Source organism: Bacillus sp. PK6-013 (assembly GCF_054161445.1).
Window position 1 is genome coordinate 3,226,635 of record NZ_CP096417.1, and the last position, 90,866, is coordinate 3,317,500.

Consider the following 90,866-nt stretch of genomic DNA (forward strand, 5'->3'; position numbering starts at 1 on the left):
GTCAGGCTGCCAAAATCGGGCACAAGCAGAAAACGCACGCCGTCGATCGCATGCTCAAGCGTCAGAGCCCTTAAAACGAGCGCAATAAATAAAATAAATAATAGCGGCATCATAATCGAACTGACGCGCTCGATTCCTTTTTGCACACCCTTCGCCACGACGAGGATCGTCATGATGATAAACGCAAGCTGCGCTGCCAGTGTCTGCAGCGGATCTTGAATGATCGAACCGAAGAGCTCCCCGTATCCGTCCTGCGTGAGACCCGACAATGAACCGGTTACTGCTTTGATGATATAAAGCAAAATCCAGCCGCCGATCACACTGTAAAACGACAGAACAAGGAAGCAGGCGGCGATTCCGATCCAGCCTGTGATCACCCAAGGCGTCCCCGGCGCTATTTTTTGATAGGTGCCGATAGCATCCGATTGGCTTTTTCGGCCTAATATAAATTCCCCCAAAAGCAAGGGGTATCCCAGCAGGATCGTAAAAAGGACAAATACAAGGAAAAATGCGCCTCCTCCGCTCGTTCCAGCCACATAGGGAAACTTCCAAATCGCCCCCAGGCCGATGGCGGATCCCCCTGCAGCGAGAACAAATCCAAGTTTGGATGCCCATTTTGCTGTCATTCTGCGATCGCTCATTCATACACATCCTTTCTCTTTCTGTTTCTATTATCTCTTACGGGGCAGCTTTTTTGAAAGTGATCTTTCAAATTCTTATTTTTCCGAAAAAAACAAACAGAAAAAAACCGGCTGCAATTGTAAGGCAGCCGGTTGAAATTATGTCGTCACATATCTTCCGCCGTTGATGTGGATCGTCTGTCCTGTCATATAAGAAGAATCGTCTGAAGCGAGCAGAACATACACCGCAGCGTGTTCAGAAGGCTGTCCGGGCCTTCCCATCGGCGTATTTGTACCGTGTTTTTCCGTTTTTTCCGGCGAAAAAGTAGCCGGAATGAGCGGCGTCCAAATGGGCCCCGGCGCTACCGCGTTGACGCGTATTCCTTTTTTGACAAGGGATGCAGCCATCGAACGGGTAAACGCGACAATCGCACCCTTTGTGCTCGAATAGTCAATCAGCGCCGGACTGCCCTCATAAGCTGTGATTGATGCGGTATTGATAATCGCGCTTCCTTCCCCTAAATGCGGGAGCGCGGCTTTTGTCATGTGAAACATGGAGAAAATATTCGTTCTGAACGTTTGTTCAAGCTGTTCGCTCGAAATATCTTCGATCCCTTTTTGCGGATGCTGTTCGGCAGCGTTGTTGACAAGAATGTCGAGTCCGCCAAAGTGATTCACCGCTTTTTCGACAGATGTTTTGCAATGTGCTTCATCCCCGACATCTCCGGGAATCAAGAGGCATTTTGCGCCTTCCTGTTCGATTCGTTCTTTCGTTTCCTCGGCATCCTTGTGTTCGTCCAAGTACATGACGGCAATGTCCGCACCTTCTTTGGCGTATGCAATGGCGGCCGCTCTGCCGATTCCGCTGTCTCCTCCGGTAATAATGGCGGTTTTTCCTTTTAATTTGCCGCTTCCTTTGTAGTCACGATCTTCCGAGAGCGGAAGGGGCACCATCTTGTGCTCAGCCCCGGGTTGTTTTTCTTGTTTTTGCGCTTTCTGTCCATCCGTCTGTCTGTTTGCCGGATTCATTCGTCTCACCTCTTCACCATTGTTTAGTGCACAGTTACCACGATTCCGGCATCCTTAAACGCAAGAACTCAGCGAGACATGTTTACTGGTCAGACAGAGGCACGCGGATGAGCCGGTCATCTGTCTGTTTTTTTTCGCCTCTTCCGTCGCCATTGTTCGTAATGAAATACAGATCATCTCCGATTACTTTTACATCTCTGATTCTGCCGTATCCGCCAAGCCATTTGACCGCTTTGGCTTCCGCAGGATCGACCCGGAAACCCCCCTCTCCCCGCAGCCCGGCCATATAGAGGACATCCCCTTTCTGCGCTAAACCGGATGGGGCCCACGTTTTTTCTCCCGAATGGATGAGCGGCGCTTTCATTCCCCGCTTCTCATCGCTTCCCTCAATCACCGGCCAGCCATAATTGGCTCCGGGTTCAATTTTGTTCACTTCATCATGTTCAGACTGCCCGTGTTCGGAGCTGTAAAGCTGCCGGCCGATCCATGCGAGGCCTTGCGGATTCCGGTGTCCAAAGCTGTATACATAAGACGAGCGAAAAGGCTGATCAGCAGGGACCGCACCATCAAGCTCCATCCTTAAAATCACCCCCGCCAGCTTTTCAGGCTGCTGGGCCCATTCCCTTTCCCCCGCATCACCTGTCGTGATGTACAGCTTTTGATCGGGCCCGATCGCCATCCGGCCGCCGTTATGAATCACGCCTCCTGGCAAATCGGCAAGCAGCTCCTCCGTTTCCGTCCAAGTAAGACGGTCAAGCGTCAATTTTACGATCCGGTTTTTCAGATGGCTCCCGTCTTTGTATGTATGGTAAACGTATGCCTCCTGATTGTTTTTAAAATCAGGATGGAGCACAAATCCGAGCAGCCCGCCTTCCCCTTCTTGATGAACGGGCTTTTTCAGCTGAAGCTGCATGCGCTCCTTTTTGCCTTCGGCAATGGATACGATTCCCCCGTTTCTTTCGGTAATGAAAAAAATCCCGCCAGTGTGAGCGATCGTCCAAGGTACATCCAAGCGCTCTGCGATGACCTCGGCGCCGCTTCCGCCTTCTTTTGTCGCCGCCGCTTCATTTTCAGCATCAAAATCCCGGCCTTCCGAGCATGCACTCAGAAAAAACAGCATGATCAACATCAGGAATCCTTTTTTCATCGTCTCCCCCTTAAAGGATTTTCTTGATGAATACATTCAAGAACACCGGCATAATTCCCTACTTAAACATACAAAAATCTATTAAAAAACACGCCCTTCGCTGAGAAGGCGTGTGTCCGCATTACTGAGAAACCAATTCCCCGATATATTTAGCCGACGGCCTGAAAATCATGTTGTTATCAGCCTGCTCCAGCACATGGGCGCACCAGCCGACCATTCTCGCTGCCGAAAAAGTAGGGGTAAACAATGCGGCATCAAAATCGATCGCCTTCATGACAGCCGCTGCGTAAAATTCGACATTCGTATAAAGCTTGCGCCCCGGTTTGTATTCTTCCAAAAGGCGGATCGCCGTATTTTCAACATGAAGAGCAAGGTCGATATCCCGGTCGCCCCCGGCAATTTCCTCAGCTTTCACCCTTAAAGCCTTCGCTCTCGGATCATGCGTTTTATAGACGCGGTGTCCAAATCCCATCAGTCTCTCGCCTTTTTCAAGCTTCTCTCTTATATAGCTTTCTGCGTGCTGTTTTTCCCCGATGCCTTCCAGCATATCGGTAACCGCTGACGGCGCTCCGCCGTGCAAAGGTCCTTTCATTGTGCCAAGTGCAGATGTGACGGCAGAAACAAGATCGGATTCCGTAGACACCGTAACCCTTGCCGAAAAGGTTGAAGCGTTCATGCCGTGTTCCATCGCAAGAATCATGTACGTTTCGAGCGCTTTTTTCTGAGCTTCTGTCGGGCGCTTTCCTTTCAGCATGTAAAAATAATGTTCCACAAAGCCAAGCTCATCCAGCGGCTGAACAGGCTCTTTGCCATCAGTCAGCCTTTTTCTGAAGGCGATAATCGACGGGGCGGCTGCTATCAGTCTGAGAGCCTGCTCCATTGTCGGCTTGAACGCAAACGATTTATCCCCGAATGAAGAAACGGCCGTGCGAAGAACCGCCATATCGTCTAATTCGGCAGGAAGGCTGCGGATCAATCGCTCGCATGCTTCTGGCAGCACACGGAATGAAGCGAGCATCTCATTGAATTGGCTGAGTTCCGCTTCCGTCGGAAATGACCCGTTGAGTATCAGATAAGCGACTTCTTCAAATGTGGATGTAAGCGCCAGTTCATCAGCATTGTACCCTCTGTAGATCAGCTTTCCCTCTTCACCGTCAATGCGGCTGATGGCTGTTTCAACACAAGTAATCCCTTTTAATCCATGATAAACCATATCAATTCCTCCTTTTTCCTTTGTAAATATCATTATAGTTGATATAATATTTAAAAAATATTGAATTATATTGATGTCTTTGATTAACAAAATTAATCAGGAGGACTGCAATGGATTTTAAATGGCTTCATACCTTTGTTACTGCCGCAAAATACGAAAATTTCAGAAAGACGGCGGAAACCTTATTTATTTCTCAGCCGACCGTCACCGTTCAAATTAAACTGCTTGAGGAAGAACTCGGGTGCCAGCTGTTCACCCGCAAAGGAAGAAGCATTCATTTAACGAAAGAAGGCCGCGCTTACCTTCCTTTCGCCCTTCGCCTGCTGGAAGACTATGAATCGAGCATGGCAGAGCTTCACAGAATCAGACAGGGCTATTCGCAGACATTGAATCTAGCGGTTTCACCGCTTATCGCCGATACGATTCTCCCATTTGTATTAAAAAAATACACAGCGCTGCATCCGAATTCGGAGATCAAAGTAAAGATCGCCGAATCAGCTGAAATCGCTCCCCTGATTTCAGCCGGCCATGCAGATATCGGTTTAAGCTGCTTAAACGTGCAATCGTCAAACCTGAACTGCTATTCCATGTACAGCGATCCCGTGATTTTGGTTGCCCCTCATGACGGCCGCGATTCAGAACAAGCGCCGCCGCTCGATGTCGAAGATTTGCTTGAAGAATATTTGCTGTTGACCCATAATCACCCCGAATACTGGGACGACCTCGTCAGGCAGCTGAGGATCAAATTTCCGTTCGTCAGAACAATGCTCGTAAGCCAAACGCATATTACGAAACGATTTATTTCAGAAGGACTCGGTATATCATTTTTGCCGCTGTCGACTGTGCGCCGCGAGCTGATGGAAGGAAGATTAATAGAGGTGCCGTGCGATTTCATGAAGCTTCCTGTTGCAGGGGGATATGCAATTAGTCTGAAAGATAATGAGAAGGTCGAACACTTTTTAGCGTTTTTAGCCGAGTTCCGTTTCTAAACGAAAAAAAACCCGTTCATCATGATGAACGGGCTTGTCCCTGCAACATTAGAAGCGTTTTGCTCCAAGATAGCGGGGCTTCCAATAGCTGTTTGTCATATCGCTGATCGTTACGCCGTCAGAACCGGCATGAACGAATTGATTGTTTCCGATGTAAACCCCCATATGCGAAGGTCCCGGCTGATATGTCGTGAAGAATACGAAATCACCTACTGCAGGGCTTGATACGCTCTTCATCGAATTCCAGTAACCGGCTGTGTTCGTTCTCGCCACATTTGTCTGTTTATTGAGGATGTACCAGACAAATCCGCTGCAGTCAAATCCTGATGTAGATGTTCCGCCCCATTTATAAGGCGTTCCGATAAGGGCTTTTGCATCTGAAACAAGCTTTGACGTATTCAGCGCTGAAGAGGTTTGCGCAGGTGCCTTACTTGTTTTGCTTGAAGAAGAAGGCTTTGTTGTTGATGCAGCTTTTACGCTTTTCGTCCCTTTAACTTTTAATACTTGTCCAATCCGGATTAAATCTGTTTTTAAACCATTCAGAGACTTCAGTTCATTGACGGTCATGCCGTATGTCCGAGAAATTTTCCAAAGGCTGTCTCCCTTGACCACTTTATGCGTAGCTGATGAAGCTTGCGACGCTTTTGCAGACGATGAACTGCTTCCATTGATCGACAACCTCTGCCCTATGTAAATGATATCGGATTTCAGCTTGTTTTCCTGTTTAATCTTGCTGATACTTGTACCGTACTTCTTCGAAAATCCCCATAACGTATCCCCTTTTTTCACCGTTATGGTTTGCGCGGAAGCCGCTCCCGCAAATAAAGTCGATCCTAAAACAACCGCTGATGCTGCTGTTATTACTTGTTTTTTCATGTTGTCCTCCCACTAGCAGAATTCTTTATATTTTTAAAGGCAAAAATTAGCAGTTTCATGATTTTTGAGAACGGCTGCTTCAGCCTTCCTCTGCTTCTATTATAAGGAGGGGTTTCCATCAGGTATAGTCTTGACTTACTAAGTCAAATTCCTTAATTATTCGTTTTTAAAAAAAGTTTTTAAGGGTCGATAATATTTCATTTACATTTCAAAGGTAACTTAAATACTACATTTTCGCACTTTCCTGCAGCGAAAATTACAATTTTAGAAAGAGTGTTAAATACTTTATTTTACATTTTTGTTATTAACTCGTAAAAATGCATAGTGACGGACGTCGCTGCGCTTTAAAATAAAAAAAGGCTGCCCGAATGCAGCCTGAAACTTTTTATAAATATCTGCGATGGACAGCCTTTCCATCATAGGAAAACATGACGGGCTTATCTTCGAGCACGGTTTCGACATGCACGCTTCTTCCCCATAGCTGGTGAAGGTAAGGCAGAACTTTTTCAAGATACTTTAAATCGAGTTCGATCCCTTCATACCAATGCTTAATGTATAATTCATTGTTCTTTAAGTAATCTCCATCCTCAACTGTCAAATAAGGAAATCCTCCGTTGACTCTCATGCTGACAAGCTGATCGCGCACAGCCTTCCAATCCTTGTCGATGATTTTATAATCCCTTCCCTGTTTTTGAAACAAGTAGAGATCTTCCCTCATCACGAGATCTTTCGTTAAATAGTTTCTGATAAATGAAATGTCTGATTCGATCTCCCTGACTTCAAATATTTTTTCTCTCCCCGAGTCCGGCTTTACACCCATCTTCTTCATATCTTCTGTCGGGTTGTTGTAGCGCTCCTCTATGTCCTCAAATATTTTCAATCCGAGATAATAAGGATTGATGCCCGTTTTTGACGGCTGAACCACTCCCGCGTTGAGCTTGGCAAATTCGATCGCTTCACTTGATGTCAGATCAAGCTCACGGATGATTCGCTGATGCCAATAGGACGCCCATCCTTCATTCATGATTTTCGTTTCAAGCTGCGGCCAGAAATACAGCATTTCCTCTCTCATCATCGTTAAGATGTCGCGCTGCCAAGGCTCCAGCTCCCGCGAATGTTCTTCAATGAACAGCAGAATGTCTTTTTCCGGCTTCGGCGGAAACTTTTTTTTCGTCCTTTTCTTCTTCTCTTTCGATCCTTTGTGATCCAGTTCCCAGAGGTCGTCATAAGGAGTGGGCGACGCGTCTGTTTCTTCTTCCTCTTCGTCATCTATGCTCCACGACAGCTTCGGCCTCACGAGCGAAGGGTCAATGTGTTCTTCAATCGCCAGCACCGCATCGAGAAATGCTTCGACTTCTTTTGAGCCGTGGACCGTCTCATAATGTTTAATCCGCTCTGCTGTCGCCGACATGCTTTCAACCATATCGCGCTTCGTATTTTGAAAACGGCAGTTATTTTTAAAGAAATCACAATGAGCTAGAACGTGTGCGACAATCAGCTTATTTTGAATCAATGAATTGCTGTCCAGTAAAAACGCGTAACACGGATTTGAATTAATGACAAGCTCATATATTTTGCTCAAGCCAAAGTCATAGTGAAGCTTCATTTTGTGAAATTGCTTGCCGAAACTCCAATGGCTGTATCTTGTCGGCATCCCGTATGCGCCGAATGTATAAATGATTTCAGCCGGACAAATTTCATATCTCATCGGATAAAAATCCAGGCCGAATCCTTCCGCGATCTCCGTAATTTCTGCTATCGCCCGCTGCAGCTCTTTTTGCTCCCGTATGCTCAATACTCAAATCCCCCCCGGTTGGACTTATCTTTATTGTATGAGCCGGGATTTGAAAAGATGAAAGGCAGCTGTCGGTTTGACAGCTGCCTCTTTGGTTAGTTCGCTATTTGCATGTCAAGGGATGAAGCAAAGCTCTCATAGCGGATGTTTTCCATCTGAACGCCAAGATTTTGCAATCCTTCAATCACGCTTTTCATAAATGAAAGCGGACCGCATACATAAAATTCGCCATTTGGATCTTTCACGATCGATTTCAAAAGCTCTTCATTCACCCGGCCTTTTACAATATGATCTTCCGTCGCTTCAGCACCCCTGCTGTAGACAAACAGGAGACGGTACGCCGGATTGGCGCCGAGCAGCTTCTCCGTTTCTTCCTTGAAAGCGTGGTGCTGTTCAGATTTCGCAGCGTGCACGAATGTGATCTCGCGGCTGCTTTCTTTTTGAGCCAATGTTTGCACCATGCTCATGACAGGCGTGATGCCTGATCCGGCGCTGATGAAGTAAACCGGACGATCCGTTCCTTCGGAAAGGGTAAAATCTCCGGCCGGAGCGCTCACTTCCAAGCTGCCCCCGATCTCCATGTTCTCATGCAGATAGCTTGATACCCTTCCGACCGGTTGCCCTTCCTCCGCTTCCAGTTTGACTGAAATGCGGTAGTAGTCTTTATTCCAGGCATCTGACAAGCTGTACTGCCTTGTTAAGAAATATGGTTCGCCGGGAATTTTAATGCGGACAGATACGTACTGTCCGGGACTGAAAGCGGGCAAATCCGTTCCATCGGCAGGCTTCAAGTAAAAGGAAGTAATCGTAGCGGATTCGACCCGCTTATCCATGATGACAAACGGTTTAAATCCTTCCCAGTTTCCATCCTGCTTTTTGTCTTCTTCATACATTTGTTTTTCGACTTCAATAAATACGCGGGCGATCTCTTCATAGGCTTCTGCCCATGCCTGGAGAATGTCCTCTGTCGCAGCTTCGCCGAGCACGATTTCAATGGCTTCCAAAAGGTGCTGACCGACAATAGGATAGTGCTCTGGTTTCACATGCAAACTTTTGTGTTTATGTCCGATTTGTTTGACAACCGGCAGCAGGTCTCCGAGCCGGTCGATGTTCTCAGCCGCCTGCAAAACAGTAAAAGCCAAAGCTTTCGGCTGTCCGCCGGTTTGCTGGCGGGACATGTTGAAGATATTTTTCAATTCAGGGTGCGCATTAAACATCCGCTTGTAAAAACAAGTGGTGATCTCTGTTCCCTTTTCTTTTAAAACAGGGGCGGTCGATTTGACAATTTGCATGGTTTTTTCAGATAGCATAACGCTTTCTCCTCTCCAGTCACTTTAAAGATGTATTTCAAATACATCTTTAAAGGTGCAATAAGATCTTTTTTTAAATGGGACTGTTACTTTTGATTAAAGATGTATTTTGAATACATCTTTATACTAGACTTTTAATGGAATTAAAGCAATATTTTCAATGAATGTTTTATATTTTTGTAACAATTTCCGCTTCACCCTCATAACCGAAGGCAAATGTGATAAGATAATGGAAACTTGTTTGATTGAGGTAATGCGATGAAATTAACAAATTATACGGATTACTCATTGAGAGTACTGATTTTTCTAGCAACCAAAAACTCAAACGAGCTTGTCAATATAAAAGACATCGCCGAATCTTATTCCATTTCAAAAAACCACCTTATGAAGGTGATTTACGAGCTTGGCAAGCTTGGCTACGTTGAAACGATTCGGGGCCGCAACGGCGGGATTCGTCTCGGAAAAGCGCCTGAACTGATTAATATCGGTGAAGTCATAAGAAATACAGAAGATGATTTTAACCTTGTCGAGTGTTTTAACGGAGAAAAAAACCATTGTATACTTTCTCCGATCTGCGGATTAAAGCATGTTTTAAACAAAGCCCTTTCCGCCTATTTGGACGTATTGGATCAATACACTCTGCAGGATATTATCGTTAATCAGGACCATATACGTAAATTATTGAGTTAACGAAGGAAGCTGCTTCCTTCGTTTTTTTTTGTTATAGAGTAAAAATATTCACGTTGATGATCGCATTAGTCACCGGGTGAAAATACACCTCGGCGTGCGCCGAAAATGATTTGCCTTCCTGATTGACGGTTACCCTGAAGACATCTTTTGTCTCTTCATCATTGACTTGAGTGCGCCCTAAATATTCATAATCCTCAAGCTTTGCGCCTTCGTATTTTTCTTCAAGGGCGCTCCAGGCGATTCTCTCCCACCGTTCTGGCGCATCGGAAACACCTGCTTGAAAGTGGCTTTTCGCCGGGAATGACAAAAGCGTTAATATGCAAAAAAAGTACGTGCAATATCGTTTTTTCATTTCCATTCGCTCCGCATGTATTGTACATACGTTAGCTTGACCGGAAACGGAGAATGTCATGCAGACATTTTTTCGCGGTATAGCGTATACCATCCTCATATTTCTAGTCCGTCAAACAAGGGAGACCAAGTTTTGCCCGGAGAAAAAAACACCCCGCCACATAAAATAATCATGACTCCTCAGAAAGAAGGGAGAGTGGCGAAATTGAATTACGCTGACTATGACAAAGCTTTGTATTATACGCACCGCTCGCAGTGGGACAACCTGCTGATCCTGATGGTGCGGACAGAAGACGATTTATTATCAAAGCGGATCGAGCATTTTTTGCACGCCTACAATTTTGAAAGAGATGACGCCATTGTCGAAAAAAGGCTTTATGATCTGCTGCAATACATTGATCACGCCTCATTTTCGGGACAAGAACACGAAAACGGCGTGCTCGTTTTTACGTAAAATAAAATAAGCCTGGCGCTCTAATCAGCGTCAGGCTTTTTGAAATTCGGCAAAGTGCAGAAGCTCTTCCATTACATTTTTGATATTGGCTTTGGCTGCTTCAGTAACCGTATGGTGTTCCTCATCAATATGAATTGGATCGAGCACAAGCTGCTTTGTGATGACGTTCGCATAAACTCCGCGCGCGACAATACGCATATTGGCGAGCGCGTTCATCCCGCCTTTGCCGCCTCCTGCACAAGCAAAAAGCGCCACCGGTTTGCCCGAGAACTGTTCATTGCTTAAAAAATCGAGCGCATTTTTCAAAGCGCCGCTCATACCGCTGTGGTATTCGGGAGATAATAAAACGACAGCGTCTGCTTCTTTGACCGAAGTTTTCAGTTTTTGAACATTCTCCAGCGAGCTCTGCTCTTCATCTCCGTTGAAAATCGGTAGGATGAACTCGCTTAGATCGATAAGCTCGGCCTGATACGTGCGGGCGATATAGGAAGCGGCGATCCGCGTTCTGCCCTGTTTTCTCGCGGTTCCGCTGACTACGGTTATTTTCATTTGATCATCTCCCGTCATTTTGTTGTAGTCCGTGTTTAACTGCAAAGAGCGCGGCTTGCGTGCGATCGGATAAGCCAAGCTTTGACAGCAGATTGGATACATGAGTTTTCACTGTTTTTTCGCTGATAAATAAAGAAGCGGCGATTTCCTTGTTGCTTTTCCCTTTTGTAATTTCCAATAAAACATCTTTTTCTCTTTTTGTCAATTGATGTATTTTTTCTTTCTCATCAGCCTGTGACATATGGTGAAAGACGTGGGACATGATGCTTGGATCCAAGGAATATCTCCCTCCATAAACAGCACGTATCGTCTCGACAAGTTCATCAGGTTCGGCGTCTTTGAGCTGATAGGCAGAGGCTCCAGCCTGGATGGCGGGAATCACATAGCTTTCATCCGCATAGCTTGTCAGCGCTATGATTTTGACAGACGGATATTCCTTTTTTATTCGCTTTGTCGCCTCAATTCCGTCCATTTCAGGCATTGATAAATCCATTAATACGATGTCTGCCTCCCGTCTTCGCAAGACATCGAGCGCCTCAATTCCTGTTGATGCCTCTCCGACAACGTCAAAATCGCTTTTTGTTTTGAAAAAAAACAAGAGGCCTTTTCTGACAATATGATGATCATCGGCAATGATGATTTTCACCTTTTCCATCCTGCCTCCCCCTTCTCCTTCAAAGGCAAAACCGCCCGGATTTTCGTCCCCTTACCGATTGCGGAGTCGATCAAAAACGTGCCGCCCGCTTTTTCCGTCCGCTCCTTCATTCCTTTCAGCCCAAGCGTCGGAAGCCCCGCGTCAGGATCGTACTGAAACCCTTTGCCGTCATCTTCGATCTCCAAGACGGCAGACGATTGGAATACATCGATTTTCACTTGTATGCGGCTAGCATCGGCATGCTTTTTGCAATTGTTGAGAGCTTCCTGGCTCAGCCGCCACATCAATTCCTCAGCAGCAGGCGGCAGCCGGAGCACACCGCTGAGCGTGAAGATCACCTGAAGGCCGAGCACTTCCGCATATTTTTCAAGAGCCGCCGCCAACCCTTCTTCAAGGCCTTGGGGCCTCAGCTGCCATATTAACGCCCGCATCTCAAGCAGTGCTTCATGAGAAAGATGTTGCATAAACTCGAGCATTTCCCTGATCTCAGGCTGGTCTGTCATTTCCCCCGCCGCTTTAGCGGTCAAGCTGAGCGAAAAAAGCATTTGATTGACGGAATCATGCAAGTCCTGAGCCAATCTGTTTCTTTCGGTCAGCAGCATGTGTTTTTGCTGTTGTTCAGCAAGTCGCATCCGTTTGATCGCCATCCCGATTTGCAAAGCAACAGCTTCGAGGAGCGCCAGTTCCCCGCGGCTGAAATGAATTTTGTCCGGAGCCGCAACGTTCAGCAAACCGAACCGTTTCTTCTGATCGCTGAGAGGGACGGTTGCATGATGTGTGATGCCTTCCGGATCTCCGGTCTTCTGTCTCATGGCCGTCGTAATTCGCCGGCAATGAATGATATTTTTCGCCCTGTCCAGCTTTCCGTCCCTATATTGTTCAAGACAGTAGCAGCTTCCTTCGCATAATAAACGGTTGTGCCGGTAAGAAAGCGCCTGAGGCAGGCGGACCGAAGCGGCCAGTTCAAAGCTCCCCTTTTCATCGATCAGAAAAAGCCACGCCGTTTTGAGTCCCGTTAAGCTGAGCAGCTTTTTTAAAACAGCATGTAGCGTTTCTTTTAGATGGTTCCCTTCGTTTAAAGCTTCCGCTATTTCTTTGAGCGTTTTCAATTTTTCAAACTGCGTGTCTTCCCGCAAAAGATTCATCCCCTTAACCCGGAGTTTCTTTTATTATATCGATATTTGATAAAAAAAAGGCCACCTCATGAGATGAACTTTTCTAAGACTTTTGACCGAGAAGGGACAAAGCGAATCGTTAAGCTTCTTCCTCCCAAAACAAATCGTCAAGCGTTTTGTCCAGCGCCTTTGCGATCGCGAGGCAAAGGTGCAATGTCGGATTGTATTTATTTTTTTCGATCAGCCCGATCGTCTGTCTTGTCACATTGACCCGCTCGGCAAGCTGGGCTTGTGTCAAAGACTTTTCGACCCGGGCGAGTTTGACCCGGTTAACCATATGCTCACCCGCCATTTTCATTTAATCATCTAATAGATCTTGATTTTTCCGAAAGGATTTGCGCAACGAGATAAAGTTGATCAGAAAATGAAAAAATACAAACAACATCACCATCATAATAAAGTCAAACCAACTGCCGGGGTGTTTTGGTATGCCGGTAAAAATAAGCACTAAAATGGCAAATATGATGCCGGAAGCGAGGCTGAGAGCCGTGATCTCTTTTCTTTTTTTCCTGTACGCCGCTTGACCTGCAATCTCCGGATATTCAAACCCCGACAAAAGATAGCGGAACAATATCCAGCCTGCATAGACTGCAAAACCGATGGCACTGACGATGTATTCGGATGCCGGTCGCCCTAAAATGAGGCCCCGGATGATCATATCCAAAAATAAGATAGCAGCGACAATCGTACCGGCTTCGCTAAAAAATTGCGTCATTTTCTTTTCTACGTATTCATCCCCGGTTTTGATCCATTTCATGTCAGCCATTTTCCCCTTTCATATGCAATTTATATCTAACTTATTGTTAAATATATATTACATCATTTATGGCCGCTTATCAATAAAAATTGAAAACCCGCCGTGTAGCAAGGCGGGTTTTCAGCGATTATCAATTTGAAGTCGCTTTTACAATATCATCGATTTTTTTCATCACTTCATCTGTCAATTGATGGAGAAGCGCTTCACTGTCTTCATTGGTTGGGCCTTTGACCGCGAAATAAAATTTCACTTTAGGCTCTGTGCCAGATGGACGGAGGCAGAACCATGAGCCGTCTTCAAGGAAATATTTCAAAACATTGGATGTCGGAAGATCGATCGTTTCTGTTTTGTTTTCCTTCAGCAGCGTCCGCTTCCCTGTCAAATAGTCTTCTGCGGATACAACGTCTTTTCCGGCGATGGAAAGAGGCGGCTGTTCTCTGAATGTGCTGAGGATGGCTGCGATTTGCTCCGCTCCCTCTTTTCCTTTTAAGGTCAGGGACTTCAAGCCTTCTCTATAGAAGCCGAACGTTTGATACAATTCGAGGAGCCCATCATACAGCGATTTTCCCTGCTTTTTATAGAAGGCGCATACCTCAACCGCAAGCAGTGCTGCCTGGACGGCATCCTTGTCTCTTGCGAAATCGCCGATCAAGTAACCGTAGCTCTCCTCATAACCGAATTGGAAAGCATATTCGCCCGATGCTTCAAATTGTTTGATTTTTTCTCCGATGAATTTAAAGCCGGTCAGCGTGTTGATCGTGTCAAGTCCGAAAGAAGCGGCAATGTCGCGCCCCATTTCGCTCGTCACAATCGTTTTTAGAACGACTCCGTTATCAGGCAGCGTGCCTTTCTGCTGTTTTTGCGATAGCAGATAATGCAAAAGCAGCGCGCCGGTTTGATTTCCTGTCAGCACCGCGTAACGGCCTTCTTGATCCTTTACAGCAACGCCGAGGCGGTCCGCGTCGGGATCGGTTCCGATCAGAATATCGGCTCCTTTTTCTTCTCCGAGCCTGATCGCATATTCAAAAGCGGCGTGCTCTTCCGGATTAGGAGAAGACACGGTCGAAAAGTCAGGATCAGGCAGCTCCTGTTCCGGAACGACTGTGACATGCTCATACCCGAGAGCTTTCAAGCCGCGTCTCACGGATTTATTTGCCGTGCCGTGCAGCGGGGTGAAAATGACTTTGACTTCAGTTTCCTTTGCCAGATCAGGATTGACAGAAATCGATGTCAGTTTATCGAGATACGCTTGATCGATTTCCTCGCCGATTATTTTGATCAACCCTTTTTCGGTTAAGGCAGCTTCATCGCCTGCTTCGATTTCCAATTCATTTTCAATCGCATTGACATAGCCGATGAGTTTGTCGGCATCAGCAGGCGGAAGCTGCGCGCCGTCCCCTCCGTAGACTTTATAGCCGTTGTATTCAGGCGGGTTATGGCTCGCCGTGATGACAATACCTGCAAACGCATTCAGTTCTCTTACCGCAAAGGAAAGTTCAGGTGTCGGGCGCAGTTCGTCAAACACGTACGTTTGAACGCCGTTTTCCGCGAGCGTTTTAGCAGCTTCCATTGCAAATTCAGGCGACTTGTGGCGGGAATCGTACGCGATCACAACGCCGCGCTTTTTTGCTTCTTTGCCGTTCGCTCCTATGTATGCGGCAAGGCCCGCCGATGCTTTGCGAACCGTATAAACGTTCATGCGATTCGGACCGGGTCCGATCTCTCCGCGCATGCCGGCTGTACCAAACTCAAGTTTTTTATAAAAGCAATCCTCTAGTTCTTTTTCATTTCCTTCAGCTTCCAAAAGAAGCGATTTTAATTCGGAATCTAAGTTTTCTTTGTTTTTCCAGCGTTCATAGCTCGTTCTCCAGCTCATGATTACCTCCAATGTTCTAGCTAAGTAATTGCAGCTTTTCTTTTATCATATCGACAAACAGCCGCTTTGTCCAAATTTAGCATGCCGAACGAAAAAAATGAGGCTGCCTGATCAAGACAGCCTCACATTAGGCCATTCGGTTGATTTTTAAAGAAAATTCATCAAGGGCATTTGACCCGATACATCATCTGCTTTCCAGCGGGACAACAGCGTCGTGAAGAAGTCCTTCCAATGCTTGGACATGCCGGGCCTTCGTTTCGCCATCCCAGTTCAGCTTCTCGCTCATGTAGTCGGTAAGGCTGTCTTTGTAAGTGCGGACCCAATTGATATCAAAGAACAGCGCACCCGTTCTGCGGACGAAGAAGTCTGCCGGGACGGCAGCCATTTCTTCCTCGATCCCGTAATCCATTTCTGCCAGTACATGGACAGGAATGCGGCGGTCTGCTGCTTCATCTTTCAGGGATGGGACACGATCAAACAGGCGGTCTGCGTTTGAACCGTATCGTGCGGCGATCTGTTTTGCCGTCTCTTCGGACAGTCCAGCTTTGATCCCTTCGGCTGCTTTCACTTGAATAAAATCCTCCAGATTTTTGGAACCGCCGATATGGCCGCCTGAGATCGGCATCGTTTTTGTTCTGCAAGGACCGAAGTCTCTGCCGCCCTCTTCTTTTAATCGGTCTCTGACAAGATCGACGATATGCTCAGCCATTTTTCTGTAGCCGGTCAGCTTTCCGCCGGCAATCGTGATCAGTCCGGATTCAGAAGTCCAGATCTCATCTTTCCGGGAAATCTCGGACGGGTCTTTTCCTTCTTCATGAATCAGCGGTCTGAGCCCCGCCCAGCTTGATTCGACATCTTCGGCCTTGATTCCCAGTTCAGGGAACATATAGTTGATTGCATTAATGACATAATCCCTGTCTGCAGTCGTCATTCGAGGATGTTCCAGATCCTCGTTGTAGACGGTGTCCGTTGTGCCGACATATGCCTTTCCGTCTCTCGGAATCGCGAACACCATGCGGCCGTCGGGCGTATCAAAATAAACGGCTTGTTTTAAAGGAAAGACCGATTGATCAAAAACAAGATGCACGCCTTTTGTATGCTGAAGGTGTTTGCCTTCTTTTGAATGGTCTTTTTCCCGTAGACGGTCAACCCACGGACCCGCGGCATTCACGATTTTTTTCGCGTGGACACGGTACGTTTTTTTCGTGAAGACGTCTTCAATGACCACGCCGGTGACCTTGCCGTTTTCATAAATAAAATCGCTTACTTTCGCATAATTGACGGCCTCGGCTCCGAATTTAACCGCTTCTTTCATGACTTCGATCGTCAACCTGGCGTCATCCGTCCGGTATTCGACATAATAGCCGCCGCCTTTCAGGCCGTTCTTTTTCACAAGCGGCTCTTTTTGAAGCGTTTCCTCGGCATTCAGCATGCTCCTCCGCTCAGCTTTTTTGACACCTGCTAAAAAGTCGTACACTCGCAGTCCGATTGAAGTGCTGAATTTGCCGAAAGTGCCTCCCTTATGCATCGGAAGCAGCATCCATTCAGGCGTTGTCACGTGCGGACCGTTTTCATAGACGATCGCCCGCTCTTTGCCGACCTCGGCTACCATTTTCACTTCAAATTGCTTTAAATAGCGAAGTCCGCCGTGTACGAGTTTCGTGGAGCGGCTTGACGTTCCGGCCGCAAAGTCCTGCATTTCGCAAAGCGCCGTTTTCATTCCGCGAGATGCGGCGTCCAATGCCGTCCCTGCGCCTGTAATACCTCCGCCGATAATAAACACGTCATACTTCTGCTTCGTCATATTCTGTAAAATATCGTCCCGTTTGCGGCTTGAAAATAATGATTCCATGTTCATGTCCTCCCTTGTTGTCACGGTAAAAAAATAGAAAAAGAGACCACAAACATCCAAAGCGCTGATACTGCTTTGGTGCCTGCGGTCTCTCCTCTTCTCCAACCGTTTCTATTAACTTAATTAGATTGTAACATACATGCGGCTTATTTAAAAGCCCTAGCTGCATTTACAGCTTTCTTCCACCCGCTGTACAGACTCTCACGCTCTTTTTCTTCCATTTTCGGTTCAAAACGTTTGTCAAGCTGCCACTGGTCTTTGATCTCGGAACGATCACTCCAGAAGCCGACAGCAAGACCCGCTAAATAGGCTGAACCGAGCGCGGTTGTTTCATTGATTTCAGGACGTTCTACAGGGACATCCAAAATGTCGCCCTGAAAATCCATCAGGAAGTTGTTTTTGACAGCTCCGCCGTCGACTCTCAGCGTTTTCACCGAGATCCCGGAGTCTTCCATCATTGCGTCAAGAACATCTTTCGTTTGATAGGCAAGCGCTTCAAGCGTTGCTCTAACAAAATGCTCTTTCGTCGTACCCCGGGTCAGTCCGAATACAGCGCCGCGGACATCGCTGTCCCAATAAGGCGTGCCTAAACCTACAAATGCAGGAACCACATAAACACCATCGGCAGATTCTGCTCTTACAGCGTATTTTTCACTTTCTTTGGCGTCCTTAAACATTCTCAGCCCATCACGGAGCCATTGAATAGCGGAACCAGCGACGAAGACGCTGCCTTCCAGCGCATATTCCACCTTTCCGTCGATGCCCCAAGCGATTGTCGTCAGCAGGCCGTGCTCTGATTTGATCGCTTTCTCGCCGGTGTTCATCAGCATAAAGCAGCCTGTTCCATACGTGTTCTTAACCATTCCCTCTTCAAAGCAAGCCTGCCCGAACAATGCTGCCTGCTGGTCGCCGGCTGCACCTGCAATCGGAATGTTTTTGCCGAAGAAATGATAATCGACCGTTTCAGCGTATACATGCGATGAAGGCTTGACTTCAGGAAGCATCGATTTCGGTACGCCGAGAATATCGAGAAGTTCATCATCCCATTTGAGGTCATAGATGTTGAACATCAGTGTTCTTGAGGCGTTTGAATAATCTGTCACATGCGCTTTTCCGCCGGACATTTTCCAGATCAGCCAAGAATCGATCGTACCGAAGAGAAGGTCGCCGTTTTCCGCTTTCTCCCGTGCCCCTTCCACATGATCCAAAATCCATTTCACCTTCGTGCCTGAAAAATAAGGATCGATTAAAAGGCCTGTTTTTTCTCTGATCGTTTCTTCATAGCCTTGTTCTCTCAATTCCTGACATATTTCCGCCGATTGGCGGGACTGCCACACAATCGCATTGTAGACCGGTTTACCGGTATGTTTATCCCAAACAACGGTCGTTTCCCGCTGGTTGGTGATCCCGATTCCGGCAATTTGCGCGGCTTCGATTCCCGATTCTGAAAGCGCAGAAGCGATCACCGACAGAACGGAGCCCCAGATTTCATTTGCATTGTGTTCAACCCAGCCGGGGTTTGGAAAATATTGCTGAAATTCTTTTTGCGCAATATGGACGATTTCGCCTGCTTTGTTGAAAACAATCGCCCTTGTGCTTGTGGTGCCTTGATCAAGAGACAAAATGTATTTTTCCATTTTTGGAAACTCCCCCTTATATGTCTGTTAAGATTTGCGTTTTTTTTTAAATGTTGACCGATTGATCAACCGATTGTTTTTTCATATGAATATAGAAACCTAACAATATCACAACTAGTATAACGCTTACAATCCAAAATGTGTTGGTGATGTGCCCTTTGAATGCGGCGTTGTAAAAAACGCCTGCAAATGAACCGCCGAGCGCCGGTCCTAAAACAGGAATCCACGCGTACTTCCAATTTGAACTTCCTTTGCCTGCAATCGGAAGGACAAAGTGGGCGATTCTCGGCCCCAAATCGCGGGCAGGGTTAATCGCATAGCCTGTTGTTCCGCCGAGCGAGAGCCCGATCGCCACGATCAGAAATCCGACAACGAGCGGATTCAGTCCGTCAGTAAACTTGTTTGCACCGATCGCTAAAAGTCCGAGAACGAGAACAAAAGTCCCCAATGTTTCACTGAACAGGTTTGCAAATGTATTTGGAATCGCCGGCCCTGTCGAAAATACTCCCAGCTTCGCGCCTTGATCTTCGGTTTCTTTCCAGTGCGGCAAGTAGTGAAGAAAAACGAGCACCGCTCCTAAAAATGCGCCGATCATCTGTCCCAAAATATAGGAAGGCACTTCTTTCCAAGGAAAATCTCCGACAAATGCCAGCCCCAATGTCACGGCCGGATTTAAATGCGCTCCGCTGATGCCGCCGACGGCATATACCGCCATGGCCACGCCAAGCCCCCAGCCGAAGACGATCACAATCCATCCGGATTGATGGGACAGCGATTTTTTCAAATTAACTCCTGCACAAACTCCAGCTCCAAAGACGATGAGCAGCATCGTTCCGATAACTTCCCCCCAAAATGCTGTCAAGGCTATCCCTCCTAAAATCTATTCTGAAGTGTTATTTTAAAGATGAACACCATGGGCTCACCTTTTCCACTGTGTCTATAAGACCATAAAAAAACACAGCAAACTTTCTTTACATCATACTGAGTAAAGAACTGCTGTGGTCTCCGGGTCTCCGTCACAATGTATTAACTTAGTAAGATCGTATCGTATAGTGAAAGCGTTGTCAATAATTTTTCACATTTTAAATTTTTACTTCCAGTATTTTTTCCATAGATCAGTGTCTGAGGTGGTGACTGCGGATGCCCCTGCTGCAAGCGCCTGCTCGACGTCTTTTTCAGTACGGATAAACCCGCCCGCAAAGATCGGAATGCCAGTTATTTCTTTGACTTCCTTGATCAGTTCCGGCACCACTCCGGGAAGCACTTCTATATAGTCGGGTCTGTGCTTTTTCACCAATTCAATACTCTTCTTCATGGCGCTTGTGTCTATTAAAAACATGCGCTGGATCGCATACACTTTCTTCTGCTTTGCTTTTGCGATAACGCTTGATCTTGTAGAGAGAATGCCCGCCGGCTTCATTTCCTGGCAAATGAATTCCGCCCCGTATTCATCATGCTTAATTCCTTGGATCAGATCGACGTGAACAAACATTTTTTTCCCATGAGATCTTGCCGCGCTGATGACGCCTCCCAGCTGTCCAAGATGGATGTCAAGCAGCACCCCGTATGAAAACGGGCTGTCCAGGAATGTATCAAACTGCTTCATATTACGTACCGCAGGTAAAATTTGTTGATCGTAAAAACTCATGTTCCATCTCCTTCACTTGCTATCTTGCTTCTGTATTACACTAATGGAATTTCCGCCTCATTGCAATCCTTTATAAACAGAAGCCTCTCACGGTGCCCGGGCAAATCATTTTACATTTACCTTCAGTCATGTCCATAATTTAACACAACCAACTCGAATGGGGGAATTTTTTATGAAAGCGATCATCCATGAAGGAATCAAGGGCCTTTCAGGACTGAAATATACAGACGTTTCCGACAAAACGCCCGGTCCGGGTGAAGTCAAAATCAGACTGAAAGCGGCCGGACTGAACCACCGTGACTTGTTCCTCTTTCAATCCAGGGAGGCGGGTGATGCCCCATTTATACCCGGCTCCGACGGAGCAGGCACGATCGAAGAGACAGGCGAAGGCGTTCAGGGCCTCGCCGTTCATACAGAGGTGATCATCAATCCGAGCATCGGCTGGGAATATACGGATTCTGTTCCGCAAGTACCCGACATTCTCGGCGGCCCATCTGACGGAACCTTCGCAGAGCATGTCATCGTCCCGGCGAAGCACGTGTTGAAAAAACCGGCGCACCTTTCCTGGGAGGAAGCAGGCGTCTTGCCTTTATCCGCTCTGACCGCTTACAGGGCTTTATTTACGAAAGGACATTTAAAAAAAGGCGAACACATCTTAATACCGGGAGTCGGCGGAGGCGTCGCCACAAACGCAGTGCTCATGGCAAAGGCAGCAGGCGCGCGGGTGACTGTAACCTCCCGAAGCGAAGAAAAAAGAAAAGAAGCGCTCCGCTATGGGGCGGATCTCGCAATTGAAAGCCGCGGTCTGTGGAAAGAAAGCTTGGGCGGGGAACGGGTTGATTTAATCCTCGACAGCATCGGTCCGGCAACTTTTGCGAATTATTTCGATGTCATCAAGCCGAACGGAAGGATCATCAATTTCGGCGCCAGCTCGGGAGACAGCATCCAGCTTCCGCTGCGCTCGCTCTTTTTCCCGCAGATCAGCATCATCGGCACTTCGATGGGCAGCCTCGAAGAATTTCGGCAAATGATTGATTTTATCGAACGCCATTCCCTTAAGCCGGTGCTTGATCAAGTGTTTCCTTTATCAGAAGCGGTTGCAGCCTTTAAACGGATGAAAGACGGGGAGCAGTTTGGAAATATCGCTTTGCAAATAGGCGGGTAACCTCTGGGGAACGGCGGCTTGCCAGTCCTCAGCCGCCGTTTTTTGGTTTTGACCGAAAAAAGAGGTCAGCCCCATAATGAAAGCAGCCACAGCACGACCGGAAGGGTGACGATGCTGAGTATTGTACTGATAAACGTCGCGCTTGAAACGATTTCCGGCTTTGTTTCAAACTGAACCGCCATCAAAGTCGTATTCGCCGCTGTCGGCATGGCCGCCGCCAACACCATGATCTGTTTAACCAGCCCGTCGACGGGGAGAATCAGCGCAAACCCCAAGGCAATGAGCGGAGACACGAATAGTTTCAGCAAAAGCGAGTAAGAAATTTTCCGATATTCGATATGTTGAAAGGAAATCACCGCAAGCTGCATGCCGAGAATAATCATAATCGTCGGAATCGCGGCGTCCCCCACCAATTTAATTCCCGTCATTAACTGTTCGGGAATCGAAATATACCCCAGCTGAAAGCATATGCCGAGCAGGGCACCGTATGCGACCGGCATCCGGATAACCCTTGTCATCACAATTTTAAATCCGCCCGCTTCAGGGCTTCCTTTCGCTGCATAATATATGCCGATCGTGCTCATGACAAGCTGCTGAAGCACCATCAGCACAACGGCGATATCAAGCCCGGCCGTGCCGTAGACAAGCAGGACGACAGGAGTGCCGTAGTTTCCGTTATTCATGAAAGCGGATGATAAAACGAGAGCGCATCGCTCCTGATTGGAATACCCGTGAACATATGAAATGAGGTAGACAAAGAGAATCAAAATGAAACAGAGGCCGAGACAATAGACAGACATATAGATATAATCCATCGTCAGCTTGTTCTCATAAAACGTATCAAACGCTAAAAACGGAGACATTAAATACAGGGACATTTTAGATAGGTTCTGAATATCAAAATGAAGCAGCTTTTGTCCGATGAACCCGATCGCAAATATCCCGAAAACCGGCAGTAAAACAAGCACAAACTCCATGATGCACCTTCTTTTTATGTATAACCGTTTCTCATTAATACTATCAATCATATAGAAAATTCCGTTTGTTTTCAACGGTGTTTCCAGCCCGTTTGCAGTAAAAGAGATCCCGCATACCCGGCCCTGCTTGGCTAGGTATGCGGCAATCTTCTTCATGTACTGGGATGCGGCTGTAAGGAGAACTTGTTCACTCACATTCCGTTTCCCCTGAAACAGACAAACGATTTTGCGGGCCTCCCCTACATGTCGGATGATGACTTTCTGGCGGTTCTTTGATCTTGGCAGTGCTCAAGCAATGGGCATGTTTCAGGATTTTTATATGACCGGCAGCCTTTTCGGTCTTGCTGGTTTAGGCAAATGCAACTGTCTTTTCAAAGGGCATCATTTTTTCTGCCGCGGGCAAATAAAAACCGCAGACAAAAGAAGACATACATTGTCTCTACTGCCTGCGGGGAGTTGCGGATGTCCGTCTATTCCGATTTTAATAGGTGCGATAAGCATTGGTTAAGGAAGGACACGAATTCTTCCACAGGCTGAATGAGCCATGAGCTTTTCCTTGTGTATCACATTCTGCTGTCTCATTGTCATGCTGTTCAGCCTCCGTTGCTTTTTTCTTACTTTGAAGTACACCCGCCTAATCCCATTTCATCATCATCTTTTTCCAAAAACGGACGGCATTTGTATGTTTGCCCTTTGTTTATGATACCCGCTTCATTTCTTTTCTGGAGCGGTCTTTCTTGTAGTATCCAATAAAATAAATGAGACCGACGAACACGGATCCGCCAATGACATTGCCGATAAAAGCCGGAATGATGTTTCCGATAAACTGCCCCCACGTGAACGAGCCTGCAAAAATGGCTGCGGGAATCACAAACATGTTGGCGACAACGTGCTGAAATCCGATTGCGACAAAAGCCATAATTGGAAACCAGATGCCAAGGATTTTCCCTGCTCCGTCTTGCGCGCCGAAAGAAAGCCATACAGCAAGACATACAAGCCAGTTACAGCCAATGCCGGAAATGAGAACCTTGCCGAAGCTCATATCTAGTTTTCCTTGTGCAACGGCGATCGTTTTTTCTAAATAAGGGCCTGTTTCAGTCAATCCAACCAAATGTCCGAAAAAGTAAGCAACAAACAGTGCCCCGATTAAGTTCATAATCGTAACGATTCCCCAGTTAACCGCCAATTGTTTCAGTGATATTTTTCTTGAAAATAAAGCCATCGCAACGGACATCATATTCCCTGTGATCAATTCAGCGCCAGCGAGCACCACAAGGATCAGACCGACAGGAAATACGGCAGCTCCGATCAGGCTGGACAGGCTTCCCCATTCTTTCGGCAGGTCGCCGATTACCCTGATATCAAGCAAGTACCCAAGGGCGATAAATGCGCCGCCTAAAAACCCCAATACAAGCAGTGACGGCAGCGGGAGCTGTATTTTTTTCATTCCTGCTTCAATTGCCGCATCCGCTATTTCATCCGGTTTTCGAAAAGCCATACTAAAACCTCCATTATTTCTTCTTTTCTCACAGTTATGGCAGAAAGACAATAAAAAAAGGCAGCACTCAAATAACCTGTGTCAACCAGGCGTTTGAATGCTGCCTAACTTGTATGCATACCCATACAACAAAATCAAGCAGAATTAAGATATCGAAAGAGAATATATACAGTCCGTGCATACATTCCATTGCTTTTGCCTTCTATAACTGTAGCAATATCCTATCAAATGTGATAAAAATGTGTCAACCCTGCCGCCGCTTCTCTCTTGCGAATGTATAGTTCCCTTCATACTTGACGAGTTTTCTGCCGTCAAGCCACCAGGTGACATTGAAAAGCCGGTCAAGAAAGTATCTGTCGTGCGAAACCGCGATAATCGTCCCTTGAAATTGGCTTAATGCTTCTTCAAGCATCTCCTTCGATTCGATGTCCAAATGGTTTGTCGGCTCATCGAGGATCAGCACATTATGGTTTTGGTGAACGAGCTGGGCCAAGCGAAGCCGCATCCGTTCGCCTCCGCTTAAATTTTTCACTTTTTGAAAGACGGATTGGCCGAAAAACAAAAACTTTGCAAGCAACATTCTGGCTTCGCCTTCTGATGCAGAAACATGTTCACGGAATTCGGCTAAAACCGTGCGCTCTTCCTCCATTTCGCCGACATGCTGCGTCAGATATGCGGCCGATAAATTGCTGCCAAGCTGCACGTCACCGCTGTCCGGTGTTTCCTTTCCGCTAATGATGTTGAGCAGCGTCGTTTTGCCGCTGCCGTTCTCTCCGACGATGGCGGCGCGCTCCTGAAAACGGACATGCATACTGAGATTGTCAAAAAGCAACCGCTCACCGAAGCTTTTGCAGACATCCTCAAGCCTGACGACATCTTTTCCGCTTCGTTCATCCATGGTGAAAGCTAAATCGATCTTTTTGCGTTCCAGTACGGGTTTCTTCACCTTTTCCATGCGCTCCAAAGCTTTTTCCATGCTTTTGGCTCGCCGGTGCAGGCCATCATTCGGAGGATTGGCGCGATTCGCCCATTCCTTCAGCCGCTTGATCGTTTCCTTCATTTTTTTGATTTTCTTCTGCTGATCCTGATAGTCATGAAATTCTCTCATGAGGCGCTCTTCCCGTTCATCGGCATAATGTGTATAGCTGCCTTTGGAAAAGTGAAGCTCTCCCTGGTCGATTTCAAGAATTGAGGTGACCGCTTCATCCAGGAAATAGCGATCATGCGATACAATGACTGCTGTGCCTTTGTACTGCTTTAAAAAAGACGTCAGCCATTCGATCGCTGTCAAATCCAAATGGTTTGTCGGTTCATCCAGCAAAAGCAGATCCGGAGCTGCCAAGAGAAGCCTGGCAAGACCCGCTTTCGTCCGTTCTCCTCCGCTTAACTCCCGCCACTCGGCATCGAGTAGCCGCTCGATATTTAAGCCGTGCGCTACCCGTTCGATTTGCGCACTGATGCCGTAGCCGCCTTTCCGTTGAAATTCATCTTGTAAAGCCCCGTACTTTTCCAAAAGAAGACTGAGTTTTTCCTCGTCCTTTTCAACGGCCAATTGCCGTTCAATCCGGGAAAGCTTCTGCTGTGTGTCCCATAATGACGAAAAAACATCATACAGCAGCTCTTTTACCGTTTGGCTGCCGTCCCATGCGGGATTCTGCTCCAAGAGCCCCGTTGATAATCCTTTTTTCCAAGTCACAAGGCCTTCATCAGGTTTCGTTTGGCCGCCGATCAGCTTCAACAACGTCGTTTTCCCTTCCCCATTTCGTCCGATCAGACCGATTCGCTCCCCTTGGTGCAGGTCCCATGACAGCCCGCTGAAAATCGTATGTCCTCCGTATGTTTGCCCGACATGTTGCAAACTGCATATCATCATCTATTTTTCCTCCGCACTCCGTAAAGAGACACCGAGCATAAAAAAAGACGGCAGAGCTTACACCCCGCCGTCAGCATCAAAAATCCGATTGTGGGCAGATGTCTCTCACTGGTATTTTTTCCAATTGAATGTGTAAAAAAGGGCAGACTGATCCCGTAATACGCATTCCCCGGAAAAAATCGCGCGACAAATATACAGATGAGCTTGCATATCCGTCATACGCTTACCAGTTTGATTCATCTTTTCCACCTCCTTTTAATAGTTACAATATATGAAAAATAAAGATAAAAGTCAACATGAAAAAGCCGGCCTAAAACGGCCGGCACACGAATCTGCTATTTTTGATAATGAATCCGGTAGATGTCATGGCGTCTGTCCTTGAGCTGCCGGACGGTTCCGTCCTGCCGCTGCCTTCTGAGAATTTCCAGGTCGACATCGCCGATGACCACCATTTCAATGTTCGGATTGCATTCTCCGACGATTCCATCCCTTGCGAATTCAAAATCTGAAGGAGCAAAAATCGCGGATTGTGCATATTGGATATCCATATTTTCGGTTTGCGGCAGATTGCCGACCGTACCGGAAATAACCGTGTACACCTGATTTTCAACCGCTCTTGCTTGAGCGCAGTATCTGACTCGCAAATAGCCTTGGCGGTCTTCCGTGCAGAAAGGGGTGAAAATAATCTTCGCCCCTTTTTCGGTTGCGATTCTGCCGAGCTCCGGGAACTCGATGTCATAGCAGATCTGGATCGCGATTTTGCCGCAGTCTGTGTCAAAGACGCGCACCTCGTCCCCCCTGCTGATGCCCCACCATTTTCGTTCATTCGGGGTAATATGAAGCTTATATTGCTTTTCGATAGTTCCGTCCCTTCTGAACAAGTAAGCGATATTGTAGATCTTCCCTTCTTCTTCAACGAAGTGGGAACCGCCGATAATGTTGACATTGTATTTAACGGCAAGATCTGTGAACAGGCTGATATAGTCTTCTGTATATTCGGTGATCCGCTGAACAGCCAGGCTCGGTGAACGCTCTTCAAGAAACGACATCAGCTGCGTCGTAAAGATTTCGGGATAGACGGCAAAATCCGCTCCCGCGTCTGAAGCCACGTCTGCATAGTATTCGACTTGGTTGGCAAACTCCTCGAAGGAATGAATCTGCTTCATCTCATATTGAATCACACAGATTCTCACCGGAAAAGCTGATTTGTAATAGCGCTTCGTCTGCGGCAAGTAGTCGACATTATTCCACTCCATCAATGTCGCATATTTGCTTGATGCTCTGTCATCCGGGAGATAGTTCGGATTGATCCTCATCATCGTAAATCCGTTCAACAGTTGAAACGAAAGAACCGGATCATAGATCTGGTGGTGGATGACTTGTTCGACATACTCCCTCGGCGTCATCTCGGAAGCGTACTTATGATAGTTCGGAATCCTGCCGCCGATGATAATGCTCTTTAAATTCAAGCGCCTTGCCAGATCTTTACGCGCTTCATAGAGACGGTGGCCGATCTTCATCCGTCTGTATTCAGGATGAACCATGACCTCGATCCCGTACATGTTTAAACCGTCGGGATTGTGATTCGTAATATACCCGTCGTCTGTAATATCTTGCCATGTGTGTCTGTCATCATATTCATCAAAGTTGATCAACAGGCTTGAACAGGAACCGATGACTTCTCCGTCAAGCTCTGCGCAAAACTGGCCTTCCGGGAAGTGTTCCAAATGGCTTTCCAGATGTTCCCGTTTCCATGGGATCATTCCCGGAAAACATAGCTCTTGAAGCCCGATGATGCTGTCGATATCTTTTTCTTCAATATTGCGGATGACAATCTTTTTTTCAAAGCGGGAAAGATCCAGTTTTTCAGACACGTCCCATTCCTCCTCTGCCTTCTTTATGATGGATTGGAAATTTTTTCGATCAGCTGCTCCAGCTCCATTTCCGCCATTGATTCCAAACGGTGGTCATAATGCTCGAACAGCAGGCTTTTCGTTACTTTATTCGGTACAATCACACATTTCATTCCGGCTCTTTTCGCGGCGACTGATCCGTTGACAGAATCTTCAAATGCAATGCACTCCTCAGGATTCACACCGAGACACTCCGCCGCTTTTAAATAGAGTTCCGGGTTCGGTTTGACTTCCTCAACATCATCGGCCGTTCTGATGCACTCGAAATCATCGTACAGGCCGATTTGTTTCAAATGCTGAGACACCCATTTATAATCCGAGCTTGACGCCAAGCCGATTTTTAAACCGAGCTCTTTCGCCGCGGACAAATAAGCTTCCACACCGGGACGCGCTTTTTCGCTTTCCATTCTTTTCGTAAAACGCTCTTGCCTCAATTTCGTCAATTGCTCATGGTCCAGCTTTTTTTGCAGCTGTTCCTCCAGATAAGAAAACGGCTGGAATCCGGCGGCCGTGCCGATGACATTTCCCCAAACCGACATAGGCAGCTCTGAGCCGTGTTCTTCAAAAATTTCCTGGAGCACTTCATATTCATGCGTTTCTGTATCTAAAATAAGACCGTCAAAATCAAAAATCACTGCTTTAATCATCGCGCTTTAGCCCAACTCCTTTTGACTGTTTGCACCATTCATTGTATCCTTCTTGCCGCCCCTTGAAAAGAGAAGACACTAAAAACCGGTATGTATAAATGAAGAAGAGCCTGCTGTAAGAGGCAAGCTCTTCCGTTCTTACTGAGTCCGTGCCGGAGTGGAGATGTTCGTAAGCGCCTGTCCGGCAGATTCGTTGGACATTTCGTTTACCGCCAGATCCCCGAGCGCCAAAATCCCGACTAAATGGTTGTTATCGACGATCGGCAGACGGCGGATTTGACTTTGAGCCATCAGCTGTGATGCTTCTTCAAGGCTCATGTTCGGATTCCCTGAAACAACATTTGTTGTCATCACGTTTGAAACAGGCGTCTGTCCATCCTGGCCTTCCGCTGTCGTTCTGAGTGTGATATCACGGTCTGTGATCATTCCTTTTAACACGCCTTGATCTACGACCGGGATCGCCCCTATATTATGACGGCTCATCAACTCAGCCGCTTCTTGAACCGTTTGATTGGAAGAAATTGTCGCCACTTGCTTAGACATTGCATTGCTGATTGTCGTCAATAGACTGCACCCCTTTCGATTGTTAGTATGTACAGGTCGCGCACATGCTAAAAAGGAAGTTGGCACCATTTCATTGTGTTTTCCGCTTATTTCTTATATCATCTTTTCATAAAAAGAAGAGCTTTTCCGAAAACGGAACAAGCTCTTCAATTCAGGCAAAAGCCGATTTTACATCAGCATTTTATTCTCGGTATTCACGATATGAAAGTCGGCGGATGTCAGAGGGAAGTACAAACCGCAGTCATTCAGCTTGCGGCAGTTTTTATCGAACAAATCACGGTCTTTCAGCATCCACCGGCGCTTCGCCTTAGTTAATAAGGCATGGATCAATTGCAGGCTTGTCATAATCTGAAACGCCTCATCGAGCGTTCCTTTGTATTCATCCTCTTTCAATTCAAGCATGCCCTGCTTTTTAAGTTCTTTTATTTTTTGTTTATTCAAGTACAATGGAAATATTTGATACAGCTCTGATACAAGCTCTTCTATATAAATTTCTTGTTCTTCAGTTGCTGCCTTTACAATTCGCAAATTGATCACCCTTCATCCCTTGTTCAAATCTCTTCAATCAGAATATCATACATAAACAATGGGCTGTGAAGGTAAGTGTTTCCTAATGGCTGAACGCTTTTTACAGAAAGGAGCAGTAAAAATGAACCAAAAAAACCACGGCTTAATCTTTAGTGCAGGCAGCCGGCATGACGGCGAACATTTATTTGCATTTCTAAAAAGAGAAGCGAAAGCATCGAAGCCTGTCATTCAATACTGGGTCGCAAACGAGAAAATTAAAGTGAATCATAAACCCGTAGATCATAACGTTCGGCTTGAGAGCGGAGACAGCGTGATGATCGATCTCAGGGAGGAGGAAGAAAGCGGAATCGTCCCTGAATACGGGGAACTTCCCGTTCTGTTTGAAGATGATCATATGCTCATTGTCAATAAGCCGGCGGGAATGGCGACACATCCGAATGAAGCTGGCCAGATCGGCACGCTGAGCAACCTTGTGGCGTTTTATTTTCAAATGAACGGCGAGGAGCGGAAAGTCCGGCACGTCCACCGTCTTGATAAGGATACGAGCGGCGCTGTCGTTTTTGCAAAGCACCGCCTCGCCCACGCCCTTTTAGACGAACAGCTGCAAAGAAAAGAACTGTCGCGTACATATCTAGCTGTAACGGAAGGGAAATTCAGAAAAAGAACAGGAACCATTTCGGCGCCGATCGGCAGAGACAGGTACCACCCCGTCAGAAGAAGGGTGTCCGATTCCGGACAGCCCGCCGTGACCCATTTTGAATCGAAAGAGTATGACAGCCGGCACGATGTTACACTATGCAGGCTGCAGCTGGAGACAGGCCGAACCCACCAAATACGTGTTCACCTTGCAAGCATCGGTCATCCTTTGTCAGGCGACACTTTATACGGCGGTTCAGAGGGGCTTTTTCCGAGGCAGGCTCTTCACGCGATCGAAATCAATGTCACCCATCCGATCACAAAAGAACCCGTCACTGTCACAGCACCGCTGCCGAATGACTTGAAAGACGAAATCAGACGACTGTTCGGCACGATTGATTAAACATAAAAAAGGCTGTCCATTAAGGACAGCCTTAAAGCGGTTTTGCATACATAATATAGCGCTCAGGCGCATTTCCGACATAAGAAAACGGATAGCATGTCGTTAACAGCAGTTCTTCTTTTTCGTGCTGCAGCGTGATGATGGATGTATCATCTTGATCAACAATTTTCGTGTGTGTGATTTCATATTCGAAGCTTCCGTATGGAAGCTCGATTTTCAGCTTATCTCCGATTTCAAGCTCTCCTGTTCTGCGAAAAACCGTATCCCTGTGCCCCGAAAGAACAATTTGCCCGTTTTGTTTTGGATAATAGCTGTCTTTATAATGACCGACACCTTTTTTCAAATCATCGGGACTGGTTCCTTCAACGATGGGAAGCTCAGCGTCCAGTCTGGGAATATGGAGGATGCCTGCCGCTTCGCCGTTGTCGGGTTTAAACGATGCGGGCGCTGAGGGATGCTTTGCTGAACGGACGGATTGACTCGATGCAATGGCTTCTTTTGCTGCAGTTAAAGAAATATCGGTCTGTCTGTTCATATCGAATATTTTCCAGCCGCCGTATGCAAAAATGGCAAGCCCCGCCGTCATAAGCAGAAACGATAACATCTTGACTTTCATAGTTTTGCAATACCCCTTTTCCGCATATAAAGAATCGCTCCAAACATAAATGTCAGGAAGCCGTACAAAAGGAAACCGCCGTAAAAGGCCGCCGTATCGGGCAGCTTGTGCTCTTCACGCGAATCTGACAGAAACGCATCATTTGACAGACCGTCCATCTTCTCCTCCGGCGCATCCGCCCCTTCACCGATCGTCACGCCTGCAACAGGAGCAGCTCCGCTCTTTGACGTATCGCCATGAACCGGCTTTTCTCCGCTGTCATAGCCGGGTTTTTCTCCATCGCCCTTATCTCCAGCCGGTTTTTCTTCGTCATTCGGATCAGCGCCTCCGCTTCCGGGTTTTTCTTCATCATCAGGATCAGCTGGCTCTTCTCCCGGACGCGAATCATCTTCTGCTAATTTTTTGATTCGTCCTTCGGCAGCGTAAGCGATCGGTTCTTTAAAGCTTTTGACAAATTCTACTGTGGCTTCGATATCCTCCGGCCCTGTGACCGAATTTTTTCCAAGCCGGGAAATCGGCGAATACTTGCTGCCCGAAGCAGATGCCATAAAGTTGTTTACGGTCAGCGTATATGTCCGGTCTAAATCAATTGGCGTTCCGTCCTCAAGAAAGATATCCGCGGTTTTATTTGTTTTCGGGTCCCATGTGTAGGTAAAGCCGCTGATCGAGTAATCCGGGCCATATGATGGGGATATTTGTGCGTCTATAATATCGTATAAATCCCTGCCTTTAATTTCAAGCCTGACGAGTACATTGCCGAAAGGCTGGATATTGAATAAGTCTCCCCATGTAATCGTTCCTTTTTTTAAATCTTGGCGGATCCCGCCCCCGTTCATCAATGCGAAATCTGAATTCATCGCGTGCCGCATGCCGTCAGCAATCAGATTCCCAAGAGGGGTGTCTCCGTCATTTGAATAGCCGCCGGCCATGTCGTGCGCTGCTTCACCGACTTTCTCACCGATGATCGGCGCAACCATCTGCTCATATTTATCCAGTATCTGACCGACCGCCGGATCAGGCTTGAGCTTTTCCTGATTCACATATTCGATTTCCGCTTTCTTTTGAACAATGTCTTTCGATTCCCGATCGATTTCAAGATCGACAACACCGATTGCCTTCCCGTATTCGTATGCTTGAACGATTAAAATATCATTGACTTGGCCGTTGACCACTTCATGATTGTGGCCGGCAAAGATAACATCGATCTCGGGATCTGCTTTTTTGGCAAGTTCGGCTGATTCACCGGTCACAACTCCGCCGTCCTGGGAAGCTGTCATATGGGCGAGCACCGCTATCGCCCGGACCCCTTTCGCTTTCAATTCTTTTGCAGCCTGGTTGACGGCCTTTGTTTCATCTGTAAATTCAATTGAGCGAATCCCTTCGGGCATGACCATATTGGCAGCCGCCTGTGTCACGACGCCGATAAAAGCGACAGGCACTCCTTCAACTTCAATGATTTCATATGGAGGAAGAAAGCTGTCCCCGCTTGTTTTCAACTTGCAATTGGCGCAGACAAGCGGGAAATTCTGTCCGTCATAACCTTTTGTCCCTTTCCCTTCAGGATGTTCGCCGCCGTTCAACATGCGCAGCAGCTCTTCGGTCCCTTCATCAAACTCGTGGTTCCCGACGGTTCCAATGTCAAATCCGATTTCCTCCATGACTTCAACTGTCGGTTCGTCTTGAAGCAGGGAAGAAACCGGCGAGCTTCCTCCGATCATATCGCCTGCGTGGACGATCAGCGTATTTTCACGTTCGGATTTTTTTTCTTTGATTAATGCTGCTGCATAATCCATCCTGCCGAATGTTCCATCCGTCCGGCCATCGCCGTTTAGATCGAGCTCATATTGCTGATCGATCTTTCCATGCAGATCATTCATGCTTAACAGACGCAGCGGAATATTGCCGCTTTGCTCTTTTTTCGAATAGCCTGCAGCTTCCGCTTCTTCAGCCGTCGCAAAGAAAATTCGTCTTTCCACCGGAATCTCTCGCCACTTTTCAGGCGCAACATACGTTTTTTCCGCAGAGTCTCCGACGTGCCGCGTCAGCCCTTTGCCTTGCTCCCTGGCACGAAATTCAAACGGCATTTCGAGGAGGGGATCAGCGGGATTCCAAATGCCGATTTTCTCGTCTTTCGCCTTTTTGACGGCGCTTTGAAACAATTGATAGTCTTCATCGCTTCCAATCGGCCAAATGAAATAGGTGACAGCCATCCCCTTTTGGACAAGCTGCAAATTCGTATTGACGCCGTCTTCAGTGATGACTTGGGCAAGCAGGCGGCCGTAGCTGTCTTTTGCTTCTTTGCCCACCTTCACAGTGACTTTGTCTCCCGGAGCCAATATAGACTGCAAATATTCCTTCGCCTTGTTTCCATGCTTCAGCTGGTTTTCATCTAATTCATTTTTCGGCGTATGATAAGTTTCGGCTGTATCTATGTTGACATAGCGGACTTTTGTAGATCCGAGAACCGGCTCTTTTAAGTGGATCGTATCCCCGTCAACAACTCGTTCGACAACACTTTCGTATTCCCCTTCAGCAGCGGGGGGAGGATGCCCGACGCCGTCTAATATCTGAAGGTCGTCCTGCTTTCTTGGCAGAAGCTGCACCGTATCATAACGGCTTAACACGCCGGTAATTTCGTACCATTGTCCTTGTTCTATCGATTCGGCGGCATTCGTTTGTTCCATCACCCTTAGTGTGAGCGGATGATAGTTTTCATCGATCATCATGATATTATAGCCGCCGCCTGCCGGCGCATCCGGCTTTGTTTCAATAAAGCCTTTCATCTTCACAAGCCGGCCTTCGTATTCAGCTGCCGTTCCGTGATCGAGCACATCTTTAATGGTCAACGGAACAGGGTCAGGCAGTGCCGCTCCTTCTCCGGTTACTTCAATGCCTGACGGTACAGGAACAATTTCTGTCAAACCTTTGAATGTCGTGATCTTCCCTGTGACCGAGACAGACATCCCCTCTTTCAGCTCCGGAAAATCGTCTTGTACAGCGGAATAAATATTGATTCCCGCCGTGTCGTCCTGAATAAATGTGGACAGTTTTCCTCCTCCGACAGCTGCTTGATCCGCAGTGACGATTCCTTTGATTTTGACCGTTTCATTTAAAAGCTTGCGCGCCTCGGCTATCGTTTTGATCTCCGGCTGGACTGGCGGCGCATCGCCTCCGGAAAATGTGATGGATTGAACGGATTTCAAACCGGGGGAATTAAAATATGTAGAGCGTTCGCCTTCAATGATGAGTTTTTTTCCGATGAGATGAGGGTTTGTCTTTAAACCGAACTGGTCTCTGAAAGATGCGGGTATCTGCACGGGGAGTATGTTCTCAGGTGATGTTTCCTCTTTTTTATCTGCGATTGCGATGTTATAATCGTTGGCGAAATTTCCGCTGAAACGATAATGGCCGCTCGACACAGTATGCCCGACGACATACCCTTCAACGGCTGCATGCCCTTCGTTGTGCTTAATCGCTTCTTCTACGGTAATCGTTTCTGAAGCGCGCGATACGTCCGCAAACGGCGCTAAAAAAGACGCAATCATCATAAGGGTGATCGTCAAACCAGCTAAAAAACGACACTTTAGAACATTGACCATATATTCGCCTCCCGTTTTTTGCTTCCTGTCAAGTTTATCTGATGATGATAAAGAACATATAATTTTTTTGTAAAATTTTCAAAAAAGAATGAGAACAGGGATGACCGCATTCTCATTCTTTAATCGGAAGCTTCAATTTTACGGTCGTTCCTTTTCCTTCCTCGCTTTCAAAATGAATGCTTCCGCCGTGATTTTCAATAATTTTAAATGTAACCATTAATCCGAGCCCGGTTCCTTTTTCCTTCGTTGTATAAAATGGCTCCCCAAGCTTTTCAAGCACATCTTTTGAGATGCCCTTTCCCTGATCTTCAAAGGTGATGAATACGCTGTCTTTTTCAAAGTAGGAACGTATTGTGATAAAGCCTTCAACATCCTCCATCGCCTCGATCGCATTTTTTAATATGTTGAGGAAAACCTGTTTCAGTTCATTTGATACAGCAAGAATCTCAGGGAGATCTCCGCTCAGCTGTTTCTCGATCCGCACATTGTTCAGCACGGCCTGCGACTCCAATACCATGCAGACATCTTCAACAATCGAGTTGACCTGAACCGGATCAAATGTAGTCGATTTTGTTTTGGCCAATACGAGAAATTCGTTGATAATCGCTTCAAGCCTGATGAATTCGGACATCATCACTTCCGCATAGTCTTTTTGATATTTTTTAGACTGGATCATCAGCTGGAGGAACCCTTTCAGAGATGTGAGGGGATTCCGTATTTCATGAGCGATCCCGGCAGCGAGCTGCCCGACCGCTGACAGCATTTCCGATTTCATAAGCATTTTTTCAGACCGCTTTTGGTTTGTAATGTCCTCGGATATCAGCATCACCTGATGCACGTTCCCTGCGCTGTCCTCCACAGGAACAAGGGAGGTTTGCTCCCACCTGTCCTGCTGCTCCCCATCCTGGTAATGAAGATCCCCTGACCATGGTTTCTTATCAAGGACGTGCTTCCAGTAGCGATGGAGATCATCACAGTGAAAATGCTTGCGGTAAATGTCAAATACATCCCTGCCGATGATGTCATCCTGTTGTTTTCTGAGCATCCGGCAGAAGCGTTTGTTTGCATAAGTAACCGAACCGTCGACCGAAGTGAGCAATATGTTGGCCGGACTTTGATCAATAGCCTGTGAGCTGATGTGCAGGGCCTCGTTTGTCTTTTTCAGTTCAGTGACATTCGTGAACGTGACAACAATGCCTTCAATCTTTTTCCCCGACGCATAATAAGGCATCATTTTCACGGCATACCAGCCGCCGTTTGGCATTTCGAACTCTTTTACGACCGTCTTGTTTTCATAAAGCGTCCGCTTTAAGTCATCGGCATACTCCTCATAGTTGAACCTCTCTGTCAGCTTATCGGCAGGCCTTGAAAGATCCTCCTTTTTCAGGTCGAACATATTGGCGGCTTCTGGCGTAAATAATTTCAATTTCAATTCCTGATCCAAAAAAACGGCGGCGATGTTCGTGCTCGTCAGCAGATTGTTCAGATCATTTTTAAGGGTGTTCAGCTCATTCACTTTCTTTTCAAACGCCCTGTTTAGCGCTGTTAATTTTTTGTTTTCTTCCTGAAGCTTTTGATTGGCGGACACCAAAGCGTCGTTGGACGCTTCGAGCTCTTTTACCGTCCGGTACAGATGTTGGAGATGAAGCTGGCCGTCCTCTCCGCCGGATACCGGCGCGCGGGCAGCCTCTTCTTTTGCTTTTTCGATAAACAGCACATAAAGCTTGTGATACTGGCGGAAGAAACTTTTTAATGTCAAATGAACAAAGGATAGTTCTCCGCTTAAATAAATCGGAACGTTTTTAAACGACACTTTTTTCTCTTTTTTTGCCCTCTGTAAAGCGGCATTGACCTGCACGGATAAGCTCGCGGGAAAAGCTTGATGAATGTTGCCTTTTGAACTTTTCAAATATTGATCGGCACTTTCTGAGGACGCGACAATTTCTCCCCGGTCATTCAGGATCAGACAAGGAAACATATACTGGTCGATCAAGGAAAGATAAATATCATCCAGCCTATGAAAACCACTCAGTTCATTGATTTTTTTATATACTTCTGTTTGCACCTTCGGATACACAGAATCATTACCAAATAAACCTGACATTTTTCCAACCGTCTCACTTGAGCCCAGCATTACAAAACTCCTCCTTTTCTAAGTGCAAAATCAAAAAGGAAAACACCTTTTTTGCATTTTCATGATGATTGGCAGCTGAAATCATTTACGGAGGGAGAATCCTTTACAGATCGCGCAGGGGCAATAAAAAGTTTGCAGGCACCTTCTTTAAATGCCAAAGTTCTTCATGCCGATATCCACCCGGGCATTGCAAATCGATTGTTTTTCAGTCCATATTTAAACAAAAGTGCATGAACACAAGACCGACATCCGTCTTTTATTCTTCTTCCGGCAGCCTTTATTTGAATCCGACCTGTTTCGGCTCATTTGTTTTTTCGGATATCAAACATCCATCCACTCACCGAATTCCTTTAACTGCCGGAAGCATGAAGCATGCATGAACATTTCATCATCGCCCGGCATATATGTGCTCCGTTTACAAAGGTACGAGGGATCTCAAAACCGGCCAGAATTTCCTCTCCTGATCCTCAGTTTTTTTCAGTTTGACGCCAAAATGACCTCATTTCCACTTTCGACCAATGAGATGATATATTGTCTTTGAACACAAGACCCCCATAATATTTTCTCTGAACTAAACTATTCGACGGTTAGAATAAAATCCCTTTAAATCCAGTTTATCGATTATTCCTTTTTTGAATAAACATGACGGCAAAAACGAAATATAATAGTTGAATTACATTTAAGGAGGATACGTTAGAGTGGAACAGCAAAACCAGCCGCAAATGCAAATCAATCAAGGCAATGAAGGAATGCAGCATATGAATCACGGGGGCCACGAAGTGTTTGACATGCATGAAGTGTTGTCCGGTATGATCGGCGTTCTTGAGCAATATATGATGTTCAGAGAGCATGTCAAAGATCCGGAGCTGCTCGATATTTTGGACAGGCAGCACCGGTTTATTTCGTCTCAGTACAACATCACAACAGAATGTTTCAGAACGGGGCAAAAGCCGAGCCAGGAAACGGCAACATATATGATGAAAGAGGATCGCCAATTTGTCTACGGGTTAAAAGATGCCCAGCCGAAACAGCCGAAGCAATCCGTGCAGGCGATTGATGACGCCTGTATCAGCAGCTTTATGCTCGGCTTGCTGAAAACCAATTGTTCGGCATTGGCCATGGCGGCTCCCGAAGTGACAAACCCTGTCTGCAGAAGAGTTCTGGCAGACCAGATTCCTCACTATATCGAAATGGCTTATGAAATTTTCCTTTATCAGAACAAACACGGGTACTATCAAGTTCCTCAGCTTGCACCGCAAGACATGCAGAAGATGACTTCAGCATTCGCTCCGGTGCAAGGTCAGCCGCAAATGCCTCCGAACGGGCAGCAGAGACCTATTCATTGATAATGAAAACGGCACGGAAGAATGAAACCTTCCATGCCGTTTTTTTTCGCTTCATATTTCCGTTTGAATTCTTTTTCAAAGCCCGGTAAAGACTGACCGACGGCGGCCTTAAATCCGTCTTCAAAACTTCCCCGAGCAGCCGTTTCCTCGATAATGTCGAGGATGATACCCCTTCCTTTTTTCTCCGCGAGCTCTTCGATCAAATAATAACTTTGCAAATAAATATCGGTTTCATATCCAATGCGTGCTTTTTGCCACTGCCGGTCGGTCTTCAGCTTGCTTAAAGGAACGGCTGACGGCAAAGTCCGGATTTCTACGGCGTCGTGCGCAGAAACCCATTCCGCCACTCCCTCGTGAAACCAAAGCGGATAAGCTGCCGGGTCGGCATTCAGTTCTCTCAGCTTGACGTGAAAAGCATAATGGGTATACTCATGTATCAGCACCCGTTTGTACAGGAAGACGGCGAATCCCTCGCCGGTATTCAGATGCTTTTTCTCCTCGAGCAACAGCCCGATCATCCGCATATCATTTGAGTAAAATCCGGTGATATCCTTTAATTTTGAAAATGACTCCATATCATCGCGGTTTGAAAAAAAGATCAAATCAACGCTGTCTTGAAGAGGACTCGCAAACAGTTCCCGATTCAAGTCAGCTGCATCCCGAAGCGTCTCCTTTGTCAGCTCCAGGATCGTCCTATCTTCTTTAGCGTAATAAATGCTGACACTTTCATATTTAAGCATTTTCAGCGATTCTTTCAGTTTTTCTTTTTTCCCCGAAAGAACAGCTGCCTCAGGGCTCTCTTGGCTGAACACGACAAAAACGGCCAATAACAAAGCGGATAGAGTGCCCGCCATAATTAAAATAAAGGCTGCTTTCATCTCTCCCGTCACATATCATCCCTCCTCCGCGATGTGCTTCTCTGTACTACACACTATGCGGAAAGGTTCAGGAAGTGGCCTGTATGAAAAGCAGCCAACAAAAAAAGCCGCTCATTGCGGCTTTTCATTATCTTTGATTCGGGAAAATTCTGTTGATCGTTTCACCGAATTCTTCAAACATGCCCTCGATCGGTTCGCCATTTTGGATTCTGTCGCCATAATTTGTCATCCGGTCAACAAAATCAGGATTTGCCGAAACGAATACATTGTTAATGTTATTGTCTGCTTCTTTAACCTTTTTCGAGATTTTCCCTTTCAGCTCATTCGTTACGTCGCCTTTCGGATTGCCTTTCAAAACGACCGCTACATAAGCGTTGCGGTTTGTCGTAATGACGTTTGCACTTCTGACTTCTTTCAGTTCCGTCACTTTGTCTGCAGCTTTATCCGCCACTTCCATATTATTATTGTTCCGATTGGCATCGCGGTTGTCTGTCACATTCATTTGGTCGTTGACGTTTCTGCCGTCATTGACATTCGTGCGGTCGTTATCTCTGTTTGTTACATTTTGAAGCGCATTGTCCTGGTTGCGACGGTTGTTATCCGCCCCCTGGTTTGCCATGCCGCATCCGGCTGTGAACAAAAACGGAAGGAGCAAAGCAACAATCGCGCCTTTTTTCATACTGAACATTAAAATTGCCTCCTTTAATGATTGACGTATAGGTTTTTTCTTTTTCGTGTTATTTATTTGTCTAAAGCATATTTTTTATACGCGACTTTTGTTATGATCTTATTGAATGTAAAAATACCCAAATAAATCCGGAGGTGTATATAAAATGGAAAAAGCAAAAAGCATTTTGCATGTGCTGCGAATTAAAGACTTTGCGGTACATCCCGATGAGACGCAGCTTGTTTTTGATACAAATCTCAACGGAACATCAAACCTGTGGGCGATGGATCTTCCCGATGCATACCCGTACCAGCTGTCATTCTTGAATCAGGATGCAAAAGGAATCGCCTACAATCCCGACGGCTCTATTCTCTATGCCGGTTTTGACCATGACGGAAACGAACAAAGCGGACTGTACAAGCTTTCGTCAAAAAACGGGTCGTTCCATTCATTAAACGGAAATCAAACGGACCGCCACTTCGAGCCCATCCCTGTCCAAAACGCCGTTTACTACTCCTCCACAAAGGACAATCCGACATTTTTAAATACATACAGATACGATTGTCTCGCTGAAAAAGAAGAGCTTATTTTTGAAGGAAAAGACGGAACTTCAATACTGGCTGATGTAAGCCCGGGCGAGAAAGCCGTCAGCATCCATGTCTACTATGTCAACAGCCACAATGTCTGCATGATCCATACCGCTGAAGGTGTGACGACAGGAATCGTCCCCGATGAGACGCTGCCTCATATGGTTTATTCTTCCCGCTTTGCATCTGATGATCGGTTATTCGTCACGACAAACTACGAAGCCGAGTTTTCATACCTTGCCTTGTACAACGTTTCATCCGGTATTTTTGCGCCGGTGCTTTCGATTGACAAAACTGATTTAACAGCCATCCACGCTGATCCGAGCGGAACTTTCCTTTATCTGATTGGAAAAAAAGGCGTCAAAGAGGTGATGTATGAGTACAACACAGCAACAGGAGGAAGCCGGGAGGTGGACTGCCCTTGCACATCCATTTCGAAAATACAATGCGCCTCTTCGGGCACGCTGTACATTCTCGGCTCAACGCCGACCAGGCCGGCTAATCTCTATGTATTAACGAAAGGACAGACGAAATGGCGGCAATTAACGAAACATTCGGTTCCGGGTTTCTCCGAACAGGAGCTGTCATATCCGGAGGTTGTGACATATCCTTCTTTTGACGGTCTCGCTATAGAAGGGCTGCTGTTTAAGCCGGACCCGGAAGAAGCGAACGGCTGGACGATTATTTGGCCGCACGGCGGACCGCAAGATGCAGAAACCTTTATGTTCTATGATCTCTTTCAACTCGCTGCGAAAATGGGCTACCAGTTTATTCGCCCCTAATTTCAGGGGATCAGCGAATTACGGCTATTCCTTCTTTAAAATGGTTGAACAAGATTGGGGAGACGGACCGCGCCTCGATATGACTGCAGGCATCGACTGGCTTATCGATCAAAAGCTTGCGGACCGCGAAAAACTTTTTTTAATGGGGGGCAGCTACGGAGGGTATATGTCGCTATTGCTTCACGGAAGGCATCCAGAGTATTTCCGCGCCGTCGTCGATATATGCGGAGTCAGCAATCTGTTTTCGTTTGTCGAATCCGTACCGGATTTCTGGCAGCCGATGATGGAAAAATGGGTCGGCAAGCCTGAGCGGGATTATGAAAAACTGAAAGCCGATTCTCCTGTTACATACCTGGAGAATATGACTCAGCCGATGCTGATCATCCAAGGCGCAAACGATCCCCGCGTCGTAAAGGAAGAGTCCGATCAGGTCGTCGATCGGTTAAAAGCAAGGGGGCGGAATATTGAGTATCTTGTTTTGGAAAATGAAGGGCACGGTTTTTCTAAAACAGAAAATAAAATAAAAGCCTACCATAAAATTTTCGAATTTTTCGAAAGTAACCGCTTATATCTCGCGGCACAACTTGAAGAATAAAACCGATCAGGACTGGGGATGGTATACGTAAAAAGGAGGTTGACCCTTTGTTTAGAAGAAGATCAGGCATCCATCCCGCTGTATTGGTTTTAGGATCAGCTGCATTGACCGCGGCTTTTTCTCCCGAAATCCGCAAAAGATTGACAGGCATGTTCGCGAAGGGCATGGGAGGTCGACAGCAAGGTAACGGCCGAAACCAGATGATGATGAATCCGGCTGACATGATCAAACAGGCTTTCAATTCCGGAGGACAGTCACAGGAACATCGCCAGTCAGGCCATACGGCAAACGACCAGCATCAATCAAGCCATATGACTGCCCCGGTTAATGTCATGAACGATCAGACTGCAAACCAGACGATGTTCGATAACGACCAAAGCTATTCATAAAAAACGGCCCGCACGAGCAATCAAGCTGTGCGGGCCGTTCTTCTTTTACACTTCTGCTTCAATGATATTAGTACGGTCTTGGTACGTGTCTTTTTCAAGTTCATTTGTTGCTTTGCTTGTGACAAGTCCTGACGTCATGCTGCCGCTGACATTAAGAGCCGTACGCCCCATGTCGATGAGCGGCTCAACCGAAATCAGCAGTCCAGCAAGCGCTACGGGCATATTTAACGCCGAAAGGACGAGAAGCGCTGCAAATGTCGCACCTCCGCCGACGCCTGCCACTCCGAAAGAGCTGATCGCAACAACAGCGATAACCGTGAACAAAAATGACGGCTCAAGCGGATTTTGTCCGACCGTCGGCGCAATCATGATCGCGAGCATTGCAGGGTAAATTCCGGCACATCCGTTTTGTCCGATGGACAGTCCGAAGGATCCGGCAAAGTTTGCAATGCCTTCGGGAACACCGAGGCTGCGCTGTGTTTTAATGTTCAGCGGCAAAGCGCCTGCGCTTGATCTAGATGTAAACGCGAATACAAGGACCGGAAACGCCTTTTTCAAGTATGTGACAGGATTTAAACCGCTGAATGTAATGAGCAGCAGGTGAATGATGAACATGACGATCAGCGCCACATATGAAGCGATGACAAATTTGCCGAGCTTGGCAATGCTGTCGAGATCGCTCGTTGCAATCGTTTTTGTCATGATCGCCAATACACCGTAAGGCGTCAGCCTCAGAATCAACGTCACTACACGCATAATGATCGCATACACGGCATCAACCATCTTTTTGAAAAGCTCAGCTTGTTCAGGCTGTTTTCGATTGACCCCGAGATACGCGATTCCAAGGAAAGCCGCAAAAATAACAACGGCGATCGTTGATGTCGGTCTTGCTCCCGTAAAATCTAAAAACGGATTCCCCGGAAGAAGCTCGACAATTTGCTGTGGAAGTGTTTTGGCTTCCATGTCCTGCGATTTCTGTTCGAGTTCCGCCCCTCTCATTGACTCTGCCTGGCCTTGATCCACATGGACAGCCTGCAGGTCGAAAGCAAGTGCGGACGCGATTCCCACCGCAGCAGCGACAGCTGTCGTCGCGATCAAGAGGCCGATGATCAATCCGCTGATTTTTCCGATATTGTGCGTCAGTTTAAGCTTTGTAAAAGCACCCAAAATCGAGATGAATACAAGCGGCATAACGATCATCTGCAAAAGCTTCACATAGCCGCCGCCTGCAATATTAAACCAATCAGATGTCTGCGTAATCGTTTCTGAAGACGAACCATATATAAAATGCAAAGCGAATCCAAAAACAATGCCGATTCCCAGAGCGGTAAATACCCGCTTAGAAAAAGAAACATGTTTTTTTTGCATCATATAAAGGAGCGCCATCAGGCCGAGCATGACGATAATATTAATAACAACAAATAATGTCATGGTAACAAAAGCACCCCCAGAATTTTTTACATTTAAAAACTATAGTACAACAAACCTGATTGGTCAAGTAGGAATTATCGATGTATTTCAATATATGACCCGGGAATCAATTGCGCGACTGACATTTTATTCGCCGATGTCTTTCAGTGGAACAAAAGTCGGCAGCTGTGCACCGTCAAACTCTTTTTTGATCAATTCAGCGGTATCGTCTGATTGGTACAGCTCAACGATCTTTTTCAAATCTTCACGGTCCCGGTCTTCTGTTCTGGCCGCAATAATGTTGATGTACGGTGTCGCTGTTTCGTCTTCCAGTTTAATCGAATCTTTGACAGGATGGAAGCCGGCGTCAACCGCTATGCCGTTGTTGATAACAGATGCAGCGACGTCGGGAAGCACGCGCGGCGTTTGCTCTGCGGCCACCGTTGTGATTTTGAGTTTTTTAGGATTTTCTTTAATCGCATCAAGCGTTCCGTTTCCGTCAAATCCGTCCTTTAATTGAAGCAGGCCGGCGGACTCCAACAGGAGCAAGGCTCTGCCCATGTTCGTCGCTTCGCTCGGAACAGCGATTTCCGCGCCGTTTGGTATATCGTCAGGCGAATCATACTTCTCGGAATAAATGCCCATCGGAGCGATGATCGTTGTGCCGATCGGCGATAGTTCAAGATTGCGTTCCTTTTTGAATGCATTAAAGTAAGATATCGTCTGAAATGCATTGGCGTCAATGTCACCGCCCGCCAAAGCCTGGTTCGGCTGAACATAATCAGAATATTTGACGATTTCAAGCTTTAAGCCTTCTTTCTCGGCTTTTTTCTTCACAAAGTCCCAGATTCTTGTATCCGTTCCGCTGATGCCGATTTTAATGGTTTTCGCATCAGAGTCTGCCGCACATCCCGCGATCATTCCCGCAAGCAGCAGTAAAATGATAACAAATGTGAACTTTTTCATCATAGCTGTCTCCCTCTCTGTTTATCTTCTTCTCAATTTTTTGGACAGAACGTTTCCGGATGTCTGCAATCCCTGCACAACGATGACGAGAATTGCAACCGTGATGATCATCGTCAGCGTGTCAAACCTTTGGTAGCCGTATGTGATCGCCAAATCCCCAAGACCGCCGGCGCCTATCGCACCAGCCATCGCCGACGCTCCGACCAATCCGACCGTTGCCACCGTAAAACTCAGCACAAGCGAACCGAGCGCTTCCGGAATCAGAAACCGGAAGATGATCTGCCGCGGAGTCGCTCCCATTGCTTCAGCGGCTTCAATGACTCCCGGATCGACTTCAAGCAGAGAGTTCTCGACGAGCCTTGCGATGTAAGGCCCCGCATAAAAAGTCAGGGGAACAATCGCTGCCGATGTGCCGATGGACGTCCCCACAATCAGCCTTGTCACCGGAATTAAAGCAACCATCAAGATGATAAACGGAACGGACCGGAAAATGTTAATGATCATATTGACAACCGTAAAAACTGCCGGATTTTCAAGCAGATGCCCCTTCCTTGTGACAACCAGCAAAATGCCGAGCGGAATGCCGATCACGCTTGAAAATAAAAGCGAGAAAACCGTCATTTGAATCGTCTGAACCAGTGCGTCAATGATTTGGTCATATGTAACAAGCATGCTTATACCTCCCTGATGCGAATGTTTTCTCTGCGGATATATTCGAGCGCCCGCCCGATTTCACCGTCTTCCCCCTGCAGTTCAACCGTCATACTGCCAAACGGAATTCCCTGAAGCTCTGTAATCGTTCCGTGCAGAATGTTGACTTCTACGTCAAACCGCTTTGCCACTTGCGAAAGAAATGGCTTCCCGGAAGATTCGCCGACAAATTGAAGCTGGTAGAGATGCTTCACATTTAATTTTTGAATCGATTCAGGTATCTCGTGGTCGATGGCTGATTTGACAAAGCTTTTGGCCGTTTCGGTTTCCGGCGCGGAAAACACGTCAAACACGCTGCCTGATTCAATGATCCTTCCTTTTTCAATGACCGCGACTTTGTCGCAGATTTCTTTTGCCACATTCATTTCATGAGTGATCAACAAAATCGTGATGTTATATTGTTCGTTGACGCGCTTCAGCAGCTTCAAAATATCGCCGGTCGTCTGCGGGTCAAGCGCGGATGTCGCTTCATCACAGAGCAGAACCTCCGGATTTGTCGCCAGCGCCCGGGCAATGCCGACGCGCTGCTTTTGGCCGCCCGACAGCTGATCCGGATAATCGCGGGCTTTATCCTCAAGTCCGACAAAATGGAGCAGTTCCGTCACTTTTTGCTTGATTTCGGCTTTCGGTGTTTTGACAAGCGCGAGCGGCTCAGCGACATTAGCGAAAATCGTCTTTGAATTTAACAGGTTAAAATGCTGAAATACCATGCCGATCTTCCTTTTAACAGCTCGAATCTCAGCTTTCGACAGAGACATTAAGTCTCTTCCGCCGACGAATACCTTTCCGGCCGTCGGTTTTTCAAGGAAGTTCACACAGCGGATCAGCGTGCTTTTCCCTGCGCCGCTGAATCCGATGACGCCGTATATTTCCCCTTTATCTACATGAAGGTCGATTCCATTGAGCGCATGAACCTTCTGTCCGCCGCTTTCATAGACCTTTTCAACGCCTTCAAATGTAATCATGATGATCTTCCTCCTCTTTTTGGCTAACAAAAAAGGCTCCCTCTTAAAAAATAAGAAGAAGCCTTAGACGACACGAAGTAAATAGAGTGGTCCGCTCTCTTCTTATCTTCCAAGCCCGTACGGCTTGTTGGATGTGGCACAGTATTCTGCTGTATGCAGAACCCGCTGCCGAGGCTTCATAGGGCCAATTCCCTCCGCCTCTCTAAATAAGAAGTGTTGATGCATGAAGTTTTACCTAACTTTACAGCTTCTTCGAAATGTTGTCAATCAGAATTGTGAAAATTTCAAAAACCCGCTTTTTAATGCTTTATTTTTCGCCCTGATTATTAAATTTCACTTTTTTTAAAAAAATTGTGTTTAGCAGTTGTAATTTCGCTTAAACACTGGTAAAGTAAAGGTAATTATTTTTGTTCGAACTATCTTTAAGAAGAAAGTTTTGTAAGAGTTTTCGTCTTGGAAGTTTGTTTTAGAGCAAGAATAGTGAATTTAAGCGTTATCGCTTTAGGAGGAAATTTCATGCTAGAAGGTAAAGTAAAATGGTTTAACTCTGAAAAAGGTTTCGGATTCATCGAAGTTGAAGGACAAGACGATGTATTCGTTCATTTCTCTGCTATTCAAGGCGAAGGCTTCAAAACTTTGGAAGAAGGCCAATCTGTATCTTTCGAAATCGTTGAAGGAAACCGCGGACCACAAGCTGCTAACGTAACAAAAGCGTAAGCTGTGAACCGCTGATCTTCATACAGGACTGCTGACCGAATGTCAGCAGTCTTTTTATATTTAAAAAAAGCCTGACGCCCGGAAAACCGGCGTCAGGCTTTTTTTGCGAAAACCGCTTATGAAGCGATGTCTCTTTTTGTGAATGCACCAAAGGCGAGCACATGAAAAACGATAAAATAGACAGCCAGCACCACAATCGAGAATCCCAGCGTCATGTCTGAAACAAGCGGAGATCCGTCAAAGTATTGAGTGAGATCAGTGTTGGCAAATAAGATGTATTTCACCCAATCAAATTTCGTTGCGAGCAAGTTTGTCACCGTTCCGCCCATTGCCAAAAGGAAAATTGAAATACCTACGGCAAGCGAGCTGTTTCTGAAAACAGCTGAAATCATAAAGGCCATTGTCGCCATCATCAAAAGCGATATTGAATTCAGCAAATAGCTGCCGGCCAAGTGCAGCAGCAGGCTTTTTTCTTCAACGGTTCCATCGGCGTACGCCAAGTGAACCTGGCTGCCGTCGCCTGCCCCGAATAAAGCAAGGCCTGTGATACCCGCGCTTGCGAACAGAATGAAAAGCAAAGCCAATGCAAAAAGCAGAACTGTAAAATATTTTGCCAGCAAGATTTTAAAGCGGCTGATCGGCCTGATGACAAGCAGCTTCACCGTTCCCCAGTTGAATTCATTCGCAACGATTCCCGCAGCCACCGTGATCACAAACAGACCGAGGAGAGGAATGTTGCCGCTCGCGTCGCTGATGAACGACAGGGCCGAATAGTCCCCGTCTTCCGGCAAATCGTGCTTGATTCGATACTCATTAATGGCGGTCGACCGTTCATAGCTTTTTTCAAGTGCCGGATTATTGACCCCTTTAAGTTGTTCTTTCATATCTTTATTTTCCTGCATCAATTCTTTTTTCCAGTCCGGGTTTTGGTCTGTCTCTCCGATCGTCTTTGTGAGAACGCCCAGCCCGATGGCAGATAACAGCAAAATCGCAATCATGACATATGTGCCTTTTCGATTAAAAATTTTGATCCATTCATTTACGATGAGATTAAACATGCTGAGCTTCCTCCTTCTCTGCGGTGATTTCCAGGAACCGGTCTTCCAGCGATTTGTTCACAGCCTTCACTTCATATAGGCGGACACCGTTGTCTGACAAGTGTTTGATCAAATCAGGCACTTCATCCTTTTGAAGGCTGAGCTCTATCCCGCCTTCCGCTTCGTCAACCTTCATCTTTTTGAAGGCAGCCGCTTCCCGCATCAGAGCCTGATTGTCATCCGCTTGAATATAATAGCGCTTCTTTTCATCCCGAGCGGGTCCGTGCACATGCTGAATATCCCGGAGCTTTCCGTTCTGGATAATGGCGATCCTGTCGCACATCAGCTCCATTTCTGAAAGCAGGTGGCTTGAAACGATGACCGCCATACCTCTTTCTCTCGTCAGCTTTCTTAAATGATCGCGAATTTCCCGGATACCGGCCGGATCAAGCCCGTTCGTCGGCTCATCGAGAATCAAGAGCTTCGGATCGTGCAAAAGGCTTTGGGCCAGGCCAAGCCTTTGTCTCATTCCTAAAGAATACGTTTTGACCTTATCGTTGATCCTGTTTTTCAATCCGACAAGCTCGACGATTTCGTCAATTTTCTGTTTCGTCACGCCTTTCGTCATGCGCGCGTATTGCTGAAGGTTTTGATAGCCCGTTAAAAATTTATACAGTTCCGGATTTTCAACGATCGCTCCGATATGCCGCGCGGCCTTTTCAAAATTTTCTTTTACGCTGACGCCGCACACGGCGATTTCACCGGCGGTGATGTTCATATGCCCGACAATCATCCGGATCGTCGTCGTTTTTCCGGCGCCGTTCGGACCTAGGAAGCCGAATATTTCGCCTGCCCGCACGTCAAAGCTCAAGCCGTCGATAATCTTTTTCCCCCTGATCGTTTTTGATACATTTTTTAATTCCAAAAGTGTTTCCACTGTTTCTCCTCCAGCCTTTTCAATTTTTTTCTTCAATAAACCGTTTCAGCCATTCCAAAAGCGACATTCCGGATTCCTCGCGCAGCTGTTCGACATCCTTTTTTTCTTCAATTCGGCCATTTAAGACGACGACGACCTCATCCAAAATTTGTTCAATTTCATGAATCTCATGGGTGGCGATGACGATTGTCTGCTTATCAAGCTCCAAATATGTAAGAAGGCTTTTGACGATCGATTCTCTCACCATCGGATCAAGACCGGAAAACGGCTCATCAAGCAGCACGACTGCTGCATCGCGCGCCAATGTGAGCGCGAGCTTCAGCCTGCCCCGGTTGCCTTTGGAAAGCTTGCCGATTTTTTTATCCCCGTCGATTTTCATGTCCTTTAACAGGTCCCACGCTTTATTTATACGGAAATCGGAAAACTGGGTTTCATAAAAGTGAATCATATCCTTGACCCGAAATGGATCGTAGAACATATCGAGCTCTGTTAAATAGGCGATGTTCTTCGTCTCCTTTCTGGCTGCCGGCCGCCCTCCGATCAGCACCGAGCCCGAATCCGGAAACGAGAGCCCTGTGATCAGCTTCAAGATCGTAGATTTGCCGCTGCCGTTCGGTCCTGTCAACCCGTAAATTTTCCCGGGAGAAAGTGACAGATCGGCCTCTTTGAGCGCATACTCTTTGCCAAACTTCTTCGTGACATTTTTCAGCTCAATCTTCATTTGGGATCTCCTTTCTGAAGAAAACGGTCAAGTTCCAACAACATGTCTTGTTTAGACAAGCCAAGCTCTTCCATGCTCTGGACAAATTGCCCGATAACTTCCGACCTCATCTCCCGCTTTAAATCATCGATGACTTCCGTATGTTCAACAACAAAGGTGCCCTGTCCCCTTCTGGTCTCCACCACGCCCATCCTTTCCATTTCATTGTAGGTTCTTTGAATCGTATTCGGATTTACCTGTGTCTGAACAGCCAGCTCACGGACCGAAGGCAATTTTTCTCCCGGTTTGATCTCTCCGCGGATCATTTTTTTAAAGAGCTGTTCGGCTATTTGCCTATAGATCGGCTTTGAAGCAGAAAATTCATTTGCCATTCTTTTACACCTCAACTCTTCTGTTCAGTAATTTGCAGGAGAGATAGAAGAGACAGACGCCTAAGACTGTGTAATACACCAGGAGAACACCCGGCAAATCAACTTGAGAAAATGTAACAGTCCATCCTGAATGTTCGTAATGAAGTTTGAATTCAGCCTTTAAAGAAATGCTCCACAATTTCTGCAATTCCTGGAATAAGCCGCTCTCGATGAACAGCGCCTCGATTAATCCGTAAGCACTGTAGATTAGCAAGGGAATGATCCAGCGGATTTTTTTGATAGCCGGATATTTTCTGAGCGCTTCATATACCGTCCACAGAAACATCACCCATGTGGAAAAACTGATGGAGCCTAAAAAGACAGCGATATTGACGAGAAGCAAATCTGACACGGAAAACAGACCGGCGCTGCTGGAGAGCAGAACGCTTCTGACAACCAGCCCGAAAATGAATAAAACAGCGTGGGAAATCAATTGGTATACGGCAGCTGAAGCAAGCTTTGACACCAGCAATAACGCACTGTTGTTCGGATTATATAACCAAAGCTGCGTCTTCCCTTCCAGACGGAGCTGAGCTAGGATCATTAAAGGACAAAACAGACTATGAAATAATAAAATGGTCACTAGCGCCCCAAAAAGAGCCATTGATTCGCCTGTATAATGAGCAAACCAAAAGCTTGCAATAATCGCACAAATCATGCACAGCATCCAAACCAAAAACCAAAACCTTGCCATGAGAAAATCTTTTTTAAATAAACCGCTGAAAGACCGCAAAACATATCCTCCTCTAGTCACTGTATCAGTGTACTACATCAATAGTACACCGATACAGTGAAAATCGCAATCAAATATTACAAAAAAATGCAAAAAAAAAAGCAAACCCGCTGGTTCCCAGCGAATTTGCCTTTAATCCTGTTCCCGCTTTTTCATGGATTTTAATGCTTTTCGGTAATCCATATCGTCCATTTCCGTTTTCTCGGAATGGTTTTTTTCCTCTTTTGGATGTTGAAGTTTTTGCAGAATCGCCCGATAGGTTTGATCATTCATTTCGAACGGATCTTGCTGATCGGCTTCAACTTGCTCAGCGACTTCTTCTTCCTGAACATGAGGAATGCCAGCTTCAGCTGCCGCGTTATCCTCATGTTCGGGTTTATCCTGTGAAGACGCCGACCGCACATTAAATACCACCAGACCGATAATGACGAGGACAGCAGCGATGATGGTCAATATAATGGTCATGTCAAATCGCTCCTCACTGTCCTGCTGTAAAGCGGTCTGTCACTTGGGCGACGCGTCTGCCTAAAGCCCGGCCCAGCTCCAGGCCTTCTTCGCCGATCAGTTCGTCACTGTCGACAGGACACGTGATGCCTGCACCGTAATAAGACCCGTATAAAGCATTTTCAGGTACATTTCCAGGCAAGCCGACGACCATCATGCCTTGATGAAGCATCGGTGTTATTAAGTTGAGCATTGTCGCCTCAAGACCGCCGTGAGTTGTCGCTGTTGTGCAGAAGACTGCGCCGATCTTATTGATCAGCTTCCCTTCCGCCCAAAGGTAGCCCAGCCTGTCGATCCAAGTTTTTAATCCGGAGCTGATTGTACCGAAATGACCTGGGCAGCCCCAGATGATAGCATCCATTTCTTCGAGCTTTCTAATATCCGCCTGGCTGACATGATCGATCAGCACGTCTGCAGCCTCATGTTCCCCTGCGCCTTCCGCAATGGCTTCAGCCAGCTTTTTCGTATGCTCGCCTTCACTGTCGTAAACAACATAAATTTTCATGTCAGAACCTCCTCATTTTAAGATTCTTTCGCTTCTTTAGGAGCCGGAAGCAATGTCAGCTCCTCCGCCTTGTTCTTCCTGCGCAGCTTGTCTTTTCTGACATCCCTCAAAAACAGGCTGAGAACGAGGCCGATGACACAGAACCCGGCCGCCCACATAAATGCGTCATTGATGCCCATGACATTCGAGTTGAGCTGAGCCTGTCCGGTCAAATATTTCACGACATATTGTTGTGCTTGTTCAAGAGATATATGCATCGATTGCGCTGTTGACTGAATGGTTGACTGCAATGTGCTCATAAATGACGGATCAGCCGTATTTGTCTGATCGGCCATTGATGCATAGTGGAATGTCGTGCGATTTGTATAAATCGTCGTGATCAAGCTCGTTCCGATCGAACCGCTGATTTGGCGAAGCGTATTCGACATCGCCGTTCCGTGGCTGTTTAAATGCTGCGGAAGCTGGTTCATGCCGGCAGTCATGATCGGCATCATCAACATGGACATCCCAAACGCCCGAATCGCATAGATCAACACGATGTGCATATACGGTGTATCGATCGTAAGCGTCGTAAATTCGTAGGTCGTCACAACAGTGATCAATAATCCGACAATCGCTAGCGGCCTTGGGCCGACTTTATCAAATAAAATTCCTGAGATCGGCGACATCACAAGCATGACGAGTGCGCCCGGCAGCATCAGAAGCCCCGACTGAAGCGCTGTAAAGCCGACCAGGTTTTGCAAATAAATCGGAATCAGGAACATTCCTGCATACAAAGCAACTGTAATGATGGCGTTGATCACGCTTGACAGTGAAAACATATCGTATTTGAACACTCTGAAGTCAAGCATCGGCTCTTTCGATTTCAACTGCTGGATGATAAAAGCGGCAATGCCGATCACACCGATCACAACTGTGGAAAGTACGAGCGGATCATCCCAGCCGTCTGAGCCGGCTTCGCTCACACCATACAGCAACGCCGCAAATCCGACAATTGAAAGAATCGCGCCTGCTGTGTCCAATTTGATTTTTTTAGGTTCCGTCATATTTTTAAATAGGAAAAAACCGAAAATGATGACGATCAAACCAACCGGCACAAGGCCGTAAAACATGATCCGCCAGCTGTAGTTTTCAATGACCCAGCCGGATAGCGTCGGACCGACAGCAGGAGCAAACATCATCGCAAGCCCGAAGATTCCCATTCCTTTCCCGCGGCTTTCCGGAGGAAAGATAAAGAGAATCGTGGTCATGACCAAAGGCTGAAGTATGCCTCCGCCGACTGCCTGAATGAGGCGTCCGGTTAACATCGTCGAGAAGTTAGGCGCAATTCCGCATATCAGCGTTCCGACCGTAAACAGCAGCATCGCCGTTAAAAACAAGCTCCGTCCGCCGAACCGCATAATCAGGAAGGCTGATAAAGGAATCAAAACGCCGTTGACAAGCATATATCCGGTTGTCAGCCATTGAATCGTTGTGGCGCTCACATTGAACTCTGTCATGAGATGAGGCATCGCCACATTCAGTAGCGTTTGGTTTAAAATGGCCAGAAACAAGCCGCCCATTAAAATGATGAGCAGTGACATATTTCCTTTTTTCTGAGAAGCCACTTATGACATCCTCCTTTCGCTCGTTTTTATTTCCCCCGGTTATTTTGAAATTTTCACGGATGCGTTCATTCCCGGCAGCACTTTGTCAGACGGGTTTTTAATTGAAATTTTCACAGGTACTTTCTGCGTCACTTTCGTGTAGTTTCCGCTTGAATTGCTTTGAGAAAGCAAGTCAAATGTTGAGTTTGTCGCATAGCCGATTTCTTCGACATTTCCTTCAAATGTAGTGCCTGAATCACCGTCAACGACGATATCGACTTTGTCCCCTTTTTCGATGTCTTTCAGGTCGTTTTCTTCAATGTTAGCTGTAATGTACAGATGATCCATGTCGATGGTTTTCGCAAGCGTTTGACCGGCTTGTACGATCTGGCCTTCTTTCGCTTCGTTTTTGACAATCGTTCCGTCCATGATCGACTTCACGTCAACCGTTTGTTCCCCTTTGATTTTCGCTGCTTTTTCGTCTTTTGAAACTTTTGATCCTTCTTTCAAATCCCAATCTGAGAGCTTCCCTGATGCAGGCGCCGTAATGTCGGCCATCTCGCCTGTCACGTGTGCTTCGTCGGTTTTCACATAGCTGATGCTGTCATAATAGAAATACGCACCTCCTGCTAAGATGGCAAGCACGATGATGAGTCCGATAATGTTCGTCGCAATTAAACGTCCTTTGCTCATGTTTATTTCTCCTTTCATATCCTTATATTTTGGATGAAGCCGGTTTGATCGGCTTCCGCGGTTTTGCGTTTTCCTATTTCCTGCCCAGCAACTTGCGGGACGTGTACTGAAAAAGTTGTTCAAAACTGAGCAAGAAAGATCGGAAGCGGTAAATTTGTTTTTACCTCTGCACAACAAAATAAATAGTTAACAAGATTAAATATTAGTTAAAGTAATAAAGAATGTCAATAACCTTGCACTTAAAATTTTGATTTAAATATTTTCCAAACAAAAAACCTCCGCTGCCGGAGGTTTCAATCGCGTTTTTTCATGTATATTGATGCCGTTCTTCATTGCTGAAGAAGCTCTTCAGAGCCTGAAAAACATCGGCTTTCTGTTTCAGCACATAATACTTGAATTTTTCGTTTTTAATATTTTTGTAGGCTGACATTAACGTTGAATGTCTGTTGTACTGGTTGACTTCGCCATAGCAAAAGATATTCGCTTTCTCCATAATCTCTCCGACAAGCTTAACGCAACGCGCATTGTCGGATGTCAAATTATCGCCGTCCGAAAAATGAAACGGATAAATGTTATAGCGTGTCGGATGGTATTTGTCTTCAATCAGTTCGAGGGATTTGCGGTATACAGATGAACAAATCGTGCCCCCGCTTTCCCCTTTCGAAAAGAAATCTTCTTCTGATACCACTTTGGCTTCAGTGTGATGGGCGATAAACTCAATATCGACCGTTTCATACTTTGTCCGTAAAAAACGTGTCATCCAAAAGAAAAAGCTTCGCGCCATATATTTTTCCCAAACGCCCATCGATCCGCTCGTATCCATCATTGCGAGCACAACGGCTTTTGATTCCGGCTTTACGGAGTCATTCCACGTTTTAAATTTTAAGTCTTCGGGGTAGATCGGATAAAATGAAGGTTTTCCCGTCATTGCATTTCGCTTAAAAGCGCTGAGCATCGTTCTTTTCTTATCGATATTACCGGTCAAACCCGTTTTGCGGATATCGTTGAACTCAATATCTTCGACAACGATATCATCCCGTTCTTTTTGTTCTAAATTCGGCAGTTCCATTTCGCTGAAGAGCGCCTCTTCCAAATCGATTAACGAAACTTCAGCTTCATAATAATCTTCACCGGCCTGATCGCCCGCTCCCTGGCCTTTGCCGGCGCCCCGTTTATCCGAACCGTCCCTTGCGACGATATCTCCTACCTCGCTGTCGCCGTCTCCTTGGCCGGCATGTTTATTTTTATCATAGTTATAGCGGATTTTATACTCATCTAACGATCGAATCGGAATTTTGACAACATCTTTGCCGTTGGACATAATAATGCTTTCTTCTGTAATCAGGTCAGGCAGATTGTTTTTGATCGCGTCCTGCACCTTTTTCTGGTGACGCTGTTGGTCATCATACCCTTTTCGGTGGAGGGACCAGTCTTCCTGAGAAATAATAAAATGGCCATTGTCTTTATGGGACATGAATTCCCCTCCTTATTGATAATCCCCTTAAATGGCTTCGGTTTATAGCCCTGCGGATGCAAGTCTAAAATGTTTATTGTTATCTTATGCAGGTGCAAATAACTTTTGACAAACAATTTTGAAAATGGGACAAAAGGACCCGCCCTTCTCCGGACGGGTCTTCAAGTTACCGGTTTAATAAGCTTCCTACATATTTTAAGAGTTCGTTTGCGCTAGTCGAGTTGTAGCCGTGCTCATCAATGAGACGGGCGACGACCTCGTTGATTTTCTTGAGCTGCTGTTCGTCCGGCGTTTTTGTCGATGTCGTGATTTTGACGACATCTTTCAAGTCTGCGAACAGCTTTTTCTGAATGGCTTCTCTGAGCCGCTCATGCGAATTATAGTCAAACCGTTTCCCTTTTCTTGCATAGGCAGAAATGCGAATGAGAATTTCTTCGCGGAATGCCTTTTTCGCATTTTCGGAAATGCCGATTTGTTCTTCTATTGACCTCATCAGCTTTTCATCCGGATTCATTTCTTCTCCCGTCAGCGGATCGCGAAGCTTAATTTTATTGCAGTACGCTTCGACATTATCAAGATAATTGTCCATCAGCGTTTTCGCAGATTCCTCATAAGAGTACACAAACGCTTTTTGGACTTCTTTCTTCGCCATTTCGTCGTATTCTTTTCTGGCGGCGGAAATAAAGTTCAAATAACGCTCGCGGTCTTCTGCCGAAATCGATGGATGCTGGCTAAGCCCTTCTTTTAAAGAACGGAGGACATCAAGCGCATTGATCGATTCCATGTTTTTGCGGATGATCGTCGACGAGATCCGGTTGATGACATAGCGCGGATCGATTCCGCTCATTCCTTCGTCAGTGTATTCTTTTTTCAAATCCTCGACATCGACAGAATTGTAGCCTTCAACACTCTCTCCGTCATACAGCCTCATTTTTTTGACAAGATCAATGTCTGACCGCTTCGGCTCTTTCAGCCTCGTCAAAATCGAAAACATCGCAGCCACTTTTAGCGTGTGCGGCGCAATATGAACATCAGACACATCGCTTTCAGCGACCATTTTTTCATAAATTCTTTCTTCTTCTGATACTTTTAAATTATATGGAATCGGCATGACGATAATCCGCGAATGGAGCGCTTCGTTTTTCTTATTGGATATAAATGAACGGTATTCGGTTTCATTCGTGTGGGCTACGATCAATTCATCCGCTGAGATGAGCGCGAACCGGCCCGCTTTGAAATTCCCTTCCTGTGTAAGCGATAAAAGATGCCAGAGGAATTTTTCATCGCATTTCAGCATCTCTTGAAATTCCATCATTCCTCTGTTCGCTTTGTTTAATTCTCCGTCGAACCGGTATGCGCGCGGATCGGATTCCGATCCGTATTCGGCAATCGTCGAAAAATCAATGCTTCCCGTCAGATCAGCGATATCCTGCGATTTAGGGTCCGACGGACTGAACGTACCGATCCCCGTCCGTTTATCCTCTGAAAAAAAGATTCTTTCAACCTTCACGTCTTCTATTCTTCCGCCGTATTCCTGTTCCAGCCTCATCATGTTCAACGGGGACAGGTTGCCTTGAATACGAATGCCGTATTCATTGTAAAAATCGTCCCGCAGATGCTGAGGAATTAGATGAAGCGGATCTTCGTGCATTGGACAGCCCTGAATGGCGTAGACAGCCCCTTCATCTGTAAGAGAGTATGCTTCAAGCCCCCTTTTCAGCATGGTGACCAAAGTCGACTTTCCCCCGCTGACAGGCCCCATCAAAAGCAGGATTCTTTTTCTGACATCAAGGCGCTTCGCGGCCGGATGAAAGTATTCTTCAACTAGGCGTTCCAAAGGCTCTTCAAGACCAAACAGCTCTTTGTCAAAGAAGCTGTATACTTTTTTCCCGTCTTTCTCTTCAATGCCGCTGTCTTTAATCATATTGTAAACGCGGGAATGAGCAGATTGCGCGACAGTCGGATTTTCCTTTACGATTTCTAAATATTCAGCGAAGGTTCCTTCCCATTTCAGACGCTGCTCTTCCTCTCTATACTGTTCAATCTTTTTTAATATATCCATAAGAACCTCCTATATGATGATAAATGCAAGGTGCCAAGTGAATCACTGTTACATTCAATCTATGCGGAGATGTCCCTTTAGATGCTTTTCATATAAAAAATGAAATGTACTTTCCTCGAATTGACAAGGATGGAGCAAACCATTCATAATAAGAGCAGAAAAGTTCCGTCCGCAAGTGCTCCTGCGGTACGGCTGATGGCATCGGTGCAGATGACAACAAGGGAATAAGGATGAGGAGGGATTTTAATGAGAACGTTGATCATGATGGGGGTCATCCTCGCGTTCCTCGTATCCATTTTTACTGCCGGATACGAAAGTAAACCCGGCAAATAAAATTCAAAGGAAAAAGGATGGCTCACTTTTGAAGCCATCCTTTTTTCGTAACATAACACTGTTTTATTCCTGTTGATCTTCATTTACTTCAGACTTAGGAGATACCCGGCAGCTGCTTTTGTATTCAACTTTCTCAATCTTGCATCCGGGCCCTATATGCACGCGGTTTCCCCTGACCATGCGGGCCTCCGTGTTTTCCAGGTAAATATCATCTCCTTCGATTGTCCCTGCTGAGAGAAAACCTCCGTTTCTATTAAACAAGAGCCCGCGTTTTTTGACAATCTTAATATGCGTGCCGCCGATATCGCCAATCGAACTGTTTCCGAACTTTAAGCCGATGTCAATCGCGCCGGCGTTCAGCAGACCCTTTACGTCCAAGCTGCCCGTCAGTGTAAAATCCTCTGCCTCACAATCGCCTCTTACGTTCAGTGCGCCTTTGACATCGCACGTTTCAGCCGCCATATTACCCCCGATATTGATAATGCCTTTTACGGCTGCATCGCTGATGTCGGCGTCCTCAGAAACATCCGCCGTCCCGTACACTCTGGCTTTGTCAGCTTTCAGCCTCCCCCGGATCTCTGTTTCCCCGTGTACACTAAAGCTTTTGATTGTCGCATCGCCTGACAATTCGCTTGTACCGTGTGTACTGAATTTTTCACATTCAATGTTTCCTGTGATCGTTCCTTCACCTCTGATGAGAACATGATGGAATGATCCGCCTCCGGCATTTCCGGAGCCGTGTATTTTCAAGTCGTGTTTCTTCATGTCCTATCCCTCCGCTATATTTTCCTCTTCTCTCCGACTTTTGCCGTTTCCGCCACCCGGATATCTTCCTTATACTCAATCAGGTCGATGTCGCAATTTTCGCCGATGATAACCGAATTGCCCCGGACAACTTTCGCGGCCGTATTGGCGAGTTCAATTTGATCCCCTTCAATCAGCTCGGCAGACAGTCTCGGAGGAGAAATAAGCGGCGTTAAAAACGAGAACAGCTTCGATTGATGTGCAGTGCAGACGATCCGCCGGCACCCGATTTCTTTCACTTTACTTTCACCGCCGTGAACCTTAATCTCAATTTGTTCCGCGTTTAAAAGCCCGTCGATTGTAAAATAGCCTTCCGCAGTAAAATGTTCCACTTCGCAGTCTTTGCCGATTGACGTTTTTCCGCGAACGATTGCTTCGTCGCCTTTCACATGTCCGCTAATGCCGGCATAGCCTAAGACTTTAAGCTGTTCTGCTTCGACATCGCCATCCACCTTTGCAGAACCGTCGATTCTGACCTTGGAAGCTGCGATTGCGCCGTTTAGTTTGGCGTGGCCGCTGATTCTCAGCTCCCCCGCTTTCACGTCTCCGTTTACAGTCCCGGTGCCGCTGCAGCTGAACCTTTCGCAGTCAATATCGCCGTTAATCGTTCCTTTGCCGTTTAATTCAACCGTTTGATACGTGCCTCCACCTGAACTGCCAAATCCGTTTATCAATAAATTCTCCATCTTTTGATCCTCCATTTACATGAATTTTGTTTTCAATTCTTCGCTGCTCGCTGCCAGATTGATGTCAGCGGCGACCTTGACTCCTTTTTCCAACACGATGCTGCCCTCGGTGATCAGACATGTTGCAATGCCGAGCTTCCGAAGCACAATCAGCCTCCCTTTGTTCTCCGCCTCGTGTGACATGATGACATCCAGCACCATTTTTCCTTCATCCAGGCTGATGTCGCCGGATTGGAGCAGGCCTTCCAGCACATAAGCCGCAAGCGCTTCTGTCAGATGAAATGGATCATCGCGCTTTCCGGTGCATTCTTCAAAAAACGTCATGACCGCTTGTGAAACGATGCCTTTTTCAAGCAGTTCCCCGCGGCTCGCGTTTAGTTCGGTCAGACCGGGCGAGAACATTTCCGCCATTTCATCAAGGGAAAGATTTTCTTTCATGCTTTGAATGGTTTCGATTCTTTTTAAAATGTCTTCCTTCGGAAAAAACGTTTCTTGTCCGGTGAACGTCGATTTCCGGATAAACCACTCTTCCGGTATTAAATTTTTCCGTTTCCATCTATAGAGCTGCCCGTATGAGATCGAAGTCAAATCCAGCAGCTCTTTTTTTGAAATTAAATCATCCTGAACCATCTGTTTCAGCTCCTTTACACACATTGTAACATAACACTGTTACATTAGAAAGTAAAAAAAAGAACCCTCTGTTAAAAAGGGCTCTTTTCCTGATAAAGCTTAAGTCAAATCTCTGTAATTCTGCTGGCGAAGCGCCTCGTACACGAGGATTGCTGCAGTATTTGATAAGTTCAGTGATCTGACATGCTCTGTCATCGGCAGGCGCAGACAGCGATCCATGTTTTGTTCGATCAGCTCTTTCGGCAAGCCGTTCGTCTCTCTTCCGAAGACAAAGAAGTGATCTTCGTTTTGATCTGAATAATCAAATGAAGTGTGCGGTTTTTGACCGAATTTTGTAATGAAGAAAAAACGGCCGTCAGGATGGGCATTAAACAATTCGTCCAATGAGTCGTGGTAGACGACATTGACGAATTCCCAATAATCAAGACCTGCCCGCTTGAGCATTTTATCGTCGGTTGAAAAACCGAGCGGTCTGATTAAATGAAGCGTTGTATCTGTTGCTGCACAAGTCCGTGCGATATTTCCTGTGTTTGCAGGAATTTCTGGTTGATATAGTACGACATGCAATGCCAAAAGTATTCACCTCTGTTTTTCTGATCCGCTGTTTATTATACCACTCATTACGATTTTGTCGTATCATCTGATATATGAAAAAACGCATATCGAATCGATGAAGTATAAGCAGGCGAATCCTCGTAAGACCAGTACCTCATCCGGCAGTCGTGCGTTTGCGCGTTCACCAGCGGCATATTGCTTTTATCCTTTGCCGTCACAAGAGCCACGTGGTCAAATCTTCCGTCTCCGTTAAAATCATAGCAGATGACATCGCCTTCGATCAGCTCTTTCGCGGCCCGCTTTTGAACCGCTCGGAGGCCGGCTTTTGACTGCTTCAAAAAGGTTCTGAGCGAATGAGCGACAGTCCAGCTGTAACTCCAGGAATGGTTTTGCATCCACCAGCCTTTGCCTCTGTTCGGATAGCCGCGCATCGGCGCATCTCCCGCCCTTATGCACTGGGAAATAAAGTTTGTGCAATTGTCTTCAAAGTTTTTGTAAGCGGGATTTCGTTTATTCCAATACGTTTCTGCATAGCGCACCGCGGCCAGCCGGTCATAGCGGAACGCCCTTCCCAGCAATTCGCGCATCTCATCATCGCCGCTTTCAGGCTCAGGATAAGACTGTGCGGCCGGACGCGGGGCCTTGGAGTCTTTGATGACCATCTGATCATACAAAATGGCGCTTCTGTCTTCAATATGTTCTTCCATATACATATCATCCCCGTCTTTGCACAAGTATGCGGTATGGGTTTGATAGTTCACATGCGACGCGCCGTCTTCATCAAGCCAGTGCTCTTTTACAGCTGCTTTCATATTGGCCTTCACGATCTGCACGCCGCGGTTTTGAAAAAGCCTCCGCTTCCGTTCAATGACTTCAAAACCCCCGGCATCCTGCCAGTTTGTTTCATCATTGCCGTTGATTAAGTAATGAAGTCTGGCTTTCAGGAGCTGCTCGATGATCTGTTTCAAGGGCTACACCACCATATGTTTGTTAATTCATTTCTCATCATTAAACATATGTCAGGACAGCCCTCAATTAGTCGCACTCGTTTCTTTTAAAAGGCCGATGCCTTTTTGGATTTCAGCTTTTGCTTCTTCATCCTGCTCGTGCGCGAGCGCGCGCTCCAATTCACCCATCACATCCGCTCCGCCGATCTTTCCGACCGCCCATGCGGCGGTTCCCCTGATGACCGGCCGCGGATCTTTGTGCATCAGCTCAATCAGTTCAGGGAGAGCGTCCGTTTCTTTAAAATGGGCAAGTGCGATAATCGCATTTCTCTGAATCGGCTTTTTGCCTCTCCATGAGCCGGCCACGTGGCCGAACTTTTCTTTAAATTCGCGATTCGACATCGTCAGAAGCGGTTTTAAAAGCGGCTTGGCAATCTCAGGGTCCGGCTCCATTTCAGGATGCAGATGAAAATCGACCCCTTTATTTTTCGGGCATACCATCTGGCACGTATCACAGCCGTAGATCCTGTTCCCGATTTTCGTACGGAACTCGTCGGGCAGAAAACCTTTTGTCTGCGTCTGAAAAGCGATGCAGCGCTGGGAGTTGAGCTGCCCGGGGTTGACGAGCGCACCGGTCGGGCATGCCTCAATACATTTGTTGCATGAGCCGCATTGATCTTCGATTCTCTCATCAGGCTCGAACGGAATATTCGTAATCATTTCCGCCAAGTAAACGTAAGACCCGAATTCAGGCGTAATGATCATGCAGTTCTTTCCGCTCCAGCCGATGCCCGCGCGCTCTGCGACAGCTCTGTCCGACAGCTCACCGGTGTCAACCATCGATTTCGTTCTGACATCGCTGCGCTGCGCTTTCAAAAATTCTTCCAGCTGATCAAGCTTTTCCCGCAGAACATGATGATAATCCTTTCCCCAGGAAGCTCTGCAAAAGATGCCCCTCCGTTCGCCTTTCTTGCTTCTCGGCGCATCTTTCATTTTTGAAGGGTAAGCAAGGGCGATGGCGATGATCGATTTCGCCTTCGGCAAAAGCAGATCCGGGTTCGTCCGCTTTTCAAGATCGGGTTCTTCAAAGCCTGATTCATAGCCGAGGGTCCGGTTCTCAATCAATCGTTCTTTTAATGTTTCAAAAGTATCTGCACTGGCGAACCGGATTTTATCGATGCCGATTTCCTGTGCGAATTCGATGACATCCTGTTTCAGTTTTTTCACATCCATCGTGCAGAGCCTCCTTTCTTTGTTTTCGTTTTCGCTCTCTGTATAATAGAGTGTACCATGACACGGGAGATGAATTTAAATTGGAACTTCGTTTGCAAATCGCGCCTGCTATTTTAAACCGCATTCCTTCATTTAAGGTTGGCGCTGTGTTATATCAAGATATTGAGATCACCGGCTCCCCGCAAATGCTCAAAGGCCGGCTCCGCCTTTTTCAGGAATCGCTGTTTTTTGACTTTGCCGATCGCAGTCCCGAAGATGAATCGGCCGTTAAAGAATGGCATGATGCCTTCCGTGAGCTGAACCCGTCTTATTCAGGACGGGAAAGCGGACTCGAACGGATGCTGAAAGATATCAAAGAACAACGCTTTGTTGAGCCGGAAAATTCAGCGATTGATCTGAGCCGTTTTTTCTCCCTCAAATATTTGATACCGGTTCATATATATGATGCCCGGAAATTAAACGGTCCGATCAAAATCGAACCCGGCAGTCCCGGCGAGATCATCACGTTCTCCGATGATGCTGGAGCATTCGGCACGATCACCGGAAACCTCAGCCTTCATCATGCAGGAACGGATACAAAAGATGCCTTGCAGCTCGTCTTTTTCAGGCCCTCATTATCTATAGAAGAATCCCGCCGCCTGCTCGAGTCTTTAACAAAAATGTTCGAACAAATTCACGGCGGCGAACATATCTCAACCGTCTTTCCTTAAAAACCTGTTCTTAAAGAGAGCAGGTTTTTTACGATGATTTCATACATGAAAAAACGCAATGCTTCGTTTAATCTGAGAAACGAAACACTGCGTTATAAACAGTATGTATGGAGCGGGTGATGGGAATCGAACCCACGACATCAGCTTGGAAGGCTGAGGTTTTACCACTAAACTACACCCGCATATGATCTCTAAAAACAACATCATCGTTTTGACTTTTATTATGTTACACGTTTATTAAAATTTCGTCAAGGGTATATTAAAAATTTGTCGAAAAAAAGCCGCCGATATGAACATCGGCAGCTTTTTTCCGGACATTGACAGATTACCAGCTGGATTTCTTCACACCTGGTACCTGGCCTTTATATGCTAACTCTCTGAACGCGATCCGCGACATTTTAAACTTTCTCATATATCCTCTCGGCCTTCCGGTCACTTCGCAGCGGTTATGCAGCCTTGATGGCGCCGAGTCGCGCGGAAGCTTGCTCAAAGCTCTGTAATCGCCTTTTTCTTTTAGTTCTTTTCTGAGTTCCGCATATTGTTCAACAAGCTTTTGGCGCTTTTTTTCTTTAGCAATTTTTGATTTCTTGGCCACTCTGAGTATCCTCCTTCTCAATAAAGCGTAATGATTACGATTTAAATTTATCACAACCCGTCTTCCGATGCAAATAAAAAAAGCCTGCCTCAAGTAGCAAGCTCTTTTAAGATTCACCCTTTTTTTTCTGATAAATTGATGAAATCGCGGCCGTTATAATAAAAATGCCGATAAACAGCCCGATCATAATGAAGAAAAAGTTGGGCTTCACCTGGAATGAAAAAGCCGATTCGCTCTCCATGACAAACGACAAACTGTTAAACAGGATATCGTTGCTCGTTTGATTTGAAAAAAGATGATAAAACAAAAGCGCAGCCGCAAGCATCGGAAATGCGAGAAAGCTTGAGAAACTGGCAAAGATTAGTCCCTGCTTTAAAGAGTTTGTATTCATGATGATTTACCTCCAATTCCTCTGATCATCAGCTGTTTCATAATCGACTTTCCGTCACCCATAAACGGAAGCAGATACATCATATGCAGAGCATAAGTGGAAAAGAACAGAAGCATGCCGACCGAGACCGCGTTTTCCTGAAGAAAAAAGATCGTAAACAGCACGCCGGCTATTCCGAGCGCCCCTGGTATAAGCGGCCCCAACGCCGTAATCCAAATCGACTTTTTATCATACGGCGATATGACAGGCCTGATAAATTTGACGGACATCATATCAGCCGCTAAAAACCCTTGAGGCCCGTTTTTTCCGACAAATTTCCGGTGCGCGATGCCGTGCACCACTTCATGAAGTGCTGTGCCGGTGATCAACCCGAAATAGATGACGGAAAAATAAGCGGCAATGCTGATGATTGAACCGTCCGGAACGAAAATGTAAGCCGAAAGCGACAGCATCAAAAAGACGAGCCAGAAAACAATAATTTTCTTAGAAATCACATGAAGAAATTTCATATACAAAAACAGAAATGAATCAGAATCGCTTGAAAACCTTTCCTTGTAGCGAATATGGTACTGGCCGAAAAACTGATAGAGAAAACCGAGGAAAGACGGGCGTTCACCGTACTTCCAATTGATTAAATAGTTGCGGTTGAGCCCTGTCAGCAATTGGTGCAAATCCTTTAGCAACACCTCTTCACTGACGCGAAAGACGCCGGCCAGATCCCCGGCTATCTCCAGTTCGTCTTTTTTTCCGTCGACTTCTTTCAGCATTTGATAGGCTGTCGGATTGATGGGAAAATCCGCATCGAGATCACGATCTGAAATATGCTTCCGATCCAGCTTCACATGCTCTGGAAAATAGGGAATTTTTTTGATTCCGACCAGTGCTTTCAACATCCTAATGATCATAATGGTACCTCCATTTAAACCCTCCGTATAACAGCAGGATCAGCAGTAATTCGAGACACGGTATGAGAAACAGCAGCGCTTCGCCCGTGACTTTATCGACCGCATAATTCACGATGAAAAACAGCGGAATCATAAAGATGAGGAGCATTCCGAAAGAGAAGATCCCCATATAAGGGTTGTTGCGGTCAAGCGGAAAAATAATGCCCGCTAAATAGAACATCGCAATTGCGTTTAATAGCACGGCAATCGTCTTTACAAAGACCGCAAAGCTCTCAGGAAAAGTCCACGTCAACACGGAAAACAAGCAGAGTTGAATGAGGCCAAGCACACACAGCCCGAGATACTTTGACCACAAAACCGTTGTTATTTTCAAGTGCATCGCCTTGTACACCTGCATCATCCGCAGATCATTCCCATATGAATTGAAGGCGATGATGCCCGTCACGCCTCCAAGCACCAAATAGCTCTCCCCGGTAAATCCGAACTGAAATTTGTATTTTAAAAAGCATAGAGCCAAAAGTAAAAAAATGAAGTTTAAAATATTTTCTTCATTTCTGGCCTGTGATTTTATTTCTTTCACCGCCAAAGACAGCGGTTTTGACGACGGGATTTTAATAAATGAAAACAGTTTGGATGATTTTTTTTCAGTGAGGATCGGCACAACATTCAGCGACATAAACGAAGCAGTTACTGCGGCTGCCAAGATCAGCACCACCAGTATGATTCCGGCGCCTGCCGGCTGACCGTTCAGCACGAGAAACAGCGGCGCTGCAAAATACGTCAGATTATAATCAAAGGTTGAATAAGCGTTCTGAATCTTCCCCAGATCAAAAGAGGTGAATCCGTAAATAACAGCTAATACGACAAGAACAAACATTGAGAAAAATTTTTGCAGCGGAAAACCGAATTTCAAGATCACCATATACACCAGGTTATAAACAAGGTTGAGAAGCGAAAAGAAAAAAATGATCTGCACAAAAAGCAGGGCAAAAAACGTAAAAGCAAACCAAAAGCCTACACCGCTGGCGACAAAATTCGGAATCAGCAGAATAGACATGATAAACAGGACAAGGAATGAAACCGCGCCGGCAAACGGAATAAAATATCCGAGACTCCTCTCGAAAGCCGTCAGCGGGAACCAGCTCAGCTGCATGGAGAAGCTGTTCTGTTCAGGCGTCCTTACTTTAAATAAAATGAAGAAAACAAACGTAAAAATCGAGACGTTCATGAACATTGAAATCACGAACAACCCGAGTGAGCGAATTTCTCCATTCAGAAAAGCGCTTAAAAACATCCCCGTAAAGCTGTAGCCAATGATGCTCCCCATCGCAACCGCCAAAATTAAAAAAAGGGCGGCGATCATTTTTTTGGTGCCGGTATTTAAGAGCTTGCCCATTTCCTTCTGCCACATTTTCAGCATCATTTTAGAAATTTCGAATGATTTGATCAAAATGCGCACCCCTATCACTCAGCATCGAAGCTTTCAAGAACACTTCTTCAAGCGAATTACAGCTGTATTTAACCTTTAATTCTTTGACTTTTCCTTCATCCATCTTGACGCCTTTGGAAATAATCGCAATCTTATCGCACAATTCTTCCGCAGAAAGCATGTCATGAGTCGCAAGCAGTATCGATCCTTGTGTGGCCGCATAGCGCTTCATCAGCTTTTTCGTATTGATGACCGCTTCAATATCAAGCCCGCGAAACGGCTCATCCATGATGACAAATTCGCTCTCCAGCATAAAAGCAGCGATCAGCTGCGTCTTTTTTTTCATTCCGTGTGAGTACGTTTCAATCGGCTCCTGCAAAGCCTCTTTCATATCGAAAAGCTCAATTAATTGTCTCCGCTTTTCATTTGATGTACAATTATACATAGAAGAAACAAAATCCAAATATTCGGCAGCTGAAAGGGCATCCGGCAAAAGCAGTTCATCGGGAACATACGCCAGCTTTTGCTTGAATTCCGCCGTCGTGTTCTGCAGGTCATCCAAAAGAATGGTTCCTTCACTAGGCGTAATGATTCCTAAAATGGAATTAATAATCGACGTCTTTCCTGAACCGTTCGGACCCGCTATCGCGACAATCTGGTTTTTTTCAATCTTTATATGAAACCCGCTAACGGCAGTCACATTGTTTTTATATGTTTTAGATAGGTTATCTATAATAAACATAATGCCTCCAGGGTATGATTAATGTCAGGAAGACTTAACCGCCCCCCACAGACGGTTAAGCCTCATCAAATATGTCTCTTGTTGTGAACAGATACGTTAAGTATGGCTATTTCCTACATTCAATGTTGACTTTCAAACCGCTGACCCATTGGACGGATCCTGTGAAGCTGCCGTTTCCGTTAACTACACACCATACAGCGGCGCCAAGAACAACAGTTGCGCCAAGTGCCAAAAGCACTGCAACAAACACCAAGAACCAAGCCTGATCTTCGATCGACGGATTGACAGAATAGTCAACCTGAGGTGCTGCGTATGTCATTTTTCCCCCTCCTTTCTATCAAGTAACCAAAGAGTAACATATCCAAAATCATACTGAAATCTATGAAATTTCCTATTTCATAAACACTACGTTCCAACTATTTATTTAAGGATCTCGCGGTTTTTCAATCTAATGGCCCACGCTTTTCGGCTTGGAAGAGAAGATGAAAGCCCCGTTTCCACTTTATGATGTCTTTATAATCTTTTTGTCTTATTTCTCCTCCTTCTTTCTCTCTCATTTTTTCTTTTTATAAATCTCGTGTCTTTCAAGGATGTTAAGGAAAAAGAACCAGCTAATAAGACCCTCCTTCTCCTGAAATCCGAACCCCAAAATACCCCCAAAGTCCCTTTTTTCAAAAAGTGAGATAATTCTATTTTCTCTATTCCATTTCTGTTAATTTTATGTATAAATTTAAATGTTACAGTTAATAACCTGCCGATCCTAGATCAAAAGATGTTGATTACATTGTAAAATCAAGTTAACATTATGTCAAACCCATTTAACAATATGTCAAATATACTATATAAACGAAGAATTGCAGGTGGTAGGATGAACAACAGGGTTAGAGAATTGAGAGCAAGGTACGGGTATTCACAGGAAGCCCTTGCAAACGCGATCGGAGTTACAAGGCAGACAGTTGCGGCCATTGAAAAAGGCAATTACATCCCGTCGCTTCTTTTGGCTTTGAAAATTTGCGATGAATTTCAATTAAAAATGGAAGACGTATTTTGGTTAGAGGGAGGCAAACACGAATGAATATGATCACACGGACTTTCTTTCACATCCTTCTGTTCGGACTCGCATGCTGGACGTTTATAACCTTTTTTCACACATCGGAACAAATCGCCAAAAGCTTGAAAACAAACGCTTCAGAGCTCCATTTTGTTTTTAACCTGATTCCCATCCTTCTCTTTGGGCTCGCGCTTTCGATTTACACATACTTGGAGAAAAAAAGCGGTTCACGCAAGCAGCGCTTTATGCTCGTTCCTGACGAATTTAAAGAACAGGATGAAAGAGAACAGATGATTACCGCAAAAGCATGCAGAACATCTTATATCGTGCTGTATGTGGCGATGCCAGTCGCAGCGCTTCTATTGATCTTTTACCCGTTTTTCCAAGCCAGGATCCCGTATTTCCCGATCATCGTCATCTTTGTGCTGATCATTATTCAGCATCTTTCGTATATGTTTTCATTTTATAAAAACAGATAAAAAACTCCAGAATGTCTGGAGTTTTTTTATTTAAATCGTTTTTTTCCTTTTGCCTCGTCGGAAAATGGTCATTTCCGATGACTTCGCCAGACGCTTTTCTTTGAAGTTTCGGGCGAAACGGAAGGAGCGGAAAGACCTTTTCGGCAAAATGGTACGCTTCTTCAAGATGAGGATAACCTGAGAAGATAAAGGATTCGATGCCGAGGTCAGCATATTCTTTTATCCGGCAGGCCACCGTTTCCGGATCACCGACGAGCGCTGTCCCCGCTCCGCCTCTGACCAGTCCGATGCCCGCCCAAAGATTCGGGCTGATCTCAAGATTGGTTCTGTTTCCCTGATGAAGCTGAACCATCCTCTTTTGCCCTGATGAATCCGTCCGTTTCATCGCGTTTTGGGCTGCGGCAATCGTTTCATCATCCAAGTGGCTGATCAGTCTATTTGCCGCCTGCCACGCCTCTTGTTCCGTTTCTCTGACGATTACGTGCAGTCTAATTCCAAAACGGACGTTCCTCCCTTCTTTTTCAGCCTGTCTTTTGACAGATTGGATTTTTTCTTTAACGAGATGGGGCGGCTCTCCCCATGTTAAATAGACATCCGCGTGTTTGGCGGCAGTCTCCTGCCCGGCCTTTGACGAGCCCCCAAAATAGATCGGCGGATGAGGGTGTTGGGCGGGCGGAAAGAGTAAGCGGCCGTTTTCGGTCTTCAAGTGTTTCCCCGAAAAGCTGACAGTCTCGCCTTTTAAAAGCGACCGCCATATGTCGAGAAACTCATTTGTCGCTTCATACCGTTCATCATGGCTGATAAACAGGCCGTCGCCGGCTAATTCATACGGATCACCGCCGGCGACCACATTGATGAGGAGTCTGCCCTCTGCAAGCCGGTCGAATGTGGAAGCCATCCGCGCCGCAACCGACGGCTGCATCAAACCGGGTCTTACAGCGACTAAAAACTTCAGATTTTTCGTGACTGACGCCAGAGCGGCGGCGGTAATCCACGGATCTTCGCACGATCTTCCCGTCGGCAAAAGAACCCCTGTATACCCAAGCCGGTCAGCCGCTTGCGCTACCTGCTGAAAATAGGTGTGATCTGCGGCTCTGCCTCCCGTGTCTGTGCCGAGATAACGTCCGTCCCCATGAGTAGGAATAAACCATAAAATGTCCAAAAAGATCTCCCCTTTACTTTTGATTACCTTGATAGCTGTTTCTCCAGCCAAGGCACTTTTTCTCCAGAATTCTGACGAATGAATCCGTCAGCTTGCCGACGGCAGCGAAAATCAAAATTCCGACAAACACCTTATCGGTTTGTGAAAACTGTCTGGCATCCATAATCATATAGCCGACTCCCGCGCTTGATCCCATCAGTTCCGCAACAACAAGGCCTAGCCACGAAACACCGAGCGACAGGCGGATGCCTAAGAGGATGTTCGGAAGCGACGCGGGAAGAATCAGCTTAGTCACCTGCTTCAGCCAATGGAACTCCAATACTCTCGCCACATCGAACAGTTTCGAATCGACGCCCCTGATTCCTGAAAATGTGTTGATATATACCGGGAAGAAGGCGCCGAGCGCGATCAAGAGCACCTTTGACAGTTCGTCGAAACCGAACCATAAGATAAACAGCGGCGTGACGGCGAGATGCGGAACGGTTCTCAGCATTTGCAGAGAGGGATCGAGATAATCCTCGGCGATTTTTGAAAAGCCGATTACAAGCCCCAGCAGGAGCCCGAGTCCGGCTCCCAGGAAAAAGCCGAGCGCGGCGCGCTGAATGCTGATGCCTAAATGAGTGAAAAGCTCTCCTGATACGATGAGATCCCGAAATGTAAGCAATATATCTAAAGGAGCCGGAAGCACGGTTTTTGATATGAGCTCAAATGTCCCGACAAGCTGCCATAATAAAATCAATATCACAGGTAATACAATTCCCTTCCCCCATGCCAGCCGAAAAGCGGCCGGTCTCAGTTTTGCGCCTGCTTTCGGCTGGATCGAGGGGGTGCTTGATGAAACAGCCCTCATTTGTCATCTCCTCCTTTCAGCGCTTTTTTAATAAATGAATTGTCAACCACTTCTTTTACATCAATCTCTTTGTTAATCGCTTTTAATTTGAATTGAAAATCGGCAGTCTCCTGCTGCGTTTCAATAATGCGGTCTGTGATCGGCTCATTTAACGGTTCGGTGTTATTCAGCACGTTTTCAACGACCTTTTTGTCGAGATTTTTAATTTTCGCATACGCTTCAACCGCTTCTTTCTTATGGTTTTTATGCCATTTCACGGCCTTGTCATACACCTTCAGAAAACGGATCACCTCATCCGGATACTTCTCGGCAAATTCGCTTCGTACAAGCGTAAAACCCGGGGAATACTTGTCGATTTGTTCCCCGTCAACCAATATTGCCGCGTCACTTTTGATCGTTTTAAGGGACAAAAACGGCTCCCAAATCGACCATGCATCAATCGCGCCGCTGTCAAATGCCGGTATGGCTTCGTCAGGCTGAAGCTGAATGATGTTGACGTCTGTTGGCTCCAGACCTGCTTTATCGATCACTTTATACAGAAAATCGAACCCGCTGCTGCCTTTTGCCACCGCCACCTTCTTTCCTTTCAAATCTTTTATGTCATCGATGCCGCTCCCTTTTTTCACAAGAATGCCGTTCGCCTTTAAACCGTCTTGCGAAAGACCGATTTCTTTAAAATCAATGCCAGCCGCCTGCCCTGCGATCACCGGTGAATTTCCAACCTGGGAAAAATCAAGTTTACCTGCGGCAAGACCTTCAAACTGCGGCGGACCGCTTTGAAACTCTGTCCATTTCACTTGAATCCCTTCTTTTGCGAACTCTTTTTCAAACCAGCCTTTTTCTTTCGCAAGGAGCAACGGGCTTAAGCTTTGCTGCACTCCGATGTTGATCTCTTTTAAATCTCCGCCCCCTCCGCTTGATTGGGCTGCTGAACAGCCCGCAAGAAGCATCAGGCAGCCCAGCATATACAACGGCCATTTTTTCACGTTTTTCCGCTCCTTTCTGCTCAAATCCCTGAACCTTCCTGAAAGCTGAATGTTTCCGTTGTCTCGAATTCTTTCAGCACTTTTTGTCTGATTGATTGAAAAACGGGCGATGTTCTGCTGCGCGGAAATGGCAGATCGACCGGAATCAGCTTGTGGATTCTCCCCGGCTTTGCGGTAAGAATCGCGACCCGGTTGGCTAAATAAACCGATTCGTCAATATCGTGCGTCACGAGGATCATCGTCATCTTCTTTTCTCGCCAAATGTCTGTCAGAACATCCTGGAGATGCTTTCTCGTAAAGGCGTCCAAGGCGCCGAAGGGTTCATCAAGCAGCAAAATCTCAGGCTCCCTGAGCAAAGCCCTGGCAATCGCGACCCGCTGCGACATACCTCCGGACAGCTCGCGTGGATACTGTTTCTCCGCGCCTTTCAGCCGCACCGTTTCAATCAATTCATCGACTTTTTTTCGCACCGCCGGTTCTTTCAGGCTTAAATCTGCGGCGATATTTTGCTCGACCGTCAGCCATGGAAAAAGCCGATGCTCCTGAAAGATAAAACCTTGATGAATCCCCGGGTCCTTGATTTCTCTTCCGTTCATGCTGATTCGCCCTTCATAATTCCCGTCAAGACCGGCAGCGATTTTTAAGAGCGTGCTTTTCCCGCATCCGCTTGGACCGATGACAGTCAGAAATTCGCCGTTTTCGACCGTCAGTTTCACGTCTTGAAGCACGCTTGTTTTAAGGCTGCCGTTTCCAAATGCTTTTTCTTTTACACGAATTGATAAAGACATCCTGTTCCCCTTTCTTTTCTAAACTGAAAATAAAAAACTCTTATCCCAATTGAGATAAGAGCCTTCGGTTGACCGATCAGCGCTGATGAAATTTTCCGAAATATTAAACAACATACTAATTCATATTATTCCGACCTGTCAACCCCATATTATAAAAAAACAGATGAAAGGTTCCCCTTTCATCTGCAGTATTGCCCGTTTTTAACTGTAAATGCTGCCGCCTGCTTTTTTAAATTCCTTCGCCTTCTCTTCCAATCCTTTTTGAATAGCCTTTTGTTCATCAAGATCGTTTTCCTTGGCATAGTCGCGAATATCCTGGGAAATTCTCATACTGCAAAATTTAGGCCCGCACATTGAACAAAAGTGTGCCGTTTTGGCGCCTTCCGCCGGAAGGGTTTCATCATGGTATTCAAGCGCTCTTTCCGGATCGAGCGACAAATTGAACTGGTCCCGCCAGCGGAATTCAAAGCGCGCCTTGGAAAGCGCGTCATCGCGGATTTGCGCGCCGGGGTGCCCTTTGGCAAGGTCAGCCGCATGGGCCGCGATTTTGTATGTTATGACGCCTTCGCGGACATCGTCTTTGTTCGGCAGTCCCAAATGCTCCTTCGGCGTCACATAGCAAAGCATGGCCGTGCCGTACCAGCCGATCATCGCCGCTCCGATTGCCGATGTAATATGATCGTAGCCCGGTGCAATATCGGTCGTCAGCGGGCCGAGCGTGTAAAACGGCGCCTCTTTGCAAATTTCCATCTGCTTGTCGACATTCTCTTTAATTTTATGCATCGGCACGTGTCCCGGTCCTTCGATCATCACTTGAACATCATGCTTCCAGGCGATTTCCGTCAGCTCGCCGAGCGTCTCCAATTCGGCAAATTGGGCCTCATCATTCGCATCCGCAATCGAGCCGGGCCGAAGGCCGTCCCCGAGCGAAAATGCGATATCGTATGTTTTCATAATCTCGCAAATCTCTTCAAAATGCGTGTACAGAAAGCTTTCCTCATGATGAGCCAAACACCATTGCGCCATAATTGCCCCGCCGCGGGATACGATTCCAGTGACGCGCTTTGCCGTCAGCGGCACATACCGAAGAAGGACGCCGGCATGAATCGTAAAATAATCAACGCCTTGCTCAGCCTGCTCGATTAATGTATCGCGGTAAATCTCCCAAGTGAGATCTTCCGCGACGCCGTTTACTTTTTCAAGCGCCTGATAAATTGGCACAGTCCCTACAGGAACTGGACAATTGCGGATGATCCACTCCCTCGTTGTATGAATATCTTTACCTGTGGACAAGTCCATCATCGTATCGGCGCCCCAGCGGATGGCCCATGTCATTTTTTCTACTTCTTCTTCAATCGAAGAGGTGACAGCGGAATTGCCGATGTTGGCATTGATTTTCACGTGGAAGTTGCGGCCGATAATCATCGGTTCGCTTTCCGGATGGTTGATGTTTGACGGAATAATCGCCCGTCCGCTTGCCACTTCATCACGAACAAATTCGGGAGATACATGCTCTCGGATCGCGATAAATTCCATCTCGGGCGTAATGATCCCCTTTCTTGCGTAATGCAGCTGGGTGACATTTTGACTTTTTTTCGCGCGCAGCGGTTTTCGTTTCAACCCTGGATAGCTGTTGCTCGCTTTCTCTTTGCTTTTATAGCCGTTATCCTCCGGTCTGATTTCTCTGCCTTCATATTCTTCGGTATCGCTGCGCTCCCTGATCCAGGTCGCCCGCAAAGGTTTCAGCCCCTTAAGAATATCAACCTCTGCATTCGCGTCCGTATAGGGACCGCTCGTGTCGTAGACGCGGACAGGCTGATTTTCTTCGGCGCCAAATGAACCCGTCGTCGGACTTAGCGAAATTTCTCTCATCGGCACTTGAATGTCAGGTCGCGCCCCTTCGACATACACTTTGCGGCTCCCTGAAAAACTTGACATAATCGAGATGTTTTTTTGCTGTACTGACTCCTGTTTCATGTAAAAATCCTTCCCCTCTAAAAAATTGATCAGGACGAAACTCCGGAACAGCACCAGCACAAAAAAACCAGGATCATATGATGAACCTGGTTTTACAGTCAGTAAAATCACTGGAAGACAGACGGACCATACCCATTCCCCATCTTCTCCCGAATCCTTTTTACTTCCCCACGCTGGTACGAACCAGATCAGGTCCAAAGGGTTAAGAAACACATGTTTCTCTCTCAGCCCGCAGTCGGGCACCCCTAGTAAAGCTATTCAATTCATTTTTTATCGTAACACACCGATTTGGCAAGTGAAAAGGATGGAAAAATATATGAATCTTTTTCACTATAGCGGCACACCCAATTATTATAAATTGCGATGAAGCACATCAAGTATATGTTTCAAATCCGTCGCCTCAATTTGGCCAGGTGCGGATGCTTTTTTCGCTGCGCCGAACGTCACGGCCGAGCCAAATACCTCTCCGGCGAGCCGGCTGATCAAGCCTTTTCCGGCCATCGACATCGTGATAATCGGCCGCTTCGCATACCGCTCATGCATCATATGAGTCGCCTCAAGCAACACCAGCACATCTGCCGGTGTTTCAGGCATCACCGCGATCTTAGGGAAATCGGCGCCAAGATCCTGGGCTTTTCGGAGACGGGAAACGATCTCTTCCGCTCTCGGCGTCTTCCCGAAATCGTGGTTGGATATAATGACAAAGACATGCTGCATATGAGCCGCTTGAACCAGTTTTTCCACATGATGCTCTTCATTGAACAGCTCGACATCAATCACATCTGCCAGCCCTGTTTTGACTACGGCATGATTCAAGGAAAAGTAAAATTCCTTACTGACTTCTTTTTCGCCGCCTTCCTCCGCGCTGCGAAATGTAAATATCAACGGGATATCCTTTAAGATCTCCCGGATGTCAGCCAATACCTTTTTCACTTTGTCAACGTCTTCGACATCCTCAAAAAAATCCGCCCGCCATTCGGCAAGATCCGGATTAATCGATAGAAGAAAAGCAGCTTCTTCTTTCAATTGTTCATGCGTTTTTCCGATGAGCGGCACGCAAATTTTCGGGGCTCCTTCTCCGATGGCCACCCCTCTGATCTTCACCGTATTCAACAACGACCTCACTCCTGTTCTCTATATTACAAGGGTCTTTGCATTAACGGTACCGAAGATTGGCCGTAAGCACAAGCAGAAATTAAGAAAGAAGGCTAAACGCTTAAAGCACTCATATACCAACATGAGATCACCTTTCGATAGCTTGCTTGTTTAAAAATGAATCTACTATTCCTTGCAGAATATGACTCATTTCTTCAGGAGTTTCCTTCCGGCCTCTCTCAAACCATTTTGAAAGGATGTTCCAAAAGCCCCCTGCGCTGAATGAAAGCCCGTACTCCAAGTCGATTTTGCTTTTAAAATGAAAGGTTTCTTCTTTAAATTTTTTATGAAGATCCGGTAGAAGTTCATTATATTTCTCAACAATCAAATAAAACAAATGGTTCTGATGAAGGGCTTGTAAAAAATCGGCATGTCGGCTCCAAAAGTTGAAGTATGCATGTCCAAGACTGGATAAGTCAATATGTTTTTCCTGAACAATGTAATTGGAATACTCACTGCAAAGCTGCTCAAAATAGCGGTCTAATATATCTTTTTTTGAATGGAAATGCCGATAAAATGTTCTTCTGTCAAGCTGCGCTTTTTCCGCTATCTCTGTAATGGTGATGTCTGAAAAGCTTTTTTCCTTCATAAGCTCCAACAATGATAGCGTCAGCCAGCTTTTAGATTGCTGAGCTGTTTTTGAGGGCATTTGCTTCATATTCTCTCTCCTGTCGCGCTTTTTATGGCAATGTAGCACTTTTCGTTGGCTCATTGACTTTGTTCTCTATGAAATGTCACAATTGTGGCACATAAGAGGGGGAATGTAAATGGAAAACATGCAATTTATGGCTTGGATGCTGCCGATATTATTTATACTGCATGATTTTGAAGAGATGGTGATGGTCGAGGCATGGGGCAAAAGATATCGAAGCAAACTGAAACAACTGAAAAAAGCTCCATTCGGACATGCCAAAACCGCTTCTTTTGTTTGCGCTGTGCTCGAAGAATTTATACTAGCTGTTGGTGTAACTGTTCTCAGTATTTATTTTAATCAATATATTATCTGGTTTGGTTTCTTTTTTGCTTTTACTGTTCATTTCCTTGTTCACATCGTCCTATGGTTCAGATTTAAACATTATGTACCCGGCATATTAACGTCGATCTTTATGCTGCCATTTTGTTGCTATCTGCTGACCGCTGCCGCAGAGATAGAAAAATTCAGTTTTCCTGCAATGATCTTATCAGCCCTATCCGGAACACTTATCGTCTTTTTTAACCTTAAGTTTCTGCATAAAAAAATGGGGAGGATTCAAGAAAGGCTGGAAGCATATGGCCGCATATGAAAAGCAGGCACTTACGGAAGCTTCCTGCCCTTTGACTAGAAGCAAAGCAACCGATGAAGACCCGTCAGACACGAAAAAACTGCCCTTCAAAAGAAAGGCAGCATGATCTAAAATCATGGCACTGCTAACGATGGTTCAATGTTCGTTCCAAAGCTTGTCTATCCAGCTGTTTAGACGAGACACCTCCACTGCAGGAGCCGCTTGCACTTCAGCTGTCCAGCCTCTCATCGTTTTGATGATGGAGCATTTTCGGTTTTTCCGGGACCGGCATTGAAAATCGAATTCGCCAGCAACCGATATTGATGCTGCGGATGATCGTCATTGGTTAGATCGTTAGCGAAAACAGTTAAGTTCTTGTTGTTATCTTTATACGTGAAAGCCATAATCTTTCCTTTGGCAGCATCATGTCCAGGCCACCAGCCTGCCTTGAAGAAGTGATCTTCATCAGCAATCACCGCAAGCACTTTTGCCGTTTTAGGAACAGCGGTAATATAAGAACCAGTGACTGTGTAGAAGTATTCCTGTTTATTGTAAGGAGCTGTAATAGCATGATCTTGCATGACATTTGCCAAGAAGACGCCTTCGTATCTCTCCCATTCAGGTCCTTTAAAAGAAAATCCGGGGATCCACTTCTGAACATTCGTCATCCCCATGTTTCCAAATGCAATGTAAGGCTTTCCTTTATTAACATATTTAGAAGAGTCGAACGTATTGACAAGCACATCTGCGCCCGCCTGTTCTGGGGTGACGTTAAAGCCCAGATTTTTCAGTACATATGCCGCTTCACCCAGTGCTCCTACAGTAGAAGCCTTGAGGACTTTGCCGCTTGGTTTCTTATGGCCGGATGCGCTCACGTCAAGATAGTACTTGGAAGCCAATGGGGCCAGGTCCTTGTAGGCAACCGCGAAGTCGCCCGCTTGATAGCCTGATCCGCTCTTGGTGAGCATTGTAACGGTCTTGCCGGCTGCCAGTAACTCGTTGACTGCCTTTATCGCATCATTGCTTGTGTTCTGGATCAGCACATAAGCTGAGCGTTTTGGCATTTTAGTCCCCGGAAACGACACGGAGGTGATGGCAGAAGTCTTGCCTTTGAACACCCCGGCATCTCGAATTACATAACGGTCAAAACCTCGCATATCATGGAAATTTTGAATCATCTCACCGGCTATCATTTCATAATCAGATACATCTATTCCATCATACAAGACCAAGTTCGCGAGGCCGCGGTTTGCCTGGTGCATGTTTACAATAAATGATTCTGCCGGATATGTTTTTCCGTCAACGGTTACCGCTTTTGTTGATCGTTCAATCTTTACGCCGTTGCGAAGGAAGTACTCAACCATCTTATAGGTTTCCAACACATTCTTTTGAATATTTTTATCGACCGGCAGTACGTAATATTCCGGGAAGAAGTTTTGATTGCCCTGCCGCGGACGGCCGATCTCTTCGTTTTTGGCGTTGACCAAGTAATGATCGACAGCGCGATCATCGATATTGTCCACGCCGCGCTCGAATATTTTTAATTGGTTCAGAAACAGTTCTTCTTTTTTTTCCGCTACATATTTTGCAGCTGCCGCAGAACTGTAATACAGAGCTTTGGTAGACTCTTCATTCGACTCGGGCGTTTCCAGCGTGTGACCCATCGCACCGTGATACATGGCGAATGCAGCGGTATATGCTGCAGATGCATCATCCCATCCCGAAGCCGTGCCTTTTGACACATAATTTGGATCTTTCGCAGTTTTCCGATGTTCTTCATAAGGGACGTGATAGTAGTCATACTTCGTATTAGCAATCCCGGCCTCACCCATAGCCTTTGCCTGTTCCACCATGTGGTCAATCAAAAGGTCATACTCAACATTCGGGTTATGAGGCGGAGTAGAAGGCTCAATCAGGAAATTGGCATCGAACCCGTGCATATCCAGAAAAGACAGCGGCGACCACTTCGCGATTTGTTCCGTTACGCTGCGCGTTTCAGGCTGGGTTTGATAAGAATTATCCCGGTTCAAATCGAAATCCTCAGCATTGGAACGTGTTGTATGAACCCGGCCATCCGGGTTGTCCGTATAAACGAACAGGAAAAAAACATGTTCCAATGCATCATCTATATTCAACGTTGTCTTGCTTTTCTTGCCATTCGGCAGGACTGTATCGTACGTCATGCTCTTATCCAATGCCATTGACTTAAAGTAATTCATGATCGCATCGACGCCAGGCGCTTCATTCGGATGAATATTGTTCAACCAGATCGGCACCTGATAGTCGCCAAATGCGCCGGATTTAATGTCGGCCTGCAATTTCTTCGGGTCATTGAGCATGGCAGGGTGAGTCACCTTCTGATACTTATCGACAGCGGCTTTATCTTTGGCAAGCACTGTCAAATAGATATCACGGCCTTCGACCGATTTTCCAATAGAAGTCGTTTTGATATATCTGTTGTTTTTTTGCGCAGCTTTTGCTGTAACGGCATCGATCTCCGGTTTCAGCTCATCGTAAGTGCGGAAGCTGTCATATGGCGTCAATTTTACGGGAGCATGGGCAACCACTCGTCCGTTCACTGTTGCCGCCAAATCATATGTGCCCATCAGCGATGCGTATAGCGGACGTTGCAATCGCGGCTCTGACAGGTTGTCTGTATCGTATGGAAGATCGAAATTGATGTTAGCATGAACCTTGCCGTTGGTCACTTTTACATGGCTAACAGTAATGAAAGGTGCACCGCTGTAATCCCGGACCTTATATTTTTTCCATTGAGACAGCGGTTTGCCGTCATACGTCCAGCTTAAGCTCTTCACATCAACACCTTGCGGAAGCTTAAACGCAGCATGAAGCGTTCGTTTCTCTGTCATCGAAGCAACATTGTTGTCCAGTTTTAGCTTCTGAGATTTTTTAGTCTTTACTTTTGTCTGCTGACCGGACGCCGTCCCCTTGCCAGTCTGCGCCATAGCAACACCGGGGGTTATCGCTCCAAGCAGCATCATAAACGACAAAACCAAGATCAGATAACACTTTGTGAACGATTTCTTAAACATAGAAAAATGCCATCCCCATTTCGTGATATTTTCAAATTGCAAACTTGATAAGAGAAAACCATTACAAGAGTGAGGAGTTCTGGCTGCATTTCATTTGCCTGCCTCACACTCTGATTCAGCATGCCCTCCTCCTCCAATATCTTCCGGAGCTCCCGACAGGCTAACAGCCTGAAGGAACTGCCTCCTTAGACGGTTTCTTCTGGTAAAATGTTAAAGACCGCCTACCTGGATGTCGTCGTTCCCGTGACGGGTCCCAAGGTGCTGAAGGCCCGGTCAAAGCGGCGCATCGCTGTCTCAAGCGGACCGGCAGGAAGCCGTGCAATCAGCCACCCTGTCACCGTCACCATGGCCGCGACGAACAGATCACTGAATGGAATGGCCCCGATATCATACTTGGCCCCCGAGATTTCAAGAGTCCATATAACAACAAACTGAGCTGCATACATCGTCAACGCCACACGTCCGACTCCCGCGAACGGCTTTAACACGGCAGAGTTTTTCTGCGGCACGAGACATACCAATCCAAGCACCAGAAAGGCAACCCCAAGCCCCAGCATCGTCTGGAAAGTTGACGCACTGTGCGGAGCGATCGAAAGAAGATTGTGCCACAACGGCGGTGCCACGTTGTGCGGCCAGATTGCATACTGATCCGGCTCAGCGCCGGCGGTGCCTTGAACACTTACGAGCCACTCTTCGAATGAACGGCTCAGCCCCGGAAGAACGAAAGTGCCCAAAACTTTAGAGACGATAACCATGATTGTGCCGCTGCCCACTAGCGAGAGTGCGGTCCGCATCCTGGTCAAATCGAAGCGCCCGATTGCCATACCGGCGACAAAAGCGGGTGCAAGTGCGAGCGCCGACATCGGGCCGCCTGCCATATCACCAAGTAAGTATGCTTTCGACAGGACGCTGCCTCCGAGAATCATCAGCGGCGGGCTCACTGCAAGCAAAACAGCTGCTGTTGTAACTAACACACGTGTCGAACGACGAATCAGCACCAACGCCAGCACAAACAGTGCCGCATAAGCTGGCAAAATCACCCCGAACGGAGTATTCAGCATGATGAGAAGGTATCCTATAATATCGATAAATACCGCGCGGGCAAGCATCCGCGTCCGAAATGCGGCCGGCTCCATTCCTCGATCCAACATGCGCCCGGCCATGATCGAATAGGAGATGCCGCCGCAAAGCACAAATAGAAGCGTCGTATTCCCGGAAACGATTGAACCGTTCGTTTCGTTCAAGGCGAAGTGCTGCAAATACATCCCGATGACCGCCAGCCCCCGAGCTGCATCAAGTGCCACAATACGCCCTGTCCCCCGCGCTTTTTCACGCTTGAACTTCTGACCTTCAGCCGAGTCCCGGGTGACAATTTCAACGAGCGCACCGTCCTGAAGCGGAGTTGATAAATCTACAAGCTTTCCGTTTAATTTACCTGCAACCGCATTTTCCAGACCGCAGCTAATAGAAGCAGCGACATCTTCAATGCTTGCTTCCTCCTCAAATTCTCTGACGGACCCGTCAGGCAATTTAATGCGAATTGACAACTGTATTCCTCCTCAAAAAATTAATCCTTTACGTGTTCCATTGTTCCTTTGTCTATATCTAGATGAGATCTGGCTGTATTCAATATAGCGGGCAGATGTCGCTAAAGTTTGATCAACTTGTAAACAAAACGTAAAAAGGCGATCGGAGGATCGGGACATATCATTGCATAAAGAAAAGCACCTTGCTGATGACAAGGTGCCTTATTTCACGGTGCGATGAATGAAGAGTGCGGACAACAGTTGGTCATTGCGTTTATGTTGGCGGCTCTCCTTTTTGATGAGGAATAAACAAAAAGAGCGTTCCTTTTATATGGAACGCTCTTTCGTCGTTTGGCAATACGGTTTTCAGCGATATCAGTGGTCAGGGTGAATATACCCAGAGAACCATTGATATATCAAGGTTTTTGTCTGCCTTTGTACAAAATTTGCGCGAAAAATTTTAAATTGCTAATAATGCGGACCGTACATATTCAAAGATTGATATGATGAAAATTCCAACACAAGGGGCGAAGAAAAATGAGTATCAACACAATCGTTCTCGTTCTGCTTTATACAAGTCGTCCAAGATTTTGGCATAGGTTCGTTTTCAAACTAAAATAATTCTTTCACCAAAAAGGCAGGCCAACAAATGACCTGCCCAAACACAATTATGTTGCGAGCCTAGATGCCACAGAAAATTCTGCATGTTGTTGTTCAACAGATGTGTGAATGGAAGCGTCCGACACGACCAACAAGCCCAATGCAAGGGTCAGCGAAAGAAACAGCTTAGATTTCATACAGAAAGTCGCCCCTTTTGATTTGTTTCTGAGCCTGCACCATCTGATCATAAAAAAATATGGAATCATTTGGCCGCTCATTCCTAGTATAGAATAGAGCTGCTTCTAATGCCAGTTCCTCAAGATAGGGGTAACCACGACTATCCCGTAATGGTTTCATTGTTTCTAGTACCTCTGACTTATTAGCTGATTTTATATACAGTACTTCTAAAACGTCCAACAGACACAGGAATAATTCATCTTCAAATACCCGCGCACTTTCAAGCGCCTTTTCATAAAATTTTCGTCCTTCAATATTTTCGTTATTTCGAAAGTGAATTAAAGCCAAATCATAATAAGCCTGAGTCAGTTCCTTTGCCTTTATTTCCTTTGCTACATCAATCGCCTTATGAAAGTATTCAATAGCTTTTGTTGGTCTCTCCATTGCATTATAACAATATGCGACATTTAAAAGAGCCTTTGCAACGATCGCCTTGTTTTGAATGTCTTCCGCGGATTCCTTAGCGCTTAAAAGATGCGGTAAAGCTTGATCATGCGTTGATAAATCAATGTAATTCCCAGCAACAACGAATAGACAATTGATTCTTCGAATCACATATGCATCATAGGATTTATAAATATCATAAGCGAGAGACACATAATACATTGACATATGAGTTTGTTTCATATGATAAAACACTTCAGCCATCTTATAATAGAATTCTGCTTTTTCTATTTTATCTGAAACTTTCGTCAACTTTTTTTCCGCTGCTCTATAACCCTTAATTGCCTTTATGTATTTTCCTCGTGAAAAATGATACATTCCGGTGAAAAAGGAAAAATAGTATTCGAGCAAGCCTGACAATTTTCTTCCCTGTCCCTCAATTTCCCTAAGATAATCCGATTTGCTCAGCTTTTTTTCTGCCGGGAAAAGATATTCCAACATTAACTCATGTCTAAAATTCATAAGCTGATAATAGGAAAGCAAGTCTTGATCTTCTTCCATTCTTTCTATAGCTAAGTGAACTTCCGCCTTTAATTGTTCTGCTTCTATTACGTTTAATTTTTGAATTTCGTTGTACTAGCGGTTTATTTTGATTCCAACTTCAGAAGACGGGATAGTCTCCAACTGCCATCATTCCCTTCCAACTAACATCCTTTTTATGTAAAGATTAACATACAATTCATAATTGTAAAACTTCTATCATCCCAAAAAATGAGATTTTCGTGATACCGAAAGACAGATTTAAAACAAATGGCTTTTGGTTTAGTCACAGAGCCTAAAGAATGCTATAACAAACTTGTTTACGGTAATCGAAATGAATTAATAGAAGTAATGACCTAAGTCCAATGATTCATTTTCATGGTTGAACAGGATATATTCACCAAGTCCTTTCTATAAAGTGGTAAACTATATACTGATTGTAATGAAAAGTATTAGAGGAGAATGCCATGAAGACTCTGGATGTTCAGGCGCTTCACCCTGCAATTGATCAAACGCTGGAACAATTAAAACAACAATCAGACGAATTCGATAAAGTTAAAAAGGCCGTTGAGGGGATCACATCACTTGATGATGCTTTAAAAGGAAAAGGCGGCGACGCGATCCGCGCCTTTTACGAGGAATGTCACACCCCTTTTCTGCGGTTCTATGACACTTTCATAGAGGAATACAGTTCCACGCTGAAGAAAATGAAAAGCGCGTTGAATTCCCTGGAACCCAACCATAACGGATTTATTTCACAGCCCTTTCTCGAACACGAACTGGAGAATGGCTTAAATGCTGCTGATCGCACAACGAAACATTTGGTTTCTAAGGCCAACGCCACAATCGCAAAAGTCAGTCATATCGTTGATTTACCGGATTTGAATGACAGCGGTTTTCATGAACAGAATCAGAAAGCGTTAAAGGAAATCAGCACGACCCTTGAAAAGCTGCATGCGTTTGACCGCGAGCAAACCAACGCCCTCAAAACGGCTGAAAACGATCTTGAGACGATGCAAAAATACATGGCGCGGCTCGAAAAGATGTATACCGGCCCCAAAATTGAAATCACCGGTTATCAAAAAGGCGCGATTTTAAAGCCGGATGAGATGGATACCTTGAGTGGAAATCAAGAAACAGCAATGGGTGCCATGTTGAAAAAAGTCGGAGACAAAGAAGATGCGGACATTAACACACTCGCCAATCCAGATCGATTAAAAAAATTGGCGACACAAAAGGTTTCCAAGAAAGAGTACACCCAAGAGGAATTGAATGAACTGAAAAAAGATTATAGAGTATTTAACGATACGCTTTACCGGGCATACATAGATGGTGATACAATCGTTAAGATAGAACCCGCCTACACCCTTCCAGAGAATGTGGAAAAAAGCGACTTTGCTGAATATTTCGATACAGCGATGGAATTTACAGGTGTGTATGATGCAGTGAGAGCAGCGTTTGGATACGACCTTGCGACAGGCGAAATCGTTAAAGATAAAGGTGATCGTTTGATGGCCGCATTGAGTGTCACACCTTTTGGAAAGGCATTTAAGTACGGAAAGCGCGGCTTCAAGTTATTTAAAGGTGAAGAAGCGGCAAAGAACGTTTCTAAGGTAGATAAAGCCCAGAAGAGTAAAGATACAGTTAAACCAGGGGACAGTAGTCCCCTGGCACCAGGTGGTGGATTAGCAGCTCATGAATCCAAAAGAGGCCACTTAATCAAAAGGCATGTTGGGAAAACTGACGAGGAGTTATCCCAACGTTTAAAAAAAGATCTTAAAATCACTGGTTCATCTACTTTTAAAGATAGAGCTACAGCAGAAAAAGTCGCTAGTGAAGTATTGAAAGATCCCAAAAACATAAAAAAAGTAGAAAAGTGGTTATCAGACCCTAAAAGCAGGCCTACTCTTGCATTAAGATACAAAGGTAATGGAGATGTTCTTGGAAGAAGTATAGAAAGAGGCTCAAATACCGCAGAAGATGTTACGAATGCAAAAATAGTCTTGAAAAAGGGGAAAGATGGAGAGTATATTTTAACAGGATATCCAATAAAATAAAGGAGTTTCAATATGGAAGATAATTATGATATTTTTGAAGAGTTAAGTGATTTTTTGGATGGCACATTTCATCAGGATATGGGCTCCCCAGAACAAGCGCTGAATGAGTTTATTAGTGAATCCAGCAAAGAATGCTTGGCTTTCACAATACAATTTTGTCAAGAGTTTTTAAATAGTGACATATCTAATCAAGAGAAAGAAGACTTTATAAAATCGCACTGCGAAATTTATTTTCCTGCTATCGGATTAACTCCTATACAATGGTTAAAAAGTGTAATAGAGCAAATAAAAGAAGCTATTTAAAAGAAAAAGACTTGAAAGGCCCACTTTTTTACGAGAGGGCCTTTTTTATTACTTCAAGTAAGGATTCAAGTTTTGCCTTTGTCTTCGGCCCGTAAATGTTGTCGGCTTTCGCATATTGGTTCTTTACACCTCTAATACGCTTTTGAGGACTCTAATTTGTGGGGTAGTCACAGAAAACACGGCCCTATGCTGGCAGGCGAGGCATTGAATATACCAAATTTCAACGCCATTCTCCCTTTTCTCCTCCCGCAATAAAACCCCATGAACCTCACCGCAATACTCGCATTTCGATTCCATCCAGATCATCTCCCTAAAATAAAAGCGCCCTCCCGTAAGCGTGCTGCTTTATAGAAAGGTGTCAATTTATTATGTAAGTGAAAGGTTAGGACATGCTGATATAGAAACCACGTCAAATACATATGTTCACTTAATTAAAGAGCTTCGGGAAAGAGATGAAACTGAGACAGTAAACATTTTTGAAGATATGGCTGTTGAGGAAGTTGAAAAGCCTGAAGAAGTTGAGTATGTGTAAAGAATGTGCAAAACCATTTCAAATCATAACATTTTCTATCCAATTTAAAAGAGCTAAGGATACTGGTGGTCGGGGTCGAACCGACACTCCCGAAGGAACACGATTTTGAGTGGTGCCGATTCTATTAGAAAGCCTTAGTCCACAGTATATTCGATATAATAAGCCATTACGGTCTATCATGGCGTAAGATTCGTATTTTAGACATAACTATAGTATACAAATTCAAACTGCGAAAGGTAACCGAAAGCAAAAAAAGACGGCTGTAATAGCCGCCCTCTTACTGTTGTATTTTTGTTTTATGAGCCCGCTCCTCTTGAGGCAAGTAATGTTACTGAGTCTGCTGTTTGGATACTTTCTGCGAGGAAGTCTGCTGCGCTGGTTAAAACGAGTCCAAGCGATGCAGTAAGGAAAGCAGTTACAATAAGTTTTTTCATTTAAAGAACCTCCTTTCCTGTTAGTTTACTTGATTTTATTGCTTTTTCCAAGAAGTATGTGGAATATTTGTAATTATTTAATGAGCTGTAGACGTTGGCCACATCCTCAGCAAGCGCCTCAATGTCTACGTAAGCCTCCCTCTCCTCGAGCATTTCGATAAACTCTTTTACTTGCGGTACACCCTCGAGGGGAGCGCTATAGCATATATTTAAAATCGAGAATTTGAGCGAAAAGTTGATATTATTCGTTTTCTGAGCAAACTCAAAACCAAGATGAACCCACTTAAGCGCCTTATCAACCTCACCTATCTTATAAGTCGATCTAGCTGACTCGTATATGCACTGCATGTACATAATAGGCGCATTTTTTTCGATGTCATCTGTTTTAAATGAGAGGTCGAAATACTTGAGTGCTTCTTCGTGTTTATCCTCTTGAATTTTTAAAAAGCCGAGATCATAGTAGACAGCCGCCAGCAGATGATTATCGCCCATCTTGATCAGTCTTTCTGCGCAACTATTAAGCATATTTTCAGCTCTTGTTAAACGTCCGTCGTCTATATAATTGAGTGCGAGCAGCACCGTACAGTTTATCGACTGTGTCTTATATTCTTCATAAGCCCTATAGATGCTCTTCGCGATTGAAAGATGATGAAAAGAAAGTAGAGTTGTTTTAGTAAAATAATAGAGATTTCCAAGCTTATAATGAAACTCGGCCTTTTCGATTTCATCTTCGACATTATCGAGCTGCCGCTCGGCAACTCTAAAACAATTAAGCGCTTTAGAGTAGTTGCTCCTCGCACTTTCATACATTCCTTTAAAGAGAAAGTGATAGTATCTTAACAAACCGTCTGTCTTCGCCTTATCCTCAGCAATAGGCGGAAGCTGCGGCTCCCCCGCGACGTCTTCCATTAATACTCTGAACCTGTAATCAAGTAGATTAAAGTAAAGCAAAACGTCCTGATCTTCTTCCATTACGTTTAAAAGGCCTTTTATTCTGCCCCTAAGTTCTACGGCATTTGAGACATCTCTTTTTTTTATGTGAACATACCACTGATTGATGAGATTGGCTACGTTCACAGAGGCTACTGTTTTCATTGTCAAACCTCCCACACTTTACTGCCTCTATCGCTATGAGAACATTTTACAGAAAGTTGCCAATCTTTGCAAAGGAATTTGTATAATTTACTTTTCACCCTATAAATGGATATTAAAAAGTGAGGCTTGCCTATATAATTAACTGTGCAATTGCCGCCCGATGGAAAACTTATCTGTCCTTTTCTCAAATGTTTCTTATTTCAATGACAGACTCTCTATCGAGAGTAATAAACAGTGCGTCTCGACATACCCTCGGATAGAAATATACTTTTTAAGCTGCTTCTTCATTGTGGATGTAATCGATACATTTCTTTCATGATTCCCTTTTACCTTTCATACGTGTATGACTGATTCTTCTCTTCGATTTTACATCTGTTAAATTTTAGGATTACGAACTCATTCTCCCGAATACCTGTCTTCAATAAGAGCAGCATCATTGAATAGTCTCGGTTACCTGCGAATGTTCTAAGATTCAGCTGGCTTAAAAGTTGCTTCTCTTATTGTCGACTAAATTAGTGATCCGGTCTTTAAGGAGTTTTAGTACTCCTCTGCGTATATATCGAATGATATACCACTGCTCCTGACGAAGGATCGCCAGATATATTTTGCTCATGTAAGCTGCACCTTATTAAGCTCATTTCGATAATATCTCACGGTATGTTCCCACAGCTTCCGGAGCTCGCAGTCCTTAAGAAAAAATTCTTGCGGACTTGTTCAAAGATAAGGAATAAATAAAAAGAGCGTTCCCTTTGTAAGGAACGCTCTTTCATCGTTTGGCAATACGATGTTTAGTGATACCGGTGGTCGGGGTCGAACCGACACTCCCGAAGGAACACGATTTTGAGTCGTGCGCGTCTGCCAATTCCGCCACACCGGCATGTGTGTGATCAATGGTGCCGAGGGCCGGACTTGAACCGGCACGGTAGTCACCTACCGCAGGATTTTAAGTCCTGTGTGTCTGCCAATTCCACCACCCCGGCACGAGGCAAATAAGGCGACACCCGGATTCGAACCGGGGATAAAGGTTTTGCAGACCTCTGCCTTACCACTTGGCTATGCCGCCATCATTTTAAGAATTGGAGCGGAAGACGGGATTCGAACCCGCGACCCCCACCTTGGCAAGGTGGTGTTCTACCACTGAACTACTTCCGCATTTTAACTAATATTCATCTTATCATATGCAGGATGATAAAGAAAGATGAAAACTGGGCTAGCTGGATTCGAACCAGCGCATGACGGAGTCAAAGTCCGTTGCCTTACCGCTTGGCTATAGCCCAATATGAAGGGCGATTGATGGGAATCGAACCCACGAGTGCCAGAGCCACAATCTGGTGCGTTAACCACTTCGCCACAACCGCCATAAATTGTGAATTAAAATTGGCAGGGGCAGTAGGAATCGAACCCACACCGGAGGTTTTGGAGACCTCTGTTCTACCGTTAAACTATGCCCCTAAAAACATGGTGGAGGGGGACGGATTCGAACCGCCGAACCCTGAGGGAGCGGATTTACAGTCCGCCGCGTTTAGCCACTTCGCTACCCCTCCAAAACAGTGCCGGCCAGAGGACTTGAACCCCCAACCTACTGATTACAAGTCAGTTGCTCTACCAATTGAGCTAGACCGGCAAATGGTGGCTCGGGACGGAATCGAACCGCCGACACACGGATTTTCAGTCCGTTGCTCTACCAACTGAGCTACCGAGCCTTTATTTAAATGGCGGTCCGGACGGGACTCGAACCCGCGACCTCCTGCGTGACAGGCAGGCATTCTAACCAACTGAACTACCGGACCATTTTGGCAATGAATTTAATTTGGTTGCGGGGGCAGGATTTGAACCTGCGACCTTCGGGTTATGAGCCCGACGAGCTACCGAACTGCTCCACCCCGCGATAATATGATTTTCATAGAAATGGTGGAGGATGACGGGATCGAACCGCCGACCCTCTGCTTGTAAGGCAGATGCTCTCCCAGCTGAGCTAATCCTCCGCAGTACAGGACGTACAAGTGCATGCGTTGCAACAGGATGTTGCGATCTTAGCATGCCTTCCTTGCCTTTAAAAGTACAAGTGCACATTGCAACAGAGCGTTGCGTATTTAGCATACTTTCCTTTAAAAAACTTCGGTGTAAACCCTTATGCTTTTTAGCGTGCTGTCCAAAAAAGAATGGTGACCCGTACGGGATTCGAACCCGTGTTACCGCCGTGAAAGGGCGGTGTCTTAACCACTTGACCAACGGGCCAGATGTATTTAAAGTGGCGGAGAGCAAGGGATTCGAACCCTTGAGACGGCGTTGGCCGCCTACACGATTTCCAATCGTGCTCCTTCGACCACTCGGACAGCTCTCCAATAAATGGCTCCGCAGGCAGGATTCGAACCTGCGACCGATCGGTTAACAGCCGATAGCTCTACCACTGAGCTACTGCGGAATAATGCCTGCCTGGCGATGTCCTACTCTCACAGGGGGAATCCCCCAACTACCATCGGCGCTGAAGAGCTTAACTTCCGTGTTCGGCATGGGAACGGGTGTGACCTCTTCGCCATCATCACCAGACAATTTAGTGACAAAGATCATTATACTATGTATT

Annotated in this window: 84 protein-coding genes, 17 tRNA genes, 1 rRNA gene, 2 pseudogenes and 2 riboswitches (1 of these 106 only partly in view); of the genes and pseudogenes, 17 read left to right on the forward strand and 87 right to left on the reverse strand. The window is 46.0% G+C overall.

The window, feature by feature from the left end; all coding sequences use genetic code 11:
- The 4 genes from M1E03_RS16350 to M1E03_RS16365 form a co-directional block, all read right to left on the reverse strand.
- Positions 1-641 carry the beginning of a sodium-dependent transporter gene (locus M1E03_RS16350; RefSeq protein WP_020450728.1) on the reverse strand. It extends 718 nt beyond the left edge of the window, so 641 of the gene's 1,359 nt are visible here — the first part of the coding sequence; the start codon lies at positions 639-641; its stop codon lies off the left edge, out of view.
- Positions 642-779: 138 nt separating this feature from the next.
- Entirely contained in the window at positions 780-1,649 is an 870-nt protein-coding gene (locus M1E03_RS16355; protein WP_035339109.1) for an SDR family oxidoreductase, read from the reverse strand.
- An 82-nt stretch (positions 1,650-1,731) separates the two neighbouring features.
- Complete coding sequence (locus tag M1E03_RS16360) at positions 1,732-2,796, reverse strand: PQQ-dependent sugar dehydrogenase (protein ID WP_035339111.1); 1,065 nt, start codon at positions 2,794-2,796, stop codon at positions 1,732-1,734.
- Positions 2,797-2,917: 121 nt separating this feature from the next.
- Positions 2,918-4,009 (reverse strand): citrate synthase/methylcitrate synthase, encoded by a 1,092-nt coding sequence (locus M1E03_RS16365; RefSeq protein WP_025811804.1) that lies wholly within the window; start codon positions 4,007-4,009, stop codon positions 2,918-2,920.
- Between the two features lie 110 nt (positions 4,010-4,119).
- Here M1E03_RS16365 and M1E03_RS16370 point away from each other — a divergent pair, with 110 nt between their 5' ends.
- The gene (locus M1E03_RS16370; RefSeq protein ID WP_025811806.1) at positions 4,120-4,998 is read left to right on the forward strand and encodes a LysR family transcriptional regulator; all 879 of its coding nucleotides are present in this window, start codon (positions 4,120-4,122) and stop codon (positions 4,996-4,998) included.
- Positions 4,999-5,046: 48 nt separating this feature from the next.
- On the opposite strand, the gene M1E03_RS16375 is transcribed toward M1E03_RS16370, so the two are convergent.
- The 3 genes from M1E03_RS16375 to hmpA all read right to left on the reverse strand — a co-directional run bounded on the left by M1E03_RS16375 (position 5,047) and on the right by hmpA (position 8,979).
- Positions 5,047-5,874: a C40 family peptidase gene (locus M1E03_RS16375; RefSeq protein WP_026579990.1), complete on the reverse strand. Its 828-nt coding sequence runs from the start codon at positions 5,872-5,874 to the stop codon at positions 5,047-5,049.
- 385 nt (positions 5,875-6,259) lie between these two features.
- A complete protein-coding gene (locus M1E03_RS16380; RefSeq protein WP_025811808.1) occupies positions 6,260-7,669 on the reverse strand; it encodes a SpoVR family protein in 1,410 nt (469 codons plus the stop codon).
- A 95-nt stretch (positions 7,670-7,764) separates the two neighbouring features.
- Positions 7,765-8,979, reverse strand: coding sequence for an NO-inducible flavohemoprotein (gene hmpA / locus M1E03_RS16385; RefSeq protein ID WP_075213186.1), 1,215 nt, complete (start codon positions 8,977-8,979; stop codon positions 7,765-7,767).
- A gap of 258 nt (positions 8,980-9,237) precedes the next feature.
- Between hmpA and nsrR the strand changes: the two genes are divergently transcribed.
- Positions 9,238-9,669 carry a nitric oxide-sensing transcriptional repressor NsrR gene (gene nsrR, locus M1E03_RS16390; protein WP_023856512.1) on the forward strand — a complete coding sequence of 144 codons (432 nt, stop codon included), beginning with the start codon at positions 9,238-9,240 and terminating at the stop codon, positions 9,667-9,669.
- Between the two features lie 31 nt (positions 9,670-9,700).
- On the opposite strand, the gene M1E03_RS16395 is transcribed toward nsrR, so the two are convergent.
- Entirely contained in the window at positions 9,701-10,027 is a 327-nt protein-coding gene (locus tag M1E03_RS16395; protein WP_306453675.1) for a YqzG/YhdC family protein, read from the reverse strand.
- A gap of 198 nt (positions 10,028-10,225) precedes the next feature.
- Here M1E03_RS16395 and M1E03_RS16400 point away from each other — a divergent pair, with 198 nt between their 5' ends.
- Positions 10,226-10,474, forward strand: coding sequence for a YhdB family protein (locus tag M1E03_RS16400; RefSeq protein WP_023856510.1), 249 nt, complete (start codon positions 10,226-10,228; stop codon positions 10,472-10,474).
- A gap of 30 nt (positions 10,475-10,504) precedes the next feature.
- Here the strand turns inward: M1E03_RS16400 and M1E03_RS16405 are convergent, their stop codons facing one another.
- From M1E03_RS16405 to M1E03_RS16450, 10 genes are all read right to left on the reverse strand, one after another.
- Positions 10,505-11,023 (reverse strand): NADPH-dependent FMN reductase, encoded by a 519-nt coding sequence (locus tag M1E03_RS16405; protein WP_023856509.1) that lies wholly within the window; start codon positions 11,021-11,023, stop codon positions 10,505-10,507.
- Between the two features lie 4 nt (positions 11,024-11,027).
- A complete protein-coding gene (locus M1E03_RS16410) occupies positions 11,028-11,678 on the reverse strand; it encodes a response regulator (protein WP_033155147.1) in 651 nt (216 codons plus the stop codon).
- Complete coding sequence (locus M1E03_RS16415; RefSeq protein WP_458110521.1) at positions 11,666-12,814, reverse strand: GAF domain-containing sensor histidine kinase; 1,149 nt, start codon at positions 12,812-12,814, stop codon at positions 11,666-11,668. The genes M1E03_RS16410 and M1E03_RS16415 overlap by 13 nt, the downstream gene beginning before the upstream one ends.
- A 118-nt stretch (positions 12,815-12,932) precedes the next feature.
- A complete protein-coding gene (locus tag M1E03_RS16420) occupies positions 12,933-13,130 on the reverse strand; it encodes a helix-turn-helix transcriptional regulator (RefSeq protein ID WP_026579993.1) in 198 nt (65 codons plus the stop codon).
- Between the two features lie 21 nt (positions 13,131-13,151).
- The gene (locus M1E03_RS16425) at positions 13,152-13,610 is read right to left on the reverse strand and encodes a DUF6773 family protein (protein WP_025811820.1); all 459 of its coding nucleotides are present in this window, start codon (positions 13,608-13,610) and stop codon (positions 13,152-13,154) included.
- 130 nt (positions 13,611-13,740) lie between these two features.
- Positions 13,741-15,486, reverse strand: a complete 1,746-nt coding sequence (locus M1E03_RS16430; RefSeq protein WP_458110522.1) for a phospho-sugar mutase — start codon at positions 15,484-15,486, stop codon at positions 13,741-13,743.
- 184 nt (positions 15,487-15,670) lie between these two features.
- Positions 15,671-17,338 (reverse strand): glycerol-3-phosphate dehydrogenase, encoded by a 1,668-nt coding sequence (gene glpD, locus M1E03_RS16435; RefSeq protein WP_020450711.1) that lies wholly within the window; start codon positions 17,336-17,338, stop codon positions 15,671-15,673.
- 146 nt (positions 17,339-17,484) lie between these two features.
- A complete protein-coding gene (gene glpK / locus M1E03_RS16440) occupies positions 17,485-18,975 on the reverse strand; it encodes a glycerol kinase GlpK (protein WP_025811824.1) in 1,491 nt (496 codons plus the stop codon).
- 46 nt (positions 18,976-19,021) lie between these two features.
- Complete coding sequence (locus M1E03_RS16445) at positions 19,022-19,837, reverse strand: MIP/aquaporin family protein (protein WP_020450709.1); 816 nt, start codon at positions 19,835-19,837, stop codon at positions 19,022-19,024.
- A 228-nt stretch (positions 19,838-20,065) separates the two neighbouring features.
- Positions 20,066-20,623, reverse strand: coding sequence for a glycerol-3-phosphate responsive antiterminator (locus M1E03_RS16450; RefSeq protein WP_458110523.1), 558 nt, complete (start codon positions 20,621-20,623; stop codon positions 20,066-20,068).
- Between the two features lie 172 nt (positions 20,624-20,795).
- Here M1E03_RS16450 and M1E03_RS16455 point away from each other — a divergent pair, with 172 nt between their 5' ends.
- On the forward strand, positions 20,796-21,788 hold the full coding sequence (locus tag M1E03_RS16455) for a quinone oxidoreductase family protein (RefSeq protein WP_025811830.1): 993 nt from the start codon (positions 20,796-20,798) through the stop codon (positions 21,786-21,788).
- Between the two features lie 65 nt (positions 21,789-21,853).
- On the opposite strand, the gene M1E03_RS16460 is transcribed toward M1E03_RS16455, so the two are convergent.
- From M1E03_RS16460 to M1E03_RS16490, 7 genes are all read right to left on the reverse strand, one after another.
- On the reverse strand, positions 21,854-22,765 hold the full coding sequence (locus M1E03_RS16460) for an AEC family transporter (protein ID WP_458110809.1): 912 nt from the start codon (positions 22,763-22,765) through the stop codon (positions 21,854-21,856).
- Between the two features lie 697 nt (positions 22,766-23,462).
- Positions 23,463-24,263 (reverse strand): formate/nitrite transporter family protein, encoded by an 801-nt coding sequence (locus M1E03_RS16465; RefSeq protein ID WP_050821050.1) that lies wholly within the window; start codon positions 24,261-24,263, stop codon positions 23,463-23,465.
- A 244-nt stretch (positions 24,264-24,507) separates the two neighbouring features.
- Positions 24,508-26,136 carry a ribosomal protection-like ABC-F family protein gene (gene abc-f, locus M1E03_RS16470; RefSeq protein WP_445604497.1) on the reverse strand — a complete coding sequence of 543 codons (1,629 nt, stop codon included), beginning with the start codon at positions 26,134-26,136 and terminating at the stop codon, positions 24,508-24,510.
- 335 nt (positions 26,137-26,471) lie between these two features.
- Entirely contained in the window at positions 26,472-28,010 is a 1,539-nt protein-coding gene (locus M1E03_RS16475; protein ID WP_020450701.1) for a bifunctional GNAT family N-acetyltransferase/carbon-nitrogen hydrolase family protein, read from the reverse strand.
- A 23-nt stretch (positions 28,011-28,033) separates the two neighbouring features.
- Positions 28,034-28,696 (reverse strand): HAD family hydrolase, encoded by a 663-nt coding sequence (locus tag M1E03_RS16480; RefSeq protein ID WP_023856497.1) that lies wholly within the window; start codon positions 28,694-28,696, stop codon positions 28,034-28,036.
- A 138-nt stretch (positions 28,697-28,834) separates the two neighbouring features.
- Complete coding sequence (locus tag M1E03_RS16485) at positions 28,835-29,239, reverse strand: CBS domain-containing protein (RefSeq protein WP_373367315.1); 405 nt, start codon at positions 29,237-29,239, stop codon at positions 28,835-28,837.
- A 189-nt stretch (positions 29,240-29,428) separates the two neighbouring features.
- The gene (locus tag M1E03_RS16490; RefSeq protein WP_026579999.1) at positions 29,429-29,797 is read right to left on the reverse strand and encodes a DUF5365 family protein; all 369 of its coding nucleotides are present in this window, start codon (positions 29,795-29,797) and stop codon (positions 29,429-29,431) included.
- Positions 29,798-29,909: 112 nt separating this feature from the next.
- Between M1E03_RS16490 and M1E03_RS16495 the strand changes: the two genes are divergently transcribed.
- Complete coding sequence (locus tag M1E03_RS16495) at positions 29,910-30,827, forward strand: RluA family pseudouridine synthase (protein ID WP_458110524.1); 918 nt, start codon at positions 29,910-29,912, stop codon at positions 30,825-30,827.
- 31 nt (positions 30,828-30,858) lie between these two features.
- On the opposite strand, the gene M1E03_RS16500 is transcribed toward M1E03_RS16495, so the two are convergent.
- The 3 genes from M1E03_RS16500 to M1E03_RS16510 form a co-directional block, all read right to left on the reverse strand.
- The gene (locus tag M1E03_RS16500; protein WP_023856493.1) at positions 30,859-31,443 is read right to left on the reverse strand and encodes a class D sortase; all 585 of its coding nucleotides are present in this window, start codon (positions 31,441-31,443) and stop codon (positions 30,859-30,861) included.
- Positions 31,440-35,042, reverse strand: coding sequence for a 5'-nucleotidase C-terminal domain-containing protein (locus tag M1E03_RS16505; protein ID WP_458110525.1), 3,603 nt, complete (start codon positions 35,040-35,042; stop codon positions 31,440-31,442). Before M1E03_RS16505 ends, M1E03_RS16500 begins: the two co-directional genes overlap by 4 nt.
- A gap of 112 nt (positions 35,043-35,154) precedes the next feature.
- On the reverse strand, positions 35,155-37,176 hold the full coding sequence (locus tag M1E03_RS16510; RefSeq protein WP_411239087.1) for an ATP-binding protein: 2,022 nt from the start codon (positions 37,174-37,176) through the stop codon (positions 35,155-35,157).
- A gap of 698 nt (positions 37,177-37,874) precedes the next feature.
- On the opposite strand from M1E03_RS16510, the gene M1E03_RS16515 reads away from it, so the two are divergent.
- Positions 37,875-38,522, forward strand: a complete 648-nt coding sequence (locus M1E03_RS16515; protein WP_095289856.1) for a spore coat protein — start codon at positions 37,875-37,877, stop codon at positions 38,520-38,522.
- Here the strand turns inward: M1E03_RS16515 and M1E03_RS16520 are convergent.
- Both M1E03_RS16520 and M1E03_RS16525 read right to left on the reverse strand, forming a co-directional pair.
- Entirely contained in the window at positions 38,516-39,412 is an 897-nt protein-coding gene (locus tag M1E03_RS16520) for a hypothetical protein (RefSeq protein WP_458110526.1), read from the reverse strand. The genes M1E03_RS16515 and M1E03_RS16520 overlap by 7 nt on opposite strands.
- 115 nt (positions 39,413-39,527) lie before the next feature.
- Positions 39,528-40,088 (reverse strand): YhcN/YlaJ family sporulation lipoprotein, encoded by a 561-nt coding sequence (locus M1E03_RS16525; RefSeq protein ID WP_095289854.1) that lies wholly within the window; start codon positions 40,086-40,088, stop codon positions 39,528-39,530.
- A 145-nt stretch (positions 40,089-40,233) separates the two neighbouring features.
- Between M1E03_RS16525 and M1E03_RS16530 the strand changes: the two genes are divergently transcribed.
- From M1E03_RS16530 to M1E03_RS16540, 3 genes are read left to right on the forward strand one after another with little or no spacing between them, the layout of a single operon-like run.
- Positions 40,234-41,436 (forward strand): hypothetical protein, encoded by a 1,203-nt coding sequence (locus M1E03_RS16530; protein WP_458110527.1) that lies wholly within the window; start codon positions 40,234-40,236, stop codon positions 41,434-41,436.
- Between the two features lie 40 nt (positions 41,437-41,476).
- The gene (locus M1E03_RS16535; protein ID WP_326236797.1) at positions 41,477-42,031 is read left to right on the forward strand and encodes an alpha/beta hydrolase family protein; all 555 of its coding nucleotides are present in this window, start codon (positions 41,477-41,479) and stop codon (positions 42,029-42,031) included.
- 47 nt (positions 42,032-42,078) lie between these two features.
- A complete protein-coding gene (locus tag M1E03_RS16540) occupies positions 42,079-42,420 on the forward strand; it encodes a hypothetical protein (RefSeq protein ID WP_025811843.1) in 342 nt (113 codons plus the stop codon).
- Between the two features lie 45 nt (positions 42,421-42,465).
- Here M1E03_RS16540 and M1E03_RS16545 read toward each other — a convergent pair whose 3' ends face one another.
- From M1E03_RS16545 to M1E03_RS16560, 4 genes are all read right to left on the reverse strand, one after another.
- Positions 42,466-43,851, reverse strand: a complete 1,386-nt coding sequence (locus tag M1E03_RS16545; RefSeq protein ID WP_020450687.1) for an L-cystine transporter — start codon at positions 43,849-43,851, stop codon at positions 42,466-42,468.
- A 126-nt stretch (positions 43,852-43,977) separates the two neighbouring features.
- Complete coding sequence (locus tag M1E03_RS16550; protein WP_224145865.1) at positions 43,978-44,796, reverse strand: MetQ/NlpA family ABC transporter substrate-binding protein; 819 nt, start codon at positions 44,794-44,796, stop codon at positions 43,978-43,980.
- 21 nt (positions 44,797-44,817) lie between these two features.
- Complete coding sequence (locus M1E03_RS16555) at positions 44,818-45,468, reverse strand: methionine ABC transporter permease (protein WP_020450685.1); 651 nt, start codon at positions 45,466-45,468, stop codon at positions 44,818-44,820.
- A gap of 2 nt (positions 45,469-45,470) precedes the next feature.
- Positions 45,471-46,472: a methionine ABC transporter ATP-binding protein gene (locus tag M1E03_RS16560; protein ID WP_023856483.1), complete on the reverse strand. Its 1,002-nt coding sequence runs from the start codon at positions 46,470-46,472 to the stop codon at positions 45,471-45,473.
- Positions 46,473-46,571: 99 nt separating this feature from the next.
- A riboswitch (SAM riboswitch) is annotated at positions 46,572-46,685 on the reverse strand.
- Positions 46,686-46,988: 303 nt separating this feature from the next.
- On the opposite strand from M1E03_RS16560, the gene cspB reads away from it, so the two are divergent.
- A complete protein-coding gene (cspB, locus tag M1E03_RS16565) occupies positions 46,989-47,189 on the forward strand; it encodes a cold shock-like protein CspB (protein ID WP_003155376.1) in 201 nt (66 codons plus the stop codon).
- A 116-nt stretch (positions 47,190-47,305) separates the two neighbouring features.
- On the opposite strand, the gene M1E03_RS16570 is transcribed toward cspB, so the two are convergent.
- From M1E03_RS16570 to queG, 17 genes are all read right to left on the reverse strand, one after another.
- Positions 47,306-48,247 carry an ABC transporter permease gene (locus tag M1E03_RS16570; RefSeq protein ID WP_328031194.1) on the reverse strand — a complete coding sequence of 314 codons (942 nt, stop codon included), beginning with the start codon at positions 48,245-48,247 and terminating at the stop codon, positions 47,306-47,308.
- Positions 48,240-49,163 (reverse strand): ABC transporter ATP-binding protein, encoded by a 924-nt coding sequence (locus M1E03_RS16575; RefSeq protein WP_023856481.1) that lies wholly within the window; start codon positions 49,161-49,163, stop codon positions 48,240-48,242. The genes M1E03_RS16570 and M1E03_RS16575 overlap by 8 nt, the downstream gene beginning before the upstream one ends.
- 19 nt (positions 49,164-49,182) lie before the next feature.
- Positions 49,183-49,884: an ABC transporter ATP-binding protein gene (locus tag M1E03_RS16580; RefSeq protein WP_023856480.1), complete on the reverse strand. Its 702-nt coding sequence runs from the start codon at positions 49,882-49,884 to the stop codon at positions 49,183-49,185.
- Positions 49,881-50,255, reverse strand: coding sequence for a GntR family transcriptional regulator (locus tag M1E03_RS16585; protein ID WP_023856479.1), 375 nt, complete (start codon positions 50,253-50,255; stop codon positions 49,881-49,883). The genes M1E03_RS16580 and M1E03_RS16585 overlap by 4 nt, the downstream gene beginning before the upstream one ends.
- Positions 50,256-50,259: 4 nt before the next feature.
- Positions 50,260-51,027: a hypothetical protein gene (locus M1E03_RS16590; RefSeq protein ID WP_051303785.1), complete on the reverse strand. Its 768-nt coding sequence runs from the start codon at positions 51,025-51,027 to the stop codon at positions 50,260-50,262.
- A 132-nt stretch (positions 51,028-51,159) separates the two neighbouring features.
- A complete protein-coding gene (locus M1E03_RS16595) occupies positions 51,160-51,492 on the reverse strand; it encodes a hypothetical protein (protein ID WP_039072544.1) in 333 nt (110 codons plus the stop codon).
- 13 nt (positions 51,493-51,505) lie between these two features.
- Complete coding sequence (locus M1E03_RS16600) at positions 51,506-52,036, reverse strand: NAD(P)H-dependent oxidoreductase (RefSeq protein ID WP_020450678.1); 531 nt, start codon at positions 52,034-52,036, stop codon at positions 51,506-51,508.
- 17 nt (positions 52,037-52,053) lie between these two features.
- Entirely contained in the window at positions 52,054-53,619 is a 1,566-nt protein-coding gene (locus tag M1E03_RS16605; RefSeq protein ID WP_217626294.1) for a DHA2 family efflux MFS transporter permease subunit, read from the reverse strand.
- Between the two features lie 63 nt (positions 53,620-53,682).
- Positions 53,683-54,315 carry an HlyD family secretion protein gene (locus M1E03_RS16610; RefSeq protein ID WP_020450676.1) on the reverse strand — a complete coding sequence of 211 codons (633 nt, stop codon included), beginning with the start codon at positions 54,313-54,315 and terminating at the stop codon, positions 53,683-53,685.
- A 307-nt stretch (positions 54,316-54,622) separates the two neighbouring features.
- The gene (gene yhbH / locus M1E03_RS16615; RefSeq protein WP_020450675.1) at positions 54,623-55,789 is read right to left on the reverse strand and encodes a sporulation protein YhbH; all 1,167 of its coding nucleotides are present in this window, start codon (positions 55,787-55,789) and stop codon (positions 54,623-54,625) included.
- 166 nt (positions 55,790-55,955) lie between these two features.
- A complete protein-coding gene (gene prkA / locus M1E03_RS16620) occupies positions 55,956-57,851 on the reverse strand; it encodes a serine/threonine protein kinase PrkA (RefSeq protein WP_026580010.1) in 1,896 nt (631 codons plus the stop codon).
- 396 nt (positions 57,852-58,247) lie between these two features.
- A complete protein-coding gene (locus tag M1E03_RS16625; RefSeq protein ID WP_020450673.1) occupies positions 58,248-58,949 on the reverse strand; it encodes a hypothetical protein in 702 nt (233 codons plus the stop codon).
- A 14-nt stretch (positions 58,950-58,963) separates the two neighbouring features.
- Complete coding sequence (locus M1E03_RS16630) at positions 58,964-59,674, reverse strand: polymer-forming cytoskeletal protein (protein WP_025811860.1); 711 nt, start codon at positions 59,672-59,674, stop codon at positions 58,964-58,966.
- 15 nt (positions 59,675-59,689) lie between these two features.
- Complete coding sequence (locus M1E03_RS16635; RefSeq protein WP_025811862.1) at positions 59,690-60,304, reverse strand: YhbD family protein; 615 nt, start codon at positions 60,302-60,304, stop codon at positions 59,690-59,692.
- A gap of 99 nt (positions 60,305-60,403) precedes the next feature.
- Entirely contained in the window at positions 60,404-60,877 is a 474-nt protein-coding gene (gene trmL, locus M1E03_RS16640) for a tRNA (uridine(34)/cytosine(34)/5-carboxymethylaminomethyluridine(34)-2'-O)-methyltransferase TrmL (protein WP_020450670.1), read from the reverse strand.
- A gap of 47 nt (positions 60,878-60,924) precedes the next feature.
- Complete coding sequence (locus M1E03_RS16645) at positions 60,925-61,827, reverse strand: amidase domain-containing protein (protein WP_458110528.1); 903 nt, start codon at positions 61,825-61,827, stop codon at positions 60,925-60,927.
- A 63-nt stretch (positions 61,828-61,890) separates the two neighbouring features.
- Positions 61,891-63,039, reverse strand: coding sequence for a tRNA epoxyqueuosine(34) reductase QueG (gene queG / locus M1E03_RS16650; RefSeq protein ID WP_020450668.1), 1,149 nt, complete (start codon positions 63,037-63,039; stop codon positions 61,891-61,893).
- Between the two features lie 80 nt (positions 63,040-63,119).
- Here queG and M1E03_RS16655 point away from each other — a divergent pair, with 80 nt between their 5' ends.
- Entirely contained in the window at positions 63,120-63,749 is a 630-nt protein-coding gene (locus M1E03_RS16655; protein ID WP_458110529.1) for a hypothetical protein, read from the forward strand.
- A gap of 108 nt (positions 63,750-63,857) precedes the next feature.
- Here M1E03_RS16655 and M1E03_RS16660 read toward each other — a convergent pair.
- The 7 genes from M1E03_RS16660 to M1E03_RS16690 all read right to left on the reverse strand — a co-directional run bounded on the left by M1E03_RS16660 (position 63,858) and on the right by M1E03_RS16690 (position 68,130).
- Positions 63,858-63,931, reverse strand: a tRNA-Gly gene (locus tag M1E03_RS16660).
- 143 nt (positions 63,932-64,074) lie between these two features.
- Complete coding sequence (gene rpsN, locus M1E03_RS16665; protein ID WP_023856470.1) at positions 64,075-64,344, reverse strand: 30S ribosomal protein S14; 270 nt, start codon at positions 64,342-64,344, stop codon at positions 64,075-64,077.
- A gap of 106 nt (positions 64,345-64,450) precedes the next feature.
- Entirely contained in the window at positions 64,451-64,735 is a 285-nt protein-coding gene (locus tag M1E03_RS16670; RefSeq protein WP_011197680.1) for a hypothetical protein, read from the reverse strand.
- On the reverse strand, positions 64,732-65,640 hold the full coding sequence (locus M1E03_RS16675; protein ID WP_020450665.1) for a PqqD family protein: 909 nt from the start codon (positions 65,638-65,640) through the stop codon (positions 64,732-64,734). Before M1E03_RS16675 ends, M1E03_RS16670 begins: the two co-directional genes overlap by 4 nt.
- Positions 65,630-67,099 (reverse strand): hypothetical protein, encoded by a 1,470-nt coding sequence (locus M1E03_RS16680; protein ID WP_144498047.1) that lies wholly within the window; start codon positions 67,097-67,099, stop codon positions 65,630-65,632. The genes M1E03_RS16675 and M1E03_RS16680 overlap by 11 nt, the downstream gene beginning before the upstream one ends.
- Positions 67,065-67,811 (reverse strand): ABC transporter ATP-binding protein, encoded by a 747-nt coding sequence (locus M1E03_RS16685; protein WP_020450663.1) that lies wholly within the window; start codon positions 67,809-67,811, stop codon positions 67,065-67,067. Before M1E03_RS16685 ends, M1E03_RS16680 begins: the two co-directional genes overlap by 35 nt.
- Before the next feature lie 106 nt (positions 67,812-67,917).
- Positions 67,918-68,130 carry a hypothetical protein gene (locus M1E03_RS16690; protein WP_020450662.1) on the reverse strand — a complete coding sequence of 71 codons (213 nt, stop codon included), beginning with the start codon at positions 68,128-68,130 and terminating at the stop codon, positions 67,918-67,920.
- Between the two features lie 549 nt (positions 68,131-68,679).
- On the opposite strand from M1E03_RS16690, the gene M1E03_RS16695 reads away from it, so the two are divergent.
- Both M1E03_RS16695 and M1E03_RS16700 read left to right on the forward strand, forming a co-directional pair.
- Positions 68,680-68,886, forward strand: a complete 207-nt coding sequence (locus M1E03_RS16695) for a helix-turn-helix transcriptional regulator (RefSeq protein WP_035339153.1) — start codon at positions 68,680-68,682, stop codon at positions 68,884-68,886.
- Positions 68,883-69,341, forward strand: a complete 459-nt coding sequence (locus tag M1E03_RS16700; protein ID WP_025811868.1) for a hypothetical protein — start codon at positions 68,883-68,885, stop codon at positions 69,339-69,341. Before M1E03_RS16695 ends, M1E03_RS16700 begins: the two co-directional genes overlap by 4 nt.
- A gap of 34 nt (positions 69,342-69,375) precedes the next feature.
- Here M1E03_RS16700 and ssuD read toward each other — a convergent pair.
- The 7 genes and pseudogenes from ssuD to M1E03_RS16735 all read right to left on the reverse strand — a co-directional run.
- Positions 69,376-70,503 (reverse strand): annotated as a pseudogene (gene ssuD / locus M1E03_RS16705) (FMNH2-dependent alkanesulfonate monooxygenase); the annotation flags it as partial.
- Positions 70,504-70,516: 13 nt separating this feature from the next.
- The gene (locus M1E03_RS16710; protein WP_023856468.1) at positions 70,517-71,353 is read right to left on the reverse strand and encodes an ABC transporter permease; all 837 of its coding nucleotides are present in this window, start codon (positions 71,351-71,353) and stop codon (positions 70,517-70,519) included.
- Positions 71,350-72,318, reverse strand: coding sequence for an aliphatic sulfonate ABC transporter substrate-binding protein (locus M1E03_RS16715; protein ID WP_458110810.1), 969 nt, complete (start codon positions 72,316-72,318; stop codon positions 71,350-71,352). Before M1E03_RS16715 ends, M1E03_RS16710 begins: the two co-directional genes overlap by 4 nt.
- Positions 72,319-72,359: 41 nt before the next feature.
- Positions 72,360-73,127, reverse strand: a complete 768-nt coding sequence (locus M1E03_RS16720) for an ABC transporter ATP-binding protein (protein ID WP_149169335.1) — start codon at positions 73,125-73,127, stop codon at positions 72,360-72,362.
- 201 nt (positions 73,128-73,328) lie between these two features.
- The gene (gene thiC, locus M1E03_RS16725) at positions 73,329-75,104 is read right to left on the reverse strand and encodes a phosphomethylpyrimidine synthase ThiC (RefSeq protein WP_059231840.1); all 1,776 of its coding nucleotides are present in this window, start codon (positions 75,102-75,104) and stop codon (positions 73,329-73,331) included.
- Between the two features lie 148 nt (positions 75,105-75,252).
- A riboswitch (TPP riboswitch) is annotated at positions 75,253-75,361 on the reverse strand.
- Positions 75,362-75,455: 94 nt separating this feature from the next.
- Positions 75,456-76,220 carry a type I 3-dehydroquinate dehydratase gene (aroD, locus tag M1E03_RS16730; RefSeq protein WP_031305076.1) on the reverse strand — a complete coding sequence of 255 codons (765 nt, stop codon included), beginning with the start codon at positions 76,218-76,220 and terminating at the stop codon, positions 75,456-75,458.
- 127 nt (positions 76,221-76,347) lie between these two features.
- The gene (locus M1E03_RS16735; RefSeq protein WP_035339157.1) at positions 76,348-76,917 is read right to left on the reverse strand and encodes a TetR/AcrR family transcriptional regulator; all 570 of its coding nucleotides are present in this window, start codon (positions 76,915-76,917) and stop codon (positions 76,348-76,350) included.
- Between the two features lie 109 nt (positions 76,918-77,026).
- On the opposite strand from M1E03_RS16735, the gene M1E03_RS16740 reads away from it, so the two are divergent.
- The gene (locus tag M1E03_RS16740; protein ID WP_025811881.1) at positions 77,027-77,542 is read left to right on the forward strand and encodes an HXXEE domain-containing protein; all 516 of its coding nucleotides are present in this window, start codon (positions 77,027-77,029) and stop codon (positions 77,540-77,542) included.
- A gap of 224 nt (positions 77,543-77,766) precedes the next feature.
- On the opposite strand, the gene M1E03_RS16745 is transcribed toward M1E03_RS16740, so the two are convergent.
- From M1E03_RS16745 to M1E03_RS16755, 3 genes are all read right to left on the reverse strand, one after another.
- A complete protein-coding gene (locus tag M1E03_RS16745) occupies positions 77,767-80,574 on the reverse strand; it encodes a M14 family metallopeptidase (RefSeq protein ID WP_458110530.1) in 2,808 nt (935 codons plus the stop codon).
- A gap of 221 nt (positions 80,575-80,795) precedes the next feature.
- Positions 80,796-82,121, reverse strand: coding sequence for a TGS domain-containing protein (locus M1E03_RS16750; protein ID WP_025811885.1), 1,326 nt, complete (start codon positions 82,119-82,121; stop codon positions 80,796-80,798).
- A gap of 765 nt (positions 82,122-82,886) precedes the next feature.
- On the reverse strand, positions 82,887-83,948 hold the full coding sequence (locus M1E03_RS16755) for a Rap family tetratricopeptide repeat protein (protein ID WP_328056267.1): 1,062 nt from the start codon (positions 83,946-83,948) through the stop codon (positions 82,887-82,889).
- Between the two features lie 380 nt (positions 83,949-84,328).
- Here M1E03_RS16755 and M1E03_RS16760 point away from each other — a divergent pair, with 380 nt between their 5' ends.
- From M1E03_RS16760 to M1E03_RS16770, 3 genes and pseudogenes are all read left to right on the forward strand, one after another.
- Positions 84,329-85,918 carry a ribonuclease YeeF family protein gene (locus tag M1E03_RS16760; protein ID WP_025811893.1) on the forward strand — a complete coding sequence of 530 codons (1,590 nt, stop codon included), beginning with the start codon at positions 84,329-84,331 and terminating at the stop codon, positions 85,916-85,918.
- 12 nt (positions 85,919-85,930) lie between these two features.
- Complete coding sequence (locus M1E03_RS16765) at positions 85,931-86,221, forward strand: contact-dependent growth inhibition system immunity protein (RefSeq protein WP_025811895.1); 291 nt, start codon at positions 85,931-85,933, stop codon at positions 86,219-86,221.
- A gap of 334 nt (positions 86,222-86,555) precedes the next feature.
- A pseudogene (locus M1E03_RS16770) lies at positions 86,556-86,753 on the forward strand (hypothetical protein); the annotation flags it as partial.
- 296 nt (positions 86,754-87,049) lie between these two features.
- On the opposite strand, the gene M1E03_RS16775 reads toward M1E03_RS16770, so the two are convergent.
- The 19 genes from M1E03_RS16775 to rrf all read right to left on the reverse strand — a co-directional run bounded on the left by M1E03_RS16775 (position 87,050) and on the right by rrf (position 90,832).
- Entirely contained in the window at positions 87,050-87,187 is a 138-nt protein-coding gene (locus tag M1E03_RS16775; RefSeq protein WP_011201590.1) for a hypothetical protein, read from the reverse strand.
- Positions 87,188-88,282: a response regulator aspartate phosphatase gene (locus tag M1E03_RS16780; RefSeq protein WP_025811897.1), complete on the reverse strand. Its 1,095-nt coding sequence runs from the start codon at positions 88,280-88,282 to the stop codon at positions 87,188-87,190. It lies immediately after the preceding gene.
- A 795-nt stretch (positions 88,283-89,077) separates the two neighbouring features.
- A tRNA-Leu gene (locus tag M1E03_RS16785) sits at positions 89,078-89,159 on the reverse strand.
- Positions 89,160-89,173: 14 nt separating this feature from the next.
- A tRNA-Leu gene (locus M1E03_RS16790) sits at positions 89,174-89,262 on the reverse strand.
- A gap of 12 nt (positions 89,263-89,274) precedes the next feature.
- Positions 89,275-89,345 (reverse strand) — tRNA-Cys (locus tag M1E03_RS16795).
- A 14-nt stretch (positions 89,346-89,359) separates the two neighbouring features.
- Positions 89,360-89,434: transfer RNA gene (locus M1E03_RS16800), tRNA-Gly, on the reverse strand.
- Between the two features lie 53 nt (positions 89,435-89,487).
- Positions 89,488-89,559 (reverse strand) — tRNA-Gln (locus tag M1E03_RS16805).
- 8 nt (positions 89,560-89,567) lie between these two features.
- Positions 89,568-89,640: transfer RNA gene (locus tag M1E03_RS16810), tRNA-His, on the reverse strand.
- A gap of 20 nt (positions 89,641-89,660) precedes the next feature.
- Positions 89,661-89,734 (reverse strand) — tRNA-Trp (locus M1E03_RS16815).
- A 7-nt stretch (positions 89,735-89,741) separates the two neighbouring features.
- Positions 89,742-89,826 (reverse strand) — tRNA-Tyr (locus M1E03_RS16820).
- 7 nt (positions 89,827-89,833) lie between these two features.
- Positions 89,834-89,906 (reverse strand) — tRNA-Thr (locus M1E03_RS16825).
- Positions 89,907-89,909: 3 nt separating this feature from the next.
- Positions 89,910-89,985: transfer RNA gene (locus M1E03_RS16830), tRNA-Phe, on the reverse strand.
- Between the two features lie 10 nt (positions 89,986-89,995).
- A tRNA-Asp gene (locus M1E03_RS16835) sits at positions 89,996-90,072 on the reverse strand.
- 21 nt (positions 90,073-90,093) lie between these two features.
- Positions 90,094-90,170: transfer RNA gene (locus M1E03_RS16840), tRNA-Met, on the reverse strand.
- Between the two features lie 21 nt (positions 90,171-90,191).
- Positions 90,192-90,267, reverse strand: a tRNA-Val gene (locus M1E03_RS16845).
- Between the two features lie 178 nt (positions 90,268-90,445).
- Positions 90,446-90,520, reverse strand: a tRNA-Glu gene (locus M1E03_RS16850).
- A gap of 14 nt (positions 90,521-90,534) precedes the next feature.
- A tRNA-Ser gene (locus tag M1E03_RS16855) sits at positions 90,535-90,626 on the reverse strand.
- Positions 90,627-90,632: 6 nt separating this feature from the next.
- Positions 90,633-90,707, reverse strand: a tRNA-Asn gene (locus tag M1E03_RS16860).
- Between the two features lie 9 nt (positions 90,708-90,716).
- A 5S ribosomal RNA gene (rrf, locus tag M1E03_RS16865) occupies positions 90,717-90,832 on the reverse strand.
- Positions 90,833-90,866: the final 34 nt, after the last annotated feature.

Bases quoted from the DNA above. Each gene is read 5' to 3' on its own strand.
- M1E03_RS16355 (WP_035339109.1), bottom strand. From the start codon at position 1,649: ATGAATCCGGCAAACAGACAGACGGATGGACAGAAAGCGCAAAAACAA.
- M1E03_RS16360 (WP_035339111.1), bottom strand. From the start codon at position 2,796: ATGAAAAAAGGATTCCTGATGTTGATCATGCTGTTTTTTCTGAGTGCA.
- M1E03_RS16365 (WP_025811804.1), bottom strand. From the start codon at position 4,009: ATGGTTTATCATGGATTAAAAGGGATTACTTGTGTTGAAACAGCCATC.
- M1E03_RS16370 (WP_025811806.1), top strand. From the start codon at position 4,120: ATGGATTTTAAATGGCTTCATACCTTTGTTACTGCCGCAAAATACGAA.
- M1E03_RS16375 (WP_026579990.1), bottom strand. From the start codon at position 5,874: ATGAAAAAACAAGTAATAACAGCAGCATCAGCGGTTGTTTTAGGATCG.
- hmpA (WP_075213186.1), bottom strand. From the start codon at position 8,979: ATGCTATCTGAAAAAACCATGCAAATTGTCAAATCGACCGCCCCTGTT.
- nsrR (WP_023856512.1), top strand. From the start codon at position 9,238: ATGAAATTAACAAATTATACGGATTACTCATTGAGAGTACTGATTTTT.
- M1E03_RS16395 (WP_306453675.1), bottom strand. From the start codon at position 10,027: ATGGAAATGAAAAAACGATATTGCACGTACTTTTTTTGCATATTAACG.
- M1E03_RS16405 (WP_023856509.1), bottom strand. From the start codon at position 11,023: ATGAAAATAACCGTAGTCAGCGGAACCGCGAGAAAACAGGGCAGAACG.
- M1E03_RS16410 (WP_033155147.1), bottom strand. From the start codon at position 11,678: ATGGAAAAGGTGAAAATCATCATTGCCGATGATCATCATATTGTCAGA.
- M1E03_RS16420 (WP_026579993.1), bottom strand. From the start codon at position 13,130: ATGGTTAACCGGGTCAAACTCGCCCGGGTCGAAAAGTCTTTGACACAA.
- M1E03_RS16425 (WP_025811820.1), bottom strand. From the start codon at position 13,610: ATGAAATGGATCAAAACCGGGGATGAATACGTAGAAAAGAAAATGACG.
- M1E03_RS16430 (WP_458110522.1), bottom strand. From the start codon at position 15,486: ATGAGCTGGAGAACGAGCTATGAACGCTGGAAAAACAAAGAAAACTTA.
- glpD (WP_020450711.1), bottom strand. From the start codon at position 17,338: ATGGAATCATTATTTTCAAGCCGCAAACGGGACGATATTTTACAGAAT.
- glpK (WP_025811824.1), bottom strand. From the start codon at position 18,975: ATGGAAAAATACATTTTGTCTCTTGATCAAGGCACCACAAGCACAAGG.
- M1E03_RS16450 (WP_458110523.1), bottom strand. From the start codon at position 20,623: ATGAGTTTTTACGATCAACAAATTTTACCTGCGGTACGTAATATGAAG.
- M1E03_RS16455 (WP_025811830.1), top strand. From the start codon at position 20,796: ATGAAAGCGATCATCCATGAAGGAATCAAGGGCCTTTCAGGACTGAAA.
- M1E03_RS16460 (WP_458110809.1), bottom strand. From the start codon at position 22,765: ATGGAGTTTGTGCTTGTTTTACTGCCGGTTTTCGGGATATTTGCGATC.
- M1E03_RS16465 (WP_050821050.1), bottom strand. From the start codon at position 24,263: ATGGCTTTTCGAAAACCGGATGAAATAGCGGATGCGGCAATTGAAGCA.
- abc-f (WP_445604497.1), bottom strand. From the start codon at position 26,136: ATGATGATATGCAGTTTGCAACATGTCGGGCAAACATACGGAGGACAT.
- M1E03_RS16480 (WP_023856497.1), bottom strand. From the start codon at position 28,696: ATGATTAAAGCAGTGATTTTTGATTTTGACGGTCTTATTTTAGATACA.
- M1E03_RS16485 (WP_373367315.1), bottom strand. From the start codon at position 29,239: ATGTCTAAGCAAGTGGCGACAATTTCTTCCAATCAAACGGTTCAAGAA.
- M1E03_RS16495 (WP_458110524.1), top strand. From the start codon at position 29,910: ATGAACCAAAAAAACCACGGCTTAATCTTTAGTGCAGGCAGCCGGCAT.
- M1E03_RS16500 (WP_023856493.1), bottom strand. From the start codon at position 31,443: ATGAAAGTCAAGATGTTATCGTTTCTGCTTATGACGGCGGGGCTTGCC.
- M1E03_RS16505 (WP_458110525.1), bottom strand. From the start codon at position 35,042: ATGGTCAATGTTCTAAAGTGTCGTTTTTTAGCTGGTTTGACGATCACC.
- M1E03_RS16510 (WP_411239087.1), bottom strand. From the start codon at position 37,176: ATGCTGGGCTCAAGTGAGACGGTTGGAAAAATGTCAGGTTTATTTGGT.
- M1E03_RS16525 (WP_095289854.1), bottom strand. From the start codon at position 40,088: ATGTTCAGTATGAAAAAAGGCGCGATTGTTGCTTTGCTCCTTCCGTTT.
- M1E03_RS16530 (WP_458110527.1), top strand. From the start codon at position 40,234: ATGGAAAAAGCAAAAAGCATTTTGCATGTGCTGCGAATTAAAGACTTT.
- M1E03_RS16535 (WP_326236797.1), top strand. From the start codon at position 41,477: ATGGTTGAACAAGATTGGGGAGACGGACCGCGCCTCGATATGACTGCA.
- M1E03_RS16545 (WP_020450687.1), bottom strand. From the start codon at position 43,851: ATGACATTATTTGTTGTTATTAATATTATCGTCATGCTCGGCCTGATG.
- M1E03_RS16550 (WP_224145865.1), bottom strand. From the start codon at position 44,796: ATGAAAAAGTTCACATTTGTTATCATTTTACTGCTGCTTGCGGGAATG.
- M1E03_RS16555 (WP_020450685.1), bottom strand. From the start codon at position 45,468: ATGCTTGTTACATATGACCAAATCATTGACGCACTGGTTCAGACGATT.
- M1E03_RS16560 (WP_023856483.1), bottom strand. From the start codon at position 46,472: ATGATTACATTTGAAGGCGTTGAAAAGGTCTATGAAAGCGGCGGACAG.
- cspB (WP_003155376.1), top strand. From the start codon at position 46,989: ATGCTAGAAGGTAAAGTAAAATGGTTTAACTCTGAAAAAGGTTTCGGA.
- M1E03_RS16570 (WP_328031194.1), bottom strand. From the start codon at position 48,247: ATGTTTAATCTCATCGTAAATGAATGGATCAAAATTTTTAATCGAAAA.
- M1E03_RS16580 (WP_023856480.1), bottom strand. From the start codon at position 49,884: ATGAAGATTGAGCTGAAAAATGTCACGAAGAAGTTTGGCAAAGAGTAT.
- M1E03_RS16585 (WP_023856479.1), bottom strand. From the start codon at position 50,255: ATGGCAAATGAATTTTCTGCTTCAAAGCCGATCTATAGGCAAATAGCC.
- M1E03_RS16595 (WP_039072544.1), bottom strand. From the start codon at position 51,492: ATGACCATTATATTGACCATCATCGCTGCTGTCCTCGTCATTATCGGT.
- M1E03_RS16600 (WP_020450678.1), bottom strand. From the start codon at position 52,036: ATGAAAATTTATGTTGTTTACGACAGTGAAGGCGAGCATACGAAAAAG.
- M1E03_RS16605 (WP_217626294.1), bottom strand. From the start codon at position 53,619: ATGTCACTGCTCATCATTTTAATGGGCGGCTTGTTTCTGGCCATTTTA.
- M1E03_RS16610 (WP_020450676.1), bottom strand. From the start codon at position 54,315: ATGAGCAAAGGACGTTTAATTGCGACGAACATTATCGGACTCATCATC.
- yhbH (WP_020450675.1), bottom strand. From the start codon at position 55,789: ATGTCCCATAAAGACAATGGCCATTTTATTATTTCTCAGGAAGACTGG.
- prkA (WP_026580010.1), bottom strand. From the start codon at position 57,851: ATGGATATATTAAAAAAGATTGAACAGTATAGAGAGGAAGAGCAGCGT.
- M1E03_RS16625 (WP_020450673.1), bottom strand. From the start codon at position 58,949: ATGAAGAAACACGACTTGAAAATACACGGCTCCGGAAATGCCGGAGGC.
- M1E03_RS16630 (WP_025811860.1), bottom strand. From the start codon at position 59,674: ATGGAGAATTTATTGATAAACGGATTTGGCAGTTCAGGTGGAGGCACG.
- M1E03_RS16635 (WP_025811862.1), bottom strand. From the start codon at position 60,304: ATGGTTCAGGATGATTTAATTTCAAAAAAAGAGCTGCTGGATTTGACT.
- queG (WP_020450668.1), bottom strand. From the start codon at position 63,039: ATGGATGTGAAAAAACTGAAACAGGATGTCATCGAATTCGCACAGGAA.
- M1E03_RS16670 (WP_011197680.1), bottom strand. From the start codon at position 64,735: ATGAATACAAACTCTTTAAAGCAGGGACTAATCTTTGCCAGTTTCTCA.
- M1E03_RS16675 (WP_020450665.1), bottom strand. From the start codon at position 65,640: ATGATCATTAGGATGTTGAAAGCACTGGTCGGAATCAAAAAAATTCCC.
- M1E03_RS16685 (WP_020450663.1), bottom strand. From the start codon at position 67,811: ATGTTTATTATAGATAACCTATCTAAAACATATAAAAACAATGTGACT.
- M1E03_RS16690 (WP_020450662.1), bottom strand. From the start codon at position 68,130: ATGACATACGCAGCACCTCAGGTTGACTATTCTGTCAATCCGTCGATC.
- M1E03_RS16695 (WP_035339153.1), top strand. From the start codon at position 68,680: ATGAACAACAGGGTTAGAGAATTGAGAGCAAGGTACGGGTATTCACAG.
- M1E03_RS16700 (WP_025811868.1), top strand. From the start codon at position 68,883: ATGAATATGATCACACGGACTTTCTTTCACATCCTTCTGTTCGGACTC.
- M1E03_RS16710 (WP_023856468.1), bottom strand. From the start codon at position 71,353: ATGAGGGCTGTTTCATCAAGCACCCCCTCGATCCAGCCGAAAGCAGGC.
- M1E03_RS16715 (WP_458110810.1), bottom strand. From the start codon at position 72,318: ATGCTGGGCTGCCTGATGCTTCTTGCGGGCTGTTCAGCAGCCCAATCA.
- M1E03_RS16720 (WP_149169335.1), bottom strand. From the start codon at position 73,127: ATGTCTTTATCAATTCGTGTAAAAGAAAAAGCATTTGGAAACGGCAGC.
- thiC (WP_059231840.1), bottom strand. From the start codon at position 75,104: ATGAAACAGGAGTCAGTACAGCAAAAAAACATCTCGATTATGTCAAGT.
- M1E03_RS16735 (WP_035339157.1), bottom strand. From the start codon at position 76,917: ATGAAGCAAATGCCCTCAAAAACAGCTCAGCAATCTAAAAGCTGGCTG.
- M1E03_RS16740 (WP_025811881.1), top strand. From the start codon at position 77,027: ATGGAAAACATGCAATTTATGGCTTGGATGCTGCCGATATTATTTATA.
- M1E03_RS16745 (WP_458110530.1), bottom strand. From the start codon at position 80,574: ATGTTTAAGAAATCGTTCACAAAGTGTTATCTGATCTTGGTTTTGTCG.
- M1E03_RS16760 (WP_025811893.1), top strand. From the start codon at position 84,329: ATGAAGACTCTGGATGTTCAGGCGCTTCACCCTGCAATTGATCAAACG.
- M1E03_RS16765 (WP_025811895.1), top strand. From the start codon at position 85,931: ATGGAAGATAATTATGATATTTTTGAAGAGTTAAGTGATTTTTTGGAT.
- M1E03_RS16775 (WP_011201590.1), bottom strand. From the start codon at position 87,187: ATGAAAAAACTTATTGTAACTGCTTTCCTTACTGCATCGCTTGGACTC.
- M1E03_RS16780 (WP_025811897.1), bottom strand. From the start codon at position 88,282: ATGAAAACAGTAGCCTCTGTGAACGTAGCCAATCTCATCAATCAGTGG.